Genomic DNA, 114368 nt, shown 5'->3' with positions numbered 1-114368 from the left:
GGCGCACCGTGCCGAAGAACCGCGCCTTGGCGCTGGGCACTCCGTAGTCCTTGCCGCCCGGTTCGGCGGCCAGCCGCTCGGCGACCTCCAGTTGCACCATCACCGTCACGGTGCGGATGGAGTCGAACTCGGCCAGCAGGTGCAGCAGGGCCGGGACGGCGACGTTGTAGGGCAGGTTCGCGACCACCGCCGTGGGAGCGACCGCCACCTCGTCGCGGCGCAGGGTCAAGACGTCGCGGCTCAGCACCACCAGCCGGTCCGCATCGCCGGGAGCGTGTTCGGCGACGGTCGCCGGCAACCGCTCCGCGAGTACCGGATCCTTCTCGACGGCGATCACCGTCGGGCTGTGCTCGAGTAGGGCCAAGGTCAGCGAACCGAGTCCGGGGCCGACTTCCAAGACATGGTCTGCGGCGGTGATCCCGGCGCCGGCAACGATCCGCCGTACGGTGTTGGCGTCATGAACGAAGTTCTGCCCCAGTGATTTCCGGGGTCTCAGGTCGAGTTCTGAAGCCAGGGCCCTGATGTCACCGGCCCCGAGCAGCCCGATGGTCAGCGTCTCCCGCTGCACACCGGCCAGGCGCCCCAGCCCTGCCGGGCTTGGGTGACCTCGGCGATCGCGATCTGCTCCTCGCGGGTGGCCAAGTCGGCCCGCGGGGCATACTTCAGCCCCCCGTTGGCGATCCAGGTGCCGTAGTCGAACTGCACGCCGCCGTAGAAGCCGTTGCCGGTGTTGATCGCCCAGTTGTTGTGCGACTCGCAGTTGGCGATGCGGTCCCACGCCGCGCCGTAGATCGACGGCGGCACCTCGGTGCCCGGCTTGGCGCCGACTCGCAGCACCGAGTCGCGCGCCGGGTCCACCACGGCGTTGGCTACCGGCAGGCGCCCGGTCTCGGCGCCGTTGACGGTGGCCACCGAGTAGGTCACGTCCTGGGTGCCCGGGGTGCCCGGGTCCTCGACGACCTGGCGGCTGATGTTCATCGTCGGGTCTTCGACGCGACGGGCGTTGGGGGGAAGCGGCACCCGCTCGGTGACCTGCTTGACCCGGATCCGGGTCACCTGGATCTGCATGCCCTCGGTGATCGGGGACGACGCCGCCGGGGTGACCTTGTCGGCCTGCTCCAGCGGGGCGCCGTCGGCCGCCAGCAGTTCGGCGACGTTGGGCGCCGCCAGATGCACGGTGCGCACCACGCCACCGTCGTCGATCGTGACGTTCTTGGCGCTGACGACCGGCAGCGCCATGCCGGCCAGAGGCACCCGGCTGCCGCGGGAAGCCGCGGCCGGGGCGTGATCGGTCATCGACAGCTGCGCCAGGGCCTCGTCGACGGACAGGGCGGTGGTCCAGACCTGCTCGGGCGCACGGCCGTCCAGAGACAGCTGCAGCGGCCGGCTGCGGCGCACCACGATGGTGTCGGCGTCGCTCACCCGGGCGTTGCGGGAGGGCGTCACGTCGTCACGCTCGCCCACGACGAACCCGTTCTCGGCGACGATGTCGATCACCCGCGACCGCATGGTGGTCACGGTCACCGGGGTTCCGTCGACGTCCAGGGTGACGGTCTTGGCGCTGGCGACCGCGAAGCCGCCGGCAAAGGTCAGCACCAGCAACAGCGCGCCGACCAGCATCCGCAGCATCGGCGATGGCGCCTGGTGCAGCCTGGTCAAAGTGTTCAAGGCAAGGACCTCACAAAACGGCAATGGGGCCGTCACGGCCCCCAGGTTTGATAACGAGACGGTAACGAACCCTCCGGCGGTCGGCAACCGAATGTGACCAGCTCGACCTTCAGTGCAACCCGTACACCCCACGGGCGTTGCGGCTCGTGACCTGCGCCAGTTCGGCTGCTGCCACCCCCAGCAGCTCAGCCAGCGCTCTGACAGTGTATGGCAGACAGTAGGGCTCGTTGGGTGAACCGCGGTACGGATGCGGAGTCAGAAACGGCGCGTCAGTCTCCACCAGCAGCTGCTCCAGCGGGATCGAGGGGACCGCTTCTCGCAGGTCACGGGCATTTTTGAAGCTGACCGTCCCGGACAGGCTCAATATCCAGCCGGCGTCGACGCAGGTGTGAGCCATCTCAGGGCCGGACGAGAAGCAGTGGAAGATCACCGTCTCCGGTGCCCCTTCAGCCACGAGGACGTCGAGCACCGCGGCGTCGGCGTCGCGGTTGTGGATCATCAGCGGTTTGCCGGTGCGTTTGGCCAGATCGATGTGCCAGGCAAAGGCCTCGCGCTGGGTCTGCGGGTCGGCGCAGCCCTCCAGGCGGCCCGGCCAGTACAGGTCCATCCCGGTCTCCCCGATCGCCACCACCCGCGGGTGGGCGGCCAGCGCCTCGATCTCGGCTCGGGCGGCGTCGGTGAGTGCGCCGGCGCGGGTGGGGTGCAGCGCGACGGCGGCATAGACCCGCTCGTCGGCGTCCGCGGCCCGGGTGACCCAGCGGGCGGAGGCCAGGTCGTCGGCGACGGTCACCGCCGCCTGCACCCCGACGGCGGCTGCCCGGTCCATGATCGCGCGCACGGAATCGGCGTCGGCCCCGCCGCAGGCGTCCAGGTGGGTGTGGGCGTCGACCAGCGGAGTCAGCGGCTCCGGAGCGGGTGGTGGAGTTTTGGCTGACCGTTTCGAGCTCACCCGCACACAATAAGGTGGCGAGTGATGAGAAAAACGCAGCCTTTCTACGTCACCACCGCGATCACCTACCCAAACGGTGACCCGCACATCGGCCACGCCTACGAGTACATCGCCACCGACGCGATCGCCCGGTTCCACCGGCTCGACGGATTCGACGTGCGGTATCTGACCGGCACCGACGAGCACGGGCTGAAAATGGCCGAGACCGCCGCGGCCGAAGGCATTCCCACCGCGGAGCTGGCGCGGCGCAACTCCGATGTCTTCCAGCGTCTGCAGGAGAAGCTCAACATCTCCTTCGACCGGTTCATCCGCACCACCGACGCCGATCACCTGGAGGCGTCCAAGGCGATCTGGCAGCGGATGGCCGACGCCGGGGATATCTACCTGGACGCCTACTCCGGCTGGTACTCGGTGCGCGACGAGCGGTTCTTCACCGAGGGCGAGACCCGGGTCGCCGAAGACGGCTCGCGGGTGGCGAACGAAACCGGGGCGCCGGTGACCTGGACCGAGGAGCAGACCTACTTCTTCCGGCTGTCGGCCTACACCGACAAGCTGCTGGCGCACTACGAGGCGAACCCGGACTTCATCGCACCGGAGGTGCGCCGCAACGAGGTGGTCAGCTTCGTCTCCGGCGGGCTGCGGGACCTGTCGATCTCCCGGACGTCCTTCGACTGGGGAGTTCCGGTGCCCGGCCATCCCGACCACGTGATGTACGTGTGGGTGGACGCCCTGACCAACTACCTGACCGGGGTGGGCTATCCCGACACCGACTCCGAGTCCTTCCGGCGATACTGGCCGGCCGATCTGCACATGATCGGCAAGGACATCATCCGGTTCCACACCGTGTACTGGCCGGCGTTTCTGATGTCGGCGGGAATCGAGTTGCCGCGCAAGGTTTTCGCGCACGGCTTCCTGCTCAACAGCGGCGAGAAGATGAGCAAGTCGGTGGGCAACGTCATCGACCCGGTGGAGTTCGTCGAGAAGTACGGCGTCGACCAGGTGCGGTATTTCCTGCTGCGAGAGATCCCCTTCGGCCAGGACGGCAGCATCTCCGATGAGGCGGTGGTCAGCCGCGTCAACGCCGATCTGGCCAACGAGCTGGGCAACCTGGCGCAGCGTTCGCTGTCCATGGTGGCCAAGAACCTGGACGGGGTGGTGCCTGAGCCGACGGCCACGACCGGCGACGACGACGAGCTGCTGGCGCTGGCCGACGGGTTGCTGGAGAAGGTGCGGGCGGCCTTCGGCGCGCAGGCCATGCACCTGGGGTTGGAGGCGATCTGGCTGATGCTGGGCGCGGCCAACCGGTATTTCTCCGCCCAGGAGCCGTGGAAGCTGGCCAAGAGCGAGTCCGCGACCGATCAGGCCCGCTTCGGCACCGTCTTGTACACCACCCTGGAGGTGGTGCGGATCGCGGCGCTGCTGGTGCAGCCGGTGATGCCCGAATCGGCGGGCAAGCTGCTGGGCCTGCTGGGGCAGCCCGATGACCAGCGGATGTTCACCGCCGTGTCCCAGCGGCTGACTCCGGGGCGTTCCCTGCCGGCGCCGTCCGGGGTGTTTCCGCGCTACCAGTGACGGCGAGCGGTGAGGCGGGTCACACCCTGTCACATCTGGGCCGCGCGCGGTGTCTTGAGGGCATAACCACCCGACAGACAGGAGCACCCCATGACCCGCATCCAGGTCGTCATCGTCGGCGGCGGCTACGCCGGCACCCTGGCCGCCAACCGGCTGCGCCGGCACCCCGGCGTCGACATCACCCTGATCAACCCGCGCCCGCAGTTCGTCGAGCGGATCCGGCTGCACCAGTACGTGGCCGGCACCGGGACGGCCACCATCGACTACCCGGAGCTGCTGGGTGACGGCGTCTCGCTGATCGTCGACTCCGCCACCCGGATCGACGCCAACGATCGCCGGATCCAGCTGGCCTCGGGCACCGCACTGCGCTACGACTACCTCATCTACGCGGTGGGCAGCACCGGCGCGATCACCCCGACTGTTCCCGGTGCGGCCGAATTCGCGTATTCCATCAGTGAATTGGAGCATGCGCAGCGGCTGCTGGACCGGCTCGGCGAGCTGGAACCGGACGCCCCGGTGACCGTGGTCGGCGGTGGGCTGACCGGAATCGAGGCGGCCTCCGAACTGGCCGGGCAGGGTCGGGCGGTCACCCTGGTCTGCGGCGAGATGCTGGGACCGTCACTGCACGCGGCGGGATGCCGCTCGGTGGCCAAGGCGCTGCACAAGCTGGGTGTCGACGTGCTCGAGGCCGCGATCGTCGCGCAGGTGCAGGCCGATTCTCTGGTGCTGCACGACGGCACGGTGCTGCCCAGCGCGGTGACCGTCTGGACGGCGGGCTTCGGCGTGCCGGACCTGGCTGCGGCCAGCGGACTGGCCACCGACGGGCTGGGCCGGCTGCTCACCGACGAAACCCTGACCAGCGTCGACAACCCGTGGATCGTCGCGGCCGGGGATGCGGTCGCACCGTCGGGACAGCCGTTGCGGATGAGCTGCCAGGCCGCCCTGCCGTTGGGGGCCCAAGCCGCCAATACCGTGCTGGCCCGGATCGACGGCACCTCACCGGCAGCGCTGGACCAGGCGTTCGCCGCCCAGTGCATCAGCGTGGGCCGGCAGGCGGCCACCGTTCAGTTGTCCCGCCGCGACGACACCCCGATCAGGGCGTTCGTCGGCGGCCGGCTCGGTGCCGTGGTCAAAGAGTCGATCTGCCGATTCACCGTGAAGTGGATTCGCGGCGAGGCGGCCAAGCCCGGCTCGTACCGTTGGATGAAGGGCGACCGGGCAGCCCAGATCAGGCAAGCGGAACGGGAGGCTGCGGTGTGACGAGCGAACACGCCGACCGGTTCACCGAGCTGCGGCCGCTGCTGTTCACCATCGCCTACGAGATCCTGGGCTCGGCGACCGAATCCGACGACGTACTGCAGGACAGTTACCTGCGCTGGGCGGAGGTCGACCTGGCGCAGGTCCGCGACATCAAGGCGTATCTGGCCAGCCTGGTCACCCGCCAGGCGCTCAACGCGCTGCGGGCAGACGCCCGGCGCCGCGAGGAGTACGTCGGACCGTGGCTGCCCGAGCCGCTGCTGCTCACCGAACAGGACCCCTCTGCCGATGTCGTTCTGGCCGAATCGGTCTCGATGGCCATGCTGGTGGTGCTGGAGACGCTCAGCCCCGATGAGCGCGCGGTGTTCGTGCTGCGCGATGTGTTCGGGTTCGACTACGACGAGATCGCGGCCGCGGTCGGCAAATCGGCGGCAACGGCCCGTCAGGTCGCGCATCGGGCCCGCGGGCACGTCCAGGCCCGGCGGCCGCGGTACACCCCGGTGGACCCGGAGCACAGCGCTCGGGTCACCGCGGAGTTCCTGACCGCGGCGGCCGGCGGGGACATCACGACCGTGCTGTCCATGCTGGCGCCCGATGTGGTGTGGACCGCCGACAGCGGCGGCAAGGCCAGCGCGGCACGGCGGCCGATCGTCGGAGCAGACAAGGTCGCCCGGACCATCATCGGCCTGCTGCGGCAGGGAGCGCAGATGCCCGATATCCGGATGGCGATGGGGGTCTGCAACTCCGCCCCCGCGGTGCTGCTCTACAACGCTGACCTGTTGGAGGGCGTGTTCACCTTCGAGATCATCGACGGCCTGATCACCAACGTCTACGCGATGCGCAACCCGGACAAGCTGGCGGCGCTGGCGGGCGCCCGGGAGATCACCCGCGGTTGAGATGTCTGACAAGCTGGTGCCGTGCGAATCGAGCGGCTCGGCGACCTGGGCACGGCACCGGAGGTGCTGCGCGCGGTCGGCGACGCCACCGTCCGGTGCGGGCTCCCGCCGCCGGCCGCACTGACCGGGGAGTGGTTCGGCGCCCAGGCGGTGATCGCCCCCAGCGTGGCCGTCGAGCCGGTAGAACCCGGCGAGGTGTTTGATCTCAACGGTGCGCAGGCAGCCGGTGCGCAGTCCGGCGCGGTGGGCGGCGGCTGGATCGGATATCTGTCCTACCCCGACCCCGGCGCCGACGGCCGGGGCCCCCGCATCCCCGAGGCCGCCGGCGGCTGGACCGACTGCGTGCTGCGCCTTGACGACGAGGGCCGGTGGTGGTTCGAGAGCCTGTCGGGCGCCTCGATGCCGGGCTGGCTGGCCGAAGCGCTGACCATGCCCGCGCCGGCCCGCGGATGCCGCATCTTCTGGGAGACCCCGGACCGGCAGGCGCACCGCGCCGGGGTGCTGGCCTGCCTGGAGGCCATCCGGGCCGGTGAGGTGTATCAGGCCTGTGTGTGCACCCGCTTCACCGGGACCGTGACGGGCGACCCCCTGGACTTCTTCGCCGACGCGGTGGCGCGCACCGGTCCCGCGCGTGCCGCCTACGTCGCCGGCGACTGGGGTGCGGTGGCCTCACTGTCGCCCGAGCTGTTCCTGCGCCGCCGCGGTGAGATCGTGGCCTCCAGCCCGATCAAGGGCACGCTGCCGCTGGACGCCCGGCCCTCGGCGCTGCGCGCCTCGGCCAAGGACGTGGCGGAGAACATCATGATCGTGGATCTGGTCCGCAACGACCTGGGCCGGGTGGCGGTCACCGGCACCGTCACGGTGCCCGAGCTGTTGGCGGTGCGGCCCGCCCCGGGCGTGTGGCATCTGGTGTCGACGGTGTCGGCCCGAGTGCCGACGCAGCTGGGTATGGCGGAGCTCCTGGAGGCAGCGTTCCCGCCCGCGTCGGTGACCGGAACCCCCAAACACCGTGCCCGCCAGCTACTTTCGCAGTGGGAGCCGTATCGCCGCGGCGCCTACTGCGGAACGGTGGGCCTGGCGTCGCCGGTGGCCGGCTGCGAACTCAACGTCGCGATCCGCACCGTGGAGTTCGACGCCGCCGGCGGCGCGGTGCTCGGGGTCGGCGGCGGTATCACCGCGGACTCCGACGTCGACGCCGAATGGCAGGAGTGCCTGCACAAAGCCGCCCCGATCGTCGCTGCCGATCAGTCCCGGGAACGCAGCACCGCGTCGTAGAGCTCGCGGCGCGACACCGCACTCGGCGCCGCGGCGATCACCTGCGCGCAGGCGTCCTTGACCCGCATGCCGTCGCCCGTCAGCCGGTTGACCTCGGCGACCAACGCCGGCAGGTCGGCGCGCGGGGTCGCCCCCGCCAGCACCACGGTGATCTCCCCCAGCACGCCGTCGACCGCCCAGTCCGCCAGCTCGGCCAGCGTCCCGCGCAGCACCTCCTCATGGGTCTTGGTCAGCTCCCGGCAGACCACCGCGCGGCGTTCGCCGCCGAGTTCGGCGACCGCGTCGCGCAGACAGTCCGCCAGCCGCCGCGGCGACTCGAAGAACACACACGTACGTCGTTCATCGGCCAGCGACGCCAGCCACGTGCGGCGCGCGGCCTGCTTACGCGGCGCGAAACCCTCGAAGCAGAACCTCTCCGAGGCCAGCCCGGACACCGCCAGCGCGGTCGTCACCGCCGACGGGCCCGGCAGGCAGCTCACCGGCAACCCCGCGTCGGCGCATGCGGCCACCAGCCGGTAGCCCGGGTCGCTGATCAGCGGCATCCCGGCATCGCTGACCACCAGCACGGTCGCCCCGGCTTCGACGTCGGCCAGCAGCGCCGGCACCCGCGACGCCTCGTTGGCGTCGAACAGGCTGACCACCCGGCCGGTGATGTGCACGTCGAGCGCCTTGGCCAGCGTCCGCAGCCGCCGGGTGTCCTCGGCGGCCACCACGTCGGCGGTGCCCAGCGCGGCGACCAGTCGTGGCGAGGCGTCGGCGGGCTGGCCCAACGGGGTGGCACCCAGCAGCAATCGACCATCGGGCATGGCGCACAGCCTACGATCGTGGGGATGAGCGCTCCGACCGCTGCCCGGCCCGCGGCCGTATCCGAGCGCACCGCTCCCGTGATCAGCCCGGGGCTGCTGGTGCCGGTGGCCGATTTCGGGCCGATCGACCGTGCCCGCGGCTGGGCGGTGACCGCGGCGGTGACGACGCTGGCCGCAGTGACCCGGTTCTCGAATCTGTACTCGCCCACCGATGCAGGCACGCCGATCTTCGACGAGAAGCACTACGCCCCGCAGGCCTGGCAGATGCTGCACAACCACGGCGTCGAGGACAATCCCGGCTACGGCCTGGTGGTCCACCCGCCCGTCGGCAAGCATCTGATCGCGATCGGCGAGGCACTGTTCGGCTACAACGGACTGGGCTGGCGGTTCACCAGTGCGCTGCTGGGGGTGCTCACGGTGGCGCTGCTGGTGCGGATCGTGCGACGGATGACCCGCTCCACCCTGGCCGGGGGGATCGCCGGGCTGCTGCTGGTCGGCGACGCGGTCAGCTTCGTGGCCGCGCGCACTGCGCTGCTGGACGGTTTCCTGACCTTCTTCGTGGTGGCCGCGTTCGGGGCGCTGATCGTCGACCGCGACCAGGTGCGAATGCGGATGCACACCGTGTTGACCGACGGCCGCAGCGGCGTGACGCCGTGGGGGCCGCGGCTGGGGGTGCGCTGGTGGCGCTTCGGGGCCGGGGTGCTGCTGGGTTTGGCCTGCGCCACCAAGTGGTCCGGGCTGTATTTCGTGGTGTTCTTCGGCGCGATGTCACTGGCGTTCGACGTGGCCGCCCGCCGCCAGTACCGGGTCCGCAGGCCATGGCTGGGGACGCTGTTCCGTGACGTCGGCCCTACCGCCTATGCGATGGTGCTGATCCCGTTCGGGGTGTATCTGGCGTCCTACGCGGGGTGGTTCGCCTCCGAAACCGGAGTGGACCGCCACGAGGTGGGGCAATCGATCGGGCCGGACAGTCGCTTCCCGCTGCCCGACGCGCTGCGCTCGCTGTGGCACTACACCTACCAGGCGTATCACTTCCACGCCGGGTTGACGAACGCCGCCGGCAACCACCATCCGTGGGAGTCCAAGCCGTGGGCCTGGCCGATGTCACTGCGCCCGGTGCTCTACGCGATCGACCAGCATGACGTTCCCGGCTGCGGCACGCAGTCCTGCGTCAAGGCGGTGATGATGGTGGGCACTCCGGCCATGTGGTGGCTCGCCGTGCCGGTGCTGGGCTACGCGTTGTGGCGGTCCCTGGTGCGCCACGACTGGCGCTACGCCGCCGCGCTGGTGGGCTATTGCGCCGGCTGGCTGCCGTGGTTCGCCGACATCGGCCGGCAGATGTACTTCTTCTACGCGGTGCCGATGGCGCCGTTCTTGGTCATGCTGCTGGCGCTGATCTGCAGCGATATCGTGAACGACGGCCGCACCCGCAGCGAGGAGCGCTGGACCCTCGGGCTGCTCGCGGTGTCTTGTTATCTCGCCTTGGTGCTGACCAACTTCGCCTGGCTGTATCCGGTGCTGACCGGGGTGCCGATCTCGCCGGCCACCTGGAATATGGAGATCTGGCTGCCCAGCTGGTCCTGACGCCGCCCAGCCCCGCAATCTCGACGAATCGAACTGGTGTGCGATAGGGTGCATGCCGTGGCGATACCGGTACAGGAGTCGCTGTTCGACCTCAGCGAACGCCGACAGCTCGGTGACGGCGCCTGGCTCGACGTCCGCCCCGGCTGGCTGGCTGATGAAACCGCCGATCTGGTCGGCGAACTGCAGTCGAGCATCCCCTGGCGCGCCGAGCGCCGCCGGATGTATGACCGGGTGCTCGATGTGCCCAGGCTGGTGAGCTTCCACGACCTGGCCGGCGGCCACGCGCCGCACCCGGCGATTGCGAAGCTTCGTCGCCGGCTGAACGACATCTACGCCGGGGAACTCGGCGAGCCGTTCACCACGGCGGGACTGTGCCTATACCGCGACGGCGGCGACAGCGTGGCCTGGCACGGCGACACCATCGGCCGCGGCGCCACCCAGGACACCATGGTCGCGATCGTCAGCGTCGGCGCCACCCGCACCCTTGCCCTGCGGCCGCGCGGCGGTGGTCCCGCACTGCGGTTGGCGCAGCATCACGGCGACCTGGTGGTGATGGGGGGCTCCTGTCAGCGGACCTGGGAGCACTCGATCCCGAAGACCGCCGTCCCGACCGGACCGCGGATCAGCATCCAGTTCCGGCCTCGCGGGGTGCGCTGATCAGTCCCGCATCTCAGCCGCGCACCGCGTTCACCGCGGCCACCAGCAGATCGCGGGCCCGGGCGGTGTCGACGGGAACAACGGGCTTGTCGGGCAGCACCAGCGGGTTGGCGGTGACCAGCACCTGGTACGGCCCGAAGTAGGCCCCGTAGTTGTAGAGCTCACCGACCCGCGCCTTGCCGCCGGCGATCGCTTCCACCACCCGGTGCACCCCCAGGGTCTTCACCCCGTCGATGCGCGGCGCCTCGACTGTTTCGATCATGCCGCGCATCTGGCCACCGGAGAACCCGATGCGACGGCAGGTGCGTCCGGGTTCGCTGACCGGCACCGGCTCGGAGGTCTCCAAGGCGATGGTGATGAAGCGGTTGCCGTCGCCCTCAGCGGCGACGGCGGCCATATTGCCCTGCACCCCCTGCGGCAACTGCTGGCTGACCGCGAACTTCGAGCAGTCCGGGGGATCGAAGGTCAAGCCCGAGGGCAACGCCGTGCCCGCCAGCAGCTTGGGGTCGATCCCGGTGCGCTCGATATCTTTGACCTGGAACGCCGGGCCGAAGGAGGACTTGAGTTCGACCACCTTGCTGATATCGGCGGAGACCTCCGCAGGGCCAGAGCTGCAGGCGGCCAGCAAACCGACACAACCGAGTACCGGCACCGTACGAAGGTTCAACATCGCAGCCAATTTACCCAATGCGGCCCGGCCGCAGGGGCGGCGGTCACCCCACGGCCTGGATCGCTTGGCGGCCAACCTCTTTGATCTGATCGGCAACGTCTCGACCGAACGGCAGCTGGTCTTCGCCGGGCACCTCGATCACGGTGGTGACGACGCCCGGGTCGTCGCGTTCCCAACAGGCGCCCAGACGGTCCAGGATGGCGCGCATCGGTGCGTTCTCCGACAGCACCCGCGCCGTGAACTTCTCGATACCCTCCAGCCGGGCGATGACGGCCAACGCCCCCATCAGGTAGCTGCCGATCCCGCGGCCCTGATAGCTGTCGCCGACGATGAACGCGATCTCGGCGAAAGTCGGGTTCTCGTGGTCGCGGACGAATCGCGCGTCGGCCACGAATGAGCCGTCCGGCTCGGTGACCACCCACACGAAATGGTCGACGTAGTCGACCTCGAACAGGTAGTGCATCAGCGCCGGGCTCGGGATCCGGGTGGACATGAACCGCCGGTAGAGCGTCTCGCCGGAGAACTCGACGTGCCCCTGGACGGTTCGCGCACTGTCGCCGGGCAGCACCGGCCGCAACAACAACTCGGTGCCGTCGCGGGCCCGGATCGACACGGCGGTGATGTAGGCCGCCAGGCGTTGACGCGCGATGCGGACCAGCCGGCCCATCACCTCGGGTACCTGCACCATCTGGTGGAAGGCGTCCTCGTCACCGATCCAGCCGGCCAGCGGCGTCGAGGTGGTCACCGTCGCCGTTCGGAGGCCCTTGCGCAGCAGCGCGATCTCACCGACCACCATCCCGGCGGATACCTCGTTGATGACCACCGCGCCGTCGTCGCCGACATGTTTGACCTGGGCTGATCCCGACGAGATGAGCAAGAACGACAGCGCCTGCTCACCTTGCCGCATCAGTTCGGCGCCCGCCGGGGCCTGCAGCGGCCGCAAGGCGGCGGCCAGCGTCGCCAGCTCGGCCTCCGGGCAGCCGGCGAAGATCTCCATCTCTGCGAGGTCCGTGACAGGCAACGCCCCGTCAGCCACTGAGGCACCCCCGGTCCCGTCGCGACATCACCATTGGACTGCTACGCCTTTGTTTCGCCAATCCAGGCTAACCGGCACCCATAGGTCGGGAATGATTTAACAGCGCGGTAATGATTTAACACGGACGTAACGAACCGGATTCGGTGTTGGCGATCAGGACGGCTAACCTGTGCCGCTGATAGGCATCCGAGGAAGAGACCACACGACTATGAGCGAACTGAACCCGAAGCTGCACGCCATCTACGACGAGGTGCTGCATCGCAACCCCGGCGAGGCCGAGTTCCATCAGGCCGTTTTCGAGGTGCTCAGCAGCCTCGGCCCAGTGGTGACCAAGCACCCGGAGTACGTCGACCGTGCCGTCATCCGCCGGATGTGCGAGCCGGAGCGTCAGATCATCTTCCGGGTTCCGTGGCTCGACGACGACGGCAACGTGCAGATCAACCGGGGTTTCCGGGTGGAGTTCAACTCGGCTCTGGGCCCCTTCAAGGGTGGCCTGCGGTTCCACCCGTCGGTGTACCTGGGGATCATCAAGTTCCTCGGCTTCGAGCAGATCTTCAAGAACTCCCTGACCGGTCTGCCGATCGGCGGCGGTAAGGGCGGCTCGGACTTCGACCCCAAGGGCCGCTCCGACAACGAGATCATGCGGTTCTGCCAGTCGTTCATGACCGAGCTCTACCGCCACCTGGGCGAGTACACCGACGTCCCGGCCGGCGACATCGGCGTGGGCGGACGCGAGATCGGCTACCTGTTCGGCCAGTACAAGCGCATCACCAACCGCTACGAGTCGGGTGTACTGACCGGCAAAGGCCTGAGCTGGGGCGGGTCGCAGGTCCGCACCGAGGCCACCGGCTACGGCGCGGTGTACTTCGCCGACGAGATCCTCAAGACGGCCAAGGACTCCTTCGAGGGCAAGCGGGCCGTGGTCTCCGGCTCGGGCAACGTGGCGATCTACGCGATCGAGAAGATCCACCAGCTGGGCGGCACCGTGGTGGCCTGCTCGGACTCCAGTGGCTACATCGTCGACGAGAAGGGCATCGACCTGGAGCTGCTCAAGGAGATCAAGGAGATCAAGCGCGACCGCATCGAGGCCTACGCCAAGACCCGCGGTGGCGCGACTGAGTTCGTCAACGGCGGCTCCATCTGGGACGTGCCCTGCCAGATCGCGATCCCCTCGGCCACCCAGAACGAGCTCCACCGCGACCACGCCGCCACGCTGGCGAAGAACGGCTGCAAGATCGTCGCCGAGGGCGCCAACATGCCGTGCACCCCGGACGCCGTCAAGCTGTTCGCCGACGCGGGCGTGACCGTCGCCCCGGGCAAGGCGGCCAACGCCGGCGGTGTGGCCACCAGCGCGCTGGAAATGCAGCAGAACGCCTCGCGGGACTCCTGGAGCTTCGAGTACACCGAGCAGCGGCTGGCGGCGATCATGAAGAGCATTCACCACCGCTGCCTGGTCACCGCCGACGAGTACGGTGCCCCCGGCAACTACGTGCTGGGTGCCAACATCGCGGGCTTCATCCAGGTCGCCGACGCGATGACCGCGCTGGGCCTGATTTAGAACACTCGTTGACTCTGCGGCTACCAGGCGGTGCTCTCGCACTTTTGCCCGGTAGCCGCAGAGTCAACGTCGTTTCGACGTAACATCGCCGGTATGAATCGGGTTCTGCGTGTTTCCGTGTTCGTCGGTGCCGCCGCCATCGCACTGCTGGGCAGCGCACCGGCTCACGCCGACGACGCCAGCTATCTTGCCGCCTTGGACGCCAACGGTGTCTTCCGGTCCGGTCCGCCCAACGCGCGCCTTTCGGCGGGGCACCGGTTCTGCAACCAGTTGCGCAGCGGAGCCACGGTCGACCAGGTAGCCGACGCCTACGTGCGCCGGCCGTCATTCGGCGGACCGTCCATGGTCGATGACCTGACCGTCAACCTGCGCCCGGTGATCGACATCGCCCAGCACGAACTGTGCCCTGAGACCCTGGGCTGATCCGGGGCCCGCTAATCTGCGCCGGCGCCGTCGTCGCCGGATCGCGACTCGCGCTCGGCGTCGAGCACTTCGTCGACCAACGGGATGTCGATGACGTCGTCGGAATCCACCACCGGCGCCCACAGGCCGGCGTCCAGGTCGTGCTTTTCGGTGAGGAACCGTAGCCGGTAGGCCTGTTGGGCCCGTTCGAACGTCCTGTTCGCGATGCGGGCATTGAGGCCACCGTTGACGACCGCGCCGAAGATCGGAACCGCCTGGGCCAGCTTGTGTTTCGCCATCCTGAACCCCAGCGCCATGGACACCTGCTGGATCACGTTGTCGGCCTGCTGAGGCTGGAGGTGACGCCATGACGCCCGGCGCATCATCTGCTGTGTCAATCGCGAAAGCGAAGCCAGCGCTGCCGCCTTCTCCGCGGAGGTGCCGGCCGCGGAATAGGCGATCACACCGGAGGCGAACGCCTGCTCGTCCGGCTCGCGGACGTCGTAACCGTAGTGCGCCGCAACCAAAGCCACGATGCGGCCCATACCGACCAGCACCGCGGTGACGTCAGCGACGATGGCTGAGGCCGCGACGGTCAGCGTGGTGCCGCCGGAGACCGTGCTGGACGCCGCCGCACTCGTCACCGCCAGTGAGGATGCCGCACCTTCGGCCATGGCCAAAACGATGTAGCGCTCCTTGCGGCGCGGGACCGAACGGTCGCAGTAGTTCAGGTCGAGTTGTCGGACTTCGTCATAGGACTGCACCGTGACGCCTCGCTCGGCGAACATCGCGAACACATCGGCCGGCTTGACCGAATGAAGTCCCCGCTCGACCAGAACGGCGTGCAGCGTTTCCAGGGCCTTGGCGGTGAGCTGATCCACCTTACCCAAGGCCGCCGTGGCGCCCGGGAGCTGTTCCACCCCGGAGCGGACCTGGGTGACCACTTCTCTGGCGCGGCCGGCGATGTCCTGACTGAGGCTTTCGAGCCGGCCGGGGCGCTCCACGGCGGTGGCCGCGTCCAGCAGCGTGTCCCAAGCCTTGCTCTCGTAGGCGGACATGCCTGGCCGAACACTGCTCGCCACGAGCGTCAGCCTACCGGCACATCTTCATTGACGGTCGTCATTGACGGTCGTCAATAAAATGCGGTACGTTGGGCCCATGGATTCGCCACACGTGCTGTCTGTACCGCCGTCGACGGCCGGGGGCGTCCGGGCGGCTCGGCGACTCGAAACCCGGGCCCGCCTGTTCGACGCCGCGCTGGCAGAGATTTCGCAGCACGGGCTGGCCGCCGCCGATGTCAGTGCCATCGCGGCGACGGCCGGCGTGGTGCGGGGAACCTTCTACTTCCACTTCCCCACCAAGGAGCACGTCCTCATCGAGGTGGAGCGCAACGAGGAGACGCGGATCGTCAGCGAACTGGGTGGTGCCGACGGCGACCTGGTGTCGGTGCTTTCTGAGCTGGTCCATCACGTCCTGAGCGCTGAAAGTCGTTTGGGTGCGGCGGTTTTCCGGGACATGCTCGGGCTGCATTTCTCATCGAACCGTCCGGTCGAAGACGAGTTGGCGCAGCACCCGCTGGCGGAGTTCTTGGTGGGCGTGATCAGCGGAGCACAGGACTCCGGGCAGGTGTCCCCCGACCTCGACGCCGGCGAACTCGGAACGTTCTTTCTGACCGGGCTGTTCGCCCTGCTGTCCACCGGAGCACACGACGCGGCTCTGTTGAACCGTTATGTGACAACGATTGTCAAGGGAATGGAGAACCGATGAATCGCACCGGCATTGAGGGTTACCGGGAGTTTCTGGCCAAGCGAGACGGTGAAGCCGACCTGCTCAACAGGCGGCTGGCCAATCGAGACCAGTTCTTCAACGACCTTGAGGCCAACCCCGTGCACTCGGCTCAACCCGCCGACCGAGCAACTTTCCTTCGCAACCTGCGGCGCCGGCGACCAGAACCCGGCCTGGACCGAAAGATGCTGTTCCTGTTGGCAACAGCAAAGCTCAATCAGGCCGAGCGTTTCGGCGTCGGCCTGGGCGAGACCTACGGCCGCAACAGCGACGAGAATCTGCCGCCGGAGAACGTCTACCTCGAACTGGAAGAGCACTACCACACCAGGCTGCTGGCCTACGCCTTGGACGTGTTCGATCTGACCTTCCAGGTGGTCCCCCCACCCTTCGTGATGCGGCAGTTCGTCAAAACCGGCGTGTTTCTTCCGGAGCGGCTCAGCTTCATGTTCGTCGGCGCCGCAGAGATGGCGGGCTGCATCATGTTCGACGAACTACGTCGCGCCGGTATCGAGCTGTTCGCCGACGAGCCCGAGGTCGCTGAGCGAATCACCTTGTTGTACAGCGAGATTCTTACCGACGAGATCGGTCATGTGGGCTACTGCGCAGCACGCTGTACGTCGGCCGAGCGGGCGATCATGCGTCGAATCTACCCGCTGATCGGACGCCTGTTCGCCCGGCAGACCGCCGAGATCAGCCTGCTGATCGACCCGAAGTCGTTGCGCGCGCGGTTGGACCGGCCCTTTGATGTGCAGGAGCTCACGGCCGATCTGGACAACGAGACGTATCTGGTGGCACACCCCTGAGGAGATCAGCCCCGGTCGAATCGGACCGTTGAGTCGCGGGAAACCTACCCGCCGGCCGATGGCAACGTCAGCTGCAGATACCCTCCACAACACGGTTGCAGCATCACGTCGGCGGGCCAACTCACGCGATGGTCCTGCCCACGCAGGTAGTCGGCGGCAATACCGACGGCCTTGACGGGCTTCCCATGGTCCTCGAAGACCAACAGACTGGCTTTGGATTCAAAGAAATTCGACCGGATCACCGGTGCGCCGACGGTTTTCTCGATGAACTCCCGCTCGGTGTATTCATGAAACAGATGCACCTCATCCCAGGGCCACGAGGTGAAGTCACTCAGTCTGCCCGACTTATCTTGATGCAGAAGGTTTGCCAAGCCCTCGTTGAGTCGTCGATCGTTGTAGTCGATGTCCATCGATTGCCTCGTCAGTCCGCAGCTCGTCACCAACATGCACAGCAATAGGACACTAAGCGCACTGCGTATCGGCGCTGCTCTGCTCACCACGGTCAGTACCCTCCTGCCGACGTTCCGTAGCCGCCGGGTTGACCGGGGTCGTAGACCCCACCGGGCCCGGCACCGGTTGGCGTTGGCGTCTGACCCGGTAGCGTCGCGTTCGTCGTCGTGCCCGCCTCGCCCCAGGCAATGGTGTTGCTCCAGGCCAGCTTCTCGCCGCCGGGCGCGACCACGACGGTGTCGCCCCTGTCGACGGCCTGTTGCACTAGGTCCGCGAGCTGCGCCGGAGTGGCGCGTGGGTTAGCTGTTGCGATTTCTCGTCCGACTTCGTTGTTGTACAGATCCATCGCCTCGGCGGCGGCGTGGTTGTCCGGCAGTCGTTCGTGAGCGGTCGCGAAGTCGCGGGTCCAGTTCTCGCCGAATCGTTGCGTCATCAGGGCGTTCCAGTATGCGTGCCGGAAGGCGTCGGTGTGGTTGTCGGCTGTGTCGTTGGGACCATTCTGGGGCGGGAAACGCACCTTGGCTTCGGTTGCGGCGGCTTGTTTGATCTGGTTCAGATCCCGCAGCGCAAACGGTGAGAGGTCTTCGAGCATGCGCGCCTCTCCCGCGGTCACGTGCACCGGGTTGGTGGCCAAGCTGAGCGGCCACGGCGGCTCCCAATCGAGTGCACCATCGGGGTCATCCGATACCTGGTACTTCTTCAGGATCTCTTCGAGCGGGTCGACCTGCGGCGGACCCTTTTGACGGAAATCGACCGATTGGGTAGTTCGGTCCCCACCGAGCGGGTAGCGCCCGGTCAATGCCTGGACCTGCGCTGCGCGCTGCTGGCTGTCGGCGGCGGCGTCGGCGACGACCTGGTGGATTTGACGGGTCTTGGCCGTCAGGAAGGCTTGAAACTGCCGGGCACCGGCGGGGGTGTCTAAGCCGCGCCAGGTGGCAGCGGCCTGGCGAATCTCCGCCTCGATGGCGTCCAGACGCTGCCGGGATTGCAGGTTGTACCGGTGAGCGCCCCGCAGGATCGTCTCGAAAGACCGGTCGAGCTCCACCGACGTCGTCAACCGCTGCACCAGCTGCGCCTCGCGCGCCCGCGCCGCGTCGGCGAAGGCCCCCAGCTGATCCGCCATGGCGCAAAGGTACGCGCTTTGGCGCTGTCGCGTCAGCGTCAGCGGCGCGGTTCCCGACGTGAACGCTGATCACGGGTGACATCCGGACGGCGAGTTGCGCAATTCAACCGCAATACGTTCCGGCGCGATACCGATGTTGGTCTCACGCGAACGTTGGCGTCCACCCCATGTCCAGACCGGCGCGTAGAGACGCCGATGGAGTTCGCGTACGAAGCGGTCAGTGAGCAGCTCGGATACAGCGAGGGTGCCATCCAATACCTCGGCGACGAGATCGTCGGCGACCTCGTCCTGGATTTGCTGCTCGAGATCGTAGAGATCCGCCTTGCGAATCGGGTGGCCAAGAACTTCGCGCGCTTCAGCAGTCAGTGCCTCACGCTCTTCCTCGGTAACGAGGGTTTCGCCGTAGTCGGGCTCGAAGGCCATCAGGCCTTGGCACTCAACGATGCCAGGTACTTTTCGGCCTTGGCCGAGCGCACATGGTCTGCCGGCACGACGCGTTGCTCCAGCCGCGCTGACGCCTTGGTGGAGCGCACGACGAACTGGCGGCGAGCCTTCGCCGACATGGTTCGCTTGGTCATCACGCCTCCTAGATTCGCACCAGTCCATCGTGGCCGACTTATCGCGGAGTGTTCAGAAAGTGGAGCTAAGGGGAATCGAACCCCTGACCTTCTCGATGCGAACGAGACGCGCTACCAACTGCGCTATAGCCCCTGACCGCTAGGAGATTACCAGCCAGCAGCTGGCCCCCCGAAACCGAGACGCTATTGCCCGGCCGCGCGGGGCAGGTCCCCCCGCCAGTCGTACTGGCCACTGCTGGACGCGTACTCGAGGTGCTCGAACACCGGGTCCTCATCGTCGATCTCCAGCACCGCCACACCCGGACGGCGCAGCCGCGACGGCACCACCTCGAACGCTTCGGTGTGCACGCTCTCCCGCTGCGCACGCGGCCGTTCGGCCCGCCGCGCACGGCGCGAACGCACCTGCTGCTCGATGCGAGTCTGACGCCGCAGGTACGCCAGGTAGAGCACCGTCGCGCCGGCCGCGCCGCCGCAGATCCACCATGCGGTGGGCGCCACGGTGAAGGCCGTGATCGCCGAGAACACCAGGATCGCCGCCAGCGACAGCAGCACCCGCTTGCGGAACTCGTACTTGCGGGCATCGACGGCGGCGGCCGTCTTGATGTCGCTGCGGGGCCGGCGCATGCCGGCCGCGGCGCCCATCGGCGCCTCCGCGGCGGCTTCCAGCCCGGAGCTGTCGTCGATCGTTTCGTACTCGTAGGACTCGTAAGACTCGGCGTCGTCGACCGATTCGACGTCGGCTTCGTCGGCTTGAGCCTGAACTTCGGCCTGAGCCTGGGCTTCGGCTTCAGCTTCGGTTTCGGCTTCGGCTTCGGCTTCAGCCAACGCCGCAGCCTCTGCTTCAGCCGCCAACGCAGCGGCCTCGGCTTCGGCCTGAGCACGCGCCTCGGCCTCTGCCTCGGCGACGGCCTGGGCCCGTGCTCGCGCAAAACCCTCCTCCGACAGCGGCAACACGTCGGAATCGTCGGCGACCACGTCTACGTCCAGGTAGTCCAGCTCACCCTGCTCACCCTGCTCGCCGACGCGCTGCTCCGCGGCGGCGACGAACACAGCCGCCGCAGCGACGAACACGCGCGAGCCGCTCTCGGTGGGCTCGTCTTCGTCGGTGTCATCGACATCGTCAGCACCATCGGCGCTGTGCTGCCAGTCGGGGTCGCTGCGGTGACCGGCGGCCGGGCCGCCGCGCTTGAGCAGCCGGGCACTGGATCCGCTGGTCAACACACGGGTCGCCAACGCCACGTCACTGGTACGACGCACCGCGTCACGCTTGCTGACCAGCATCGGCACCAGAACGAACAGCCAGAGGACGACCAGTGAGATCCAGAGCAAAGATTGCGGGATGCTGGGCATGGGTGGCCTGCTCCTTTCCCAGCCAAGGCTAGGTATGTGACCCACGCGACCTCGGGCGGCGCGCCGAGCCAATTACACAGTTGTAATTTACTCGCCGACCTCGGTAGTCACAACTATCACACGGGTAACATGCCGCCCGAAATACTTTCAAGCCGGGGCAGCCCGGCCGGCCTGGATCAGCGCCGAGGTCACCGAGCCGGCAACCTCCTCGACAGTCATCGCCATCAGCAGGTGGTCCCGCCACGCGCCGTCGACGTCCAGATAGCGCTGCAGCAGCCCTTCCTGACGAAAGCCGACCTTCGCCAACACCGCTCGGCTGGCCGCGTTCTCCGGCCGGACGGTGGCCTCCACCCGATGCAGCCGGACCGGTCCGAAGCAGTGGTCGAGCCCGAGCGCCACCGCCCCGGTCGCCACTCCCCCGCCGGCCACCGCGCTGGACACCCAGTAACCGATCCAGGCCGACCGCAGCGCACCGTGGGCGATGTTGCCCACCGTCAACTGGCCACAGAATCGGCCGTCAAGCTCGATCACATACGGCAGCATCCGCCCATACCGAGCCTCGGTGCGCAGGCTGGAGCACAACGGCGGCCACGCCGCCGAACCGTGCCGGGTCACCCAGTCCACCTCGACACTGGGCTCCCACCGCTCCAGGTGGGCACGGTCGGCCAAGCGGATCCGGCTCCAGGTCACGCCGTCGCGGATCCGCACCGGCCGCAGCCGGATCACCCCGGCCGCGACCCGCAGCGGCCCGAGCACACTCGGCCAGCCGGGGTGCTGGACGGCCTTGAAGGGCCACAGGTTGACCAACATGTACCCGGATTCAACCCCGCTGAGCCAGGAAGGCGACGTCCACCAGCTCGCCGGTGGCGATCTGCTCGATCTCCTCGGGAACCACCACCAGGCAGTTCGCCTCGGCCAACGTCGCCAGCAGGTGCGAGGAGGTGCCGCCCGACGCCCCGAGCACCTGCACCAGGTACTCGCCGGTCTCCTCGTCGCGCATCAACTGGCCCCGCAGGTAGCCCTTCCGGCCGGGCATCGAAGCGATCGGCCCCAGGGTGCGGGCCCGCACCACCCGGCGCATCGGCTCCCGCTTGCCCAGCGACAGCCGGATCAGCGGACGGATCATCACCTCGAACACCACCAGCGCGCTCACCGGGTTGGTGGGCAACAGGAACGTCGGAACCCCTTCCGGGCCAAGCTGACCGAAGCCCTGCACCGAACCGGGGTGCATGGCGATGCGGGCGACTTCCATGTCGCCGAGATCCGCCAGGGCCGCTCGCACCGCATCCGCCGCGGCGCCGCCGACCCCGCCGGCGATCACCACGACCTCGGCGCGGTTGAGCTGGCCCTCGACCACCTCACGCAGCTTCGCGGGGTCGTTGCTGACAATGCCGACGCGGTTCACCTCCGCGCCCGCGTCGCGACCCGCCGCGGCCAGCGCGTAGGAGTCGACGTCGTAGACCTGTCCGTTGCCGGGTGTGCGGTTGACGTCGACCAGTTCGCCGCCCACCGCCAGCACCGACAGCCGGGGGCGGGGATGCACCAGCACGCGGTCGCGGCCGACGGCGGCCAGCAACCCCACCTGGGCGGCGCCCACGACCGTGCCGGCGCGCACCGCCACATCGCCGGGTTGTACGTCGTCGCCGACCCGGCGTACGTAGTCACCCGGGCGCACGCCTCGCAGCACCCGAACCCGGGAGTCCCCGCCGTCGGTCCACCGCAGCGGCAGCACCGCGTCGGCCAGGGTGGGCATCGGCGCCCCGGTCTGAATCCGCGTGGCCAGCTTGGGCTGCAACCGGGTGGGAGTGCGGGCTCCGGCTTCGATGATGCCCAGCACCGGAAGAGTTACCGCGGCGGCGTCCCGTTCGGCCGCGTCCGAGCTGTCGCCGATCGCGTCGGCGCCGAGTACGTCGACGCTGCGCACCGCGTAGCCGTCGATGGCGGCCTGGTCGAAGGCGGGCATCGGCCGCTCGGCGACCACTTCTTCGGCGCACATCAAGCCCTGTGCCTCGGCGATCGCCACCCGGACCGGGCGGGGCGCCACCGCGGCAGCCGAAACCCGAGCCTGCTGCTCCTCAACCGAACGCACGGTGTGCCTTTCTCCGCTGAAGTCTCAGAAGCCTCGGTCCGAATCTCCGCTGATGTCGGCTCAGTTCTCCGCCAAGCCCAGCCGCGCCACCAGCCACCGACGCAGGTCCGGACCGTAGTCATCACGGTCCAGGGCAAAGTCAACCGCAGCTTTGAGGTAGCCGCCCGGATTTCCCAGGTCGTGTCGCGAGCCGCGGTGCACCACGACGTGCACGGGATGGCCCTCGGCGATCATCAACGCGATGGCGTCGGTGAGCTGCACCTCGCCGCCGGCCCCCCGGTCGATGCGCCGCAACGCGTCGAACACGGCCCGGTCCAGCACGTAGCGGCCCGCCGCGGCATACATCGACGGGGCGTCTTGAGCCTTCGGCTTCTCGACCATCCCCTTAACCCGCATCACGTCGGGGTTGGCGGCGTCGGGAACCGGCTCGACATCGAAGACCCCGTAGGCACTGACCTCCTCGGGGCTGACCTCGATCGCGCACAGCACGGTGCCGCCCCGTCGGGCACGCACCTTCGACATCGTCTCCAGCACGCCGGTGGGCAGCACCAGGTCGTCGGGAAGCAGCACCGCGACGGAGTCTTCATCGGCGGACAGGGTGGGCTCGACACAGCTGATGGCATGCCCCAGCCCAAGCGGCTCGGCCTGCACCACCGACTCGACCTTGATCAGCTGCGGGGCGCGGCGCACCTTGGCCAGCATCGCCTTCTTGCCGCGCGCCTCCAGCGTGCCCTCCAACACCAGGTCTTCGACGAAGTGCGCAACCACGCCGTCCTTGCCCTCGGAGGTGATGATCACCAGCCGCTCGGCGCCGGCCTCGGCGGCCTCCGCCGCCACCAGCTCGATCCCGGGAGTGTCGACGACGGGCAGCAACTCCTTGGGCACCGTCTTGGTCGCGGGCAGAAAACGGGTGCCCAAACCTGCCGCGGGCACAATGGCGGTGCGCGGAATCGAAACCTTCGGCGTGGGCATTGCTCACACGATAACCGCAATCAACTCCGCCTCCGCCCCTGGCGGTGGGCGAGCCGTTGCTGACAATGTGGAAGCCGTGACCGACGACGCGGTGCTGGCCGCCAAGTCCGCGTTGCGGGCGCGGCTGCTCGCCGCGCGGCGCGCGGTGCCCCCTGAACTGCACGATGCCGAGGCCGCGGCGCTGGCCGCCCACCTGGACCGACTGGCGCACGACACCGGCACGGTCTGCGCCTACGTGCCGGTGGGCAGTGAGCCGGGATCAGCGGTCATGCTGGACGGGCTGGCGCGCCGCGGCGTGCGGGTGCTGCTGCCGGTGGTGCGCACCGAAGACGACGGCACTCCGCTGGCATTGATGTGGGGCGACTACCGGGCCGGATCCCTTGTCACCGCCCGGTTCGGCCTCCTGGAGCCTCCGCAGCCGTGGCTGGCGCCCGACGCGCTGGCCGAGGCGGATCTGATCCTGGTGCCGGCGCTGGCCGTGGACCGCCGGGGCGCGCGGCTGGGCCGCGGCGCCGGCTTCTACGACCGCTCCCTGCAGTTCCGCAGGCCGCAGACCCCGCTGGTCGCGGTCGTGCGCGACGCCGAGCTGCTGCCCGACGACCTGGTGCTGCCGTCGGAGCCCCACGATGTGCCGATGACCCATGCCCTGACCCCGCAGCTCGGCCTGGTGACGCTCGGCACTACCCGCAACGATCCGGAATGACCGAGGCCACATAGCGGTTCTAGCACTTAGCACGGTAGAGTGCTAACCCGATTGTTCGATCCACGGAGGTTTCGCGTGCCCACCTACAGCTACGCCTGCACCGAGTGCAGCAATCGCTTCGACGTGGTCCAAGCCTTCACCGACGACGCACTGACCACCTGCGAGGAGTGCGACGGTCGCCTCCGCAAGATCTTCGGCAAGGTCGGCGTGGTATTCAAAGGCAGCGGCTTCTACCGCACCGACAGCCGGGAGTCCGGCAAGTCGGCTTCCAACGGCAGCAGCGCCACCAAGACCACAGCCTCCGGCGACTCCGGCGGCAGCGAGACCAAGTCGGCCGACAAGTCCTCCGGCGACAGCGGCACCAAGTCGACCGAAACCGCCAAGGCCAGCACCGCCGCTCCGGCGACCACCTCCAGCTAGCCCGTTATCCACAGGCCGACGCGCGGTCGGCGGCCCGCGGTCGGCAGGCCGCTTACCGTGGCGCCATGGGCGAGTCGCTCAACCCCACACTGATCACCCGGATATCGCAGGCGCTGCGGCCGGACTGGGCCCGCACGGTGCTCGCAAGGCGCGTGGTCGCCGGCGCCCTGGTCTTGTTGGCGGGCGTCGCGGCGATCCGCTCCAACCCGCAGGGCGACCAGGTCGAGGTCGTGGTGGCCAGTCGCGATATCGCGCCGGGCACGGCGCTGACCGTCGATGACGTCTCCCTCGAAAGCCGTTCAGCCCAAACGGTTCCCGAGGGTGCCGCCACCGACATGGCATCGGTGCTGCACGCCACGCTGGCGGGCCCGGCACGCCGCGGCGAGATACTCACCGATGTGCGCCTACTGGGCAGCCGGCTTACCGAGGCCGCTGCCGGACCCGGCGCCCGCATCGTGGGCGTGCACCCGGCCGACGCCGCCTTGATCGACTTGGTCCGCCCCGGCGACGTCGTCGACATCGTGACGACCGCCCCGGAAGACCCGGCCGGCCCGCCGGGTGCCCCCAGGGTGGTGGCCGGTGGCGGGATCGTGGTGCTGGTGTCTGACAAGCACAACCATGACGACCGAGTGGTGCTGGTGGCGTTGCCGGCCACCGCCGCCGTGGCGGTGGCCGGCGCCACGCTGGCTCAGGCCGTCACACTCACCCTGCGCTGAGGCGTCAAGCAGCGGTGGCCGGCTGCGTGCTGGCGCAGAACTTGCACTTGGTCGCCTCGGCGGCGATCTCGGACCGGCACTCCGGGCAGGTCTTGGTCGGAGCCGGGTCGCCGAACACGGTGTTGCCCCGGCGCTTCTGGATGTGCTTGTAGGGCAGCACGATGAAGAAGTAGATGGTCGCCATGAACACGATGAAGTAGATGATCGCCGAGATGAACGCGCCGAGGTCGATGAACGTCGCCTCGTTGCCTTCCGCCCCCAGTTGGTAGCCCAGCCCCAGACCGGCGGTGTCCGGCTGAGTGGCCGAGACCAGCGGGTTGATCACCGTTTTGGTGAAGGCCTCGACCAAGTTGGAGAACGCCAGCGCCACCACCAGACCAATGGCGACGGTGATGACGTCATCACGCATCAGAAAATTCTTGAACCCTTTGAACACCTCTGCACCCTTCCGCCGGAAACGATTCGGGCGGCCCCGTACCAGCCCATGCGAACCGTAGCGACCGCGGATGCGGCGGCGCGAGTGATTTCGAGAAGTCGAATCTCAACCGTGATGTGGGGGGACGTTGTCCCGCAACCACCGTTCGCGTTCCTCGGCCTCCCGGACGTCGTCCGAATCACGTTCGTCGGACGACTCCTGGTGCTCGCCGAGTCCGGGCACGGCGGTCAGATCTCCAGGCTGGACAACTGGCCGATGATCGCGGCCGCCAGCGGGTTCAGCGTCGCCATCCCGTCGCGCAAGGCGGCCCGGGACCCGGCCAGGTTGACCACCAGGGTGCTGCCGGAGACCCCGGCCAAACCCCGCGACAACCCGGCGTCGGCGATCCCGGCGGCCAGCCCCGAGGCACGCAGCGCCTCGGCGATGCCCAGGATCTCCCGGTCCAGGATTTCGCGGGTGGCCTCGGGGGCAACATCGCGCGGGGTGACGCCGGTGCCGCCCACCGACACCACCAGGTCGACGCCGCCGATCACCGCCGTGTTCAGCGCGTTGCGGATCTCCACCTCGTCGGCGGCGACGGCGACCACACCGTCGACCATGAACCCGCCCTCGGCCAACAATTCGGTGACCAACGGGCCACTGTGGTCCTCATCGCCGTGCGCGGTGCGGTCATCGACGATGACGATGAGCGCGCGGCCGGCGAGTTCTCGGGACTGCTCCATGGGTGCAACCGTATATCGCCGAATCCCGGCGGGTCAGCGAGGCTCGACGAAGGAGAGGCGAAGCTGGGCCCGCCGCACCAAAACCGCGGGTCAGCGAGGCTCGACGAAGGAGAGACGAAGCTGGGCCCGCCGCACCAAAACCGCGGGTCGGCGAAGCCCGTCTACTGCTGCGCTTTACCCAGGGTGACCTGCGCGGTCTTGGTCGCTCCCCCGGCATCGAGGTAGGTCAGTGTCACCTGGTCGCCGGGCGCCTTGGACCGCACGGCCGCGACCAGTGCGTCGGCGCTGCCGATCGGGCGCTTGTCGAACGCCGTCACCGTGGCACCTTCCGGCAGACCGGCTTTGGCCGCGGCCTCCCCGGGGACCACCTCGACGACCTTGGCTCCGTGCAGACTGCGGTCGCTGGTGACCCGAACCCCCAGCGAGGCGTGCGACGCTGTGTGATCCGGCGAGTTGATGAGTTCGTCGGCGATCCGTTTGGCCTGGTCCACCGGTATCGCGAAGCCCAGGCCGATGGAGCCGCCCTGGGCGTCGGCGACGTCGCCGCCCATCGTCGCGATCGCGGAGTTGATCCCGACCAGGTCACCGTTCATGTTGACCAGTGCCCCGCCCGAGTTGCCCGGGTTGATCGCGGCGTCGGTCTGGATCGCGTCCAGCACGGTGTTCTGATTACCCGTCTCGCCGCTGGTGGAGACGGGCCGGTTGAGGGCGCTGACAATTCCGGTCGTCACCGTGCCCTCCAGGCCGAGCGGGGATCCGACGGCCACCACATGCTGGCCCACCCGCAGGTCCGCCGAGGAGCCGATGGTGATCGGGGTGAGGTCCGAGACGCCCTGGACGCGCACCACGGCGATATCGCTGGCCGGGTCCGCCCCCACCACCGTGAACGGTGCGGTGCGGCCGTCGGCGAACGTCACGGTGGTCTTCGGCGCCGCCTTGGCGGTCGCATCGGCCTTGGCGGCGGCGGCCACCACGTGGTTGTTGGTCAGGATCATCCCGTCGGTCGACAAGACGATGCCGGAACCCTCCTCGGACTGGCGCCCCAGATCGGTCTCCAGCATGACGACGCTGGGCACCACTTTCGCCGCGACCTTCTCGACCGAGCCGTCCGGCAGGCTCACCGCAGCGGGCACGCCGGGCGCCTGCAAGCTCGGCGTATGGCTGTTTGCGGCGGTGGGTTTGTTATCGGAGTGCAGCGCCGAGCCCACCACGCCACCCATCACGCCGGACATCGCCGCGATGGCGACCGCGCCCAGCGCCAGCGCCCCGGTGCGGGGGCGCTGCTGCGGAACGGCACGCGGACCGCCGGGACCACCGGGGGCACCGGGACGGCCGTAGGAGGCGTCGTAGGCGGTGCGATACGTCGGCTGCTGCGGCTGAGCGGGCTGCTGTCCATAGCGCCAGTCGTAGGGCGACGGGTACGGGCCCTGCACACCGCGGCCCGGGTAGCCGGTCTGTCCGCGTTGCTCCGTCGCCGGTGCACCGGGCGGGTTGGACCGTTCCGGTTGCTGAGGCGGCGGGGGGTACCCGGGGTAGTTCGTCATGTTTGTTGTCTACTCCTAGTGACACGAGTGCAGCGAGGTTGCCTCACCACCATGCCTACGTGGACTGAGAACCGCCTGTGATCGCCGCGGCCGGGACCCCGCCCGCGGCTGTGGGCCCACCGGGCAGCACCATCCGGATCGACGTCCCGGGCGGCTGCCCCCCGGGGACGGTGTCGTGGATGGTGATCGTCCCGCCGTGTTTGAGCACCACCTGTTTGACGATCGCCAGGCCGAGCCCGGAGCCGGGCATCGCGCGTGCCTGGTCCGACCGGTAGAAGCGTTCGAACACCAATTCCCGTTGGTTCTCCGGGATTCCCGGCCCCCGATCGGACACCACCATCTCGACGTGTGTCGGGTCGATCTGCCGCATCCGCAGCCCGACCACTCCACCCGCCGGGCTCCACTTGGCGGCGTTGTCGAGCATGTTCAGCACCGCACGCGACAGACCGGCGGCGTCGCCGTACACGTGCCACGGAACCACCTGGATGTCGAACTCGATGTCGTTGCGGCGTCGGCGGACCCGCTCCATGCTGCGGTCGACCACCTCGGTGACATCGACCTGTTCGTAGGCGACCTCGCGTTGGTCGTCGCGGGTGAGATCCACCAAATCACCGACCAGCGTGGACAATTCCTCGATCTGAGCGATCGCGTCGGCACGCAGTTCGGCCATCTCCTCCTCGGGCAGCTGCGGAGCGCCCGGCGCCGCGGACGCCATCAACAGTTCGACGTTGGTGCGCAGCGACGTCAGCGGGGTCTTCAGTTCGTGGCCGGCATCGGCCACCAGTCGGGCCTGCCGTTCCCGCGACTCGGCCAGGGACCGCAGCATCGCGTTGAACGCCTCGGTGAGCCGGGCCAACTCGTCGCTGCCGTAGACCGGGATCGGTCTCAGGTCATCGGTGCGCGCCACGCGTTCGGCCGCTTCGGTCAGCCGGCCCACCGGGCGCAGACCGGCCCTGGTGACCATCCCGCCGGCCACCGCTGCCACCACGACACCGACCCCGCCGACGACGAGCAGCACCCAGCGCAGCTTCATCGTCACCGCCCGGGTGGGCGCCAGGCTCTTGGAGATCAATAGCGTGCTGCCGTTGGGCAGGTGCACGGCCAGTACCCGCTGGCCGGCCGCGGTGCGCCGCGACAAGAACAGTTCGCCGCGGATGACGGCCTTCTCCTGCTGCCCGACCGGCAACCGCTGGCCGGGCTGGTTGGCGGTGTAGATCGACCGGCCCGGGTTGACCAGCATCGCGTTGACGTCGGAGTAGGCGGTGCCCTCGATCGCCTTACGGGGATCGGCGGCCAACGAGCCGCTGGCGATCAGCATCTCGGCGCGACTCTGCAGCTGATTGTCGATGTCGTTGTACAACGCAGCCGAGATGACGGCGTAGACGGCCACGGCCATCAACACCACCACCAATGCCACCATTGACATCGCCAGCAACATCACCCGCCAGCGCAGCGACAGGGACGTGTTTTGCGCCGAATCGTCGTCCTGCCGCCGGCGGAACAACTGCATCAGGGCGGAGTCTCGCGAAGCACGTAACCCACCCCGCGCACGGTGTAGATCAGCCGCGGCTCCCCTTCGGCTTCAGTCTTGCGACGCAGGTACCCGATGTAGACCTCCAGCGCGTTGCCCGAGGTGGGGAAGTCGAAACCCCATACCTCCTCGAGAATGCGGCTGCGGGTGAGCACCCGGCGCGGGTTGGCGATCAGCATCTCCAACAGCGCGAATTCGGTGCGGGTGAGGCTGATCTGCCGATCGCCGCGGGTGACCTCGCGGGTCACCGGGTCCAGGGTCAGGTCCTCGAACGACATCGCCACCGACTCGGACAGGTCCTCGGCCGTGGTACGGCGCAGCAGCGCCCGCATCCGCGCCAGCAGTTCCTCCAGGGCGAACGGCTTGGGCAGGTAGTCGTCGGCACCGGCGTCGAGGCCGGCGACCCGCTCGGAGACCGAGTCGCGGGCGGTCAGCACCAGGATCGGCAGGTCGTCACCGGTGCTGCGCAGCTGGCGGCAGACTTCCAGGCCGTCCAGTCGCGGCATCATGACGTCGAGGATCATCGCGTCCGGACGATCGCTGGTGATGGCCTCGAGTGCCTCGACACCGTCGGTGGCCAGCGAGACGGAGTAACCATTGAACGACAGAGACCTGCGCAGCGACTCACGCACCGCGCGGTCATCATCTACAACCAGTACCCGGGTAGCCATGGGTGCCATCCAATCATTGATGGGCGATCTGGTGGGTAAAGCGCCGCTCGTGTCGGAGGCTTATTAGCGGCGGTCGAGATCAATCAGGCCCAGGCGGGCGGCCTTCAGCAGCCGACGCGGCACCTTGTGCTGGCGCCCGGCGACCGACACGTTGACCAGGCCGGTTGCCTCAGCCTTCCACTGAGCGCGGCGACTGCGAGTGTTCGCACGCGACATCCTGCGTTTCGGCACGGCCATGGTCGAGCCTCTCCTCAAGTTGCATATTGCCGCTAGATACCAGCGGCGGGACTCCCGAAAGGATAGCCGGTGACCAGCGTCGGCTCCAAAATAGCGAATACGGCGGTTCAGCGAGGCTCGACGAAGGAGAGGCGAAGCTGGGACCGCCACAGAGGCCCGGCGTTCCCGAGGGCGGCAACGCACCTTGACGCGACACCGGCGGTACCGGCTAACCTACCGGTTGGTTGAGTGATGGGGATGGGGATGACAGCAGCGGTTCGGATCGGAAACTGTTCGGGCTTCTACGGCGACCGGCATGCCGCCATGTACGAGATGCTCACCGGCGGTGAGCTGGACTATCTCACCGGCGACTACCTGGCCGAACTGACCATGCTGATCCTGGGACGCGACCGGATGAAGCACCCGGAGCGCGGCTACGCCAAGACCTTCCTGACCCAACTCGAGCAGTGCCTCGGGCTGGCCCATCAGCAGGGCGTTCGCATCGTGGCCAACGCGGGCGGACTCAATCCGGCCGGCCTGGCCGACGCGGTCCGCGAGCTGGCGCAGCGACTCGGCATCCCGGCGCGGGTGGCACACGTCGAAGGCGATGACCTGCTCCCCCGCGCCGCCGAGCTCGGGCTGGGCACTCCGCTGACCGCGAACGCCTACCTGGGCGCCTGGGGCATCGCCGAGTGCCTGGCCGGCGGCGCCGACGTGGTGATCACCGGGCGGGTCACCGATGCCTCGGTGATCGTCGGGCCGGCCGCCGCCCACTTCGGCTGGGCCCGCACCGACTACGACCGGCTGGCCGGGGCGGTGGTCGCCGGCCACGTCATCGAGTGCGGCATCCAGGCCAGCGGCGGCAACTACGCCTTCTTCACCGAGATACCGACCGAGCAATTGCTGCACCCCGGTTTCCCGCTCGCGGAGATCCATGCCGACGGATCGTCGGTGATCACCAAGCACCCCGGCACCGGCGGCCTGGTCAGCGTCGACACCGTGACCGCGCAGCTGCTCTACGAGGTGACCGGTGCCCGCTACGCCAATCCCGACGTCACCGCCCGCATCGACAGCATCGAGCTGTCGCCCGACGGCCCGGACCGGGTGCGGATCTCCGGCGTGACCGGCGAGGCGCCGCCGCCCACCTACAAGGTGTCGCTGAACAGCATCGGCGGGTTCCGCAACTCCACCACGTTCGTGCTGACCGGCCTGGACATCGAAGCCAAGGCCGAACTGGTGCGTACTCAGCTGGAGACGGCCATGACCGTCCGGCCGGCCGAGCTGGAGTGGACGTTGGCGCGCACCGATCACCCGGACGCCGACACCGAAGAAACCGCCAGCGCACTGCTGCACTGCGTGGTCCGCGACCCGGACCCGGCCAACGTGGGCCGCAAGTTCTCCGCGGCCGGTATCGAGCTGGCACTGGCCAGCTACCCCGGTTTCTGCGTCACCGCCCCGCCCGGCGACGGCCAGGTCTACGGGGTGTTCACCCCGGGCTACGTCGACGCCACCCAGGTGCCGCACATCGCGGTGCACGCCGACGGCACCCGGGTGGACATCCCGCCCGCGTCCCAGACCCTCGAGCTGGCTCCGGCCGCCGAGCCGGACCTGCCCGAGCCGCTACCGGCGGGCCCCACCCGGCGCGCGCCGCTGGGACTGATCGCCGGCGCCCGCAGCGGCGACAAGGGCGGTTCGGCCAACGTCGGGGCCTGGGTGCGCACCGATGAACAGTGGCGCTGGCTGGCCCACACGCTGACCGTGGAGAAGCTGCGCGAACTGCTGCCCGAGACCGCCGACCTGCCGGTCACCCGACACCTGCTGCCGAAGCTGCGCGCGGTGAACTTCGTCATCGAGGGAATCCTCGGGCAGGGCGTGGCCTACCAGGCCCGGTTCGATCCGCAGGCCAAGGGCCTTGGCGAATGGCTGCGCAGCCGTCATCTCGAGATACCCGAGCGACTGCTACCAGAAGGGACACTGTGAGTATCTGGAACTCCCCCGAACGCGAGGCGCTGCGCAAGACCGTGCGCGGTTTCGTCGAGCGCGAGATCCTTCCGAACGTCGACGAGTGGGAACGTACCGGCGACCTGCCGCGGGAGCTGCACCGCAAGGCCGCCGAGGCCGGCCTGTTGGGCGCGGGCTTCCCCGAAGAGGCCGGCGGCGGTGGCGGCGACGGCGCCGACGCGGTGGTGATCTGCGAGGAGATGCACCAGGCCGGGGCGCCCGGAGGGGTGTTCGCCTCGCTGTTCACCTGCGGTATCGCGGTGCCGCACATGATCGCCTCCGGCGACGCCCGGCTGATTGAGGAGTTCGTCCGCCCCACGCTGGCCGGCGAGAAGATCGGCTCGCTGGCCATCACCGAGCCCGGCGGCGGCTCGGACGTCGGACACCTGCGCACCACGGCCCGCCTCGACGGCGACCACTATGTGGTCAACGGCGCCAAGACCTTCATCACCTCCGCGGTGCGCGCCGACTATGTCGTCACCGCGGTGCGCACCGGTGGCCCCGGCGCGGCCGGGGTGTCACTGCTGGTGGTCGAGAAGGGCACGCCCGGCTTTGAGGTGACCCGCAAGCTGGACAAGATGGGCTGGCGCTCCTCGGACACCGCCGAACTGTCCTACGTCGACGCCCGGGTTCCGGCAGCCAACCTGGTCGGCGCCGAGAACAGCGGCTTCGCCCAGATCGCCGCGGCCTTCGTCTCCGAGCGGGTCGGGCTGGCCGCCCAGGCGTATGCCAGCGCGCAGCGCTGCCTGGAGCTGACCCTGGCCTGGTGCCGCGACCGGGAGACCTTCGGCCGTCCGCTGATCTCCCGGCAGGCCGTGCAGAACACGTTGGCAGAGATGGCCCGCCGCATCGATGTGGCCCGGGTCTACACCCGCCACGTCGTCGAACGGCAGCTGGCCGGCGAGGCCTTCCTCATCCCGGAGGTGTGCTTCGCCAAGAACACCGCGGTGGAGGCCGGTGAGTGGGTGGCCAACCAGGCCGTGCAGCTCTTCGGCGGCATGGGTTATATGGCCGAGTCCGAGGTGGAGCGCCAGTATCGGGATATGCGCATCATCGGTATCGGCGGTGGAACCACCGAGATCCTGACCTCCCTGGCCGCGAAATCCCTAGGTTTCCAGTCATGAGCACCTTGAAATCCACCCTCGATCCAGCCTCCCCGGCCTACACCGAAGCGGCGGAGGCGCTGAACGAGAAGCTCGCCGAGATCGATGCCGAGCACGCCAAGGCACTTGCCGGCGGCGGACCCAAGTACGTGGACCGCCACCATTCCCGCGGCAAGCTCACCGCCCGCGAGCGCATCGAAGCTCTGATCGACGCCGACTCGCCGTTCCTGGAGCTGTGCCCGCTGGCTGCCTGGGGCAGCGCCTTCCAGGTTGGGGCCAGCCTGGTCACCGGGATCGGCGCCGTCGAAGGCGTGGAGTGCATGATCGTCGCGAACGACCCGACGGTCAAGGGCGGCACTTCCAACCCGTGGACGCTGCGCAAGATCCTGCGGGCCAACAAGATCGCTTTGGAGAACCGGCTTCCGGTGATCTCCCTGGTGGAATCCGGCGGAGCGGACCTGCCCACCCAGAAGGAAGTCTTCATCCCCGGCGGCCAGATGTTCCGCGACCTGACTCGACTGTCGGCGGCCGGCATCCCGACCATCGCGCTGGTATTCGGCAACTCCACCGCCGGCGGCGCCTATGTGCCCGGCATGTCCGACCACGTGGTGATGATCAAGGAACGTTCCAAGGTATTCCTGGCCGGGCCGCCGCTGGTGAAGATGGCCACCGGCGAGGAGTCCGATGACGAGTCGCTCGGCGGTGCCGAGATGCACTCGCGCACTTCCGGGTTGGGCGACTATCTCGCCAACGACGAGCTTGACGCGGTGCGGATCGGTCGGCGGATCGTGGCCCGGCTGAACTGGGTCAAACAGGGCCCGAAGCCTCTTCCCGTCGCCGAACCGAAGTACGACGCCGAAGAGCTGATCGGTATCGTGCCGGCCGATCTGCGCATTCCGTTCGACCCCCGCGAAGTGATCGCGCGCATCGTCGACGGTTCGGAGTTCGACGAGTTCAAGGCGGTGTACGGCTCATCGCTGGTGACCGGTTGGGCACGGCTACACGGCTATCCGATCGGCATCCTGGCCAATGCCCGGGGCGTGCTGTTCAGCGAGGAATCCCAGAAGGCCACCCAGTTCATCCAGTTGGCCAACCGCTCCAACACCCCACTGTTGTTCCTGCACAACACCACCGGCTACATGGTGGGCAAGGACTACGAAGAGGGCGGGATGATCAAACACGGCTCGATGATGATCAACGCCGTATCCAATTCGAAGGTGCCGCACATCTCACTGCTGCTGGGCGCCTCCTACGGCGCCGGGCACTACGGCATGTGTGGACGCGCCTACGATCCCCGCTTTCTGTTCGCCTGGCCTTCGGCCAAATCCTCGGTGATGGGCGGAGCACAGCTCGCGGGCGTGCTGTCGATCGTGAACCGGGCAGCCACCGAGGCCCGTGGGCAGCAGGTCGACGAGCAGGCCGACGCCGCCATGCGCGCCATGGTCGAAGGGCAGATCGAAGCCGAGTCGCTGCCGCTCGTGCTGTCGGGGATGCTTTACGACGACGGGGTGATCGACCCGCGCGACACCCGGACGGTATTGGGAATGTGTTTGTCCGCCATCGCCAGTGGCCCGGTCGAGGGGACGTCGAACTTCGGCGTCTTCCGGATGTGAGGACCCCCATGATCAGCAATGTCTTGGTGGCCAACCGCGGCGAGATCGCCCGTCGGGTCTTCACCACCTGTCGCCGCCTGGGCCTGGGCACGGTCGCGGTCTACACCGACCCCGACGCGGGCATGCCGCACGTCGCCGAAGCCGACGCGAAGGTGCGCCTGCCGGACACCACGAGTTACCTCTCCGCTGAGGCGATCATCGCCGCGGCCCGTGCCGCCGGCGCCGACGCCGTGCATCCCGGTTACGGATTCCTCTCCGAGAACGCCGATTTCGCCCAAGCCGTCCAGGCCGCCGGGCTGACCTGGATCGGTCCGCCGGTGAACGCGGTGACCTCGATGGGTTCCAAGATCGAATCGAAGAAGATGATGGCCGCGGCCGGGGTGCCGGTTCTCGAGGAACTCGACCCGGAAACCGTCACCGCCGCACGACTGCCGGTGCTGGTGAAGTCATCCGCCGGCGGCGGTGGTCGCGGCATGCGGGTGGTCAGCGAGCTCTCGGCCCTGGCCGACGAGGTGGCGGCAGCCCAGCGCGAGGCCGCCTCGGCGTTCGGGGACCCGACGGTGTTCTGCGAGCGCTATCTACCGACCGGCCACCACATCGAGGTCCAGGTGATGGCCGATCAGCACGGCACGGTGTGGGCCGTCGGCGAGCGGGAGTGCTCGATTCAGCGCCGCCACCAGAAGGTCATCGAGGAGGCGCCCTCCCCCCTGGTGGAACGCACCCCCGGAATGCGGGCCAAGCTGTTCGAGGCGGCCCGGCTGGCGGCCGGCGCGATCGGCTACACCGGGGCCGGCACGGTCGAGTTCCTGGCCGACGAGCAGGGCGACTTCTACTTCCTGGAGATGAACACCCGGCTGCAGGTCGAGCATCCGGTCACCGAGGAGACCACCGGAGTCGATCTGGTCGAACTGCAGATCGCGGTGGCCGACGGAGCCCGGCTCGATGCCGAACCGCCTGCCGCTCATGGGCATTCGATCGAAGTGCGGCTCTACGCCGAAGACCCCGCCCACGGCTGGCAACCGCAGGCCGGTCCGGTGCACGCCTTCGATGCGCCCGGGGTGGTGACGCAGTTCGGCTCACTGCACCGGCGCACCGGCATCCGCTTGGACTCCGGCGTCGTCGCCGGTTCGACGGTCTCCATCCACTATGACCCGATGCTGGCCAAAGTGATCAGCTACGCGCCGACGCGCCGGCAGGCGGCGGGGGTGCTCGCCGCCGCACTGGCGCGCACCCGGCTGCACGGACTGCGCACCAACCGTGACCTGCTGGTCAACGTGCTGCGGCATCCGGCGTTTCTGGACGGTGCCACCGACACGGCGTTCTTCGACACCCATGGCCTGGCCGAGCTGTCTCAGCCGCTGGCGGATACCGCAACGGTGCGGGCATCGGCGATCGCTGCCGCCCTGGCCGACGCCGCACACAACCGGGCCACGGCCACGGCGTTGGGCTCCATTCCCAGCGGTTGGCGCAACCTGGCGTCGGGATTCCAGGCCAAGACCTACACCGACGACAGCGGCACCGAGCATCGGGTCGAATACCGTTTCACCCGAACGGGACTGATCATCGACGATGACGTCACCCTGGTTTCGTCCACGCCGGACCAGGTGGTGCTGGCCGACCCCGCCGGTGTGGCGCGCGCGTTCACCGTCGCGCGCTACGGCTCCGACGTCTACGTGGACTCCCCCGCCGGGGGCGTCCACCTGGTGGCATCGCCCCGATTCCCCGATCCCGAGTCGGCAGTCGCGCATGGCTCGCTGTTGGCGCCCATGCCCGGCAACGTGATTCGGCTGGGCGCGGCGGTCGGAGACCCGGTGACCACCGGCCAACCGCTGATCTGGCTGGAGGCCATGAAGATGGAGCACACCATCAGCGCCCCGGCCGACGGCGTACTCGCCCAGCTCGACGTCAAACCCGGCGATCAGGTAGAGGTCGGCGCCGTGCTGGCCCGCGTCGAAAGTCTCGAGACCCCCACGCAAGCAGAAGGAGAACCCACATGAGCGACACCAGCTTCATCGAAAGCGACGAGCGGCGCGCCCTGCGCGAAGCAGTCGCGGCGATGGCCCGCAACTACGGCCAGGACTACTACCTGGAGAAGGCCCGCGCCGGCGAGCATACCGACGAGCTGTGGAACGAGGCCGGCAAACTCGGCTTCATCGGCGTCAACCTGCCCGAGGAGTACGGCGGCGGCGGCGCCGGCATGTACGAGCTTTCGCTGGTCATGGAGGAGATGGCGACCAACGGCTGCGCGCTGCTGATGATGGTGGTCTCGCCGGCCATCAACGGCACCATCATCTCCAAGTTCGGCACCGACGAGCAGAAGAAACGGTGGATCCCCGGTATCGCCGACGGGTCGTTGACCATGGCGTTCGCCATCACCGAACCGGACGCCGGGTCGAACTCGCACAAGATCACCACCACCGCGCGCCGCGACGGCTCGGACTGGATCCTCAAGGGCCAGAAGACCTTCATCTCCGGCATCGACCAGGCGCAGGCGGTGCTGGTCGTGGGCCGCAGCTACAGCGGCACAGGCGCCAAGGCCGAATCATTGCGGCCCGCGCTGTTCGTGGTGCCCACCGATACCCCCGGTCTGACCTACACGCCGATCGAGATGGAGCTGCTCAGCCCGGAGCGCCAGTTCCAGGTGTTCCTCGACGACGTCCGGCTGCCGGCCGACGCGCTGGTGGGTTCCGAGGACGCCGCCATCGCGCAGCTGTTCGCCGGGCTGAACCCGGAACGCATCATGGGTGCGGCCAGCGCGGTCGGGATGGGCCGCTTCGCGATCGGCAAGGCCGTCGACTACGTCACCACCCGCCAGGTGTGGAAGACCCCGATCGGCGCGCACCAGGGCCTGTCGCACCCGCTGGCCCAGAACCACATCGAGATCCAGTTGGCCAAGCTGATGATGCAGAAGGCGGCGACGCTGTATGACGCCGGCGACGACTTCGGCGCTGCCGAGGCGGCCAACATGGCCAAATACGCCGCGGGCGAGGCGTCGACCCGGGCCGTCGATCAGGCGGTGCAGTCCCTCGGCGGCAACGGCCTGACCAAGGAGTACGGCATCGCCGCGGCGGTCACCGCGTCCCGGCTGGCACGGATCGCGCCGGTGAGCCGCGAGATGGTCCTCAACTTCGTCGCGCAGACGTCGCTGGGTCTGCCCCGGTCGTACTGATGGACACGCTGGTTTCCTACGCGGGGCCCGAAGACACCGGAGACGGCTCGGCCCGGCTGACCCTGGACTCGCCACACAACCGCAACGCGCTGTCGTCCAGGTTGGTTGCCCAGCTGCACGCCGGCCTGCGCGACGCCGCCGCCGACCCGAACGTGCGGGTGGTGGTGCTCGGCCACACCGGCAACACGTTCTGCGCCGGCGCGGATCTGAGCGAGGCCTCCCGGGGTGACCCGGGCGCCAGCCCCGGCGGTTCAGCGAGGCTCGACGGAGGAGAGGCGAAGCTGGGACCGCCGCGTGAACCCGGCGACCTGGCCGCCGACCGGGCCCGCGAGATGGCGGCGCTGATGCGGGCGATCGTCGAGTCGCCGCGGCCGGTGATCGCGGCGGTCGACGGTCACGTGCGGGCCGGCGGCATGGGACTGGTCGGGGCCTGCGACCTGGCGGTCGCGGGTCCGGCCAGCACCTTCGCCCTGACCGAGGCCCGGATCGGCGTGGCACCGTCGATCATCTCGCTGACGCTGCTGCCCAAACTGTCCCCCCGGGCCGCGGCCCGCTACTACCTGACCGGCGAGAAGTTCGGTGCAGCCGAAGCCGCCGCGATCGGCCTGATCACCCTGGCCGTGGAGAACGCGGCGGATGTCCAGGCCGCCGTCGGGGAGCTGGTCGCCAACCTGCGGCTCGGTTCCCCGCAGGGGCTGGCGGCATCCAAGGCGCTGACCACCGCCGCTGTCCTGGACGGATTCGACCGGGACTCCGAGCGGCTCAGCGTGGCCTCGGCCCGGATGTTCGTCTCCGACGAGGCCCAGGAAGGCATGCTGGCCTTTCTGCAGAAGCGCCCGCCCAGCTGGGCGGGCTGACCTACAACCAAGCCCCGCCTGGCCACTTTGACCAACCCCGCTTGCGGCAGAGCTGGTTAGTCGTAGGCTCTTTATCCGATGAGACCTCCATCCCGGCGTAGCCAAGACACCGACGGCACCCAGTCGCGTGCCGCTGACACCGACCGGATCCAGTTGGCGCAGGTGCTCGGCGATGCCGTGGCACACGGTCAACTGCCGATGAGCGAGTACGAGGCCCGGCTCGCCAAGGCCTATGCCGCGCAGACCTACGACGAGCTCGACGGCTTGCGCGCCGACCTGCCGGGTTCCTCGGTCTGCCCGCACCGCGGCGGCGACTGCAAACCCGCCCCCTCCACGGTGCTGCTGGCGATCATGAGCTCCTTCGAGCGGCGTGGACGCTGGCCCGTGCCCAAGCGGCTGACCACGTTCTCGCTGTGGGGCGGCGGTGTCATCGACCTGCGCTACGCCGACTTCACCTCGCCGGAAGTCGAGATCAACGCCTACTCGATCATGGGCGGGCAGACCATCCTGCTGCCGCCCGAAGTCAACGTCGACATCCAAGGTCACGGGGTGATGGGCGGTTTCGACCAGCACGTCGAGGGCAGCGGTACCCCGGGAGCGCCGACGGTCAAAGTGCGCGGGTTCTCACTGTGGGGCGGGGTCGGTATCAGGCGCAAGGAACGCAAGCGGCGCGTTTGACGGCTTTGTGCCGACTGAGGCCACCTCGGTCGACTGACTCCGATACAGCGCCGGCTCGTCGAGTTGGCCGAGCAGTGCCGTCAGCTGTTCCACGAGCTGGTCAGGCCCCAGCTTGATTTCACCGACCAGCCAGGCACTGATCGTCTGCCCCACCCCGCCGACCACGAAATGCGCGGCAGCCTTGATCCGGTCGTTGCCCGGCACCCGCAGGACATTCTGGACGTGGCGGCCGGACAGCATCGCGAACAGCGCGCTCGACTCGGCCCGTTTGCGCACCAGCAGCGCGTTGGTCAGCTGAGTGCTGAACAGCATCCTGCCAACCCGAGCGTCCCCGGCAACGGTCTCAACCAGGTGGGCCATCCCGGCGCGCGTCTGTTCGGCCGCGGGCGCCGCGTCCACGGCGGCCTGGGTGCTCGCCGCCAGATCACTGACCACCCAGTCGAAGACTGCGGCTACGAACTCGTCCTTGTCGGCGAAGCTCTCGTAGAAGTAGCGGGACGCCACACCGGCCCGGCGACATACCCCACGCACGGTCAGCTCGGTCAGCTCCCGGCCACCCAGCAGATCAAGTCCGGCCACCAGCAGCCGTTCCCGGCGCTCGGCTAACCGGTCGGCTGCTTGCACACCCCGATACGGGCGTTCGGGCACGGCGGAAGCCACACCCACCATCTTGACACTGAGCCCCGGGCTGGGCAATATCAGGAAACCGACGTTCTCACAATCAACGAGGTGCAGTCATGACGATCAGCGAGCCGCTTCCCCTGGTGGAGCGTTCGGTGAGTGATTCGGTCAGTGCGGAAAGCACGCCGCCTAGCCGTTCCAGGCGCTCCTTGCTGCCGCAGATCTCCTGTGCCGACAACATGATGATGGGCGTGGCGCTGTTGGCCGGGCCGGCCAACGTGATCATGCAACTCGCGCGTCCCGCGGTGGGTTACGGCGTGATGGAGAGCCGCGTTGAAAGCGGGCGCGTTGACCTGCACCCCATCAAGCGGGCCCGCACCACATTCACCTACCTGGTGGTCGCCACCCAGGGCAGCGACGCGCAGAAGGCCGCCTTCCGCGAGGCGGTGAACAGCGCCCATCGTCAGGTCCGCTCGACGGCCGACAGCCCGGTGAAGTACAACGCGTTCGACCGCGATCTGCAGCTATGGGTGGGCGCGTGTCTGTACAAGGGCAACGTGGATATCCACCGCATCTTCCTCGGCGAGATGGACGACGAGCATGCCGATCGGCACTACCACAATGAGGGCAAGGCGATGGCCACCATGCTCCAGGTGCCCGAGGACATGTGGCCAGCGGACCGGGCCGCCTTCGACCGGTACTGGCAGGAGCAACTGGACAAGGTCCACATCGACGACGCCGTGCGCGACTACCTCCGGCCCATCGCGGCGAGCCGGCTGCGGGGCCTGACCCTGCCGGGCCCCCTGCAGCGCACCAACGAACGGATCGCTTTGTTGATCACCACCGGCTTCCTGCCGCAGCGCTTCCGCGACGAGATGCAGTTGCCGTGGGACGCCGACAAGCAACGCCGGTTCGACCGGTTGATGGGCATGATCCGCGGCGTCAACAATGTTCTGCCCCAGTTCCTTCGCGGCTTCCCTTTCAACCTGATCCTGTGGGACCTGGACCGTCGTATCCGCGCCGGTCGTCCGTTGGTGTAGAGCGGCTTGGCCTCTCGGTAAGTCCGCCTCCACACCTCACGATGCAGCCCTGCGAGAATGCAACCATGGTCGAGCAGAGCCTCTGGATGCAGAAAGTCGCCGCCGATCCCGGGCATTCGCGGTGGTACATCGAGAGGTTCCGCGAGATGGCCCGCACGGGTAACGATCTGGCCGGTGAGGCGCGCCTGATCGACGCGATGGCGTCGCGTGGCGCTCGCATCCTCGATGCCGGCTGTGGTCCGGGCCGCGTTGCCGGCTTCCTGGCCACGGCAGGTCACGACGTGGTCGGTGTCGATGTCGATCCGGAGTTGATCGAGGCGGCCGAAGCGGACTATCCGGGGCCGCGCTACCTGGTCGGCGACCTCGCCGAACTCGACCTGCCGGCCCGCGGAATCTCCGACCCGTTCGATCTCATCGTGTCGGCGGGCAATGTTATGACATTCGTCGCCCCGAGCACCCGTGTCACGGTGCTGCGGCGGTTGCGTGCCCACTGCGCCGACAACGGGCGGGCCGTCATCGGCTTCGGCGCCGATCGGGACTACGAGTTCGGCCAGTTCCTGAGCGACGCGGCATCCGCGGGTTTTGCGGTCGATCTGCTGCTGGCCACCTGGGATCTGCGGCCCTTCACCGAGGACTCCGACTTCCTGGTCGCGGTGCTGCGGTCAGTTCAGTTCGGCAACTGATCTTCCTCGGTGAGCTCGCCCAATTGGTCGACGGCCAACACCTCAGTCATATCCTGCTCCTGATAGGCCAGCCTGCCCACCCGGTGGGCGACCACCGGCGCGGTGATCAACGTGAACAGAATGCTCACCGTCACCATCCCGGCATCGTGGCTGCCCCGCAACCGAATCAACGCGCCGAGCAACACCAACAACAGGCCCAGCACCTGAGGTTTGGTCGCTGAGTGCATCCGGGCCAAGGTATCCGGGAACCGCACCACCCCGATCGCAGCAGTCAGCGCGAGCACCGCACCGGCGAGCACCAACACAGCTGCGAGCCAATCGAACACGATCACGGCTGCCCCCCTGGGCTCAACGGCGCGTCAGGCACCCGGAAACGGGCCACACTGACCGAACCGATGAATCCGACCAGCGCCAACGCCGCGAGGCTGTAGGTCACGGTGGTGTCCCGACTGACCGCGGTCCAAGTGCCGATCCCACCCATCGTCATAGCGGCCAGCGTGTCCAACGCCACCAATCGGTCCAGCGTGCTGGGGCCGACCAACAGTCGGTACATGGTGATGACCGCGGCGATACCGAACAGCACTCCCGCGGTCCCCCAGACAATCGTCATTGCTGTCATCGGTTCTCCTCGGCGGGCAGCGACCCGCCTCCCCGCTCGAAGGCATCCACCAGCAGTCGTTCTATCTGCGCGGCCTGCTCATAGAAAAACTCGACCGTCCGGGCAGACCCGACATCCATCACGTGGCAGTAGAGAATGCGGCGTACCTGGTCGATCTCCAGCACCATCGATCCGGGAGTCAGCGTGATGAAGCTGGAAGCCAGTACCAGCAAGAGATCGGATTGAATGTTCACCTGCACCTGCAACACCCCGGTCTGCGGCGGTGGTCCGGGTTTGATCGCCAACCACATCAATTGGATACTGGACGCCACCAGATACCAGGCGAACAGCCCCGTCAGCTGCAGCAACGGCACCGGATGAAACCGGCCTTGCACCGGCACAGGTGGCAGCGGCAACAGCACCATGATCATCGCCGCGACCACCAGTCCGAGGAGGATGTTGGGGATCGTGAAGCGGCCCCACAGCAGCGTCCAGACGATCGACATGGCGGACACCCCAAAGATCCGCAGCGCGATCGTTCTCATGGCGCACCTCCCGACAGCACGGCCGAGATGTATTCGCCACGGTCGAGGATCTCAGCCGCAGTGCGCTCGGTGTAGCCGAAGATCGGGCCGGCCAGCACGGTGAACGCCAATCCCAGCGCGATCAACCCGAGTGTCGGCACCACCATCCCCAACGGCATCCTGCCGACGTCATCGCGGTCGCCAAAGGAAACCTCGGCGATATCGTCGAGCAGCACCGGAGGCGCTGCGCGCGCCAGCTCGCCCTCGGGGGCGTCGCTGCGCAGGCGCCAGAACGCCTTGGACCAAACACGCGCCAGCGTGAACAGTGTCAGCAGGCTGGTCACCACCGCTCCACCCACCAGACACCACGCCAGCACCGAGCCATCGTTGACTCCGGCCTGTAGCACCGCCGTCTTACCGATGAAGCCCGAAAAAGGCGGAATACCACCGAGATTGAACGCCGGCACCAAGAACACAAAGGCCAGCAAGGGGTTGGCCCCCAAGCCGCCGAGGCGCTTCAACGAAGAAGCTCCGCCCTGGCGTTCGATCAGTCCGGCCGCCAGGAACAGCGTCGTCATCACGATAATGTGGTGCATCACGTAGAAGATCGCACCGGACATCCCCAACCGACTCGACAACGCCACCCCGAACACCATGAAGCCGATATGGCTGACCAGCGTGAACGACAAGGTTCGCTTGATGTCACTTTGTGCAATCGCGCCGAAGATGCCGACCAGCATCGTGAGCAGCGCCGCGACCAGCAGCATCGAGTCCAGTCCGCCGTCAGGAAACAGCAGTGAATGCGCGCGGATCATCGCGTAGACACCGACTTTGGTCAGGATGCCGGCGAACACCGCGGTGATCGGTGCGGGTGCGGTGGGGTAGGAATCGGGCAGCCACGCCTGCAGTGGGAAGACCGCAGCTTTGATGCCGAACGCCACCAGCAGCACCGCGAACACCGCGCTGCGGGTACCGGAGGGCAGATCGCCGGTCCGGGTGGCCAACTCAGCCAGGTTAAGGGTGCCGGTCGCGCCATAGACCAGGGCGATACCGAACAGGAAGATCAACGACGAAGTCATCGAAACCATCACGTAGCCGATACCGGCGCGGATCCGCTCGGAGCTGGCACCGATGGTCAGCAACACGAAGCTCGCGGCCAGCAGCATCTCGAACCCGACGAACAGGTTGAACAGGTCGCCGGCCAGAAATGCCAGCGAAACACCGGTGGCCAGGGTCAGGTAGGTGGGCAGGAAGATCGACACCGGCTGGCGGTCATCTCCGTCACGCACCCCTTGGCCGATGGCGTAGACCATGACCGCCAACAGCACGATCGCCGACACCATCAGCATCAGCGCCGACAACCGATCGACCACCAGGCTGATGCCCAACGGTCCCACTCGGTCCGCGGTTGGGCCCCAGCCGCCGACGTGCACCACCAGGGTGCCATTCCGGTCGGTGAGGTACAGCAATGCGGCGCTCACTGCGGCCACCGCGCACAGCACACCGATGGTGATGGGCCGCTGCAGCCTTGGCCGCCGCCCGACGATGAGTGTCAGCGCCGCACCCAGGGTGGGCAGCAGCACAGGAAGCGGGATCAGGGCGGTAGCGGCACTCATCGTGGCACTCCGCTTTCGGCGACGGCATCCAATTCGCCGGCTGGAACCGGCTCGCTGAGATCCTCCTCGGCGGCGATGATCTCCTCATCGGAGAGCCGCGCCAGCCGGGCGGCTTCCTCGTCGTGAGCGACCTCGTCGCTGGTGGTCAGGTGATGGGAGCGGTAGATCAGGGCCAGCACGAACGCGCCGATCCCCATGGTGATGACGATGGCTGTCAGCACCATGGCCTGTGCCAGCGGGTCGGCGTCGGCGCTCTTGCCGGAACTGGCGCCGCGGATAGGCGGATTACCGTCCGGCCCGGCCACATCGATGATGAGCAGGTTAATGGCATTGCCGATCATCATCAGGCCCAACAACGCGCGGGTGAGGTTGCGCTCCAACAGCATGTACACCCCACAGGCGGTGAGCCCGGCGGCCATCAGCAGCGGAACCAGATGCGTGGTCATGACATCCTCACCAGCGCGCGACGTGCGGCCTCCGACTCCAGCTCCTGGTCCAGCCGCACACCCAAGCTGCGCAGAACATCGAGCACCATGCCGACCACGACCAGATACACCCCCACATCGAAGAACAACGAAGTGACCAGCTTCACGTGACCCAGCACCGGCAGGGTGAACTGCACCGCCGCCGAGGACAACACCGGCGCCCCGAGCAACAGCGACCCCAGCGCGGTGCCTCCCACCAGGCACAACCCGACGCCCAGAATCTTGCCGGAATCCAGAGGCAGCGTCTCGCCGAGCTCGTATCGGCCGCCCGCCAGGTAGCGCAGCGCCAGACCGAGTCCGGCGGCCAGCCCACCAGCAAATCCACCGCCGGGGTTGTTGTGCCCACCAAAGAGGAAATAGACCGAGACCACCATGATCAGCGGGAAGATGATCCGGGTCGCGACCTCCAATACCAGCGACCGCTGATCGGGATCGTGGTAGGCGCTGCCGCGCAGCCAGGTGGTGGACGCGATCGCGGGACTGTACGGGGTGGCCCCTGGGCCCAGGTCCTTGCGCCGTTCACCGGCGTCGGCGACCCGAGGGGCACGCCCGAACCGACGGTCTCGGAACACCATTGAGGCCACCCCGGTAGCCGCGACCAGCAACACAGAGATCTCGCCGAGGGTATCCCACGCGCGGACGTCGACCAGGATCACGTTGACGGTATTGGCACCGTAGCCCCGGAAATAGGCCGCATCGGGCAACAGCGGAGCGACACCGTCGCGGGTGCGGGCGGCCATCGCGAAGGCAGCCAACACGGCGACACTGGCACCGACCGCCACCGCCAGCAGTGCTCGCGGCCACCGGTACTCCGCCGTTGAGCGCTCCGAGGTCTCGGCGGGCAGAGTACGCAACACCAGCACGAAAATCACCAGAGTCACGGTCTCGACGAGCAACTGAGTCAAGGCCAGGTCCGGGGCGCCGTGGAAGGCGAAGGCCACGGCACAGCCATACCCGGTCACGCCGACCATCAGTACCGCCGACAATCGGTTGCGCGCCATGGTGGCGCCGATCCCCCCGGCTACTACCAACACGGCGACGGTGAGCTGCAGCGGCGTATCCCACAGTCGTAGGTCGATCCGGTTGCGCGCGCCCAGCATCAGCGCCGCCAGCGGAAGCAGTATCAGCGTCGCGAAGATCATCGCCTGGTTGATCGGCAGTGAGCCGCGCTGAGTGATGGCGGTCAGCCGCACCGCAGCCACATCGAGTAGCCGAATGAAGTCGTCATATATCTGGTCCGCCTTACCCAGTGGCAGCCGACGCAGTCGGGTGAGCCCTAGTGGGCCGCGAGCGGCGAAGAGACTGGTGCCGACAACCAGCACCAGCGCCGACAGCCATACCGGCAGCCCCAGGCCGTGCCACAGTGCCAAGTGGTATTCGGTGCCGTCGCGCATCGTCTTGGCGTAGGTCTGCAACACGGAGTCGAGCACGAGCGAGAGCATCCCGAGTATCAGGCCGGTGCCGGCCAATATCGCCGGGGGTGTCAAGAACGCCACGGTGGGTCGGTGCAGTTCGGCGACGTGAGCGCTGGGCGCGGACTGGCCCTTGTCGGCGAAGGCGCCCCATAGGAACCGCACGCAGTAGATCACGGTGAATATCGAGGAGAGCACGGCGGCCGCCAACACGTAGGGGCCGGCGGACCCCAGGACCGAGACTCGTGCCTCGGTCCCGAAAATGGTCTCCTTGGCGATGAAACCCAAGAACGGCGGTACGCCCGCCATGCTGGCGGCGCCTGCGGCAGCGATCATGAACAACGCCGGGCAACGTCGTCCCAATCCGGCCAACTCACGCAGGTCGCGGGTTCCGGTGGCGTGGTCGATGATTCCAACCACCATGAACAGTGTCGCCTTGGCCACGGCATGCGCGCACATCGCGGTCAGGCCCGCCAGCATCAGATCGCCGCTACCGGCCCCAACCAGCACCATCATCAAACCCAGCTGGCTGACGGTGCTGTAAGCCAGTACCAGCTTCAAGTCATATTCGCGCACCGCGCGCAATCCCGCCAGCAGGGCGGTCGCCAGGCCCAGAACCGTCAGCGTCAGCCGCCAGCCCGGCGAGTCGGCGAATCCCGGCGTCAATCGCGCGACCAGATATATCCCTGCCTTGACCATCGCGGCGGCGTGCAGGTAGGCGCTGACCGGTGTTGGCGCCGCCATCGCGCCGGGCAGCCAGAAATGCAGCGGCACAATCGCCGACTTGCTCAGCGCACCGACGAGGATCAGCAGCACACCGACCGTTACCACCGCCCCAGACGGCGGATTGGCCACCAGATCCGACAGCAGATAACTGCCGGCAGTCTGACCCAAGATGATCACACCGACCAGCATGGCCAGCCCACCGGCCGTGGTGACCAGCAACGCCTGGATGGCCGCCCGGCGGTTGACGGCGCGCTCCGCGTAGTGGCCTATCAGCAGGAACGACAGCACCGTGGTCAGCTCCCAGAACACGTAGAGCACCAGCATGTTGTCGGAGACCATCAGCCCGAACATGGATCCCGCGAACCCGACCATTTTCGCGGCGAAGCCGGGCAGCCGCGGATCGGTCTCAGCGTCCGGACCGACCGGGTGGAAGTACTCGGCGCAGTAGAACAGCACCAGGGCGCCAATCCCCAATGCCAGCACACTCATGATCGCGGACAATGAATCGAAGCGCAGCTCGATGTCCATCGACAGCCCAGGCACCCAGGGCACCGTCGTGCGGAGGTCGTCGGCCGGGCTGGCCGGCCAGTTCGCCACGACCCATCCCAGCGAGATCAGCGGGATCGCTCCCAGCAGGTAGAACGCTGCCCGACCCAGCCTGCGCACCAACCAGGGCGCAGCAGCCGTGCCAACAACATGGGCAAGCAGTATCCCTAGCATCACGCTCCACGGGCCGTGTCAATCAAGTCGATGGGATCGGGTCCGAAGACCACCCGGATGGGCAGTACACATCCGCATACATCTTCCCACTGCAACTGAAACCATAGCCTGTGACGAGATAGACCCGCACCGTGGAGTGCAGCCCTCATTCATCGGGGGGCCAAGCCCTCATTTCAGAGCTAGGGCTCGATCAACCCGGTGCGGATGGCGTATCTGGTGAGGGCCAGCCGGTCGCGCAAGCCGAGCTTCTGCAGGGTATTAGTGCGGTGCCTGTCGACCGTCTTGGCGCTGATGCCGAGGATCTTCGCAATCTCCCGCGCCGACATTCCCTCGGCGATCAGCTTCAGAACTTCCTCTTCGCGCGGCGTAAGGATAGTCTCCGGCAACGTCGTACCCTGCCGTGCCCGATGCAGATAGTCCCTGATCAACGCGTTCACCGCTCCGGCGTAGAGAAACGGCTCTCCGCGAATCGTCGACCGGCACGCCTCGAGCAGGTCGCGGTCGGCCACGGATTTCAGAACGTAGCCCGACGCACCGGCCTTGAGGGCCTCGAAGAAATACTGCTCGTTGTCGTGCATCGACAACATCAGCATCCGCACCCGGGGATGGCTGCGGCTGATCTCCCGGGCGGCCTGCAGCCCCGTCATCCGCGGCATCGCGATGTCCAGGATGGCCAGGTCGACGGGAGTTTCCTGGAGCGCTGCCACCGCCTCGGACCCGTCGGCAGCCTCCGCGACAACCGACAGATCGGGCTCGGCGTCGAGAATCATCCGCAGCCCGCTACGCACCAGGGCGTGGTCATCGGCGAGCAGGATGCGCGCCGGCCGTGTCGAATCTGCGGGCATTATCGGCGTCTCGCACCCGGTCGGGCCGGCACCACCAGCCGGACCTCGGTTCCTCCGTTGGGCGCAGACGTGACGGTCAGCGTGCCATGCACCAAGAGGGCACGCTCGCGCATTCCGGTGATTCCGGCACCTTCGGCGCTCACCGCGCCGTCGCCGTTGTCGGCGATCCGCAGCGTCAGTTTTCCTGATCCGTCGACGTGCAGGTCCAGCCACGCCTTTTGCGCGCCGGAGTGCCGCGCGATATTGGTCAAGCTCTCCTGCACAATGCGGTAGCAGACCAACTCCACGTTCGGAGTGAGCCGTTCTGCCTGAGGGGCAATGTCCTTGACGACGTCGATGCCGGTCGCCTGGGTGAACTGGTTGCACAGTGCCTGCAGCGCGCTCTCCAAGCCGAGGTCCTCAAGCGCGTCCGGGCGCAGCCGGCGGGCAATGCTGCGCACCTCATCAAGGCTGGCTCGCACAGTTTCCTGAGCGTCCGCAATATCACCACGTATCCCCTCGGGCGCGGCGTCGACGGCCCGCTTCAGGGTAAGTAGGGCGACGGTGAGCGTTTGGCCGATCTCGTCGTGCAACTCCCTGGCAATCCGCTGCCGCTCGGTCTCCTGTGCGGCCAGCACCAAGGCACTCGAGGAAGCCCGTTCCGTCTCCAACCTGTCCAGCATGGCGTTGAAGGAGGCCATGAGGTGATGCAAGTCACCATCGCCAGAGTCATCCACGCGGTCGGCGTGCCGGAGCAGATCGACCCGTCGCATGGACGCAGCGAGCCGGTCCAATGGGGCGAGGCTCGACCGCAACAGCAGCGCGTTGGCTCCCACCACAACCGCCAACCCGACCACCAGAATCGGAATCTCGGTCAATTGGACGGGGCCAGAAACAGTGGCCGGCGACATGGCGAGCACCAGCGTGCCGAAGGTGAAGGCCAGTCCGTTGATCAGGACGACCCGGCGGAACAGCCCCCGAGCGGGTGCGTTCGCGCGTCTCCGGAACCGCTCGACGAGCGCTGTCCACCGGTTCATACTCCACACCCTGGTCTGCACAGGTCGCAAAGTCCATACGGGTTGTCGCGAGTTACGAATGGGTGTCAAATACCATGGTGACCGACCAATTCAGGCTCGGAGAATGGGTGGCACGCCCTGAGCACCGTCGACGTTGCTGATGTGTGTGCCATCCCGGGGGTTGAGTGCACGGGTGAAGCGGTGGGCGGTTTGTCCGACGTATCAGACCACACAACGACCCTTGACCGGAGGGATGCAACTGCAATGAACCGCCGTACCGGCGCGCAAAGCGCATGAATTTCGCGGCGTTGCCACCGGAAGTCAACTCCGGCCTGATGTACGCCGGCGCAGGGGCGGGTCCGATGCTCGCGGCTGCCACGGCCTGGGACACGCTGGCCGCCGAACTGCATTCGGCGGCCGCCGGCTACGAGGCGGTCATTGCCGAACTGACCAGTTCAGCGTGGGCGGGGCCCTCGTCCGCGGCGATGGCTGCCTCGGCGGCACCTTACGTGACGTGGTTGAACACCACCGCGGTCCAGGCGGAGAAGGCCGGCCTGCAGGCCAAGGCGGCGGTGGCCGCCTACGAAGCCGCATTCGCTATGACGGTGCCCCCATCGGTGGTCGCGACCAATCGTGTTCAGCTCATGACGCTGCTGGCCACCAACGTGCTGGGCCAGAATGCCGCCGCAATCGCCGCGACCGAGGCCCACTACGCCGAGATGTGGGCCCAGGACGCCTCCGCGATGTACGGTTACTCGGCGCTGTCGACAAACGCCGCCGAACTGGAGCCGTTCCAGCCTCCGCCGCAGACCAGCAACCCCGCCGGGCCGCTCAGCCAGGCTGCCGCTCAGGGCGACTCCGTCGGTAACCTGGCGCAGACGATGTTGTCTCGGGCGGCCTCGTCGCTGCCGGGGCCTGGATCGTCGGAAGCCACATCGATCTTGCCTTTGCTGTCGCAAGCCGATTTGCCGACCAGCCTTTTCGATTGGTTGAGCGTCATCGCCGACGAGACCGCTATCGGTATTGCCCTTCCCATGTCTGTTCTCGGGGTTTGGCTGGCGGGCGCAGCGATGCATTTCGCGGAGCAGGACTCGCAGGAGATTCTCGACACCCAGGACGTGCTCCGCGCCGGCCAGCAACGTATCTTGAACGCCTTCGACGGATTGGGGGTGCACGAGGAGCTGCCGTCCATCGACAACCTCCGAGTTCCCCACGAAGCAGTGGTAACGGCAGCCAGGGGCGAGGCATTCCCGCTCGGGACGCTCTCCGCCCCTATCAGTTGGGCCGAGGTAGCCCCGGAGATCCGCCATGCCAGCTTCTCGACGCCACTGGGCACCGCGGCACCCTCGCCGGCCGGGCTGGGAACGGCGTTCGGCCAGATGGCCCTGGCTGGTATGGGCGGCAGTGCCCTGGCCGGCGCGGTGAATCAGAACCGCGGGGAATCCGGCAAGACAACCGCCGCCGCGGGGTCCGCCCAGTCGGGGAAGCCGTCCTCGGGCTCGACCGAGCAATCACCGGCGACGCCGGGGCATTCTCCGCTGACCTCGATGGCCGAACTGGCCGCGAGAATCCGAGAACTCGGCGAACTGCACGACGCCGGATACCTGACCGGCGAAGAGTTCGCCGAACAGAAACGCCGGCTGCTGGCCCGGTAGGGCCCGTCGCCTCCGCCGCGCAATGGCTCAGCGGCGCCGCGATCGTAGGTAATCGCCGACCACTGCCGCGCCCAGGCCGTCGAGTTCGGGCACCACCACCCGGCCCTGCACCCGCCGCGCCACCTGGTCGATGAACCGGGCAAGCCCCGGATCGTCCCCAAGCCGGAAGATCGTCACCTGCGCGCCCTGCCGGGCCACATCGTCGAAGCCCTTGACGGTGTGGGCGATGGTTCGCGGATGGGGCGGGTAATCAAAGAACACCGATGCGCCACCACCGGTGATGTCCTCGAGGTGGGCCGTCGGCTCGCCGTCGGTGACCACCAGCACCACCGGCTGGGCGTTGGGATGCCGACGCAGGTGGCGTCCGGCCAGCGCCAGCGCGTGGTGCAGGTTGGTGCCCTGCTCGAAGACGCCCTCCAAGCCGGTCAGTTCGGCGGCTGTCATGGTGCGGGCATGACGCCCGAATGCGATGATCTGCAACGCATCCGAACGAAACCGGGTGCTGACCAGATGGTTCAACGCCAGCGCGGTGCGCTTCATCGGCAGCCAGCGGTTGTCCATCACCATCGAGAACGACGTGTCCACCAGCAGCGCGACACACGACTGGGTGCGCGTCTCGGTCTCGGAGACCTCGACGTCGTCGACGCTGATCGACAGGTGGGGGCCGGAAACGGCACTGTGCCCATGCGGCGGTCCCAGCTTCGCCTCTCCTCCGTCGAGCCTCGCTGAACCGCCGGCGACCTGCCGCAGCACCGCGTTGGTCAGGGTGCGGGTGACGTTCCACGGTTCGGTGTCGCCGAACTGCCAGGGCCGCGTCGCGCCGGTCAGTTCCCCGGCCGCCCCGGCCCGGCGGTGGTCACGTTCACCGCGGCGCCCCGAAAGTTGGCGCGCCACATCGCGCAGCGCGGTTTCGCCGAGGCGGCGCATCGCCTTGGGCGACAGCCGCCACTGCCCGTCGGAGCTGCGGTCCAGGAACCCCTGGTTGAGCAGCGCGCGCTCCAGCTCGGCCAGGGTCCGTGCGTCGACGGCGGCCTGGTCGCCGAGTTGACGGGCCAGCGCCTCGAGGTCGACGTCGTCCATGCTCGCGCCGGGATAGGCCTGCGACAGCTGCTCGGCCAACTGCTCGAGCTCGGCGATGTCGCTCAAGGCCTGGGCGCCCTCACCCATGCCGAGCGGATTGTTGCCGGAGAACTCCGACGAGCCGGTCCAGTCCTCCCCCGGCCGGGCCGCCTGCAGATGCGCGTCGAGGCGCCCCAGCGCCTGCTGCAGGGACGGTGAACCGAATGCCTGCTCCGCCAACGCATCCAGCTCGGCGCGCTGTTCGGCGCTCAGGCTGTTACGGAAGCGCTGCGCGGCCGCCGCCCGCTTGGCCAGCGAGTCCAGCAGCTCTTCGACGTTGCGCGGGTTCTCCGGGAAGAACTCGCCGTGTTTGTCCATGAAATCCTGGAAGTCCTGCGGGGTGTCGTCGCCGCGAGAGTGCTTGTCCAACAGGTTGTTGAGGTCGTCGAGCATGTCGCTGACCCGTTGCCGGTCCGCGTCGGTGGCACCCTCCAGCGCCTGCTTCATGCCGGCGAAGCGCTGATCGAGCATCTCGCGGCCGAGCAGGTCTTTGATCTTCTCGTAGGACTCGCGGGCCTCGTTGCTGCGCCAGTTGTAGTCCGCCAGCTCCTGTACCGCCTTGGCCGGCGACGGCGACAGTGCCTCCAACTGCATCTCGCCGAAACGGGCGTCGTCGTCGAGTGCTCGGGCCAGCTCCTTGCGTTCGGCCAGCACCGCCTCGTCGAGCAGTTTCTTGACCTCGGCGAGGGTTCCGTCCAAATTGTTGCGGCGCAACAGTTCCCGACGCCTTCGCTGGGCCTCGGCAGCCAGCCGGTCAGCCCCGGGGAGGTTCTTGGTGCCACGGCGCAGCAGTTCCTGCAGCGCCCTTCGCGGCGACGTCCCCTCCATCACGTCGCGCCCGATCTCCTCCAGCGCCTCGGCCAGATCGACCGGCGGCGCCAACGGATCCGGCCCACCGGTGTAGGCCGAATACCGCGAGCCGTGACGTCTAGCCATAGACGGTTTCGCCCTCATCGGAGGTCTTGTCGATTCGCTTGGCCAAATACAGTGCCTCCAGGGCCAATTCGAGGGCCGCGGCGCGTTCTCCCTCGGACTCCGCACCCAGCCGCTGCGCAACGGCGTCGATCACCGGCAGATCCGGCAGTGCCGCCAGCACCGCTTTGGCCGACACCCGCTCCCCCGTGGTCACCGCCGCGTCCTCGACGGCAGCCACCAGCGGCCCGACGTCGATCCCGCCCAGTGCCCGCGATGCGGTGTCGGCGGTGGCCCGGCGCAGCAGATGTTCCAGTACCGCCTGCTCGCGACCCTCCTCGCCGGATTCGAACTCCAGCTTTCCGCGCAGCACGTCGATGATCGTGCTCAGATCGACCACCCGGGCCACCGGATCGGTTTCGCCCAGCACAGCGCCGCGATGGCGCGCCGAGGCCGCCACCGTCTCCGCGGCGGCAATGGCGAAGCGTGCCGACACCCCGGAACGCTGATCCACCGAGCGGGACTCGCGCAGGTAGCGGGCGAAACGGGCCAGCACCGCCAGCAGGTAGTCGGGAACCTGTGCACTCAGGTGGGCCTCCTGGGCGATCACGCCGACCTCCGCGTCGAGCTCCAGCGGGTAGTGGGTGCGGATCTCAGCGCCGAACCGGTCCTTGAGCGGGGTGATGATGCGACCGCGGTTGGTGTAGTCCTCGGGGTTGGCACTGGCGACCACCAGCACGTCCAGCGGCAGCCGCAGCGTGTAGCCGCGCACCTGGATGTCGCGCTCCTCCATCACGTTGAGCATCGCCACCTGGATCCGCTCGGCGAGGTCGGGCAGTTCGTTGACGGCGACGACGCCGCGGTGCGCCCGCGGGATAAGGCCGTAGGCGATGGTCTCGGGATCGCCCAGGCTACGGCCCTCGGCGACCTTGATCGGGTCGATGTCGCCGACCAGGTCCGCGACGCTGGTGTCGGGAGTCGCCAGCTTCTCGGTGTAACGCTCACTGCGGTGCCGCCAGGCCACCGGCAGGTCGTCACCGAGTTCGGCGACCCGCCGGATCGATTCGGGCGTGATCGGCGAGTACGGATGCTCGCCGAGCTCGGAGCCGGCGATCACCGGCGTCCACTCGTCGAGCAGTCCGGTCAGCGCCCGCAGCAGCCGGGTCTTGCCCTGGCCGCGTTCGCCGAGCAGCACGATGTCATGACCGGCGATCAGCGCCCGTTCCAGCTGCGGCAGGACGGTGTCGTCGAAACCGAAGATTCCGGGCCAGATGGTGGCGGCGTCGTCACCGTCGGCCAGCCGGGCCAGCAGGTTCTCGGCGATCTCCTGTTTGACCCCCCGTTCCCGGTGGCCGGCGGCACGCAGCTCGCCGAGGGTCTTGGGCAGATCGTGCGGGGTGTTCAGCGCGGTCACCACTCCACGCTACGACGGGTGCGGTGGTCCGTCACGGCGTCCGGGCTTATCCGGCCACCCGATACCCGATACCCTGGGTATCGTGAATTCACCGGAATGGCGTGAACGACCGGCTCAGACGTACTTCGGCCCGGCGTCCTGGCAGGCTCGGCTGCTGGCCGTGCTGGCGGCGATCTTCCTGCGTACCTCGATCGCCGTGCTGACGATCATCGGCATGGTCGTCAACCGGATCTGGCCCGCGGGATTGCAGCGGGCACGTCTCGACCTCATCGACCTACCGATGCGCTACCTCCGGGCGCTGCCGGGCACCGAGGTGACACCGCGGCGGCTGACCGACTGTCCGGCGGAGTGGGTGGTGGCCCCCGCCGCCCGCGATTCAGACCGGGTGATCGTCTACTTCCACGGCTCGGCACTGGTGACGCTGGGCCTCAATTCACACCGCCGCTTCGCCAGCAAGCTGTCAGCAGCCACCGGGGCGAAGGTGTTCAACGTGGGCTACCGCTTGGCACCGCTGGCCGGCATCGAAGAGGCCGTCTCCGACGGCCTGTGCGCCTACCAGTACGTGCTGGACGCCGGGTTCACCACGGATCGCATTGTGGTGGCCGGCGATTCGGCCGGCGGACTGATGGCGGTGAACACCGCGCTGGCGGCCCGTGACGCCGGGCTGCCGCCGCCCGCCGGTCACGTGTTGATGTCGCCGCTGACATCGTCGGACATGGAGATCAAACGACAGGCCGCGCGCACCCACCGCGATCCGTTCTTCCCGTTCATGGCGTTCATGTTCATCTATCGGGTGTTCGCCACCGTGAACGGCACCCGCGAGCTGCCGGTGATGCCCCCGGAAGCAGAGCTGCGTGGGCTGGGCCCGTTCCTGCTGCAGGTCGGCAACAACGAGATGCTGCGCAACGACACCTTCGTGCTGGCCGACAAACTCAGTGCTGCCGGGGTGGAGAACTGGGTCCAGGTCTGGGACCGGGCGTTGCACATGTTCCAGTTGACCTTCGATGTCAACCCGGATGCCCGTCGTGCGGTCGACGAGATCGCCGACTTCATCGACTACGCCATGACAGACGCACCTGCCGACGCCGGCTCGACGGCCGTCACCGACGAGATCGCCTGACGCTCAAGCTCGATCTTGAAGTAGCGCCAGCAGCAGCGGAATCCGGTTGGCTTCGATCTCCGGTTGCGGCAGCACGGCACGCACAATCGCCGCACCGTCGAAGGTGTTGGTGAGCAGCGCAACCAGATTCGGGAAGAGTTCCGGCGGAAACGTGTCCGCGGCGGGAATCGCCCGGGCGGCATCGCAGATCTTGGCGCTGTAGTCGGCGAGCACGTCCTGCAGGGCAGCCCGCAGCTTGTCGTCGGTGCGCGCGGCGATCAGCAGCTCGTAGACCACGGCGTTGGTGGAGTTGGCGGTCAGGTCCCGCAGCACGGTCAACACCGCTTCCAGTGCCGGCACCTCCGCCGAGATCTCGGCGACCTGCTTGCCGAACCGCTCCAGCTGACGTCGCAGCACCTCCTGGGCGGTGGCCGCCATGAAGTCGCCCATGGTGCCGAAGTGGCGGAACAATGCCCCGTCGGAGACCCCGGCGCGCGCGGCGATCACCTTTGCCGATGCCCGCGCGTACCCGATCTCGGCGATGGTGGCGATGCTGGCGTCGAGCAATCCGGCGACGGTGGTCTCGCGGCGCTCCTGCTGGGTCCTGGCCATGCCTTACACCGATTGCAGCTCACGGGATCCGGCGCGCAGGAAGTTGCCGGATTTCACCGTCGTGCCGTAGCCGTCGCAGAACTGCCCGTTGCGGAACACCACCGCTCCGCCCACCCCGGTAGCCACCACGGCGTCGTCGTTGCGGTTGACCATCCGGCTGAGGTCGCCGTAGAACGGCACCTTCTCCTCGTGGTAGCCGTCCACGGCGTCGGTCAGGCCCGCCGGGTCGATCACCACGAAGTCCGCGCGGTCGCCTTGGCGCAGGGTGCCGGCGTCGAAGCCGAACCAGTCGGCGACTTCGGAGGTCAGGCGATACACCGCCCGCTGGACGGTCATGAACGGCCGGCCGGCTGCCTCGGCGTCGCGAACTCGCTTGAGCAAACGCAGCGAGAAGTTGTAGAAGGCCATATTGCGCAGGTGTGCGCCGGCATCGGAGAACCCCATGTGGATCACCGGCTCGTTGGCCAGCTTGTCCAGCTGCTTGGGCCGGTGGTTGGCGACGATGGTGGTCCAGCGCACGTTGCGTTCGCCGTTGTCCACCAACACATCCAGGAACGCGTCCAGCGGGTGCAGGCCTCGCTCGTCCGCGATCTGCCCGAAGCTCTTGCCGATCAGGCTGGCATCCGGGCATTCGACGATCACCGCGTCGTGGAAGTCGCGGTGCCACAGGCTCGGACCCAACTTCCTGCGGTCGAAGGCCTTGCGGAACCGGCGGCGGTACTCGGTGTCGGCCAGCAACGTGTTGCGCTCCAACTCGTCGCGCAGATGCAGTGCGGCGGTGCCCGCGCCGAACTCCTCGAACACCGGCAGATCGATTCCGTCGGAATACAACTCGAACGGCACCGGCAGGTGCTGGAACCGAACCGATGAGCCGAGCACAGCGTTGAGCAACCGGGCGCCCGGACCGAAAACCCGCACCGCGCCCGGCGCCGACTTGGCGTCGGCGGAGACCAGCAGGCTCATCCGCACCCCGCGGCGCCGGCCGAACATGCCGCTGCTGGTCAGGAAGAAGTTCAATGCCGTCAACGGGTTACGGACGTCGGGCGCGCTCTGCAGCATCCGGCCCCGCTTGCGCAACACCTTGATCAGCCGGCGCCGCTCACGCCAGGTGGCGAACGTCGACGGCAGTGCCCGGGACCGGAAGCGGTCACCGTCGAGCTTGTCGATGGGTGCGTCCATCCCGGACATGCCCAGCAGCCCGGCCTGCAGCCCCTCGTCGAGCAGCGTGGCCATCTTCTCCAGTTCGGCTTCGGTCGGGACGACGCCGTCCGTGGTGGCGCGATCCAGGCCGAGCACCGCGGTCCGCAGATCCGAATGACCAAGCATGGAGCTGACATTGGGCCCCAGCGGCAGCTCCTCAAGGGCACGCACGTACTCGGCGGGCGTAGACCAGGTCTTCTTGGCCTGCAACGCTTCCAGCACGAACTTGCGCGGCACCGCCTCCACCCGGCTGAACAGGTCGGCGGCGTCCTCGGTGTCGGCGTACACCGTCGACAGCGAGCAGTTGCCCAGCAGTACCGTGGTGACGCCGTGGCGCACCGATTCCCGCAGCCCCGGGTCCAGCAGCACCTCGGCGTCGTAGTGGGTGTGCACGTCGATGAAGCCCGGAACCACCCACTTGCCGGCCGCGTCGATCACGTCGGGGCAGGCGGTTTCATCCAGCTCTCCCGACACGATGTCGGCGACGACACCGTCTCGGATGCCCAGGGTGCGGACCTGCGGGGCGTTGCCCAGGCCGTCGAACCACAGTCCGTTGCGGATGATCAGGTCATAGGCCACGACGTCTCCCAACTCCGAAGGTTGAGTTAGATAGTGAGCGCTTACAACCTAAATGTCAAGGGGTCGAACGTCGAGTTGATGCACGCTTTCGGCGCCTTCGCGTGACACAACCCGACACTCGGCATACAAGATCAGTGCGCGAAGTGCCGAGCCCCGGTGAGATACAGGGTGATCCCGGCCTCGGCGGCCGCTGCGGTCACCTCGTCGTCGCGCACCGAACCCCCGGGGTGCACGATCGCCCTCACACCGGCCGCGGTGAGCGTCTGCAGCCCGTCGGGGAACGGGAAGAACGCATCCGAGGCGGCGACCGCGCCGGCCACCCGCTCGCCACCGCGTTCCACCGCCAATCGGGCCGCGTCCACCCGGTTGACCTGGCCCATCCCCACGCCGATGGTGGCGCCGTCGGCCGCCACGACGATCGCGTTGGACTTGACCGCGCGACAGGCTCGCCAGGCGAAGACCAGGTCGGCCAGCGTGGCCGGGTCGGCCGGCTCCCCGGTGGCCAGCGTCCAGTTCGCCGGGTTGTCGCCCGGCGCGTCGAGGCCGTCGCGGCTCTGCATCAGCAGCCCGCCGCTGATCTGTCGCCACTCGGTGCCGCCGCGCAGCGGTTCGGAGGCCAGCAGCACCCGGATGTTCTTCTTGCGCGACAAGATCTCGACGGCGCCCGGCTCGTAGGCCGGCGCGACGATGACCTCGGTGAAAATGGTGCTGACGTACTCCGCCATCTCCACACTGACCTCGGTGTTGGCCGCGATCACCCCGCCGAACGCACTCAAGGGATCGCACTCGTGGGCCTTGCGGTGAGCGTCGGCCACCGACGTCGCCGAGATCGCGATTCCGCACGGGTTGGCGTGCTTGATGATGGCCACGCAGATCTCTTCGTGGTCGAAGGCCGCGCGCCAGGCGGCGTCGGCATCGGTGAAGTTGTTGTAGGACATCTCTTTTCCGTGCAGCTGCTCGGCCTGAGCCAAGCCCGGCCACGCCCCGCCGTCACAGTAGAGAGCGGCCTGCTGGTGCGGGTTCTCGCCGTAGCGCAGCTGCGCCGCGCGGCGGTAGGTGCGCCCGTACCATTCCGGCAGCGCCTGCGGCGGCTCCTCGGGCGCCAAGGTCGACGACATCCAGCCGGCAACGGCGACGTCGTATTCGGCGGTGTGCCGAAATGCCAGTGCCGCCAGTCGTTTCCGGTCCGCAAGGGTGAACCCGCCGGCGTTGACCGCGGCCAGCACCCCGTCGTACCCGAGCGGGTCGACCACCACGGCGACACTGGGGTGGTTCTTGGCGGCGGCCCGGATCATCGAGGGCCCGCCGATGTCGATCTGCTCGACGCATTCGTCGATACCGGCGCCGGAATCCACGGTCTCGCTGAACGGGTACAGGTTGACCACCACCAGCTCGAAGGCCGCGATGTCCAGTTCATCGAGCGCAGCCGCGTGCTCGGGCTTGCGCAGGTCGGCCAGCAGCCCGGCATGCACCCGCGGGTGCAGGGTCTTGACCCGGCCGTCGAGCACCTCCGGGAAACCGGTCACCTGCTCTACCGGTGTCACCGGAATGCCTTTGGCCGCAATCGTCTTGGCGGTCGATCCGGTGGACACGATGTCCACGCCGGCGGCATGCAGGCCGGCCGCCAGGTCGACCAGTCCGGTCTTGTCGTAGACGCTGATCAATGCCCGCCGAATCGGTCGCTTGCCGTCGGTCATCCTATGGTTGCCTTTCGTCCGGTCCAGGTCACGCCGCCAGTCGCCAGTGCGGCCAGTACGTCCACCAGGAGCTTGCGCTCCACTGTCTTGATGCGTTCATGCAGGGTGTATTCGTCGTCGCTGTCGAGCACGGCGACCGGTTCCTGCGCCAGCACCGGGCCCGTGTCGGTGCCGGCGTCCACCAGATGCACGGTGCAGCCGGTGACCTTCACGCCGTAGGCCAGGGCCTCGGGCACGGCATGCGCGCCCGGGAAGGCCGGCAGCAGCGCCGGGTGGGTGTTGACGGTGCGTCCCAGAAACCGGGTGAGGAAGTGCGATCCCAGGATCTTCATGAAACCGGCCGAGACCACCAGATCGGGGGTGTGCGCCGCGGTGGCCTCCGCCAGCGCGAGATCCCAGGCCGCCCGGTCGGGGTAGTCGGACAGCGCGACGGTGAACACCGGCAAGCCCGCCGAGCGGGCGATCTCCACCGCGCGGCAGTTCCGGTCGGTGCCGACGGCCACCACCCGGGCGGGGTAGTCGCCCACCGCCGCGGCCAGCAACGCCTCCAGCAGCGACCCCGTCCCCGAAGCCAGCACCACCAGCCGGGCGGGGGCGCTGGGGGCTACGTGGATCGGTTGCACGGTGACTGAGCCTAATGGGTCGCCCTCAGCGCAACGGGGCGCCGTCATCAAGCCGGGCCAGGGCGGTCGAACCCGTCGTCGTCGGTGAACATCAGATCCTCGGGATCTTCCAGCGGCCCGGGCGGCTCGGTCGGCGCGTGCGATCCGAACGTCGGGTGCGGTTCGGGGTCGGGCGTCCAACTCAGCTCGCTGCCCCCGGATTCGAAGTCCGCTTCGAACAGCTCGTCGGGCTCGAACAGTTCGCCCGGTCCGCCGGGATCCTCGGGATCGACAACCGAAGCCGGCACCGGGACGGGTTCGGGGTCCACCGGCCTGTCCGGGGCCGGCGGCAACACCCGTTGCGGCCCGGTGACAGCACCCGGTCGCACCCCGCCGATCATCACCACCGTCAGCGCACCGATCCCGGCGAGCCAACCGAACACCGCCGGGCCGAAGGTCAACTGGTCCACCCCGACGTCACCGAAGTTGCCCAGCCGTCCGCCACCGGCGAAGCCGAGCAGTGCCATCGACACCGCGGCGATGAACGCGGCGGCCGTGACCTTGGCCAGCGCCGGAACCAGTGGCAGGGGTCGGCGGGCGCACTGCTGGCCGACCGCCACACCCGAGGCCGCGCCGATGATCAAGAGCGCCACCCATGCCGGACCCAACGGCGGGGTGGGCGCCGCGGCCAGGATCGGCAGCGCCGGGATGTCGCCGCCGAGCACCGTGAACGCACTGAACAGCGCGGGGCCGATGTGCGCACTCGAGCCGACCGCCATGGCTGTGGCGCCGAGGAGAACGTTGGGCAGGTACAACACCGCCAGCAACGTGAGGCTGAACTGCCCGAACAGCGAATCGGTGACCGCGTAGAGCTCGTGCATGGTCCCCCAGTGCCAGACCAGGGAGATCACCGTCGCCGCGCCGGCCAGGCCGAACAGCGCCAGCATGCCGGTGATCGCCGCCCGCACCGAGTCCGCCAGCCACTCCGGCAGCGACGTCTCGGCCAGCACGCGCGGGCCCACCCGCGTCCACAGCCCGATACCCGCGCCGATCGCGTGCACCACGAGTACGTGCGCGAACGCGCCCAGCGCGTGCGGGGTCTGCAGTTCGGTGATGACCGACGCCGCGTCGTGGATGACCGCCAGGGAGATCGCCGCGATCAACAACGGGCCGCCCAGGGCCGACGCCACGATCCAGCGGATCACGAACCAGGAGGCGCCGCGCGCGGTGGCCTGGGCCGTGGTTCGCGCGGTTCCGGCCACCATCAGCAACACCGGGAGCAGTGGCAGCACACCCAGATCGCGGCCGCCGATGGAGATCGGCACTTGGTGCACGCCCAGCCACATGCTGGCGATGGCACCCGACGCCCCGGTCATGTCGCTGTTGGCGATCAGCAACTGCAGCAGCGTCACCGCCGCGATCACCGTCAACGCCACGATGGACGGGCCGAATGCAACCCGTACCAGGTCGCGGGTCGGGTTCGAGCCTGGTCTGCCGCCGGCCACCGATGTCACGCCGCGAGCACGTTCAACTCGGCGAGGAGCGGGCGCGGGTTAGGGCTGCGCCGGCCCCGACGGGGCGGAGCCGCCCTGCGACTGCTGGCCGCCCGTCGAGGTCTGTCCCTGACCGGATGTGCCCTGGCCACCCGTCGAACCCTGGCCACCCGTCGAAGAAGTACCGGTCCCGCCGGGCGCCGGCGGGCTGAAGGTGGGGAAACCGGTCGGCGGGGTGGGCGGCCCCTGCGGCGCGGCCTGGGCCTGCTGAGCGCCGGGGGCGGTGAAGCCTCCCGTTGACGAGGATGCGGGAGCCTGCTGTACACCGAAGCCTCCGCTGTACGGGGCCGACGGGTAGCCGCCGCCGTAGGACGGGTATCCGGACTGCTGCGGAGCCTGTTGGCCCTGAGCGCCGTAGCCCTGCTGACCCGGCTGACCGTAGTAGTTGCCCCCCGGCGGCAGCCCGTACTGGGCGTAAGGGTCGTACTTCGGGCGCGGAGCCGGTGGGGTGATGACACCGGCCTCCAGCAGCAGCGAGCCGACCGCGGCGACGGCCTGCAGGATGCTGAAGGTCAAGATCAGCCACAGCCCCCAGCCGATCGAGTAGTCGCTGCCGGCATCGGCGACGGTCGAGATCGCCAGTAGGGCGCCCAGCGCCGCGATCGCAGCGACCACCGGCGTGTAGCGCTTCGCCTTGGGCAGCAGGCCCGCCCCGGCCAGCAGTGCCGCCAGCACCGCGAGCGGAACCGTGTGGCCGGCGTCGCCGAGGACCAGCGGGTAGTCGACGTCGGTGATGGTCACGATCGGGCCGAAGTTCGCCAGGTAGACGCCCAGCCCCAGCACCGCCACCGCGATCTGCAGGTACAACGGCAACTTGCTTTCGGCATCACCGCCCGTTTTGGCGAACGACGGGGTGGATGGTCCGTAGGAGCCTGACGGCTGGGAAGGCTGGAAGCCGGGAGTCCCGGGCGAGTAGGTCATGACCTCTCCTGTGCTTGTGGGCAAGGTGCTTGTCGGCGGTGCGGCGCGGTTCGACCATCCACGCTAGCGCACTCGCACGGCTACCCGGTGGGTCAACACTGCGCGACAGGGGACCCCCCGGTTGCCCGCCGAACAGGAACACGTTCTAATCACGAATATGGATTACGGGCTCGTGCTGTTCACCAGTGACCGTGGAATCAACCCGGCGGCCGCCGCCAAACTCGCCGACGACCATGGCTTCACCACGTTCTATGTGCCGGAGCACACGCACATTCCGGTGAAGCGGCAAGCCGCCCACCCGACCACCGGGGACGAATCGCTGCCCGACGACCGCTATATGCGCACCCTGGACCCGTGGGTCAGCCTCGGGGCGGCATGCGCGGTGACCTCGCGGGTGCGGCTGTCGACGGCGGTGGCGCTGCCGGTCGAGCATGATCCGATCACGCTGGCGAAATCGATCGCCACGCTGGATCACCTGTCCGGAGGCCGGGTGAGCCTCGGTGTCGGGTTCGGTTGGAACACCGATGAACTGGCCGACCACGGCGTACCTCCCGGTCGGCGGCGCACCATGCTGCGGGAGTACCTGGAGGCGATGCGGGCGCTGTGGACGCAGGAAGAAGCGTCCTACGAAGGTGAATTCGTGAACTTCGGTCCCAGCTGGGCCTGGCCCAAGCCGGCGCAGTCGCACATTCCGGTGCTGGTCGGCGCGGCCGGGACCGAGAAGAATTTCAAGTGGATCGCCCGCAGCGCCGACGGCTGGATCACCACGCCGCGCGACTTCGACATCGACGCGCCGGTGAAGCTGCTGCAGGACACCTGGGCGGCCGCGGGCCGCGACGGCGCACCCCAAATCGTGGCCCTCGACTTCAAGCCGGTGCCGGAGAAGCTGGCGCACTGGGCCGAGCTGGGCGTGACCGAAGTGCTGTTCGGGTTGCCGGACAAGCCCGAGGCCGAGGTGGCCGCTTACGTGGAACGGCTGGCCGGCAAGCTTTCGGCGCTCGCCTAGAGCAGCGAGCAGCGGTTGCCGTAGTCCAGCGCCCGCACCGTGACGGGTGTGCCCAGCGGCTCACCGTCGGACAGCAGCGCCACCAGGTCCTCGTCTTCGGTGGTCGCCAGGAACCGGGTTCCGTCGGCGTCCAGCCGGCCGATGATGATCCCGGTCCGGGTGTCCCAGTCGTAACGGACGCTGTAGGTCTCGACGGTGGCCGGACCCTCGGCGCTCTCGGTGACAGCCACTTTGGGCGCAGCGTCGAGTTCCACCTGAAGTTCGGCGCTGCGATCCGGCGTCCACGGCGCCGGAGTCGCCGAGTACACCCCGACCGCGTACTTGCTCATCAAGCCGCCGTTGGCGCCGACGAACGTGAATTGCCCTGGGACACTTCGGGCCGACGCCACGGCCTCGGCGATGGCGTGCGTGGAGTAGTTGTTGCCGGCGCCGCCGAAGAACGGCAGTCCGCCGGTCAGCGTCAGGCCGCGCGGGTCGTCGCCCACCAGACCGAAGGCATCGCAGATGTTGAACACCGGCACCGGGAAGCAGCTGTAGAGATCCATCGCCGCGACGTCGTCGAAGCCGATCCCGGCCATCTCCAGCGCCGCGGTGGTGGCCGTGACGGCGGCCGGGTAGGCGCCCAGGTCCGGGCGCTCCAGCAGGCGCTGAGCACGCAGGTCGGCGTGCCCGTGCAAGTACACCCAGCGGTCTTCGGGCACACCCAGGCGCCGGGCGGCTTCCACCGACATCAGCAGCACCGCGGCGCCCTGGTTGACCTGGTCACGCGCCACCAGCAGTCGCGGGTAGGGATCGCAGATCATCCGGTTGTCGGCGCTGATCGTGGTCAGCTCGTCGACCGAGCGCTCAACCGGGGAGGCCGAGAACGGGTTCTTCGCGGCGATCTTGGTCATCGGGGCGAACAGCTCCCCCATGGCCTGCAGATAGTCGGCGGTACCCAGGCCCAGCCGGGCACGCCGGGCGTTCTCCAGCAGGCCGTACTGCACCGGCGCACCGGTCAGCCCGTGGATCACGGTGTAGCGCTCGACGAACTCCTCCAGACCGAAGCCGCGGTCTTCGAGCTGCCCGTCGACGGTCTCGGCGAAATCCGGTTTGTTGTCGGCCTTGGCGAAGTGCCGCAGCGTCGAGGTCGCGTCGGATCCGCACAGCAGCACCACGTCGGCGGTGCCGGCCACGATCTCACCGGCGAACTCGGTGAGCAGCTTCTGCGGCCCCTGACCGCCGACCTTGTCCAGCACCGCCCGGGCCGGGTCCGCGCCCAGCAGACGCGCGACGGACCGCGGGAAGTTGTTCGACTTGCCCAGCGGCGCAGGCGCGTTCGGGATCGAGTTCTCGAACTGCCGGGTGGTCACTATGGCGTCGATGGCCGAGGCGACCCGGTCGGCGTTCGCCCCGCAGTCCGCCAAGGCCGCCTGCGCCGCGGCGGCGGCCAGCTCCACCGGCGACATCGCGCGGTAGTCGGCGTCGTCGATACGTTCGGCGGCCTGCCCGGCGCCGACGATGACAGGAGTACGCGGGTCGATGGTCATGTGCTCACCTCATTTACGGCGAGCAGACGCGAAGGCCCCTATTTCACGCTGAAATGGGGGCTTTCACGTCTGCTCGCGCCAAGAAACAGCTACAGGCTCTCGAGGATCTGCCGGGCCAGCGCCGCGGTTGCCGACGGCGTCTTGCCGACCTTCACCCCGGCGGCCTCCAGTGCCTCCTGCTTGGCGGCCGCGGTGCCCGACGAGCCCGACACGATGGCGCCGGCGTGGCCCATGGTCTTGCCCTCCGGGGCGGTGAACCCGGCGACGTAGCCGACCACCGGCTTGGTGACGTTGGCCTTGATGTAGTCGGCGGCCCGCTCCTCGGCGTCGCCGCCGATCTCACCGATCATCACGATGATCTTGGTGTCGGGGTCCTTCTCGAACGCCTCGATGGCGTCGATGTGGGTGGTGCCGATCACCGGGTCGCCGCCGATGCCGATCGCGGAGGAGAAACCGAAGTCCCGCAGCTCGTACATCATCTGGTAGGTCAGCGTGCCGGACTTGGACACCAGGCCGATCGGGCCGGAGCCGCTGATGGTGGCCGGGGTGATCCCGACCAGGCATTCGCCGGGGGTGATGATGCCCGGACAGTTCGGCCCGATGATGCGGGTCTTGTTGCCCTTCTCCACGTTGTAGGCCCACGCGTACGCGCTGTCCTGCACCGGGATGCCCTCGGTGATGACGACCAGCAGCGGGATCTCGGCGTCGATCGCCTCGATCATCGCGTCCTTGGCGAACTTCGGCGGCACGAACGCGATCGACACGTCGGCGCCGGTCTTCTCCATGGCCTCGGCCACACCGCCGAACACCGGCAGCTTGATCATCCGGCCACCCTTGTCCTCGTGGGTGACGGTGGTGCCAGCCTTGCGGGCGTTGACCCCGCCGACGATCTTGGTGCCGGCCCGCAACATGCGGGCGGTGTGGATGGTGGCCTCGCTGCCGGTGATGCCCTGGACGATGACCTTGCTGTCCTTGTTGACAAAGATCGACATGGTTTAGGCGTCCTTTCCGGCGTTCGCGAGCTCGGCGGCCTTGTCGGCGGCCTCGTCCATGGTGGCGACGACGGTCACCAGCGGGTGGTTGGCATCGGCCAGGATCTGCCGGCCCTCCTCGACGTTGTTGCCGTCGAGCCGCACCACCAGCGGCTTGGTGGCGGTGTCCCCGAGGATCTTCAGGGCCGCCACGATGCCGTTGGCCACCGCGTCGCACGCGGTGATGCCACCGAACACGTTGACGAAGACGCTCTTGACCTGCTTGTCGCCCAGGATGACGTCCAGGCCGGCGGCCATCACCTCGGCGGAGGCGCCGCCGCCGATGTCGAGGAAGTTGGCCGGCTTCACGCCGCCGTGCTTCTCACCGGCGTAGGCGGTGACGTCCAGCGTGGACATGACCAGACCGGCGCCGTTGCCGATGATGCCGACCTCGCCGTCGAGCTTGACGTAGTTCAGGTCGTGCTGCTTGGCCTTGAGCTCCAGCGGGTCGGTGGCGTCGATGTCGGCGAACTCGGCGTGGCCGGGCTGACGGAACTCGGCGTTACCGTCCAGGGTGACCTTGCCGTCCAGCGCCAGGATCTGGTCGTCGGGGGTGCGCACCAGCGGGTTGACCTCCACCAGGGTGGCGTCTTCGGCGACGAAGACCTCCCACAGCTTCTGGATGGTCACCGCGGCGGCGTCGAGCACCTCGGCCGGCAGGTGGCCCTGTTCGGCGATCGAGCGGGCGAACGCCAGGTCGACACCCTTCACCGCGTCGACGGGCACCTTGGCCAGCCGCTCCGGCTTGGTGGCGGCGACCTCTTCGATCTCCATGCCGCCCTCGACCGAGCACATGGCCAGGTAGGTGCGGTTGGAGCGGTCGAGCAGGAAGGAGATGTAGTACTCCTCGGCGATGTCACTCGCCTCGGCTACCAGCAGCTTCTTGACGATGTGGCCCTTGATGTCCAGGCCGAGAATGTTCTGCGCGTGGGTGAACGCGTCGTCCGGGGTGGCGGCGTACTTGACGCCACCGGCCTTGCCGCGGCCGCCGACCTTGACCTGCGCCTTCACCATGACCGGCCGCCCGATCTCGGTGGCGATGGCCTTGGCGTCCTCGGCTGAGGTGGTCACCCGGCCGGGCGTGGTGGGCACGTTGTGCTTGGCGAACAGCTCCTTCGCCTGATACTCGAAAAGATCCATGGGCTCACTGTCTTATTACGGGTCGCCGGCGGGCCGGCACTGTCGGATTGCGAGAGATTTAGCTCCCGAGGCACTGTATCGAGCCGGCCGCGAGGTTCCCTCCTCGCGTACCACCGCTGTGGCACATCTCACCGTCAGGAAAACGTGATTCGGTTCACATTAATGGACTGATTTGACGGATTACTTGCCAGGCCGTGGTGGAACTGGTTACCGTCACCAGGTCCAGGTCTTTATAACGTTCTGATCACGACCAGAGGAACTTCCAGGCTGATGCAGCACGGTGCACCTATGCGTCCGATTCCCGGTGGGGCGAGCCCTCGTCGCCGGAACGGAACCGCAGCAGCTGCCGCCCGGTCTTCGACACCCGGCCCCGCTGAGGTCACCGACATCATCCCGTTCAACGAGTTCGGTCGGCTCGCGGCGGCCCCATACCGCGACAGCGCCTTCGACGACGCGTCCGACGTGCTGCTGGCCCCGGAGCTGGACGACATGACCGACACCGACAACATGCCGGTGCTGCAGCTGGCCTTCCCCCGCGGCGGCTACTCCGACCAGCGTGTCTACCGCCCGCGCGAGGCGACCCAGCTGCCGGCCCGCGGAGGCAGACACCGCAGCCAGCCGACCAGCGCAGTCAAGAGCCGCGTCATGGTCGCCGCGATGGCCGCCGGTGCCGCCGCAGCCGCCGCGCACGCCGCCACTCATCCCTCGGAGGACACCGTCTCCCGGCCCGCCGTGCTGGCAGCCAGCAAGACCACGCTGAACGACGGCACCACGACCACGTCCAGCCACGGCATGCAGATGATCACGGTCAAGGCCGCGGCCAACGTCGTCGTGCACAACGAGGAGCTGGCCAAGGGTGTGGCGTTCGCCCAGGAACGCGCCGAGCGCGAGGCACGGCTGCAGCGCCCGCTGTTCGTCGCACCGACCCAGGGCGCGTTCACCTCGGGCTTCGGTTACCGCTGGGGTGTGCTGCACGCCGGCGTCGACATCGCCAACGCCATCGGCACCCCGATCCTGGCGGCCTCCGACGGCGTGGTGATCGAGTCGGGCCCCAGCGCCGGCTACGGCATGCTGGTCAAGCTGCGCCACTCCGACGGCACCGTCACGCTCTACGGCCACGTCAACCGGACGCTGGTCAGCGTGGGTGAGCGCGTGATGGCGGGCGACCAGATCGCCGAGATGGGCAATCGCGGGTACTCCACCGGCCCGCACCTGCACTTCGAGGTGCTGCAGAACGGCACCAACCGAATCGATCCGAGTTCCTGGCTGGCCAAGCGCGGGATCAATTTCGCCTAACCTGGATGGGTGACCGACCGCCACCATCCGTTCACCGGCGCTAATCCGTCTAGCCCGTCCGGCACCGGTCCGGCCAGCCGCATCATCCGCCGGGCGCCCACCGGCGCCATTCCGATCGTCACCGGCGTTCAGCGGGTACCTCCGGCAATCCAGCCCTTCGACGCGCCGCGTCCGAGGCCGGCGTGGCTCCCATCGGCCGGCATGGCGATCAGCGCCTGCGTGTTCGCGCTGGTCGGGTGCTGGGCCACCTCCGTGGTGTCCACCGATCTGATGGCCGCCTGGTGGCACACCGACCGGCTGTTCTGCGTCGCGGTCGGCTTTTTGACCCTGGTGTTCGCGGGAACGACGGTGTCCGGGGTGATCATGCTGCTGCTGCGACGCCCGCTCGGCCGCTATCTGGTGGTGGTGGGTGCGGTGATCGCCCTGTTGACCTACGGCAGCCTGTTCCTGGCAGGTGCCAGGGTTCCGTGGATCGTGCACGCCATCCCGGTCATCCAGGTTGCCACCGTCGTGGCGGTGCTGCACCCGTCCACCAGGCGCTGGCTGCTCGGCGCCTGAAGCTAGAGCTTGGTCACCGGCGCGTGGTTGTGCATCAGCTTGACCCGCCCGGAACTGCCGAAGTCGATCAGCGACATCGCCGACTCCCCCACCCCGGACACCTCCTCCACCCGGCCCAGGCCGTACTTGTCGTGCGACACCCGGTCCCCGGCCGCCAGGACCAGCAGCGGCCGGTTACCCGACCGGCCCGGTGCCGGTCGCGGCGTACCGAACCGGCCGGCACCGCTGACCGGGGCGCTCGGTGACGCCGCGGCGTCGGTGCGCCGCCAGTCGATGAGCTGCTGGGGGATCTCCTGCAGAAAACGCGATTCCGGGTTCAGCATGGGCTGGCCCCACGACGAGCGCACCTTGGCCCGGCTCAGGTAGAGCCGTTGCCGTGCCCGGGTCAGGCCGACGTAGGCCAGCCGGCGTTCCTCGGACAGCTCGCGAGCATCCCCCAGCGAGCGCATGTGCGGGAACATGCCGTCCTCCCAGCCGACGACGAACACCACCGGGAACTCCAGGCCCTTGGCGGTGTGCAGCGTCATCAGGGTGACCATGCCGGCGCCGTGTTCGGGGATCTCGTCGGTGTCGGCGATCAGCGAGACCCGCTCCAAGAACGCCGCCAGCACCCCGACGTCGGGCACGTCCTCTTCCTCGAGGTTGATCTCCTGGTCGGCCAGCGCATTGGCCCGATCGATGCTGAATTCGTGTGCGACGCTGACGAGTTCGTTGATGTTGTCCAGGCGCGCCAGGTCCTGCGGATCGGTGGAGGACTCCAGTTCGGCGCGGTAGCCGGTCCGGTCCAGCACCATCTCGACCAGGCCGCCGAGGTCGTCGTCGCAGGTGTTCAGGTGCGCCCGCAGCTCGTCGAGCATCGCGACGAACCCGGCGATCGCGTTCTGCGAGCGGGTGTTGAGCATCGGCACGTCGCCGGCGGCGGCGGCGCTCAGTGCGGCAGCGAAACCGGTGCCGGTGTTCTCGGCGTGCACCGACACGCACGCCTCGGCGCGGTCTCCGATGCCGCGGCGCGGGGTGTTGAGAATGCGCCGCAGGCTCACCGCGTCACCGGGATTGTCCAGCACCCGCAGGTAGGCGATGATGTCGCGGATCTCTCTGCGTTCGTAAAAGCGCACGCCGCCAACGACTTTGTACGGGATCCCGCTACGGATGAATACCTCTTCCAGCGACCGCGACGCGTTGTTGGTGCGGTAGAACACCGCGATGTCTCCGTAGTTGACGGTGCCGGCATCGGTCAGGGCATCGATCTCCTGTGCGACGAACCGCGCCTCGTCGTGTTCGTTGTCCGCGACGTAGCCGACGATCAGCTCACCGTCACCGGCGTCCGTCCACAGCCGCTTCTCCCGACGCCCCGAATTGCAGGCGATCACCGCATTGGCTGCCGACAGGATGTTCTGCGTAGAGCGATAGTTCTGCTCCAGCATGATGGTGGTCGCGTCGGGATAGTCGCGTTCGAAGTCCTCGATGTTGCGGATGGTGGCGCCGCGGAACGCGTAGATCGACTGGTCGGCGTCACCGACCACGCACAGCTCCGCGGGCGGCACCTCACTGTCGTCCGCGCCAGCCTGCCCACCTTCGACGGAGTGGCCCGCCAGCTCGCGCACCAGCATGTACTGGGCGTGGTTGGTGTCCTGGTACTCATCGACCAGGATGTGCCGGAACCGGCGCCGATAATGCTGAGCAATCTCGGGGAACGCCTGCAATATCGCGACCGTCTCGCCGATCAGGTCGTCGAAGTCCAGGGCGTTGGCCGAGCGCAGCCGGCGCTGGTATTCGGCGTACACCGCGGCCACCACCCGGCTCAGGTCGTCGGAGTCCTCGGTGAGATCCGCCAGCGCCTGTTCGGCGTCAATCAGTTCGTTCTTCAGGTTGGAGATCGCATTGGCCAGCAGCCGCGGCGAGTGCCGTTTGACGTCGAGACCCATGTCACGGCCGATCATCAGCAGCAGCCGCCGCGAGTCGTCGGCGTCGTAGATCGAGAAGTTGGAGTTGAGCCCGGGAACCGCCGAGGCCTGGTTGCGCAGGATCCGCACGCAGGTGGAGTGGAACGTCGACACCCACATCACCCGGGCCCGCGGCCCGACGAGGCTCGACACCCGTTCCCGCATCTCTGCGGCGGCCTTGTTGGTGAAGGTGATCGCCAGCACCTGCCCCACTCCGACGCCACGGGCGGCCAGCAGATAGGCGATGCGCCGCGTGAGCACCGCGGTCTTTCCCGAGCCGGCCCCGGCCACGATCAGCAGCGGCGATCCCTCGTGCAACACCGCCCGACGCTGCTGCGGGTTGAGCCCGTCGAGTAGGTGATCGGTCTGGGGACTGGCGTGCACGGTCATAACGCCCCCAACGTACCGTCGCCCGGCGACACTCTTTGCGCTGGCACTGCCCTTAATGGCAGACTCAGTTCGTGCTCGACATGCAGCGTCGATTTTTCTACGGGTACCGATCAGCGGTGCCCGTGGTCTAGCTGCAACGCCAAGCCCCGCGGTCCGCTTCGCCGACCCGGGGCTCGTCTGTTGTGTGAGGCCGGATCGCCGATGGGACCAGAATCCACCAACAGCGAGAACCTGGAGTCCGAACCCATGATTGCCCAACCCCAACAGCTGCCCGACATCGACGAGCTGCGCCAGGAGATCGACCGGCTCGACGCCGAGATCCTGGCCGCGGTGAAGCGCCGCACCGCGGTCTCACAGGAGATCGGCAAGGCCCGGATGGCCTCCGGTGGCACCCGGCTGGTGCACAGCCGCGAGATGAAGGTGCTCGAGCGTTACAGCGAGCTCGGTGAGGACGGCAAGGACCTCGCCATGCTGCTGCTGCGTCTCGGCCGCGGCCGACTCGGTCACTGAGGCTGCTGAAGCCGGCTCCGCTGCGCCTGCGATCGCCGCTAATGTCAGGGCATGAGCTCCGTCCAACAGATCCCCGACATCTCCGCCACCGCGGCCTGGGACGCGTTGCGCAAGCATCATCAGCAGATCGGCGACACCCACCTGCGCCAGTTCTTCGCCGACGACCCCGATCGCGGTACGAAGTTCAGCGTCACCGTCGGTGACCTCTACATCGACTACAGCAAGCACCGCATCACCACCAAGACCATCCGGCTGCTGCTCGATCTGGCCCGGACGGCCGACCTGGAGGCCCGGCGCGACGCGATGTTCGCAGGCGCGCACATCAACACCTCCGAGGACCGGGCGGTGCTCCACACCGCGCTTCGGCTGCCGCGCAACGCCGATCTACACGTCGACGGCCAGGATGTCGTCGCCGACGTACACGCGGTGCTCGACGCGATGGGTGATTTCACCGATCGGCTGCGCCGCGGCGAGTGGACCGGCGCCACCGGAAGGCGCATCGAGACCGTCGTCAACATCGGTATCGGCGGCTCAGACCTGGGTCCGGTGATGGTCGACCGGGCGTTGCGCCACTACGCCGACGCCGGCATCTCGGCACGGTTCGTCTCGAATGTCGACCCTGCCGACCTGACCGCCAAGCTGGCCGGTCTGGATCCCGCGACGACGCTTTTCATCGTGGCCTCCAAGACGTTCTCGACGCTGGAGACCCTGACCAACGCCACCGCCGCCCGACGCTGGCTGACCGGAGCGCTGGGCGACACCGCGGTGTCGAAACATTTCGTGGCGGTCTCCACCAACGCTCGGCTGGTCGAAGAATTCGGTATCGACACCGCGAACATGTTCGGCTTCTGGGACTGGGTCGGCGGCCGGTACTCGGTGGACTCGGCGATCGGGCTGTCGGTGATGGCGGTGATCGGCCGGGAGCGCTTCGCTGAGTTCTTGGCCGGCTTCCACATCGTCGACGAGCATTTCCGCACCGCGCCACTGGAATCCAACGCACCGGCGCTGCTCGGGCTGATCGGGCTGTGGTACTCCAACTTCTTCGGCGCCCAGTCCCGCGCGGTCCTGCCCTATTCCAATGACCTGGACCGCTTCGCCGCCTACCTGCAACAGCTGACCATGGAATCCAACGGCAAGTCGACCCGCGCCGACGGCAGCCCGGTCAGCACCGACACCGGTGAAATCTATTGGGGTGAGCCGGGAACCAACGGACAACACGCGTTCTACCAACTGCTGCACCAGGGCACCCGGCTGGTTCCGGCAGACTTCATCGGCTTCTCCGAGCCCGTCGATGACCTGGCCACCGCCGACGGCACCGGCAGCATGCATGACCTGCTGATGAGCAACTTCTTCGCCCAGACCCAAGTGCTGGCGTTCGGCAAGACCGCAGAGGAGATCGCCGCCGAAGGCACACCCGCAGATGTCGTGCCGCACAAGGTGATGCCCGGCAACCGACCGACCACCTCGATCCTGGCCACCCGGCTGACACCCTCGGTGCTCGGCCAGTTGATCGCGCTCTACGAGCATCAGGTGTTCACCGAGGGGGTGGTTTGGGGCATCGACTCGTTCGACCAATGGGGCGTGGAGCTGGGCAAAACGCAGGCCAAGGCGCTGCTGCCGGTGCTGACCGACGACGCCTCCCCGCCGCGGCAGACCGACAGCTCCACCGACGCGCTGGTGCGCCGCTATCGGGTGGAACGCGGCCGAGCGACGTAGCGTCGAACGTTCAACTTTTCTCTCACCCTGACTTTTACCTATCGCCGCCGAGGTCGGCCCGCTGAAGTGCACGCCCGACCGCCGGCATCACAGCACCGCGACGGCGGCGCTGCACTCTCGTGGGTAGGCATCGCGATGCCATGAACGGGGTCGAATCGGACTCCGCGCAACGCCCCAGCAACATCGAATTTCCGCTGTTGATAACCGGTTTCGCAAGCGACGTCAGAACCGCTGTCGACCACGCCGAGACGCCTGCACAACCCGGTTTCCGGCCCACCGTTCTGGGGGCGCCCGCCTTACCCGCCCATCGGGCTTACCGCCCGGCGAAGAAAGCCGATGGCGAGCGATGGATTCCAGCCGGAAACCTATCGCGGCACGACAAAGATTTCGACGTACAGCTTTCCCTAAGCTACGCGCCATGCAGATCGGATCCCGTGTTGGGCAGCGCGGAGCAACGGCGCTCGACTGCCACCGCGGTGCCGCCCGGGCCGGCATCGCGGCTCTTCTGCACTGTTGTCGCTGACTCTTCCGCCAGCAACCAGTTTCGTCGGTCGCCTTCGGTGGCGGCCCGTGCCAGACATCCCGGGCATTGGAAGGCCAGCATGCATTCTTCTCTCGGATTCACCCGATGACTGTCGTGACTCCACTCGAGCCGCCTGAACTCGCCGAACCCGCCCCCCGGCGGCCGGTCGAGACAACCATTCCCGTCATACCGAGCCGATCGTTGGTCACGCCGCTTCGCATCGGCGTGACCACGCTGTGGCTGTCGGTGATCGTGCTGATGCCGTTGGCGGCCATCGCCTGGCAGGCCGGGGGCCGGGGTTGGCAGGGGTTCTGGCTGGCCATCACCTCACACGCGGCGCTGGAATCATTCCGGGTGACACTGACGATCTCGGTGTTGGTCACGGTGCTGGACATCGTCTTCGGACTGGCGACGGCCTGGGTGTTGGTGCGCGACGACTTCCTCGGGAAAGGGTTGATCGACGCGTTGATCGACCTGCCGTTCGCACTGCCGACGATCGTCACCAGCCTGGTGATGCTGGCCCTGTACGGCAACGCCAGTCCGGTCGGCATTCATCTGCAGCACACTCCGCCCGGAGTGGCGATGGCGCTGGCCTTCGTCACTTTGCCGAATGTGGTGCGCGCCGTGCAGCCCGTCTTGCTGGAGATCGATCGCGACGCCGAAGAAGCTGCCGCCTCACTCGGAGCGACCCGCCTCACGACGTTCACGACGGTGGTGCTGCCGTCGCTGTGGCCGGCGTTGTTCACCGGAGCCGGACTTGCGTTTTCGCGGTGTGTCGCCGAATTCGGCTCGGTGGTGACGATCGGCGGTGCGGTTCCGGGCAAGACCGAAGTGTCGTCGCAGTGGATACGGGCGCTGGTCGAGAACGATGATCTCACCAGTGCGTCGGCGGTCTCGATTGTGTTGTTGGCGATCTCATTCGCCGTTCTCGTCATGCTGCGGACCGTGGGTGGGCGTGCGGCCAAACGCGAGGAGGAAGCCGAATGACGGTGCGGTTGGAGGGGCGCCACCTTCTGCGGGCAACCGTCCTGACCTACATCGGCGTGATGCTGATCGCTCCGGTGTCGGTGATCCTGTACCGAACATTTCAGCACGGCTTGGGTCTTTTCTGGGCCTGGGTGACCACGCCGGCCGCGATCTCGGCGTTGAAACTGTCACTCCTGGTGGTCACCATCGTAGTGCCGTTGAACGCCCTGTTCGGTGTTTCGACATCGATCCTGTTGGTTCGCCATAGATTTCGTGGGCGTTCGGCGCTTCAATCGATCCTCGATCTTCCGTTTGCGGTCTCACCCATCATCGTGGGCGTAGCACTGATCACGCTGTGGGGATCATCGGGAGCTCTGGGTTTTGTCGAGAACAATCTCGGGCTCAAGATCATCTTCGGGGTTCCCGGCATGGTTCTGGCCAGCATCTTCGTCACGCTGCCGTTCGTCGTACGCGAGGTCCAGCCCGTGCTCATGGAGGTCGGCATAGAACAGGAACAGGCTGCCGCGACACTGGGTTCCAGTGCGTGGCAGACGCTTTGGCGGGTCACACTCCCCTCGATTCGCTGGGGGCTGACCTATGGGATCGTGCTGACCACGGCACGGACACTTGGTGAGTTCGGTGGCGTCATCATGGTTTCGTCGAACCTGCCGGGGCATACCCAGACGCTGACCCTGCTGGCAAACGACCGCTACCATCGCGGCGCCGAGTACGGTGCCTACGCCGTGTCAACGCTTTTGATGGGCGTGGCTGTCGCGTTCCTGATCGTCAAGGCAGTGCTGATGGTGTACCGAAAGAGAGCCAAGGCACTGGAGTGGGTCAGGGAGTCGGTGGGGTGATCACGCGAAGCGTTTGGTGAACTTCGGCGGCATTCTGCGCATCAGCCACACCATGGGAGACCACGGCCAAGGCGGCACCACCGCCCGGCCGGTTTCGCGCTCGATGGCCCGCACCATGGCCTTGACCCCGGATTCGTTGTCCACCATCAACATCGTGGACGCCGACTTGGCCGTCATCTCCGATTCGATGTAGCCCGGCTCCAGGACCGTGACCTTGATCGGGCCGCTCGAGTACTCGGCGCGCAGCGACTCGCCCAGCGATGACACCCCGGCTTTGCTGGCGGCGTAGGCCGCCTTGATGCCGGGAACCCCCTTGTTACCCAACACCGATGAGATCAGCACCAGATGCCCGCCGCCGGCGGACTTGAACATCTCCAGCGCAGTCTCGATCTGCACCAGCGCGGCGACCAGGTTGGTTTCGATGGTGGCCTTGTTGGCCCACAGCTTTCCGGATCCCAGCGGGGCGCCCTTGCCGATCCCGGCATTGACGATCACCCGGTCGATCCCGCCCAGCTCCTCGGAGAGCTGACCGAATACCTTGGGGACCGCATCGTGGTCGTTGACGTCGAGTGCGGCCACCGCCACGGTGATGCCGGGATGCTTCGCCGTCAGTTCGGCTTTCAGCTCCTCGAGCCGGTCGGTCCGGCGGGCACACAGGGCCACGTCACGTCCGCGCGCCGCGAAGGCGCGGGCCATGCCGGCGCCCAGTCCGGAGCTGGCGCCGGTGATGAGGATCTTCTGGCGGGTCACTAGGGCAGCATAGCTGTGTGAAAGCTGTCAAAAACGTCGGCTCGCTACTTGAGCAATCGCGACAGCCGCCGATCGGCCAGCACCTTGCCGCCGGTCTGACAGGTCGGGCAGTACTGAAAGGACTTATCGGCGAACGATATTTCCCGAACGGTGTCGGCGCAGACCGGGCAGGGCAGGCCGGTACGGGCATGCACCCGCAGCCCCGAGCGCTTCTCGCCTTTCAACGTGGCGGCCTGCTGGCCGACCGAGCGGGTCACGGCATCGGTGAGCACGCCACGCATCGCGTCGTGCAGCGCGGTCAGTTGATCGGAGGACAATTTGGCGGCGGTGGCGAACGGTGAGATCCGTGCCGTGTGCAGGATCTCGTCGCTGTAGGCGTTGCCGATCCCGGCGATCACCTTCTGGTCGGTGATGACGTTCTTGATGCGCCCGCTATGGCCGGCCAGCAACCGCCCGAGCTCCTCGGCGCCGACGGCCAGCGCATCGGGCCCCAGCGCGGCGATACCGGGAACCTTCGCCGGGTCGTCCACCAGCCAGACCGCCAACCGCTTCTGGGTGCCGGCCTCGGTGAGATCGAATCCGGGGGCCTGTCCCGGGGTGCCCAGGTGCACCCGCAGCGCGATCGGGCCCTTGCCGGGCCGAAGCGGTGCCGGCGCCAGCTTGTCGGACCAGCGCAGCCAGCCCGCCCGGGACAGGTGCGCGATCAGCAGCAGTTCGCCGGCCTGCATGCCGAGGTATTTGCCCCAGCGATGTGCGCCCGTGACGGTCTGGCCGTGCAACGCCGCCAGTGGCGGGTCGAAGGTCTTGAGCACGGAGAACGCCGCGACGTCGACACGGCCGATGGTGCAGCCGACTGCGTGCCTGCGCAGATGGTCCGCGAGTGCTTCGACTTCGGGCAGCTCGGGCATGCCCTCGAGTCTGCCTGCTTACCGGGTGATGCGCCGGGCGTCGCGCAGCACCAGCGACAGGACCCAGCTGACCAGGGACAGCACGATCGCGGCCCAGATGGCGTCCCACCAGAAATCGGCTATGTACAAGCCCCAGTGCTTGGCGGTCTTGTCGGTGATCCACGCGGTGATCCACAGCATCAGCGCATTGACCACGATGTGGAACAACCCCAGGGTGACGATGTACAGCGGTATCGACAGGAGTTGCACCACCGGTTTGATGAACGCGTTGACCAGTCCGAAGATCAAGGCGATTACGAAGATGATGCCCACCCGCTGCAGCGTGGTGTCACCGCCGACGATTTCGACCCCGGGAACAATCTGGGTGACCACCCACAGCGCGAGTCCGGTCAGCCCAGCACGAATCAGGAACGATGCCATGGCGTCATCCTGCCATTGCTGCGTCGACCAAACCCGCTTTTCCCGTGCATCGCCACGGCAATTCGGCTGATCGAGTGCGGCAGGTGTTTGCTCGTTGCCAGAATATTGGTCGTGTCGGGCGGATTGGTCGGGCGGGATACCGAGGATCGCGCGGTAGCGGATTTTCTCGCACGCACCGAAATCGGTCCCGCGGGATTAATGGTGGAAGGCGAACCGGGTATCGGCAAGACCACCCTGTTGCTTGACGCTTCCGATCAGGCTGTTGCGCGGGGGTTTCGGGTGTTGTCGGCGCGAGGATCGCCCGCCGAGGTTAGTTACGCGTATGCAGCGGTAGCCGACTTGTTGAGCGGTGTCGACAACGCGACTTTCTCTCGTCTGCCCGACCTGCAGCGCCTGGCGCTCGAGCGCGCACGGCTGGGCGACGTCACGGTCGGACCGGTCACCGACGAACGCGTTGTCGCGACCGCTTTCTTGTCGGTGATCGAGCAGCTCCGTGTTCAGGCACCGGTGTTGTTGGCCATTGACGACGCGCAATGGCTGGACGCCTCCAGTAAGGCGGTGATCGGCTTTGCCGCCCGCCGACTCAGCGGACGAGCAGGAATGTTGGTCACGGTCCGTCTCGGGGAACCGGAGTCGCTCGATATCCAGTCGCGGCTGCAATTCCGCAGGCCGGAAACCCTCGCACGGGTGCGTATCCGGGCACTGCCCCTGGGCGGCTTGCATGCACTGGTCGCAGCGCGGCTGGGTCACACACTGCCGCGCCCGACCATCGCGCGCATCCACGAGATCTCCGGCGGGAACCCTTTCTTCGCACTCGAACTCGCGACGTGGACGGAACCCGGCGAATCCGGTGCCATGGACGAGCTGCCGGACACTTTGGCCGCCTTGGTGCGTCACCGAATCGGGGATGCCGACGACGAACTGGCTGCGGTATTGCTCGCGACGGCATCCGCCGCGGCACCGACCGTCGAGTTGATCGGCCGGGCCACGGGCCTGACGATGGACCGCGTCGTCGAATTGCTCGACTCGGTGGCAAGTCGCGCCATCGTCCGGCTGGACGGTAGCCAGGCACGTTTCACCCATCCGCTGTACGCCACCGGTGTGTACGCCGACGCCGCGCCCGCGCTCCGGCGAGCCATGCACCGCCGGCTCGCCGAAGTCGTCGATCAACCCGAGGTCAAAGCGCGGCATCTGGCGCTGTCCGCCACCAGCGGAGACCAGCTCACGCTGTCGGCGCTCGACGCGGCCGCCGAGGCCACCTTCGCTCGAGGCGCTCCAGCGGCCGCGGCCGAATTGGTCGAGCTGGCACTCAAATTGGGCGGCGATACCCCGCAGCGACTGATCCGCGCCGGCGAGCTGCAGTTCCGGGCGGGATCACTGGTAGCCGCACGTCGGCATCTGGAGTCGAGTCTGGAGAGCGCACCCTCGGGAGTGTTGCGGTCGATGGCGCTGATGTGGCTGGGCGCGGTAATGGCATACGACGACGACACCGTGGCGGCGGCGGACATGATGGCCGAGGCGGCGGACGAGGCCGGCGACAACGCCGCTTTGCGATTGCTGTGTCTGCTACGGCTGGTTCTGGTACTGGCCATGCTCGACCGCTTCGACGATGCCGTGGCGCACGCCCAGGAGGCGATCGAACTCGCGGACCAGCTCGGGGTGCCCAACCTGCGTAGCCAGGCGCGGTCAATCTCGGTTTTCAGCAAGTTCGCACGCGGCCTCGGTGTGGATCACGAGGCGCTGCGGACCGCACTGGAGCTGGAGGATCCGCACGGGGGCGCCACCACCTGGTTTCGGGCCAGCGGCGCCGCGGCGATGATGCCCGCCTACTCCGGAGACCTGGAGCAGGCACGTATTCAGATGCGCGCCCTGCAGCAGCGAATGCTGGAAGGCGGCACCGAGGTGGATATTCTGTGGGCGGCCGTGCGTATCGCCACGATCACGCTGTGGGCAGGCCGCTATGAGGAGGCCGCTGCGGCCGCGCGGGAGGCCGTGGAACGCGCCGAGCAGATGGACGGCCGGCTGGCGTTGGTCACCGCCTGGACGGTCCAAGCCGCGGTCGCCGCATATACCGGCCACGAAGTGGAAGCACGCACCGCGGCTCAATCCGCGATCGACGCCTCCCATCAGATCGGCGCTCCGCAGTTGCTCAAGGAGCCCCGCATGACCCTGGGCTTCCTCGAAGTCTCCCTTGAGAACTATCCGGCCGCGCTGGCTGTGCTGCAGCCCCTCCTCGACGGATTCAGAACTGCCCCAAGCTGCGATGTGCAAGGAGGCGCCTACCTGCCCGACGCCATTGAAGCAATGACCGCCCTGGGCCACCTTGACGACGCCGAATACCTGGTCGAGACGCTCGAGGCGCATGGCGCCACTCACGGTTGGCCTTGGACGCTGGCAGTGGCCGCACGCGGGCGTGCCCACGTACTGGCGGGCCGTGGCGAGTTACCGGCCGCGCACGAAGCCCTTGACCTGGCGATGACGCACCATGCGCGGCTGCCGATGCCCTTCGAGCGGGCCCGCACCCAGTTGCTGTTGGGCGCGTTGCAGCGACGACGACGGCGCTACCCGGGCGCAACGGCGAGTCTGCGTGCGGCGCTTGAGACTTTTGAGCAGCTCGGCACACCGCTGTGGGCCGCACGGGCGCGGGCCGAACTGGGCCGCCTCGATCACTCCCCGGGTAGCGGCCCGGTATTGACGGCAGCCGAGCGACGGGTAGCCGCGCTGGCAGCAGAAGGCATGTCCAACAAACAGATCGCCGCCGAACTGTTCATCTCGGTCAAGACCGTCGAAATGAATCTGAGTCGGGTGTACCGCAAGCTGGGCATCCGCTCCCGCTCCGGGTTGTCGGCGGCGTTGGCCTCGGGCCATGCCTAGGTCCCGGTGGCACCGATCCGCGCACGCACCCCAGCCGTGATCCGGTCGACGTGCCATCCGGCTTGGCGGCATACCGCGACGACGGCATCGACGGAATCCGCGGCGAACACCCCGAACAGAGTCTCGTCGCTGGGTGAGATCAGCGTCAGCAGCAGGTTCACCCGTGCGGCAGCCGCGACGCGGCTGAGCCGGTCGATGACAGTATCGACGGCCGAATCGACCAGATCGGGTTGATACCACTCGACCAGGAAGCACTGACGCGCCGATCCGCTGTCGTTCATTCACCCGACGCTAGCCAAACTGGCCCCGGCGCGAATCAGGGTTTTCCCTGGACTCCGTCAACGTTGAGCGCAGCGAACAGCCCGCCGCGGGAGCGGATGCCGAGCTTCCGGTACACGCTGCTCAGCGTCATCTCGACGGTCTTGGGCGCTATGAACAACTCGGCGGCGATCTGCTTATTGGACAGCCCAGCCGCGGCGTGCTCGGCGACTCGCCGCTCGGCGGCGGTCAGACCCGCACCCGCCACCGCAGCGGTCATCCGATCCAGTTCAGCAGCGGTACGTCGCACCCACAGCGGCGCACCCAACTGCTCGAAGGTCTCCAGCGCCGCGTGCAAGCTGGCCTGGGCGGCCTGCTTCCGGCGGCGACGACGCTGAACCTGCCCCAACAACAACTGCGTGCGCGCCGTCTCGAACGGCATCGGCAGCCGCTCGTGATACCGCAATGCGTCCTCGGCAGCCTGTTCGGCCGCCTCCAGTTCCCCACGCGCAGCCAACAGGTGACTGCGTCCGCGGGCACCCATGGCCAGCATCCACGGCCGGTCATGGCGGGCACCGTTGCCCTCGAGCGCAGCAATAAGCCGTTCCGCCTCGTCGAGCCGCCCGAGGGCAGTCAACGCCTCCACCGCGTCGGGAAGGTAAGCGCCAAATGCGATCTCGGTACCGTGCTCGGGATCAAACTCCGCCAGCAGCGGCTCCAACACCTTGACCGCAGCCGGGTAATCGCCCCGCGACACCTCCAGAAACCCCAATCCCGTCGCCGCGGAGGCCATCAGAAATACAGCGCCGGTTGTCTTCGTGGCGGCGATTGCCGCCGCCGCTGCTGCACGTGCAGTTTCTTCCTCCCCGATGTACGCCGCGATCATCGCTTGGGTAGACCAGGCATGGATGAGCAGGTGTTTGCCACCTAGCTGCTCGGCCCGCTGCACGCTGTCGTCGGCTATGGCCTCGGCATCGGCGTAGTCACCCAGCCACATGTCGAACATGGCAAGGTAATTGGCTGACCACACGGTATCGACTTCGGTGCCGCGCGCCAGGAAGCGCTGGTGGACAGCACGCAGCTCATCGCGCGCTTGCCGCAGTTCTCCGACCAAGCCACGCATCACCGGCGCGATGGCGCTGGCCTGGAAGGTCCCCGGCACACCACCGTCCGGGACCTCCAAGTCCAACGCCGCCTGCAGAGCCTTTCGATCCTCGCCGAGGCCGCCGTAGAGGAAACCCACATGGGCCGCCATCGTCAACGCCTGGCTGAGCAGCGGCGGCTCTTCGAGTTGTTCTGCTTGCTTCACCACGCTGCGTGCGAGATCGACTGACTCTTTTAGGTTGCCGATCAACCCGGTCACCGGGATCAGCAGCAGCCGGGCACGCAACTGCAGAGTCGGGTTGTCGGCAGCTTCTTCAACGGCTTGAGTCAGCAGATCAGCGGCCGTCACCAGGCTTTCGTCGTGCCCGATCACCGCGGCGAGAGACATCAACGCGACAGCGCGCAACGAGCCCGGCGATGGCAGCTCGTCGAGGGCTGATTGCAGGTGGTTGCGCGCCTGGGTGATCTCGCCGGAGCGGAAGTGCTGTTCGGCAGCGCGCATTCGGCGCAACGGGGTATCGCCGCCCAACCTGATGGCCAGCTCGATCAGCTCGGCGGCAACCGCCGGGGCACCTCGGGCCTGAGTGGCCGCGGCGGCCGCATCGAGCGCACGCAGCACGTCGGGGTCAGAAGTGGCGGCCGCCAGCGCCATATGACGCGCGGTCAGCTCGGGCTCCTCGACGATGTCGGCGAGCCGACGATGCATGGCCCGGCGTGCCGACGGCCCGGTGGCGCTGTAGACGCCGGTGGCGAACAGCGGATGGCGGAAACGGATCCGGCTACCGTCCAGCTCAACCACCCCGCTGGCCGCCTCGGATTCGGCCAGCTCGACGACGCGGTCGGGGCTGATGCCGGTGGCCAGGCTCACCCGTTCCACGGTCGGCTGCACAGCGCAGGCTACGGCCAGCAGTACCGCACGGGCATCTTCGCCGGGCTGCCCGATCCGGTCATGCACCAGCGCAGCGAGGGCATCGGGGAGTCCGACCGCGGCCCGGCCAGGTTCCTCGGCGATGAACCGCGCCAGCTCTAACGCGAAAAACGGGTTACCACCAGAGATTTCGTGAATACGGGTGATCGTCGGCCGCGGCAAGGTACGGCCCAGTCGTGCGGCAACCAGCGCGTGCACCCCGCCCAGCGTCAGCGGGGTGATCCGCAGCCGGGCCACGGAGTCCGGGCGCGCCGGGTTCAGCCAGGACATGTCGGCGGCGCCCGTCGCGCCGGTTCGCACGGTGATCAACAGGCCGACTCGGCCGGTTAGTCGTCGTTCCGCGAACCCGATCACCATCTGGCTCGACATGTCCAGCCACTGGGCGTCGTCGATACACATCAGCACCGGCGCAACCCGGCTCAACCCACGAATCACCTCCAAGAACGCGGTGGCGACCATCCGCTCGTCGCTGGCCGGACCGTCACCCCCGCCCAGCAGGACCCGATCCAAGGCCGCACGCTGCTCGTCGGGCAGTTCGGCCAGCACCTGTCGGTCGACGTCGGCCAGCAGGTCGGCCACCGCGGCATAGGCATAACGCACTTCGGTCGGTGCCCCCAGCGCCGAGAGGACCTGATATCCCCGAGCTGCCGCGGCCTCGGTTGCCTCCCACAGCAAACTGGACTTGCCGATTCCCGCTTCCCCTTCGAGCACCAGGGTCGAGGGTTCGGAAGTGATGCGGTCCAGGAATGCGCATACGGCTGCAGTCTCCACCTTTCGGTCCGCCAGACCCGTACGCATGGCCGCAATTGTGACAGGAAATGCCCCTCTCGTTAATGGGCATTCGCGATCTACTCGACGCACCCTGCCTGTCACCCGGCAAACGATTTCGACGTGACAGGGTGACAGGCATCACATTTCGGACCGCAAGTATCCGGTACCGTCGGTATTGACATGCCCTGTGGCGGCTCCTAATTTTGGGCCGAAGCGAGAAGGGATTTCCTCATGACCACTGCGGTGCGGCCGAGCGAACCGACCCGGGAGGAATTCGCCGAGCGTCTGCTGAAGGGCTCGGTGAAGAAGTCCTATGCCCCGGTCGTCGACATCGACTGGAATGCCCCGTTGGAGGAAGACAAGTTCTTCCTGCCGCCGCGGATGTGCACCCTCTACGGCACCGGGCTGTGGGAGGCGATGACCCGCGAACAGCAGATCGAGATGTCGCGCCAGGAGCTGGTCAACGTGCTCTCGGCCGGCATCTGGTTCGAGAACATCCTCAACCAGGCGCTGCTGCGCGACATGATGCACAAGAACCCCACCGCGCGCACCACCCACTACTCGCTGACCGAGCTGGGCGACGAGACCCGGCACATGCTGATGTTCGGCAAGACCATCGACAAAATCGGCGGCGTGCCGGTGCGACCGAAGCGCTACCAGCGCATCGCGATCAACGCGCTTCCATTCCTGTTCCGCGGCAGCATCCTGTGGGGGGCGGCACTGGTGGGCGAAGAGATCTTCGACTCGCTGCAGCGCCAGATCCTCGACGAGCCCGACATACAGCCGATCGTGCGGCGAGTGATGCGCATCCACGTCACCGAAGAAGCCCGCCACATCCAGTACGCACGCGACGGCCTGCGGCGCAACGTCCCGGCGATGCCGCGCTACCGCCGTGTCCTGTTGGCGAACCTGCAGGGTGTCGGCGGACCGTTCTACCGCCACCTGTTCACCCTGCCGGTCGTCTACAACCGGGTCGGGCTGGACGGTCGCGAGGCTCGCCGGGTGGCGCGCGCCAACCCGCACTTCCTCGCCGCCTCCCGCTCGTCGTTCGCCCCGCTGGCCGCATTCTTCACCGAGGTCGGGCTGATGGGCCGGCTGGCCCAGCGGATGTGGCGGCGGGCCGGATTCCTGTGACCGGCGTCCTCGACGTGGTCGTGCTGGGCGACCCGGCACGGCTGCACGGGCTGATCGACGGCATCCGCGTCGTCGATCGCGCAGACGCGACCACCCGATTCGACAGCGGGACGGACACCTGGACCGTCACCACCCCCGAAGGCGAGGTACTGACCGCCCGGGCGCTGATCGACACCACCGCGTCGCCGGACGACACCGTCGCCACGCACGGTGTTCCCAACCGGTTCCGGATCCCCGGTCCGCACACCCGCCGGCAGGCCCGGTACGTGGCCCGGCTCATCGACGGCCTGCGGCGCAGCGGCGCCAGCCGCATCGAGTCCCGCTCACCCCGGGTGCGGGTGCACCCGCTGCTGCCGACCCGGGGGCTTTCCCGGTTCTATCTGACCGGATCGGTAGGCGTCGACGATGAGACCTACGACGGCCCGGCGGTGCTCACCCACAACGGCGAGGACTACCCGACCCGAGTGCGCCTGACCGGGCACTTCGACCCGATCGATGGCCAATATCACTGGCAGGGAATGTTTTTCACCGATCTCCCGGGAGCAAGCGTCACCGGCTCGAAGGTCAGCATCCGGATCGATGAGCACACTGCCGAAGGGCGCGTCGCCGAGCGGACGCCGTGGGGCACGCTGACGGTGATCGGCGCCGCCGGATACCCGCCGTTCCCGCTGGAGGCTGTAGAGATCGCGATGCCGCCGCGGATGTAATCGCGATCCCCCACTCGGTCCGGCCCGGCGAGTCTGCTATGCAGAGAACAGCCCCACACCCGAGACCGAGGAGATCACGTGCGGTTCACCTACGCCGAGGCGATGACCGACCCGAGCTACTACATTCCGCTCGCCAAGGCTGCCGAGGCCGCCGGATACCACAGCATGTCGATCCCGGACAGCATCGCCTACCCGTTCGAATCGGACTCGAAGTACCCCTACACCCCCGACGGCAACCGCGAGTTCCTTGACGGCAAGGCATTCATCGAGACCTTCGTCTTGATCGCGGCACTCGGCGCGGTCACCACCACGCTGCGGTTCACACCGTTCGTGATCAAGCTGCCGATCCGCCCGCCGGCGTTGGTGGCCAAGCAGGCCGGTTCGCTGGCCGCGATGATCGACAACCGGCTGGCACTGGGCGTGGGGACCAGCCCGTGGCCGGAGGACTACGAGCTGATGGGGGTTCCGTTCGCCCGGCGCGGCAAGCGGATGGACGAATGCATCGAGATCATCCAGGGACTCACCACCGGCGACTACTTCGAGTTCCACGGCGAGTTCTACGACATCCCCAAGACCAAGATGGCCCCGGCCCCGTCCCAACCGATCCCGATCCTGATCGGAGGCCACGCCGAAGCCGCACTGCGCCGCGCGGCACGCCACGACGGCTGGATGCACGGCGGCGGCGACCCGGCCGAGCTCGACGGCCTGATCACCCGGCTGCAGCAGCTTCGCGAGGAGGAAGGCCGCACCGGCCCCTTTGAGATCCACGTGATCTCGGTCGACGGTTTCACCCTCGACGGCATCAAACGCCTCGAGGACAAGGGCGTCACCGACGTCATCGTGGGCTTCCGGGTGCCTTACATCGTGGGCCCCGACACCGAGCCGCTGGACACCAAGATCCGCAACCTGGAGCGATTCGCCGAGCACGTCATCGCCAAAGCCGGGTGACGCCCGTCACACCGTTGCGCCCTTAGTGTCCGGCCTCACCGTTTGGGCGGGATAGGTTTCGGCACCCCGGGCGTTGTACAGGCGTGCGCACCGGTCGCCGGTGAGTGGTCGCGCACTGCAGTTGTCGTGGCATGACCTGCAGGAGGTATGTGATGAAGACCAAATTGATGCAGCTCTGCCTACCGGTCCGGCCGCGGACCGGCCACAACGAACGTCAGCGGGCGATTCGCCTGCTGCGCGCCGCCGCATCCGACGTCGGCCAAAGCGAAGCTCGGCGACAGTGGATCCGCGCCGCGACGCAGTGCTGATCGGGCTCGAAAGAAATACTCTCGAGCGAACGGCCGTTCTCCGAATCTCACTCCCCTGGTGCCGCACCCTTGCGCGACGTTGAGTAACTCATTTAGCTTCTCAGATGTACCTCAGTTAATGGGGCGTCCATTGAGAAGGGGTCGGTCGAGATGGCTCGTCGCCGCAGCAAGGTTGTGGGCAGCAAGGTTGTCGGAGTAGCCGCATTTCTGGCGATCGTTCCCCTGGCGCCGCCGGCGCAGGCCGATATCGACGACATGATGGACGTGCTGTTCGCACCGTTCGCCGCCGCGGAGGGTGCCTTTGACGGTCAGGCTCCGTTCGACAACGCGGTGTTCGACGCGGCCGCATGGGACACGTTCCTGTCGGCCGAGAACTGGAATTCCGCGCTAGCCGCGCTGGCCGAGCCGGGTCCCGCCGTCGCGATCGACTTCTACACCGGGCTGCATGACGTGGCCTCGCAGTGGATCAACAGCGACCTGGGTAGCCAGGTCAACGGATTCATCAACCAGCTGTTCGGCTCGACGGTGATCGGCAACGGCGCGGCCGGAACCGAGGACAATCCCGACGGCGCAGCCGGCGGCTGGCTGTTCGGTGACGGCGGCGCGGGCTGGAACAGCACCACCGACGGTGTCACCGGCGGCAGCGGCGGGTCCGCCGGACTCTTCGGCAACGGCGGAGCGGGAGGCGACGGCGGGGCCGGAGCCGCGGGTGGCGACGGTGGGGCCGGTGGCTGGCTGATGGGCAACGGCGGTAACGGCGGCGACGCCGGCGACGGCGCCACCCCGGCCGGACTACCCGCCCTGGGCGGCGTCGGCGGCACCGCGGGGCTGTGGGCCGGGACCCACGGCGCGGTCGGCCAATTCGGCTCCCTGCCGGGCGGCATCACCGGGACGGTCGCTCCGCCGGTCGAGGCGTCCAACGGCTGGTTCACCAATGGCGATGGCCAGGTCGTCATGTTGCGCGGGCTCAACCAGGTCTACAAGATCCCGCCCTACGAGCCCTCGGCCGGCGGCTTCGACGACGACGACGCCGCGTTCCTGGCCGCCAACGGCTTCAACGTGGTACGGCTCGGTGTCATCTGGGCCGGGGTGGCGCCGGAGCCGGGTGTCATCGACTACGACTACCTGGCATCCATCGAGAACACCGTGGAAATTCTGGCCCGCCACAACATCGTTGCGATCCTCGACATGCACCAGGATCTCTACGGCGGCGCCTTCGGCGGCGACGGCGCCCCGGAGTGGGCCACTTTCACCGGCGGGCTGCCCAACTTCGACGCGGGCTTCCCGTTCAGCTACTTCGTCAGTCCCGCCCAGAACTACGCCTGGGATGCGTTCTGGGGCAACGCCACAGCATCCGATGGGATCGGTCTGCAGAATCACTACGGGCTGATGTGGCAGGCCGTCGCGGACTACTTCAAGGGCAACGAGAACGTGGCCGGCTACGAGATCATCAACGAGCCGTGGGCGGGCTCGCACTGGCTGGGAAGCCTGCTCGGCAATCCGTACTTCGACACCCAGCAGCTGACCCCGTTCTACAACCAGATCACCGACGCCATCCGTTCGGTCGACCCGAACAAGACGGTGTTCTTCGGGCCGACCACCCTCGAAGCCAGCCTGCCGGTGCCCACGCACCTGGGCACGGTGGACGACGAGAACACGGCGTTCTCGTTCCACCACTACTGCATGGTGAATGCGTTGTTCGCGGAATTCAGCTTCGGCTGCGATTGGAATGCCGACATCTCATTCGCAAACGCGATGGACTACGCGCAGGCGAACAACATCCCGGCGTTCCTCAGCGAGTTCGGCGCCACCAACAACCTCGAAGCCATCGGCGCAAGCCTGCAGGCGTCCAACCGGCATCTGATCGGCTGGGCCGAATGGGCCTACACCGGCAACGACATCACCAGTACCTCGCCGCAGGACCAGGCGCTGGTGTACGACCCGAGCCAGCCGCCGGTCGGCGACAACGTCAACTGGGACAAACTCGACGTATTGGCCCAGCCCTACCCGCAACTGATATCGGGCATCCCCACCTCACTGTCGTTCAACGACGGCGTCCTGTCGTTCAGCTACTCCACCGACCGCGCCGACGGCACCGGAAGCTTCGACCCGGGTGCGCAGACCACCATCTCCATTCCGCCCAGCCAGTACCCGAACGGCTACACCGTCACCGTGACCGGCGGACACGTCACCTCAGGACCCAACGCCTCGGTGCTGACCATCAGCTCCGACGCCGGCGCCTCAACGGTCAGCGTGAAGGTGACCGCGGCGTCGTAAGCGGGTCGACTCGCCACCGCCCGATCGCACCCTTGCGCTGTGTAAGTATCTCGTTTACCTTCTCAGACACAACTCAGAAACCGCGCACGTCCATAAGAAGGGTCCGTCGAGATGGCTCGTCGCCGCAGCAAGGTTGTGGGCAGCAAGGTTGTCGGAGTAGCCGCGTTTCTGGCTGTGACCTCTGCGGCGACGCCGCTCGCGCCGGCGCAGGCCGATATCGACGACATGATGGACGTGCTGTTCGCACCGTTTGTCACAGCGGCCGGTGAGCTGGACGGCCAGGCCCTCTTCGACACCGCGGCCTGGGACACCTTCCTGTCCCCCGAGAGCTGGAGTTCCGCACTGACCGCCCTGGCCGAGCCGGGTCTCGCCGTCGCATTCGACCCCTACGCCGGGCTCTACGACCTCGCCGAGAAGTGGATCGACAGCGACCTGGGTATCCAGGTCAACGGCTTCATCAACCAGCTGTTCGGCTCGACGGTGATTGGCAACGGCGCCGACGGAACCGAGGCCAACCCCGACGGCGCAGCCGGCGGCTGGCTCTTCGGTAACGGCGGCGCCGGCTGGAACAGCACCATCGACGGAGTCGCGGGAGGCGCCGGTGGCGCCGCCGTCGGAATCCTCGGCAACGGTGGCGCCGGCGGCGACGGCGGGGCCGGAGCCGTCGGCGGCGACGGCGGAGCCGGCGGCTGGCTCTTCGGTAACGGCGGCGACGGCGGTAACGCCGGTGACGGCGCCACCCCGGCCGGACTGCCCGCCCTCGGCGGCGTCGGCGGCACCGCCGGCCTGATCGACGGAACCCACGGCGCCGTCGGCCAATTCGGCTCCCTGCCCGGCGGCATCACCGGGACGGTCGCGCCACCCGTCGAGGTCACCAACGGCTGGCTCACCAATGGCGACGGCCAGGTCGTGATGCTGCGCGGGCTCAACCAGGTCTACAAGATCCCGCCCTACGAGCCGTCAGCCGACGGCTTCGACGAAGACGACGCCGCATTCCTGGCCGCCAACGGCTTCAACGTGGTGCGCCTCGGCGTCATCTGGGCCGGTGTGCAACCCGAGCCCGGCGTCATCGACTACGACTACCTGGCATCCATCGAGAACACCGTCGAGATCCTGGCCCGACACAACATCCTCGTAGTCCTCGACATGCACCAAGACCTCTACAGCGAGGAGTTCGGCGGCGAGGGCGCACCGGACTGGGCCAGCTTCAACGGCGGGCTACCCCACATCGATGCGGGTTTCCCAGCCACGTACCCCGTGAGCCCGGCGCAGAACTACGCCTGGGATGCGTTCTGGGGCAACGCCAAAGCATCCGATGGGATCGGTCTGCAGAACCACTACGGGCTGATGTGGCAGGCCGTCGCCAACTACTTCAAGGGCAACGAGAACGTAGCCGGCTACGAAATCATGAACGAGCCGTGGGCGGGCTCGCATGCCCTGGGCAGCATCTTGGGCAATCCGTACTTCGACACCCAGCAGCTGACCCCGTTCTACAACCAGATCACCGAAGCCATCCGCTCGGTCGACCCCAACAAGACGGTGTTCTACGAACCGAACACCCTGTTCGGCAGCCTGCCGGTGCCGACCCACATGGGCGCGGTGGACGACGAGAACTCGGTGTTCTCATTCCACCACTACTGCGTCACGACGTCGCTGTTCCCCGGCCTGAGCTTCGGCTGCGACTGGAATGCCGACATCGTGTTCGGGTACGCCAACGACTACATGGAGGCGAACAACGTCCCGGGGTGGCTCAGCGAGTTCGGCGCCACCAACAACCTCGGGGCCATCGACGCCAGCCTGGTGGCGTCCAACCAGAATATGCTCGGTTGGGCCGCGTGGGCCTACACCGGCAAGGACATCACCAGCGCATCGCCGGAAGACCAGGCGCTGGTCTACGACCCGAACCTGCCGCCGGTCGGCGACAACGTCAACTGGGACAAACTCGACCTCCTGGCCCAGCCCTATCCCCAGCTGATCTCGGGCACCCCGACCGCCCTGTCCTTCAACAACGGCGTCTTCTCCTTCAGCTACTCCACCGACCAGGCCGACGGCACGGGATCCTTCGGAGCGGGTTCGGAGACCACCATCGCCGTGCCACCCAACCACTACCCCAACGGCTACACCGTGACCGTGACCGGCGGGCACGTCACCTCGGGCGCAGACGCCTCGGTGCTGACCGTCAGCTCCGACGGCGACGCCTCCACCATCACCGTGACGGTGACCGCCAAGCCCTAGGGAGCTCAGGGTCGCGGGCGCTCCGCCAGCGGAACCGGCGCAGCGCTGGCGCGCACGGTCTGGCGTACCTCGCCGAGGCCCTGTACCTGCAGGGTCACCACGTCACCGTCGCGCAGCCAGCCCGGAAACTGTTGCGGCGCCGCGGGATCGAGGTGTTCGAGGAGTGTGCAGGTGGGTACGGTGCCGGAGCCGAAGACATCGCCGGGTTCCAGCGGCACTCCGCGCGAGGCATAGCTGATGATCTCGCCGAAGGTCCAGTCCATGGCCTCGGTCGATCCGGTGCCGACGATCACGTCGTTGACGATCGCGGTGACATGCAGGCTGAGTCTGCCGTTGCGACGGTAGGGTTCGAGCTCGTCGGGGGTGACGAGATACGGCCCCAGGGTGACGCCGCTGTCCTTGCCCTTGGCCTGCCCGATCGCCAGCACACCCTCCTGGGCTTGCAGGTCCCGCGCCGACCAGTCATTGAAGATGGTGTAGCCGATGACGGCCCGCTCGGCGTCGGCCACCGACAGGTTCGACCCGGGCGTTCCGATGACCGCGGCGACCTCCAGTTCGAAGTCCTGACAGACACTGCCGGGGGCCATCGGTGCATCGTCATAGGGACCCAGAACCGTTGCGGGGCAGGCGAAATAGAACGCGGGTATCTGATACCAGGCGTCGGCGAGTTCCGGGCTGCGGCCGGTCGCCGCCAGACAGTTGCGCATATGGTCCAAGAAGCACAGACTGTCGCGGATCGACGGCGGTCGCGGGATCGGCGCCATCAGCGTCACCGAAGCCATCTCCACCGTCACCGACGGTGCTTTCAGCGCCCGCTCGCCGGCGTCGCGCAGACCATCCGGACCGAGCCGGATCAGCTCCAGCAGCGTCACTCCGGGTTGCACCGCGTGGATCACGTCGCCGTGCAGTACTCCCGCACGCTGGCCGTCGTCACTTCGATAGGTCACCCATCGCACCGGTCAATCCTCGCCTACAACTGACGCAGATGCAGTATTCGTCAGGTGTTGGCGACCGCTCGCAGGGTCGGCATCACCGATTCTTCGACGTACCGCAGGTACTTCCAGGCGGTCTCGACCGGGACGCCGCCGCACAGTGGGGCAAGCGTGAGCATCCCACCGCCTCGGATGTGCTGGATTGCCTCGTCTGCCGTGAAGATTCGGTGCGTCCGTGAGGTCGCGCGCAGCTCATCCACATCGGCTGCGTGATTGATGCCCGCCGACACCTCATTGTCGGGGTTCCACTCCGCGTACATCCGCGCGTCGTGAAGCAGGTGCGGTCCCAGTTCACGCCAGGCCAGGTCGACGTCTGGGGCGACGAAACAGACAGTCGGGGTGTCGTGTTGCGGCAGCAGCGTCATACCGGGTTCGTGGCCGTGCTCGCGGCAGGAGGCTTCATAGGCATGCTGCGAACCGGGCGCGTCCCCCTGTGCGAGGTAGCCGAGGCCGTATCGCCCGGCACGCCGGGCGGCGGCGACACTCCCGCCGCCCCACATCATGACCGGCCCTTCCGGCGAGGAAGACCTGGGTGTCACTCGGATGCGCCGTCCCTGGAACTCGACCTCGTCGCCTGCCAGCAGGCTGCGTAACAGGCCCAGCTTCTCGTCGGCGATGCTGCCTCGCCTGCGCTTGTCGATTCCGAAATGCTCGTATTCCTCGGTCCGGTAGCCGAGCCCGAATATGTAGGTGGCGCGTCCCCTGCTGATGATGTCCAGCAGAGCCATCTCTTCAGCGAGCCGAACCGGGTCGTAGAGCGGAAGCACGACGGTCAGCGTCAGCAGCAGCTGTTGTGTTCGAGCCGCGATGGCGGTGGCCAGAAGCAGCGGCACCGGCAGGTAGCCGTCGGGCGAGCCGTGATGTTCGCACAACACCGCAGCCAGGCATCCTCGGGTTTCAGCCCACTCACACATGTCGATTGCGGCCTGGTACAGCTCTGTGGTCGATGCTCCGAAGTCGGGCGCGCGCATGTCGAAACGCATCGAATACATTGGTGGGACTCCTAACTCGGGCGTCGATCGAGTTTTCGAGGAGGGCGCGAAGTCGGCGTCGGCGTCGGCGCCGGTGCGCCTGCGGATGCCGGCCGCGACGTCTTCGAGGACCCGTGCACGGCGAGCCAGCAGGGCCCGTACCTCGACTTGTCGACGGTCACGTCACTCCCGTCTCACGTCGTCGGGGGTCTTGTCGGGCCGCAGTCCACGCCAGCTGGATTGGCGCAGCCGGCCATCCGTCGTCCATTCGCTGAAGCGCACCTCCCCCACAACGGCCGGTTCCACAAACGTGACGCCCTTGGCGTCCAGCCGGGAAAGCGGTTCCCGGAACGGTGATTCGTCGGCGCGCAGCGGCGTGAGCATCTTCTTCAGGTCGGCCAGCTGGCGATCGGTGAACCCGGTACCGACCCGCCCCACGAACCGCAGGCCGTCAGCATCGGGCACACCCATCAGCAGCGACCCGATCCCCCCGCTGCGCCCGCCCTCGCCTGCCCGCCAGCCGCCGATCACAACCTCCTGAGTTCGCCAGCGCTTCTCCTTGACCCATGCCGGTGACCGGCGCCCCGGCTGGTAGGGCGAATCCCATTTCTTGGCGACCACGCCCTCCCAGCCGAGCCGGCGGGATTGTTCGAGTGCAGCCGCGCCGTCGGCGGCCAACAGGTCTTTGACCACCAAAACGGTTCCCCGAGCAAGGGTTTCCAGGAGGCGGCGGCGATCCCGGTAGGCCGCCCGCAGCAGCGGCCGCCCGTCCAGATACAGCAGGTCGAAGGCCCAGAACTCCAGCTTGGGCGAGCGGGCACCGTTCTGCATCTCGGCGAAGCTGGGCACACCGGCGTCGTCGAGCGCGACCAGTTCGCCATCGAGCACGACGTGATGCTCGGCCAGGTCGTCGACCGGTAACGGCAGCTGCGGGTACTCGCCGGTGACGTCACGCCCACTGCGCGCACGCAACCGGACCCGGCCGTGGTCGACCTCGACCAGCAGGCGGTATCCGTCCCATTTCCCCTCGAAGGCCCACTCACTCGGGATCAGCCGGGTCACCGAACCCTCGGTGGACAGCATCGGCGCCAGGTCGGTGAACGCGAACGCCCGCTGATCCTTCATCCGGTGCGCCAGCCACTGATCGCCGCCGGTACGGATCAGCGCGTATCGGCCGGAGATCCGGTTGCCGGACAGCACGACAATCACCTCGCCCTTCTCCACGGTGTCCTCGAACTTCTCGGTCACATAGCTGCCCGAATCCCAGATGCGCACCGTGCCGGCGCCGTACTCGCCCTTGGGGATGGTGCCTTCGAAGCGTCCGTACTCCAGCGGATGGTCCTCGGTGCGCACCGCCAGGTGGTTGACCGACGGCGTGTCCGGCAGGTTCTTGGGCACCGCCCAGCTCACCAGCACGCCGTCACGCTCCAGCCGGAAGTCGTAGTGCAGCCGCCGGGCGTGATGCTCGTGGATGACGAAACTGTTGCCCTCACCCGGCGCCGGCGCCGCGGCCGGGACCGGTTCGGGAGTTCGGCCCGCGTCACGTTTGGACCGGTAAGCGGCAAGCCGATCCTGCTTTGTCGGGGACCGATCCAGCGCGGCCAGCAGGTCGCCGTCACGGGCGACCCGGTCCAGCACCTCGTCGTAGCGCAGTTGCCGCAGGTCCGGGTCGTCCAGCTCCGCCCAGGTGCGCGGCGCGGCGACCATCGGATGGGCGCGGCCCCGTAGCGAATACGGCGCGATGGTGGTCTTCGACGCATTGTTCTGGCTCCAGTCGACGAAGACCTTGCCGGCTCGGAGTTTCTTGGCCATGGTCGCGGTCACCAGCTTCGGCAATGCGCTTTCAAGTTGCTGTGCAACGCGTTTGGCCACCGTGGCCGCACCCGGGCTGCCCACCGGGCGGTCGAGCGCGGCGTAGACGTGCACACCCTTGCTGCCGCTGGTGACCGGGAACGTCTCCAGGCCCAGGTCGGACATCAGCTCGCGGATGGCGCGGGCCACCTCGGCGAGTTGACTCATCGTCACGCCCTCGCCGGGGTCCAGGTCGAACACCAGGCGGGTGGCCAGCCCGGGCTTGAGCACCTTCCCGCCGTGCGTCCACTCGGCTTCGAAACGCCACTGCGGAACGTGGACTTCCAGCGCGGCCTGCTGGGCGATCCAGGCCAGGCCGTCGAGGTCTTCGATGATCGGATAGGTGGTGATGCCGGAGCGGTGCTGTATCTCGGCGCGAGCCAACCACCCCGGCGCCGAGGAGGCGAGCTGCTTTTCGAAGAAGGAGCCCTGCTCGACGCCGTTGGGCCAGCGCTTGCGGGTTGCCGGGCGGCCCGCGATATGCGGCAGCATGACCTCGGCGATGCGGGTGTAGTAGTCGAAGACCTCGGCTTTGGTGGTGCCCGTGGCGGGGTAGAGCACCTTGTCGGCATTGGTCAGCTTGACCCGGGTTTTGAGCGGCTCAGAGGCCATGCAGCCAACCTACGTCGCGCCAAAGCAGGTTATGGGCACATCGAGGTGGGCATACTGGCCTCATGCGTTCCATCTGGAAGGGTTCGATCGCATTCGGTCTGGTCAACGTCCCGGTGAAGGTCTACAGCGCCACCGAGGACCACGACATCAAGTTCCGGCAGGTGCATGCCAAGGACCACGGACGGATCCGCTACCGGCGGGTGTGCGAGGAATGCGGCGAAGTCGTCGACTACGGCGATATCGCGCGGGCGTATGAATCCGACGACGGCCGGATGGTCGTGGTCACCGACGACGACATCGCCAACCTGCCCGAGGAGCGCGACCATGAGATCGCCGTACTCGAGTTCGTCCCGGCGGGCGATCTGGACCCGATGCTCTTCGACCGCTCCTACTTTCTTGAGCCGGCGTCGAAATCGATCAAATCCTATGTGCTGCTGGCCAAGACGCTCGCCGAAACCGACCGGGTGGCGATCGTTCATTTCACCCTCCGCAACAAGACCCGGCTGGCCGCGCTGCGGGTCAAGGACTTCTCCAAGCGGGACGTGATGATGGTGCACACCCTGCTGTGGCCGGACGAGATTCGCGACCCCGACTTCCCCGCGTTGGACGCCGAAGTCGAGATCAAGCCCGCCGAGTTGAAAATGGCCGGGCAGGTGGTGGAGTCGATGGCCGACGATTTCGACCCCGACCGCTACCACGACACCTACCAGGAGCAGTTGCACGAGCTGATCGCCGCCAAGCTCGAAGGCGACGAGGCGTTCACCCCCGAGGAACGGCCCGCCGAGCTGGATGCGACCGAGGACGTCTCCGACCTGCTGGCCAAGCTCGAGGCCAGCGTGAAGAGGCGGTCAGCCGAGAAGAAACCGCCGGCCAAGAAGACGCCGGCCAAAAAGACCGCCGCTAAGAAGGCGCCCGCCAAGAAGTCCTGATCTGTTTCAGGCCACCAGTTCGTATTCGACTTGCAGCAGATCGTAGATCCTGACTGCTCGCCGGTCGCGGGTCAAAAGCGTTGCTCCGGCAGCCGTCGCCGTCGATCCGACCAGCGCGTCATAGGTCGCGCCACCGGTGATGTTGTGTTCCGCAAGGTAGTTGATCAACTCCAGGTTGCGAATCCGGCAACAAGAACGCTGGTGTCGGGCGTCATCACCTTCGTATCTGATCCAACGTCTGGCGAACGATCTCGTCGGTCAATGGGGGCAGCTCGCGGTCCGGCCGCGCAACAAGGACCGAACCTTCCCGAACCAATTCGACGTCGGTAGGCGCTGGTTCAATCTCGATTCGTCCTCATGGCATAGAAACTACGCTTCTTCCCACGGTCACCGCGGGCCGCGCACGCACCCGTTGCGGCCACCAGAACCAGCGCCCGAGCAGCGCCGCGATGGACGGCGTCATGAACGACCGCACGATCAAGGTGTCGAACAGCAGGCCGAGCGCGATGGTGGTGCCGATCTGCCCGAGGATCCGCAGGTCACTGAAGATGAACGAGGCCATGGTGGCGGCGAACACCAGCCCGGCGGCGGTCACCACCGACCCCGTCCCGGCCATCGCCCGGATGATGCCGGTGTTCAAGCCGGCGCCGATCTCCTCGGAGAACCGCGATATCAACAGCAGGTTGTAGTCCGAGCCCACGGCCAGCAGGAGGATGACGGCCAGGGCCAGCACGATCCAGTACAGCTGGATGCCGAACAGGTACTGCCACACCAGCACCGACAGGCCGAACGAGGCCCCCAGCGACAGTGCGACCGTACCGACGATGACGATCGCGGCAACCAGACTGCGGGTGATGATCATCATGATCAGCAGGATCAGGCTCAACGCGGCGATCCCGGCGATCAGCAGGTCGTACTTGGCTGCGTCGGCGACGTCCTTGTAGGTCGAGGCGGTGCCGGCCAGATAGACGTGCGAACCCTGCAACGGGGTGCCCTTGATGGCTTCCTTCGCAGCGTCGCGGATCTTGTCGATGTGCGAGATCCCCTCGGGAGTCGCCGGGTCGCCCTCGTGGGTGATGATCATCTGCGCGGCTTTGCCGTCCGGCGACAAGAACAGCTTCATCCCGCGTTTGAACTCCGGATTGTTGAACGCCTCGGGCGGCAGGTAGAAGGAGTCGTCGTTCTTGGCTTCATCGAAGGCCTGCCCCATGGCGGCGGGGTTGTCGTTGGCCGCGGCGGACTGGTCGGTGATCCCGGCGTTGGTGGCGTAGTTGTTCAACGCCAGGTCGCGGTTGACCTGTTGGCTTTCGATCTGGGAGGGGATCAGTCCCACCAACTGCGGTTGCAGCGCATCGAGGCGGTCCAACGTCGCCGTGAGCTGTTCGAACTTCTCGCTGAGCTGATCGACCCCGTCCTGCACGTCGAAAACGGCGCGCAACGCCGCGCACGCCGGGATGTCGAAGCAGTGCGGTTCCCAGTAGAAGTAGCTGCGGATCGGCCGGAAGAAGTCGTCGAAATTCGCCAGCTTGTCCCGCAGATCGTTCATCAGATCGATGGTGTCGTGAAAGCTCTGGGTTTCGGCGTGGGTGGCGTCGGCGAGCTGCTGTTGCAGCGCGTACTGCTGCTGCAATGTCTGGATCGACTTCTCCGCCTCGGCCGCCTGCTTGAGCAGATCCGCCGCCCGGTCCATCTGGTATTTCAGGTTCTGGGTCTGGGCGACGCTTCCCTGCCCGACCGCAAACGGTATGGACGTGTGCTTCAGCGGCGTGCCCAACGGCCGCGTTATCGATTGCACCTTGGCGATACCCGGCGTGTGGAACACGGCCTTGGCCACCCGCTCCAAGACCAGGAAGGACGCCGGGTTGCGCAGGTCGTGGTCCGCTTCGATCATCAGCAGTTCCGGATTCAGCCGGGCCTGCGAGAAGTGGCGTTCCGCGGCGGCGTAGCCGATGTTGGCCGGGGCGCGCGCCGGCATATATACGCGGGCGTCATAGCTGGTCTTGTAGCCTGGCAGGGCGAGCAGACCGATCAGGGCGACCCCGCAGGCCACCACCAGAATGGGGCCGGGCCAGCGGACTATCGCGGTACCGATCCGTCGCCACCCGCGCGTCCGCATCGCCCGCTTGGGTTCGAAACGGCCGAACCGGCTGCCCAGCGTGAGCACAGCCGACGTCAGAGTTAGCGCGGCGACCAGCGCCACCAAGATGCCGATGGCGGCGGGCAGGCCGAGCGTGCGGAAGTACGGCAGGCGGGTGAAGCTCAGGCAGAACACGGCCCCGGCGATGGTCAGGCCCGAGCCCAGCACCACGTGCGCAGTACCCCGGTACATGGTGTAGAACGCCGTCTCCGGATCCTCTCCGGCTGCGCGCGCTTCCTGGTAGCGGCTGAGGATGAAGATCGCGTAGTCGGTGCCCGCGGCGATCGCCAGCAGCGTAAGCAGATTCGTCGAGTACGTTGAGAGTCCGATGACCTCGTGATAACCGAGGAACGCGACAAACCCACGGGCGGCGGCCATTTCGACAGCAACGGTGAGCAGGGCCAGCGCGGTGGTGGCGACCGAGCGGTAGACCGCGAACAGCATGAGCGCGATCACCAGAAAGGTGATCGCGGTGACCTTGTTGGTGCCCTCGCTGCCGACCGAGAACTGGTCGGCGACCAGCGGCGCGGCACCCGTCACATAGGCGCGGACGCCTGGCGGCGCCGGGGTGTCCTCGGCAATGCGACGGACCGAGGCCACGGACTCGTTGGCCAAGGTCGCGCCTTGACTGCCGGACAGAAACACTTGCGCCAGTGCCGCTTTGCCGTCGTTGCTCTGCGCGCCTGCGGCGGTCAGTGGATCGCCCCAGAAATTCTGAATGTGCTGGACGTGCTCGGTGTCGCGCTCGAGCCTGGCCACCAGGGTGTCGTAGAACCGGTGCGCGTCGTCGCCGAGCGGCTTTTCGCCTTCGATGACGATCATCGCCGCACTGTCGGAGTCGTACTGCTGGAACACTTTTCCGATGCGCTTGGCCGCCTGATACGACGGCGCGTCAGGCGAGCTCATGCCCACGTTGTGGGCTTCGGCCACCACCTCCAACTGCGGAACCAGACTGTTTGTCACGGCGGCGAGCGCCACCCAGAACAGCACGATCGGCACCGCGAAGCGGCGGATGGTGCGCGGCCAGAAGGGCCGCGGCGAGTGCTGCTCACTCATCCGGACTTGTCCAGACAGAAAGTGTAGGCGCTCACGCGGCTCACGGTCCTTTCGGCCTTGAGCTCACCGTCGATGAAGATGCGGCAGCCCAAGGTGTTGCCGTTGCCCTGCGCCCGCAGGTCGGCGATGACGGCCGGTTCGGTGGTGGTCGCCTGGTATCTCCAGGGCAGCGGCGCGTCGATGACCTGTTGCGGGGCGGCGTTCACGTCGAGGTAGTTGATGGTGGCTGTGGCACCCGGGGCACCCGGATCACCGAAGACCTCATAGACGACGTCCTTGGGGTTGAACGGCACGATCTCCTCGCCCGCGTCACTACTGGTCGCCGTGGTGTCTCCCGAGCCGAAGATCCCGTGCAGTCGGTAGACCCCGAACGCGGCGACACCGACCACCACCACGGTCACGATGACCATCCACCCTTGCCTGACCAGACTGAAGAACGAAAGTCTCTTCACCGGCGGGCCTTTCGGTTTCCGGGGACGATCGACTGAGCGAGCGGCCAGGGCCTCAGCGTACGGTACGGAACCGTACAGTACAAGGCGTGCGGCGGGCCGTCATGGCCACCGCGGCCTAGCGGGTTTCACGGGTCAGGCCTGGCAGGATGACGTTGTCGACGAGGTCTGCCACGGTGCGGGGTGTGGGCGGCCGGCCCGGGACGATGGACCGGAAGATGAGGTATCCGGGCAGCACGTCCCAGAGTTCGTCGCTGATCGCGGCGGCATCGATCTCCCCACGGTCGACGGCCTGACGCAGAACGTGGTGCATGAGGGCCTTGCGCTGATCGACGAAATGGTTCTGCATCACCTCGTTGAGCGCAGGGTTGCGAGACACCTCCACCAGCACCGCGCGAAGAGCGGCGGCATGCTGGGCCGTCTGTTGGCAGACCACCTCACCCAGCCGCAACAGATCACCGCGCAGCGTGCCGGTTTCGGGCGGCACGGCGACCTGGCGGATACCCTCGGTGAACGCGGCCAACACCAATTCGGCCTTCGACGGCCAACGCCGGTACACGGTGGCCTTGCTCGCTCGCGCGGTGGCCGCGACCGCGTCAACCGTCAACCGGTCGTAGCCGTTCTCCTGCAGCAGCTGCAGCGTGACTTCCAGCAGCTCGGCTTCACGCGGCGACCACGTTGAGGCGCCGGCAAGCTCGAGGTCCGAAGTCACGGCATCAACCATAGAATGCCGCCGACCAAGCCCGCGGGATGTCTCGCAACATCGGATTAGAACGTGTTTCAAAAAGGGGGTTCAGCTCGCGGTCGATCCTTGTTAGCGTGGCGCAGTGATACTCGACAAATTCCGAATCGACAACCAAACAGCCGTGGTTACCGGTGCTGGCCGGGGTTTGGGCGCCGCTATCGCGGTGGCGTTCGCCGAGGCCGGGGCTGACGTGGTGATCGCCTCGCGGACGCAATCCGAACTAGAGGCCGTCGCTGAACAGGTTCGCGCGGCGGGTCGTCGCGCGCACGTCGTCGTCGCCGATCTCGCCCATCCCGACCAGACGGCGAAGCTGGCCGCCGAGGCGGTCGAGGCATTCAGCCGGCTCGACATCGTCGTCAACAACGTCGGTGGAACGATGCCCAACACGCTGCTGACCACCTCGACCAAAGACCTCAAAGACGCGTTTACGTTCAACGTCGCCACGGCGCATGCGCTGACCATCGCGGCCGTGCCACTGATGCTCGAGCATTCCGGCGGCGGCTCCTTCATCAACATCACCTCCACCATGGGACGCGTGCCCGGGCGGGGCTTTGCCGCCTACGGCACGGCCAAAGCCGCGCTGGCCCACTACACCCGGTTGGCCGCACTCGATCTGTGTCCGAAGATCCGCGTCAACGCCATCGCACCGGGCTCGATCATGACCTCGGCCCTGGACGTGGTGGCTTCCAACGAAGAGCTGCGCACCCCCATGGAGAAGGCCACACCGATGCGCCGGCTCGGCGAGCCCGAGGAGATCGCCGCCGCCGCCCTGTATCTGGCCTCTCCGGCCGGCGCCTACCTGACCGGCAAGGTGCTCGAAGTCGACGGCGGCCTCACCTTCCCCAACCTCGACCTGCCCGTCCCCGACCTGTGAGGAACTGACCCATGACCATTCGTGTTGCTCAGATCGGCACCGGCAACGTCGGTGTGCACGCACTCAAAGCGCTGATCACCAACCCTGAGTTCGAACTGACCGGGGTGTGGGTGTCCTCGGACGCCAAAGCCGGCAAGGACGCCGCTGAACTGGCCGGGCTGGCCGGTGTGGACGCGCCGACCGGCGTGACCGCAACCACCGACCTGCAGCAGGTGCTTGACGCCAAGCCCGACTGCGTGGTCTACACCGCGCTGGCCGACAACCGGCTCGTCGAGGCGCTGGAGGACTTCAAACGCATCCTGGCCGCCGGGATCAACGTGGTCGGCAGCAGCGCGGTGTTCCTGCAATACCCGTGGCAGGTGATCCCGGCGGAGATGCTGACCCCGATCGAAGAGGCTGCGCAGCAGGGCGGTTCGAGCTTGTTCGTCAACGGAATCGACCCGGGCTTCGCCAACGACCTGCTGCCGCTGGCGTTGGCCGGCACCTGCCAGAGCATCCAGCAGATCCGCTGTATGGAGATCGTCGACTACGCCACCTACGACAGCGCCGCCGTCATGTTCGACGTGATGGGCTTCGGCAGGCCGATGGAGGAGACTCCGATGCTGCTGCAGCCGGGTGTGCTGAGCTTGGCGTGGGGTTCGGTGGTGCGCCAGCTCGCCGCCGGCCTGGGCCTGGAGCTCGACTCGGTCGAGCAGTCCCACGTGCGGGTGCCCGCACCGGAGGACTTCTCCATCGCCTCCGGTCACATCGCGAAAGGCACGGCGGCCGCCCTGCGCTTCGAGGTACGCGGCATGGTCGACGGCAAGGCCGCGGTGGTGCTCGAGCACGTCACGCGGTTGCGCGAAGACCTGTGCCCGGAATGGCCGCAGCCGGCCCAGCCCGGCGGGTCCTACCGTGTCGAGGTGACCGGTGAACCGTCGTATGGGCTGGATCTGTGCCTGTCCAGCCCGAACGGTGACCACAACCACGCCGGCCTGGTGGCCACCGCGATGCGGGTGGTCAACGCGATTCCGGCGGTGGTTGCCGCCGAGCCGGGAATCCGGACCACGCTGGACCTGCCGCTGGTCACCGGGCGGGGGCTTTACGCTAGGTCCTGATGACGCAGCGGAAGGCGCCGGGCTGGACCTTGCTCGGCCCGGCTTTTGTGGCTGCCATCGCCTACGTCGACCCGGGCAACGTCGCCGCCAACGTCAGCGCGGGAGCCAAGTTCGGCTTCCTGCTGGTCTGGGTAATCGTCACCGCCAACCTGATGGCCGGGCTGGTGCAGTACCTGTCCGCCAAGCTCGGTCTGGTGACCGGGCGCTCACTGCCCGAGGTGATCGGCGCCCACAGCCGCACGCCGTCCCGCATCGCCTTCTGGCTACAGGCCGAACTGGTCGCCATGGCAACCGACCTCGCCGAAGTGGTGGGCGGTGCGATCGCCCTGCACCTGATCTTCGGGCTGCCGCTGCTGCTCGGGGGCGTCATCACCGGTGTGGTGTCGATGGCGCTGCTGGTGCTGGGCGACCGGCGCGGACCTCGGCTCTTCGAGCAGGTGACCAGCGGGCTACTGATGATCATCGCCATCGGGTTCCTGGCCAGCCTGGTGGTCGCCCCGCCGGCGCCCGCCGATGTCGCGGCCGGCCTGCTGCCCCGGTTCGACGGCACCGAAAGCGTGCTGCTGGCGACGGCGATCCTCGGCGCGACGGTGATGCCGCATGCGGTCTATCTGCACTCGGGGCTGGCCCGCGACCGGCACGGCCGACCCGAGCCCGGCCCGGCACGGCGGCGACTGCTGCGGGTCACCCGCTGGGACGTCGGGCTGGCGATGCTGGTCGCCGGCACGCTGAACCTGGCCATGCTGTTGGCGGCCGCCAACAATCTGCGGGGTGTGGAGGCCGTCGATTCCATCGAGGGAGCGCACGCCGCGGTCGGCGACACCCTGGGCCCGACGGTCGCGCTGTTCTTCGCGATCGGGCTGCTGGCCTCCGGGTTGGCGTCAACCTCGGTGGGCGCCTACGCCGGAGCAATGATCATGCAGGGCCTACTGCGGGTATCGGTTCCGTTGCTCTGGCGCAGGCTGATCACGCTGGCCCCGGCGCTGGCGATCCTGGCGCTCGGGATCGAGCCCACCCGGGCGCTGGTGATCTCCCAGGTGGTGCTGTCGTTCGGCATTCCATTCGCGCTGGTGCCGCTGATCCGGGTGACCGGTGACCGGGCGCTGATGGGCACCGACGCCAACGGGGCAGTGACCTCAGCACTCGGCTGGATCATCACCGCGGTGATCGGAGCACTCAACGCGGCGCTGATCTACCTGACGCTGCGCTGAGCGCGATCGGGCCGCCGCCATCGGGATGTCTAGGCGTTGACGCTCTCGCGCGCCTTGGCCTTCTCCTCGTAGTAGGTGGCCCGCTCGTCGACCATCTTCATGAAGCCGGCGATCTGCTCGCGGGCCTCCTCGCCCGCCGGGCCGAAGTCGTTGCGCTCGAAGACCCGCCAGAACCGCAGCACCGGCTGGATGACCTCGTCGTGGTGGATGCGCAGGTCGTAGATGCCGGCCTTGGCGATCAAGATGGCGTTCTCCTGGAAACCGGGCATGTTCATGCCGGGCATCGCGAAACCGAGCACCTCATCACGGATCGCGCACATGGCCTCGTCCGGCGAGATGTCCAGGGCTGCCTGCAGCAGGTTGCGGTAGAAGACCATGTGCAGGTTCTCGTCGAGGGCGACCCGAGCCAGCAACTGGTCGGCGATGGGGCATCCGGAGGCCTTACCGGTGTTGCGGTGCGACACCCGGGTGGCCAGCTCCTGGAATGACACGTAGGCCAGCACTTGCAGTATTGACTTGCCGCCGGAGTCATAGCCGGCGATAGTGTGCTGCATCCGCATGTTCTCGAGGTTCACCGGGTCGATCCCGCGGGTGACGATGAGGTAGTCGCGCAGCGCGATGCTGTGGCGGCCCTCCTCGGCGGTCCACTGGCCGACCCAGGTGCCCCAGGCGCCGTCCCGGCCGAAGGCGGTGGCGATCTCGCGGTGGTACGACGGCAGGTTGTCCTCGGTCAGCAGGTTGACCAGCAGGGCGGATTTGGCGACCGGATCCAGCGGGGAGTCCTCCGGAACCCAGTCCTCGCCGCCGAGGAACGCGAAGTCACGTCCCCGGCTCCACGGCACGTAGTCGTGCGGCAGCCACGGCTTGGCAGCCTTGAGGTGGCGATTGAGGTTCTGCTCGACAATCGGTTCCAGTTCGTGCAACAGCGCCATCTGGACGTTCGTCATAATGTTTGCTCCATCCCGGATCGACATGTGGGAAGTCGATTGGCCCCCCGGCCGTACCTACGGTCCCGTAGGTTTGGCCCCACGGTAGCCACCGAGCTTTGCACATGTCAACCGTCGAAATGTCATTTTCGGCGCATTCCAGTCCAAAGACCCCCACTTCAGCAGACCATTCCGGCTACCGCCGCTAGGTTGCTGCGCGGTGCTCCGACTGCCGCTTGAGGCCGTCGGCCTCCATATCGACATAGCGCCGGATGCGGCCGCCGGCGAGCAGCCTGCCCAGCCAGGCCATCGGACCGGTCAAGGTGAAGGTCAGGACGGCCTGAACGCCGGAGGGTTCATGCGAGGTCAGCTCGTGGTAGCCGGTGGACCGGATTCCTGCCGCCGACGCCGTCCAGGTGAAGGACCGCTCGGTCGCCAGTTCGGTGATGGTGAAGACCATCGGACGGCCTGCAGGTTGCCGGACGCGCGCGGTGCTGCCGACTCGCAGCGGCCCGGAGTCGAGCCGGGTGATCTCGCGCATCGAAGCCGTCCAGTCCGGCCAGTGCTCTATATCGGTAAGGACGGCCCACACGTCGCTGGGTCTGGCGGCGATGGTGTCGGTGCGGGTGTAGCGCATTACGATCCTTCCCCTCACCGGCACGCTACCTACATTCGGCGATGCGAGGAACCGCCGCTGAGATTGCGCCCACGGTCGTGATAGCGGGCCGGTCAACAGCCCGGTGCGCAATCTCAACCGCGTTCGGCGGCCACCCGGGCGCGTTCCCCCATTGAGGCGACCACCCCGCCGTCGGCGAGGATGTCGGTCCCGGTGAGGTAGCGGCACTTGTCACCGGCGCAGAAGGCGAACAGCTCGGCCATCTCCTCCGGCGTGCCCCACCGCGGGACCAACGCGTCCGGCATCATCGCGCCGACCCCGGCCTTCTCTTCGAGCCGGCCCATCTCGGTATCGATGTTGCCCGGCGACACCGAGACGATGCGCAGTCCACGACCACCGAATCGTTCGGCCTGCGACGCGCAGTACCACTTCACGAACGCCTTGCTGACGGTGTAGGAGAAGCCCGAGCGGGCCTGCTCGGGCGCGTTGTTGCAGAACGCCGTCATCGTTGCCACGAAGGCGTCACCGTCGCTCAGCGCCAGCGGGAACTTTTCGGTGGGAATGATCTGGTCGGGCACCAGTTGTGCGGCCATCGAAGCCACGTTGACGATCACCGCGCCGTCGCCGGCGGTGGCGTAGAACACCTCGTTGACGACAACGGTGCCGAACGCGTTGGTGCGCATGACGTACTCGGCGTCGCCCATGCTCGGACTCACCCCGGCGGTGTGGACCACCGACGCCACCTGCCCGAGGGCGGATGCGGTTTCGAACAGCCGGCTGACGGCGTCACGATCGGTGACATCGCAGTTGACGATGGTCGCGGCGATGCCGAGCTCATTGAGCGTGACCTGCGCCGACTCGAGCCGGTCCTGCCGGACATCGCACAGCACCACCGGGTGATCTCGGCCGAGGACCTTGGCGGTCGCCACACCCATGCCACCCGCACCGCCGGTGATCACCGATACTGAAGCCATAACTGGACGGTAGACGGCTGCGCCCCAGTGCCGGTCGACTGGGTGATGCGGGGAATCGAAGTGACCGATCTGTCAGGCAAAGTGGCGCTGGTGACCGGCGCCTCGTCGGGGCTCGGTGCGGCGGTGGCGCAACTGTTCGCCCGGCGCGGGGCATCGGTTTTCGGGGTGGCTCGTGATGCCGAGCGGCTGGCGGCGGTCTTCGCCGACGTGCCCGGCGGACGGTTCGCCAGCACCGACATCAGCAGCGCACAGGCCTGCACGGCGGCCGTCGAGCAGTGCGTCGCGCAGTTCGGCCGGCTCGACGTCCTGGTCAACGTCGCCGGCGCCCACCAGATGCGCCACACGCTGGACGTCACCGACGACGAGTGGGCCCATGACCTGGCGGTCAACCTCAACGGGCCGTTCTTTCTGTGTCGCGCGGGGCTGCCGCACCTGCTGGAGGTGGGCGGCAACATCGTCAATGTCGCCTCGATCGCGGGAGTGGAGGGCCAGGCGTACTCGGCGGGCTACTGCGCGGCCAAGCACGGACTCGTCGGGCTCACCCGGTCGTTGGCCGTGGAGTTCACCGCGGAGAAGTTGCGGGTCAACGCGGTGGGTCCGGGCGGGATGCTGACCCCGCAGGTGACCAACTTCCAGCTTCCCGAGGGCGCCGACGTCAATCTGGTGATGCGGGTGGCCTCGCCGCGCGGGATGAGCGCGCCCAGCGACGTCGCCGAGGTGATCGCGTTCCTGGCCAGCGATGCCGCCGCCGCGGTGCACGGGGCGGTGTACCTGACCGACAACGGCAAGACGGCGGGGTAGCGACTCGTCCAGCAAGCCCGGCCGGGCAGCCGCTCAGCGCAGGGCAAGCCCGGTCAGGGCCCGGGCGATGACCAGCCGTTGGATCTCACTGGTGCCTTCGAAGATGGTGAAGATCTTGGCGTCCCGGTGCATCCGCTCGACCGGGTAGTCGCGGGTGTAGCCGTTACCGCCGAGGATCTGGATCGCCTCGTCGGTGACATAGACCGCGGTCTCGCTGGCGAACAGCTTGGCCATCGAGCCCTCGGCGTTGTCGAAGGACTTGTTGTTGCGCGCCATCCAGCCGGCCCGCCAGACCATCAGCCGGGCGGCGTCGATGCGGCTCTTCATATCGGCCAGCTTGAAGGAGACCGCCTGGAACTCGCCGATCTTGCGGCCGAACTGCTCACGCTGGCAGGCGTATTCGAGGGCGTATTCGTAGGCGGCGCGTGCCACCCCCACCGCCATCGCCCCGACCGTCGGGCGAGTGCGTTCGAAGGTCTTCATGGCGGCCTGTCCCCGGGCGGACGCACCGGATTTGACGCGGGCCACCCGCTCCTCGAACTTCTCCCGGCCGCCGAGAATCATGTCCTCGGACAAGCGGACGTTGTCCAGCACGATCTCGGCGGTGTGCGAGGCCCGGATGCCGTGCTTCTTGAACTTCTGCCCCTGGGCCAGCCCCGGAGTGTCGGGCCCGATGACGAAGGTGGCCTGGCCGCGCGAGCCGAGTTCGGGGTAGACCGACGCCACCACGATGTGCACATTGGCGATGCCGCCGTTGGTGGCCCAGGTCTTGGTGCCGTTGAGGACCCACTCGCGAGTTGCCTCGTCGAAACGGGCGCGGGTGCGGATAGCACCGACATCCGAGCCGGCGTCCGGTTCGGATGAGCAGAAGGCGCCGACCTTGGGGTCGTCGGCGGTGCCGAACATCAGCGGCAGCCACTGGCCCAGCTGTTCGGGAGTTCCGTTGCCCGCCAAGGCCGCTGCCGCCAGGCCGGTTCCCAAGATCGACAGTGCGATGCCGGCGTCACCCCAGAACAGCTCCTCGAACACCGTCAGCATGCCGATCCCACTGGGTTCGGCGGCCTGGGTGGCGAACAGCTCCGGTGAGTACAGGCCGACCTTGGCCGCCTCCTGGATGACCGGCCACGGCGTCTCCTCGCGCTCGTCCCACTCGGCGGCGGCCGGCCGGACGACCTCGGCGGCGAACTGGTGCACCCAGTCCCGCACCTCGATGACGTCATCGCTGAGCTCTACCGAGAACGACATTGCTTCTCCTGGGAATCTGGGCGAAGGCCATGCGACACAGCCGGCTCGATTGTGGCACCTCGTCTTGGTGGCCCTTGAGCAGCATCCGGTTAACCGGAGGCCGATCACGCCCAGATCGCCTGTGCCGCGACGTTGCCTGCGTAATAGGCGCCCAGCCCACAGGTCAGCGTGAGCACCACATTGCCCAGCGCGTAGAGCCGTGCGCCGGCCCCGGCCAGTTGCAGTGTTTCGTAGGAGAACGTCGAATAGGTGGTCAGCGCCCCGCAGAAGCCGGTGCCGATGAGCAGACGCAACTGCTCGTCGCCGGCGCTCACCGCGCCGGCGAGCACACCCAGGATCAGGCTGCCGAGCATATTGGCGGTGAACGTTCCCCACGGGAATGTGGTGTCGTGGCGGGCTTGGATGAATCGATCGGTCAGGTACCGCAGCGGCGCCCCCACGGCGGCGCCGGCCATGACCAGCAGCCAGGTCACGGGCCGTCGGGGGTTCGGCCGACGTGCCTGACCACCTCGACTTCGTCGAGGAGTATCAGGCCCTCGGTGACCAACTCGTCCAGCAGCGGCAGAAAGGCGCGGACCCGTTCGGCGGTGTCGACGATGATGACCGAGACCGGTAGATCCTCCGACAGCGACAGCAGCCGGGTGGTGTGGATGGTCGAGGACGCGCCGTAGCCCTCGATGCCGCGGAACACCGTCGCGCCGGCCAGCCCGGCCTGTCGGGCCCGGTGCACGATCTCGCTGAACAGCGGCTTGTGATGCCAGGTGTCGCTCTCGCCGACGAACACCGTCAGGCGTAACGCGGGTCCGCTGAGCTGGCTCATGGTGTCCTCCTGATGATCAGACGTCGGGTGAGGCTCGCAGTGGTCCAGGTCGCGACCAGCGCCGTCACCGGCGTGGCGAGCAGATAAAGCAAGGCCGGGACCAGATGGCCGGCGCCGGCGAGGCCGTCGACGTCGCCGGCGAAGGTGGAGAACGTGGTGTAGCCGCCGAGCACACCGGTGCCCAGCAGCGGGCGCAGCAGCCGATGCCCGACCCACAGCTCGGTGATCGCCACCATCAAGGCACCCATCAGTGCGCACCCGCTGACGTTGACAGCCAGGGTGGCCCAGGGAAATCCGCCGCTGGGAGTCGGCCAGGCCAGTCCGGCGCCGTAGCGGGCGCACGCCCCGATGGCGCCGCCCACGGCGACGGCCGCAACCACCGGTGTCTGGTCACGCACCGCGGAGTCCAACGATCCCGCTACGCGTCGAGCCTCGCTGAACCGCCGGGCTCGGCGGCCTCCCGCGTGATCTGCTCGAACTGCGCTGCCATCGCTTCGGCCAGCACGGTGGCGGCCGAGAGCGGGCGCACCATCACCACGAAGTCGTCGATCTTGCCGTCGGCATCGAGATGCAGGAAGTCACATCCGGTGAGCCGCTTGCCCGCCACGGTGGCCTCGAATATCAGGGCGTGGTCGCGCCCCGCGGGGTCACCGATCTCCCGAACGTAGCGAAAGTCTTCGAAGACGCGCATCACGGCACGCAGGATGGCCGCGGTGATCGGCTTGCCCGGATAGGGCTTGAACGCCACCGGGCTGGTGAACACGACGTCGTCGGAGAGCAGCGCCTCGATCGCGGCGGTGTCACGCGCCTCGACGGCCTGCCGGAATGGATGCATGCAGTGCCTCCGAGGGTCAGTTGGTGCGGCTGACCAACACGCTAGACCCACCGACGGCCGGCATTACCGAGGCCCGGGCAGCTGTCGGGCGCAGTGGTTGCACCGTGGCCATCGGGCCCGACTCCGTTGCCGCGCTGTGTTCCGGCGACTCGCGGCGGGCGGTCGGCAGCAGGTGCTGCGCCGCGGCGATCGCCAGGACGGCGGCGCCGGCCGATCCCAGGGCCTGCGACCAGCCCACCGGGCCCACCGGAGCACACCCCAGCAGTTGGCTGATGCCGGGGATACTGATCATCGCCGCAAACGTCACGAACGAACCGGCTGCGGTGAGCAACACCATGGGTGCGTGGGAGTCGACCAGCGTCTGGGCCAGTTCGGTGGTGACCAGCGTGATCAGCGCGACCGTGGCGGCGCGTTGCTGGGCGCCCGGTACAACAGAAAAGCGAGCCATGGCCCACGCCGCGCTGGCCGCGGCGCCGGTGATGGCTCCGCGGACCGCGACGGCGCGCATCAGGCTGCGTTCGTCGATGCCGTGCACCACCCGCTGCGCCGGGCCGGCCGGGGTGCTGACCGCGACCGCGGTGGCCGGTAGCGCGTCGGTCAGCATGTTCATCAGCAGCAGTTGGCGGTTGTTCAGCGGCGAGGTGCCCGACAGCGCGGTGCCGACCACTCCGAAGATCACCTCGCCGACGTTGCCGCCGAGCAGCCCGGTCACCGCCAGTTGCACCCCGCGCCACAGCCGCTGGCCCTCGTCGATGGCATCCACCAGTGCGCCGATGCGCCCGTCGGTCAACACGATGTCGGCGGTGAGGTGCGCCGAGTCGCTGCCGCGGGCGACGACGCCGAGTCCCACGCTGGCGGCCCGGATCGCCGCCGCGTCGTTGGCGCCGTCGCCCACCATGGCGCAGACCCGCCCGCTGCGTTCGAGGGTCTGCACCACCTGCACCTTGTTCTCCGGGGACATCCGGGCGAAGATCACCCGCTGCGCCACCGCGCGCTCCTGGTCCTTGCGCGACAGCGCGTTCCAGTCCGATCCGGTGATCACCTGATCGGCGGTGACCGGCACGCCGAGTTCCGCGGCGATCGCGGTGGCGGTGACGGGGTGATCGCCGGTGATCAGCCGGATACTCACCCCTCGGTCGGCCAGGTCGGCGAGCAGTTGCGGCGCTTCGGCGCGCGGGGTGTCGGAGATGCCGAGGAACCCGGCCAGCGTCAGCCCGCCGCGGCACAGCCCGGTGAGGGTTTCCGGGTCGTCGGCCAGCGACTTCGCCTGCGCGGCGGTGAGCCGGCGTTGCGCCACCGCGATCACCCGCAGGCCGTCGGCCGCCAGTTCGGCCACCGGGGCGTCACTGTCCGGGCCGAGGCCCTTGCACGCGGCCAGCACCACTTCCGGAGCGCCCTTGATCATCAGTTCCCGGCCCAAGACCGACGCCGAGAACGCCCGGCCGGAGCGGAACGGCAGGTGGGCGTCCGGGGTGATCCACAGCGAGGCGCCGCCGCTGCTTACGCGGGCAGCCGCCTCGGTGACGGCCTGGTCGGTGGCATGGGTGTGCGGGTCGCCCTCCGGTGCCGGGGCGGCGTTGGCCGCGCATCGCAGCACGTCGTCTTCGGAATGGCTCGCGACCGGGTACACCCGGGTGACGCGAAGCCGGTTTTCGCTGAGGGTTCCGGTCTTGTCGAAGCAGACGACCTCGACGCGCCCCAGGGCCTCGACCGAGCGGGGAATGCGGACCAGGGCGCCGGACTTGCTCAAGCGCTGTGCCGAAGCATGTTGCGCCAGGGTCGCCATCAGCGGCATGCCTTCGGGTACCGCTGCCACCGCGACGGCGATCGCGTTGCCCAGCGCCAGACGCAGGCCTCCGCCGCGCAGCATCCCGAGCAGGCCCACCATCAGCCCGCCGGCGGCGCTGGCCGGGAAGGCGCGGCTCATGAGCTGGCTGAGCTGGTGCTGCAGACCCACGACGGGCAGGTCCCCGGCGGCCAGCTCGGCGGCGCGGCGGGCCTGGGTGTCGGCTCCGACGGCGGTGACCAGGGCCAGCGCGGTACCGGCGACGACGGTCGTGCCCGCGTAAAGCATGCAGCGCCGGTCGGCCAGCTCGGCTCCGGGCAGCACAGTCGCGATCTGCTTGTCCACCGACAGTGATTCGCCGGTCAGGGAGGATTCGTCGACTTCGAGGTCGGTGGCCTCGATCAGCCGCGCGTCGGCGGGCACCACCTCGTTGCTGCGGACCTCGATCACAGTGCCGGGCACCAACCGGTCCGCGACGATCTCCACGTAGGTGTTGGTGCCGGGCTCGACGGTGCGGGCGGGCGGGGTCTGTTGGGCCAGCAGCCGGTTCAGCCGATTCTCGGCCTGCAGTTGCTGGGCGGCCGCGAGCATGCAGTTGCTGATCAACACGGTGCTGACCATCAGCGCGTCCACCGGCGAGCCCAGCATCGCGGTGGCCGCCGAACTCAGCGCCAACACCGGCATCAGTGGATCGGACAGTTCGGCGCGCACCGCCCTGATGAACTGCCAGGCCGTACTCGGCGGCGGCGCGTCGAGTTCCGTCCCGGTCGCGGTGAGGTCGGGCGGCGGCAGCAGTCGGCGGATCTCCTCGATCGACATCGCATGCCACTCGTAAGCGGGTGCAGGTCGCGGCGCCCGAGTGCGGG

Annotated in this window: 103 protein-coding genes, 1 tRNA gene and 4 pseudogenes (2 of these 108 only partly in view); 43 read left to right on the top strand and 65 right to left on the bottom strand. The window is 67.8% G+C overall.

Annotated features, from left to right (window positions below):
* The 3 genes and pseudogenes from rsmA to AWC16_RS03530 form a co-directional block, all read right to left on the bottom strand.
* Nucleotides 1–577: pseudogene (gene rsmA / locus AWC16_RS03540) on the bottom strand (16S rRNA (adenine(1518)-N(6)/adenine(1519)-N(6))-dimethyltransferase RsmA); its annotated part reaches 299 nt to the left of the window's first position; the annotation flags it as partial.
* Nucleotides 550–1668 (bottom strand): resuscitation-promoting factor, encoded by a 1119-nt coding sequence (locus tag AWC16_RS03535; protein WP_085263405.1) that lies wholly within the window; start codon nt 1666–1668, stop codon nt 550–552. The gene AWC16_RS03535 and the pseudogene rsmA, both read right to left, overlap by 28 nt.
* Before the next feature lie 109 nt (nt 1669–1777).
* Entirely contained in the window at nt 1778–2623 is an 846-nt protein-coding gene (locus AWC16_RS03530) for a TatD family hydrolase (protein WP_207572250.1), read from the bottom strand.
* An 18-nt stretch (nt 2624–2641) separates the two neighbouring features.
* On the opposite strand from AWC16_RS03530, the gene metG reads away from it, so the two are divergent.
* The 4 genes from metG to AWC16_RS03510 all read left to right on the top strand — a co-directional run bounded on the left by metG (nt 2642) and on the right by AWC16_RS03510 (nt 7617).
* Nucleotides 2642–4189, top strand: coding sequence for a methionine--tRNA ligase (gene metG / locus AWC16_RS03525; RefSeq protein ID WP_085263403.1), 1548 nt, complete (start codon nt 2642–2644; stop codon nt 4187–4189).
* A 90-nt stretch (nt 4190–4279) separates the two neighbouring features.
* Nucleotides 4280–5449, top strand: a complete 1170-nt coding sequence (locus AWC16_RS03520; RefSeq protein WP_085263402.1) for an NAD(P)/FAD-dependent oxidoreductase — start codon at nt 4280–4282, stop codon at nt 5447–5449.
* The gene (locus AWC16_RS03515; RefSeq protein ID WP_085263401.1) at nt 5446–6342 is read left to right on the top strand and encodes an RNA polymerase sigma-70 factor; all 897 of its coding nucleotides are present in this window, start codon (nt 5446–5448) and stop codon (nt 6340–6342) included. Before AWC16_RS03520 ends, AWC16_RS03515 begins: the two co-directional genes overlap by 4 nt.
* A 21-nt stretch (nt 6343–6363) precedes the next feature.
* The gene (locus AWC16_RS03510; protein WP_085263400.1) at nt 6364–7617 is read left to right on the top strand and encodes an aminodeoxychorismate synthase component I; all 1254 of its coding nucleotides are present in this window, start codon (nt 6364–6366) and stop codon (nt 7615–7617) included.
* Here the strand turns inward: AWC16_RS03510 and rsmI are convergent.
* Nucleotides 7587–8423, bottom strand: coding sequence for a 16S rRNA (cytidine(1402)-2'-O)-methyltransferase (gene rsmI / locus AWC16_RS03505; protein ID WP_085263399.1), 837 nt, complete (start codon nt 8421–8423; stop codon nt 7587–7589). The two genes, AWC16_RS03510 and rsmI, sit on opposite strands and share 31 nt — an antisense overlap.
* Before the next feature lie 24 nt (nt 8424–8447).
* On the opposite strand from rsmI, the gene AWC16_RS03500 reads away from it, so the two are divergent.
* Together AWC16_RS03500 and AWC16_RS03495 are read left to right on the top strand one after the other, a co-directional pair.
* Nucleotides 8448–10007: a dolichyl-phosphate-mannose--protein mannosyltransferase gene (locus tag AWC16_RS03500; protein WP_085263398.1), complete on the top strand. Its 1560-nt coding sequence runs from the start codon at nt 8448–8450 to the stop codon at nt 10005–10007.
* A gap of 57 nt (nt 10008–10064) precedes the next feature.
* A complete protein-coding gene (locus tag AWC16_RS03495; protein WP_207572248.1) occupies nt 10065–10664 on the top strand; it encodes an alpha-ketoglutarate-dependent dioxygenase AlkB in 600 nt (199 codons plus the stop codon).
* A 13-nt stretch (nt 10665–10677) separates the two neighbouring features.
* Here the strand turns inward: AWC16_RS03495 and AWC16_RS03490 are convergent, their stop codons facing one another.
* Both AWC16_RS03490 and AWC16_RS03485 read right to left on the bottom strand, forming a co-directional pair.
* Complete coding sequence (locus AWC16_RS03490) at nt 10678–11334, bottom strand: DUF5642 family protein (RefSeq protein WP_085263396.1); 657 nt, start codon at nt 11332–11334, stop codon at nt 10678–10680.
* Nucleotides 11335–11377: 43 nt separating this feature from the next.
* Nucleotides 11378–12331, bottom strand: coding sequence for a GNAT family N-acetyltransferase (locus AWC16_RS03485; protein ID WP_085263395.1), 954 nt, complete (start codon nt 12329–12331; stop codon nt 11378–11380).
* A 247-nt stretch (nt 12332–12578) separates the two neighbouring features.
* Between AWC16_RS03485 and gdhA the strand changes: the two genes are divergently transcribed.
* Nucleotides 12579–13928: an NADP-specific glutamate dehydrogenase gene (gdhA, locus tag AWC16_RS03480; RefSeq protein ID WP_085263394.1), complete on the top strand. Its 1350-nt coding sequence runs from the start codon at nt 12579–12581 to the stop codon at nt 13926–13928.
* A gap of 93 nt (nt 13929–14021) precedes the next feature.
* On the top strand, nt 14022–14351 hold the full coding sequence (locus tag AWC16_RS03475) for a DUF732 domain-containing protein (RefSeq protein ID WP_085263393.1): 330 nt from the start codon (nt 14022–14024) through the stop codon (nt 14349–14351).
* Nucleotides 14352–14362: 11 nt separating this feature from the next.
* Here AWC16_RS03475 and AWC16_RS03470 read toward each other — a convergent pair whose 3' ends face one another.
* On the bottom strand, nt 14363–15412 hold the full coding sequence (locus tag AWC16_RS03470) for an EcsC family protein (protein ID WP_133055906.1): 1050 nt from the start codon (nt 15410–15412) through the stop codon (nt 14363–14365).
* Between the two features lie 76 nt (nt 15413–15488).
* Here AWC16_RS03470 and AWC16_RS03465 point away from each other — a divergent pair, with 76 nt between their 5' ends.
* Nucleotides 15489–16097, top strand: a complete 609-nt coding sequence (locus AWC16_RS03465; protein WP_085263391.1) for a TetR family transcriptional regulator — start codon at nt 15489–15491, stop codon at nt 16095–16097.
* Complete coding sequence (locus AWC16_RS03460) at nt 16094–16918, top strand: hypothetical protein (protein ID WP_085263390.1); 825 nt, start codon at nt 16094–16096, stop codon at nt 16916–16918. The genes AWC16_RS03465 and AWC16_RS03460 overlap by 4 nt, the downstream gene beginning before the upstream one ends.
* A 44-nt stretch (nt 16919–16962) precedes the next feature.
* On the opposite strand, the gene AWC16_RS03455 is transcribed toward AWC16_RS03460, so the two are convergent.
* From AWC16_RS03455 to AWC16_RS03420, 9 genes are all read right to left on the bottom strand, one after another.
* Nucleotides 16963–17328, bottom strand: a complete 366-nt coding sequence (locus AWC16_RS03455) for a hypothetical protein (RefSeq protein WP_085263389.1) — start codon at nt 17326–17328, stop codon at nt 16963–16965.
* Between the two features lie 92 nt (nt 17329–17420).
* Complete coding sequence (locus AWC16_RS03450) at nt 17421–18491, bottom strand: DUF4226 domain-containing protein (protein ID WP_234812109.1); 1071 nt, start codon at nt 18489–18491, stop codon at nt 17421–17423.
* Between the two features lie 69 nt (nt 18492–18560).
* Entirely contained in the window at nt 18561–18914 is a 354-nt protein-coding gene (locus tag AWC16_RS03445; RefSeq protein ID WP_207572247.1) for a hypothetical protein, read from the bottom strand.
* The gene (locus AWC16_RS24210) at nt 18914–19069 is read right to left on the bottom strand and encodes a hypothetical protein (protein ID WP_165759157.1); all 156 of its coding nucleotides are present in this window, start codon (nt 19067–19069) and stop codon (nt 18914–18916) included. Before AWC16_RS24210 ends, AWC16_RS03445 begins: the two co-directional genes overlap by 1 nt.
* Before the next feature lie 60 nt (nt 19070–19129).
* Nucleotides 19130–19202 (bottom strand) — tRNA-Ala (locus AWC16_RS03440).
* 50 nt (nt 19203–19252) lie between these two features.
* Nucleotides 19253–20419 (bottom strand): divisome protein SepX/GlpR, encoded by a 1167-nt coding sequence (gene sepX / locus AWC16_RS03435; protein WP_085263388.1) that lies wholly within the window; start codon nt 20417–20419, stop codon nt 19253–19255.
* A gap of 147 nt (nt 20420–20566) precedes the next feature.
* Nucleotides 20567–21229: a GNAT family N-acetyltransferase gene (locus tag AWC16_RS03430; RefSeq protein WP_085263387.1), complete on the bottom strand. Its 663-nt coding sequence runs from the start codon at nt 21227–21229 to the stop codon at nt 20567–20569.
* Nucleotides 21230–21239: 10 nt separating this feature from the next.
* The gene (gene glp, locus AWC16_RS03425; protein ID WP_085263386.1) at nt 21240–22508 is read right to left on the bottom strand and encodes a molybdotransferase-like divisome protein Glp; all 1269 of its coding nucleotides are present in this window, start codon (nt 22506–22508) and stop codon (nt 21240–21242) included.
* Nucleotides 22509–22568: 60 nt separating this feature from the next.
* On the bottom strand, nt 22569–23480 hold the full coding sequence (locus tag AWC16_RS03420) for a UTP--glucose-1-phosphate uridylyltransferase (protein WP_085263385.1): 912 nt from the start codon (nt 23478–23480) through the stop codon (nt 22569–22571).
* Between the two features lie 76 nt (nt 23481–23556).
* Here AWC16_RS03420 and AWC16_RS03415 point away from each other — a divergent pair, with 76 nt between their 5' ends.
* From AWC16_RS03415 to AWC16_RS03405, 3 genes are all read left to right on the top strand, one after another.
* Entirely contained in the window at nt 23557–24183 is a 627-nt protein-coding gene (locus AWC16_RS03415; RefSeq protein ID WP_234812108.1) for a 5-formyltetrahydrofolate cyclo-ligase, read from the top strand.
* A 75-nt stretch (nt 24184–24258) separates the two neighbouring features.
* Nucleotides 24259–24603, top strand: a complete 345-nt coding sequence (locus tag AWC16_RS03410) for an FmdB family zinc ribbon protein (RefSeq protein ID WP_085263384.1) — start codon at nt 24259–24261, stop codon at nt 24601–24603.
* Nucleotides 24604–24668: 65 nt separating this feature from the next.
* Nucleotides 24669–25319, top strand: a complete 651-nt coding sequence (locus tag AWC16_RS03405) for an SAF domain-containing protein (protein WP_085263383.1) — start codon at nt 24669–24671, stop codon at nt 25317–25319.
* 4 nt (nt 25320–25323) lie between these two features.
* Here the strand turns inward: AWC16_RS03405 and AWC16_RS03400 are convergent, their stop codons facing one another.
* From AWC16_RS03400 to rpmF, 6 genes are all read right to left on the bottom strand, one after another.
* Entirely contained in the window at nt 25324–25755 is a 432-nt protein-coding gene (locus AWC16_RS03400) for a large conductance mechanosensitive channel protein MscL (RefSeq protein ID WP_085263382.1), read from the bottom strand.
* A 227-nt stretch (nt 25756–25982) separates the two neighbouring features.
* On the bottom strand, nt 25983–26477 hold the full coding sequence (locus AWC16_RS03395) for a MogA/MoaB family molybdenum cofactor biosynthesis protein (RefSeq protein ID WP_085263381.1): 495 nt from the start codon (nt 26475–26477) through the stop codon (nt 25983–25985).
* A 161-nt stretch (nt 26478–26638) separates the two neighbouring features.
* Complete coding sequence (locus AWC16_RS03390) at nt 26639–28021, bottom strand: S1C family serine protease (protein WP_085263380.1); 1383 nt, start codon at nt 28019–28021, stop codon at nt 26639–26641.
* 55 nt (nt 28022–28076) lie between these two features.
* Nucleotides 28077–29531, bottom strand: a complete 1455-nt coding sequence (locus tag AWC16_RS03385; RefSeq protein ID WP_085263379.1) for a HAMP domain-containing sensor histidine kinase — start codon at nt 29529–29531, stop codon at nt 28077–28079.
* Nucleotides 29531–30223, bottom strand: coding sequence for a response regulator transcription factor (locus tag AWC16_RS03380; protein ID WP_024442851.1), 693 nt, complete (start codon nt 30221–30223; stop codon nt 29531–29533). The genes AWC16_RS03385 and AWC16_RS03380 overlap by 1 nt, the downstream gene beginning before the upstream one ends.
* 63 nt (nt 30224–30286) lie before the next feature.
* On the bottom strand, nt 30287–30460 hold the full coding sequence (gene rpmF, locus AWC16_RS03375; RefSeq protein ID WP_085263378.1) for a 50S ribosomal protein L32: 174 nt from the start codon (nt 30458–30460) through the stop codon (nt 30287–30289).
* A 243-nt stretch (nt 30461–30703) separates the two neighbouring features.
* Here rpmF and AWC16_RS03370 point away from each other — a divergent pair, with 243 nt between their 5' ends.
* The 7 genes from AWC16_RS03370 to AWC16_RS03340 all read left to right on the top strand — a co-directional run bounded on the left by AWC16_RS03370 (nt 30704) and on the right by AWC16_RS03340 (nt 39860).
* Nucleotides 30704–32419 (top strand): acyclic terpene utilization AtuA family protein, encoded by a 1716-nt coding sequence (locus tag AWC16_RS03370; RefSeq protein WP_109561259.1) that lies wholly within the window; start codon nt 30704–30706, stop codon nt 32417–32419.
* Complete coding sequence (locus tag AWC16_RS03365) at nt 32416–33564, top strand: acyl-CoA dehydrogenase family protein (RefSeq protein ID WP_085263376.1); 1149 nt, start codon at nt 32416–32418, stop codon at nt 33562–33564. Before AWC16_RS03370 ends, AWC16_RS03365 begins: the two co-directional genes overlap by 4 nt.
* The gene (locus tag AWC16_RS03360) at nt 33561–35156 is read left to right on the top strand and encodes an acyl-CoA carboxylase subunit beta (RefSeq protein ID WP_085263375.1); all 1596 of its coding nucleotides are present in this window, start codon (nt 33561–33563) and stop codon (nt 35154–35156) included. Before AWC16_RS03365 ends, AWC16_RS03360 begins: the two co-directional genes overlap by 4 nt.
* 8 nt (nt 35157–35164) lie before the next feature.
* Complete coding sequence (locus AWC16_RS03355; protein ID WP_085263374.1) at nt 35165–37153, top strand: acetyl/propionyl/methylcrotonyl-CoA carboxylase subunit alpha; 1989 nt, start codon at nt 35165–35167, stop codon at nt 37151–37153.
* Nucleotides 37150–38325 carry an acyl-CoA dehydrogenase family protein gene (locus tag AWC16_RS03350; protein WP_085263373.1) on the top strand — a complete coding sequence of 392 codons (1176 nt, stop codon included), beginning with the start codon at nt 37150–37152 and terminating at the stop codon, nt 38323–38325. The genes AWC16_RS03355 and AWC16_RS03350 overlap by 4 nt, the downstream gene beginning before the upstream one ends.
* Entirely contained in the window at nt 38325–39182 is an 858-nt protein-coding gene (locus AWC16_RS03345) for an enoyl-CoA hydratase family protein (RefSeq protein ID WP_085263372.1), read from the top strand. The genes AWC16_RS03350 and AWC16_RS03345 overlap by 1 nt, the downstream gene beginning before the upstream one ends.
* A gap of 78 nt (nt 39183–39260) precedes the next feature.
* On the top strand, nt 39261–39860 hold the full coding sequence (locus tag AWC16_RS03340; protein WP_085263371.1) for a DUF1707 SHOCT-like domain-containing protein: 600 nt from the start codon (nt 39261–39263) through the stop codon (nt 39858–39860).
* On the opposite strand, the gene AWC16_RS03335 is transcribed toward AWC16_RS03340, so the two are convergent.
* A complete protein-coding gene (locus tag AWC16_RS03335; RefSeq protein ID WP_409370637.1) occupies nt 39807–40520 on the bottom strand; it encodes a TetR/AcrR family transcriptional regulator in 714 nt (237 codons plus the stop codon). The two genes, AWC16_RS03340 and AWC16_RS03335, sit on opposite strands and share 54 nt — an antisense overlap.
* Nucleotides 40521–40597: 77 nt before the next feature.
* Between AWC16_RS03335 and AWC16_RS03330 the strand changes: the two genes are divergently transcribed.
* Both AWC16_RS03330 and AWC16_RS03325 read left to right on the top strand, forming a co-directional pair.
* Entirely contained in the window at nt 40598–41521 is a 924-nt protein-coding gene (locus tag AWC16_RS03330) for an oxygenase MpaB family protein (RefSeq protein ID WP_085263369.1), read from the top strand.
* A 65-nt stretch (nt 41522–41586) separates the two neighbouring features.
* Nucleotides 41587–42204, top strand: a complete 618-nt coding sequence (locus tag AWC16_RS03325; protein ID WP_085263423.1) for a class I SAM-dependent methyltransferase — start codon at nt 41587–41589, stop codon at nt 42202–42204.
* Here the strand turns inward: AWC16_RS03325 and mnhG are convergent.
* From mnhG to AWC16_RS03285, 8 genes are all read right to left on the bottom strand, one after another.
* A complete protein-coding gene (mnhG, locus tag AWC16_RS03320; protein WP_085263368.1) occupies nt 42189–42536 on the bottom strand; it encodes a monovalent cation/H(+) antiporter subunit G in 348 nt (115 codons plus the stop codon). The genes AWC16_RS03325 and mnhG overlap by 16 nt on opposite strands.
* On the bottom strand, nt 42533–42814 hold the full coding sequence (locus AWC16_RS03315) for a monovalent cation/H+ antiporter complex subunit F (RefSeq protein ID WP_085263367.1): 282 nt from the start codon (nt 42812–42814) through the stop codon (nt 42533–42535). The genes mnhG and AWC16_RS03315 overlap by 4 nt, the downstream gene beginning before the upstream one ends.
* A gap of 5 nt (nt 42815–42819) precedes the next feature.
* Nucleotides 42820–43347 carry a Na+/H+ antiporter subunit E gene (locus AWC16_RS03310; protein ID WP_085263366.1) on the bottom strand — a complete coding sequence of 176 codons (528 nt, stop codon included), beginning with the start codon at nt 43345–43347 and terminating at the stop codon, nt 42820–42822.
* Entirely contained in the window at nt 43344–44942 is a 1599-nt protein-coding gene (locus AWC16_RS03305) for a Na+/H+ antiporter subunit D (RefSeq protein ID WP_085263365.1), read from the bottom strand. Before AWC16_RS03305 ends, AWC16_RS03310 begins: the two co-directional genes overlap by 4 nt.
* Nucleotides 44939–45388 carry a Na(+)/H(+) antiporter subunit C gene (locus AWC16_RS03300; RefSeq protein ID WP_085263364.1) on the bottom strand — a complete coding sequence of 150 codons (450 nt, stop codon included), beginning with the start codon at nt 45386–45388 and terminating at the stop codon, nt 44939–44941. The genes AWC16_RS03305 and AWC16_RS03300 overlap by 4 nt, the downstream gene beginning before the upstream one ends.
* Complete coding sequence (locus AWC16_RS03295) at nt 45385–48285, bottom strand: Na+/H+ antiporter subunit A (RefSeq protein WP_085263363.1); 2901 nt, start codon at nt 48283–48285, stop codon at nt 45385–45387. The genes AWC16_RS03300 and AWC16_RS03295 overlap by 4 nt, the downstream gene beginning before the upstream one ends.
* A 179-nt stretch (nt 48286–48464) precedes the next feature.
* Complete coding sequence (locus AWC16_RS03290) at nt 48465–49130, bottom strand: response regulator (RefSeq protein WP_085263362.1); 666 nt, start codon at nt 49128–49130, stop codon at nt 48465–48467.
* Complete coding sequence (locus tag AWC16_RS03285; RefSeq protein WP_085263361.1) at nt 49130–50146, bottom strand: HAMP domain-containing sensor histidine kinase; 1017 nt, start codon at nt 50144–50146, stop codon at nt 49130–49132. The genes AWC16_RS03290 and AWC16_RS03285 overlap by 1 nt, the downstream gene beginning before the upstream one ends.
* A gap of 272 nt (nt 50147–50418) precedes the next feature.
* Here AWC16_RS03285 and AWC16_RS25470 point away from each other — a divergent pair, with 272 nt between their 5' ends.
* A complete protein-coding gene (locus tag AWC16_RS25470; RefSeq protein ID WP_085263360.1) occupies nt 50419–51780 on the top strand; it encodes a PPE family protein, SVP subgroup in 1362 nt (453 codons plus the stop codon).
* Nucleotides 51781–51807: 27 nt separating this feature from the next.
* Here AWC16_RS25470 and AWC16_RS03275 read toward each other — a convergent pair whose 3' ends face one another.
* Both AWC16_RS03275 and AWC16_RS03270 read right to left on the bottom strand, forming a co-directional pair.
* A complete protein-coding gene (locus tag AWC16_RS03275; protein WP_409370638.1) occupies nt 51808–53853 on the bottom strand; it encodes a VWA domain-containing protein in 2046 nt (681 codons plus the stop codon).
* Nucleotides 53828–55216, bottom strand: coding sequence for a sigma 54-interacting transcriptional regulator (locus AWC16_RS03270; protein WP_085263422.1), 1389 nt, complete (start codon nt 55214–55216; stop codon nt 53828–53830). The genes AWC16_RS03275 and AWC16_RS03270 overlap by 26 nt, the downstream gene beginning before the upstream one ends.
* A gap of 91 nt (nt 55217–55307) precedes the next feature.
* Between AWC16_RS03270 and AWC16_RS03265 the strand changes: the two genes are divergently transcribed.
* On the top strand, nt 55308–56345 hold the full coding sequence (locus tag AWC16_RS03265) for an alpha/beta hydrolase (RefSeq protein ID WP_085263358.1): 1038 nt from the start codon (nt 55308–55310) through the stop codon (nt 56343–56345).
* Between the two features lie 3 nt (nt 56346–56348).
* On the opposite strand, the gene AWC16_RS03260 is transcribed toward AWC16_RS03265, so the two are convergent.
* The 6 genes from AWC16_RS03260 to AWC16_RS03235 form a co-directional block, all read right to left on the bottom strand.
* Nucleotides 56349–56936: a TetR/AcrR family transcriptional regulator gene (locus AWC16_RS03260; protein WP_085263357.1), complete on the bottom strand. Its 588-nt coding sequence runs from the start codon at nt 56934–56936 to the stop codon at nt 56349–56351.
* Between the two features lie 3 nt (nt 56937–56939).
* Nucleotides 56940–58715, bottom strand: a complete 1776-nt coding sequence (locus AWC16_RS03255; RefSeq protein WP_085263356.1) for an N-acyl-D-amino-acid deacylase family protein — start codon at nt 58713–58715, stop codon at nt 56940–56942.
* 131 nt (nt 58716–58846) lie between these two features.
* On the bottom strand, nt 58847–60412 hold the full coding sequence (gene purH, locus AWC16_RS03250; RefSeq protein WP_085263355.1) for a bifunctional phosphoribosylaminoimidazolecarboxamide formyltransferase/IMP cyclohydrolase: 1566 nt from the start codon (nt 60410–60412) through the stop codon (nt 58847–58849).
* Nucleotides 60409–61083, bottom strand: coding sequence for a phosphoribosylglycinamide formyltransferase (purN, locus tag AWC16_RS03245; protein WP_085263354.1), 675 nt, complete (start codon nt 61081–61083; stop codon nt 60409–60411). The genes purH and purN overlap by 4 nt, the downstream gene beginning before the upstream one ends.
* A complete protein-coding gene (locus tag AWC16_RS03240) occupies nt 61083–62519 on the bottom strand; it encodes a cell division protein PerM (RefSeq protein WP_085263421.1) in 1437 nt (478 codons plus the stop codon). Before AWC16_RS03240 ends, purN begins: the two co-directional genes overlap by 1 nt.
* Nucleotides 62520–62567: 48 nt before the next feature.
* Nucleotides 62568–63488, bottom strand: coding sequence for a DUF5336 domain-containing protein (locus tag AWC16_RS03235; RefSeq protein WP_085263353.1), 921 nt, complete (start codon nt 63486–63488; stop codon nt 62568–62570).
* A 157-nt stretch (nt 63489–63645) separates the two neighbouring features.
* Between AWC16_RS03235 and AWC16_RS03230 the strand changes: the two genes are divergently transcribed.
* A complete protein-coding gene (locus AWC16_RS03230; RefSeq protein WP_085263352.1) occupies nt 63646–64494 on the top strand; it encodes an LLM class F420-dependent oxidoreductase in 849 nt (282 codons plus the stop codon).
* Here AWC16_RS03230 and AWC16_RS03225 read toward each other — a convergent pair.
* The 3 genes from AWC16_RS03225 to sucC all read right to left on the bottom strand — a co-directional run bounded on the left by AWC16_RS03225 (nt 64491) and on the right by sucC (nt 68194).
* The gene (locus AWC16_RS03225; RefSeq protein WP_085263351.1) at nt 64491–66023 is read right to left on the bottom strand and encodes an acetyl-CoA acetyltransferase; all 1533 of its coding nucleotides are present in this window, start codon (nt 66021–66023) and stop codon (nt 64491–64493) included. The genes AWC16_RS03230 and AWC16_RS03225 overlap by 4 nt on opposite strands.
* Nucleotides 66024–66112: 89 nt before the next feature.
* On the bottom strand, nt 66113–67015 hold the full coding sequence (gene sucD, locus AWC16_RS03220) for a succinate--CoA ligase subunit alpha (protein WP_085263350.1): 903 nt from the start codon (nt 67013–67015) through the stop codon (nt 66113–66115).
* A gap of 3 nt (nt 67016–67018) precedes the next feature.
* Nucleotides 67019–68194, bottom strand: coding sequence for an ADP-forming succinate--CoA ligase subunit beta (gene sucC / locus AWC16_RS03215; protein ID WP_085263349.1), 1176 nt, complete (start codon nt 68192–68194; stop codon nt 67019–67021).
* A 288-nt stretch (nt 68195–68482) separates the two neighbouring features.
* On the opposite strand from sucC, the gene AWC16_RS03210 reads away from it, so the two are divergent.
* Both AWC16_RS03210 and AWC16_RS03205 read left to right on the top strand, forming a co-directional pair.
* Nucleotides 68483–69490: a M23 family metallopeptidase gene (locus AWC16_RS03210; RefSeq protein WP_234812106.1), complete on the top strand. Its 1008-nt coding sequence runs from the start codon at nt 68483–68485 to the stop codon at nt 69488–69490.
* Nucleotides 69491–69499: 9 nt separating this feature from the next.
* Entirely contained in the window at nt 69500–70048 is a 549-nt protein-coding gene (locus AWC16_RS03205; RefSeq protein WP_085263347.1) for a hypothetical protein, read from the top strand.
* 2 nt (nt 70049–70050) lie between these two features.
* Here the strand turns inward: AWC16_RS03205 and pcrA are convergent, their stop codons facing one another.
* On the bottom strand, nt 70051–72381 hold the full coding sequence (gene pcrA / locus AWC16_RS03200; RefSeq protein ID WP_085263346.1) for a DNA helicase PcrA: 2331 nt from the start codon (nt 72379–72381) through the stop codon (nt 70051–70053).
* A 201-nt stretch (nt 72382–72582) separates the two neighbouring features.
* Between pcrA and AWC16_RS03195 the strand changes: the two genes are divergently transcribed.
* From AWC16_RS03195 to cysW, 4 genes are all read left to right on the top strand, one after another.
* A complete protein-coding gene (locus tag AWC16_RS03195; protein ID WP_207572245.1) occupies nt 72583–72891 on the top strand; it encodes a chorismate mutase in 309 nt (102 codons plus the stop codon).
* Between the two features lie 51 nt (nt 72892–72942).
* Nucleotides 72943–74607 carry a glucose-6-phosphate isomerase gene (gene pgi, locus AWC16_RS03190; RefSeq protein WP_085263345.1) on the top strand — a complete coding sequence of 555 codons (1665 nt, stop codon included), beginning with the start codon at nt 72943–72945 and terminating at the stop codon, nt 74605–74607.
* A 628-nt stretch (nt 74608–75235) separates the two neighbouring features.
* On the top strand, nt 75236–76117 hold the full coding sequence (gene cysT, locus AWC16_RS03180; protein ID WP_085263343.1) for a sulfate ABC transporter permease subunit CysT: 882 nt from the start codon (nt 75236–75238) through the stop codon (nt 76115–76117).
* On the top strand, nt 76114–76953 hold the full coding sequence (gene cysW, locus AWC16_RS03175) for a sulfate ABC transporter permease subunit CysW (protein WP_085263342.1): 840 nt from the start codon (nt 76114–76116) through the stop codon (nt 76951–76953). Before cysT ends, cysW begins: the two co-directional genes overlap by 4 nt.
* Here the strand turns inward: cysW and AWC16_RS03170 are convergent, their stop codons facing one another.
* From AWC16_RS03170 to AWC16_RS03160, 3 genes are read right to left on the bottom strand one after another with little or no spacing between them, the layout of a single operon-like run.
* A complete protein-coding gene (locus tag AWC16_RS03170; RefSeq protein WP_085263341.1) occupies nt 76954–77703 on the bottom strand; it encodes an SDR family oxidoreductase in 750 nt (249 codons plus the stop codon).
* A 44-nt stretch (nt 77704–77747) separates the two neighbouring features.
* Nucleotides 77748–78611: an Fpg/Nei family DNA glycosylase gene (locus AWC16_RS03165; protein WP_085263340.1), complete on the bottom strand. Its 864-nt coding sequence runs from the start codon at nt 78609–78611 to the stop codon at nt 77748–77750.
* Nucleotides 78612–78629: 18 nt separating this feature from the next.
* Nucleotides 78630–78971, bottom strand: coding sequence for a phage holin family protein (locus tag AWC16_RS03160; protein ID WP_234812110.1), 342 nt, complete (start codon nt 78969–78971; stop codon nt 78630–78632).
* Here AWC16_RS03160 and AWC16_RS03155 point away from each other — a divergent pair.
* Nucleotides 78855–81905, top strand: a complete 3051-nt coding sequence (locus tag AWC16_RS03155; protein WP_133055905.1) for a helix-turn-helix transcriptional regulator — start codon at nt 78855–78857, stop codon at nt 81903–81905. The genes AWC16_RS03160 and AWC16_RS03155 overlap by 117 nt on opposite strands.
* Here AWC16_RS03155 and AWC16_RS03150 read toward each other — a convergent pair.
* Together AWC16_RS03150 and AWC16_RS03145 are read right to left on the bottom strand one after the other, a co-directional pair.
* Nucleotides 81902–82186 carry a hypothetical protein gene (locus AWC16_RS03150; protein WP_085263338.1) on the bottom strand — a complete coding sequence of 95 codons (285 nt, stop codon included), beginning with the start codon at nt 82184–82186 and terminating at the stop codon, nt 81902–81904. The two genes, AWC16_RS03155 and AWC16_RS03150, sit on opposite strands and share 4 nt — an antisense overlap.
* A gap of 35 nt (nt 82187–82221) precedes the next feature.
* Nucleotides 82222–84993 carry a helix-turn-helix transcriptional regulator gene (locus AWC16_RS03145; protein ID WP_085263337.1) on the bottom strand — a complete coding sequence of 924 codons (2772 nt, stop codon included), beginning with the start codon at nt 84991–84993 and terminating at the stop codon, nt 82222–82224.
* A gap of 204 nt (nt 84994–85197) precedes the next feature.
* On the opposite strand from AWC16_RS03145, the gene AWC16_RS03140 reads away from it, so the two are divergent.
* The 6 genes from AWC16_RS03140 (at nt 85198) to AWC16_RS03120 (ending at nt 92575) form a co-directional block, all read left to right on the top strand.
* On the top strand, nt 85198–86100 hold the full coding sequence (locus tag AWC16_RS03140) for an AurF N-oxygenase family protein (protein WP_085263336.1): 903 nt from the start codon (nt 85198–85200) through the stop codon (nt 86098–86100).
* Nucleotides 86097–86807, top strand: a complete 711-nt coding sequence (locus AWC16_RS03135; RefSeq protein ID WP_234812105.1) for a DUF4873 domain-containing protein — start codon at nt 86097–86099, stop codon at nt 86805–86807. Before AWC16_RS03140 ends, AWC16_RS03135 begins: the two co-directional genes overlap by 4 nt.
* A 78-nt stretch (nt 86808–86885) precedes the next feature.
* Nucleotides 86886–87755 carry a TIGR03619 family F420-dependent LLM class oxidoreductase gene (locus tag AWC16_RS03130; protein ID WP_085263335.1) on the top strand — a complete coding sequence of 290 codons (870 nt, stop codon included), beginning with the start codon at nt 86886–86888 and terminating at the stop codon, nt 87753–87755.
* Nucleotides 87756–87907: 152 nt separating this feature from the next.
* Complete coding sequence (locus tag AWC16_RS24205) at nt 87908–88063, top strand: hypothetical protein (protein ID WP_165759155.1); 156 nt, start codon at nt 87908–87910, stop codon at nt 88061–88063.
* Between the two features lie 150 nt (nt 88064–88213).
* A complete protein-coding gene (locus AWC16_RS03125) occupies nt 88214–90340 on the top strand; it encodes a cellulase family glycosylhydrolase (protein WP_234812104.1) in 2127 nt (708 codons plus the stop codon).
* Between the two features lie 111 nt (nt 90341–90451).
* Nucleotides 90452–92575, top strand: a complete 2124-nt coding sequence (locus tag AWC16_RS03120; RefSeq protein WP_234812103.1) for a cellulase family glycosylhydrolase — start codon at nt 90452–90454, stop codon at nt 92573–92575.
* 8 nt (nt 92576–92583) lie between these two features.
* Here the strand turns inward: AWC16_RS03120 and AWC16_RS03115 are convergent.
* The 3 genes and pseudogenes from AWC16_RS03115 to AWC16_RS03105 all read right to left on the bottom strand — a co-directional run.
* A pseudogene (locus AWC16_RS03115) lies at nt 92584–93531 on the bottom strand (fumarylacetoacetate hydrolase family protein); the annotation flags it as partial.
* A 41-nt stretch (nt 93532–93572) separates the two neighbouring features.
* Entirely contained in the window at nt 93573–94559 is a 987-nt protein-coding gene (locus tag AWC16_RS03110) for an LLM class flavin-dependent oxidoreductase (protein WP_085263331.1), read from the bottom strand.
* A gap of 162 nt (nt 94560–94721) precedes the next feature.
* The gene (locus tag AWC16_RS03105) at nt 94722–97001 is read right to left on the bottom strand and encodes an ATP-dependent DNA ligase (RefSeq protein WP_085263330.1); all 2280 of its coding nucleotides are present in this window, start codon (nt 96999–97001) and stop codon (nt 94722–94724) included.
* A gap of 62 nt (nt 97002–97063) precedes the next feature.
* On the opposite strand from AWC16_RS03105, the gene ku reads away from it, so the two are divergent.
* Nucleotides 97064–97930 (top strand): non-homologous end joining protein Ku, encoded by an 867-nt coding sequence (gene ku, locus AWC16_RS03100; protein ID WP_085263329.1) that lies wholly within the window; start codon nt 97064–97066, stop codon nt 97928–97930.
* 6 nt (nt 97931–97936) lie between these two features.
* Here ku and AWC16_RS03095 read toward each other — a convergent pair.
* The 5 genes and pseudogenes from AWC16_RS03095 to AWC16_RS03080 all read right to left on the bottom strand — a co-directional run.
* Nucleotides 97937–98098, bottom strand: a pseudogene (locus AWC16_RS03095) (PIN domain-containing protein); the annotation flags it as partial.
* Nucleotides 98099–98144: 46 nt separating this feature from the next.
* Nucleotides 98145–98285, bottom strand: a pseudogene (locus tag AWC16_RS23355) (AbrB/MazE/SpoVT family DNA-binding domain-containing protein); the annotation flags it as partial.
* Nucleotides 98286–101123, bottom strand: a complete 2838-nt coding sequence (locus AWC16_RS03090; RefSeq protein WP_085263328.1) for an MMPL/RND family transporter — start codon at nt 101121–101123, stop codon at nt 98286–98288.
* On the bottom strand, nt 101120–101533 hold the full coding sequence (locus AWC16_RS03085) for an MmpS family transport accessory protein (protein WP_085263327.1): 414 nt from the start codon (nt 101531–101533) through the stop codon (nt 101120–101122). The genes AWC16_RS03090 and AWC16_RS03085 overlap by 4 nt, the downstream gene beginning before the upstream one ends.
* A gap of 157 nt (nt 101534–101690) precedes the next feature.
* Entirely contained in the window at nt 101691–102296 is a 606-nt protein-coding gene (locus tag AWC16_RS03080; RefSeq protein WP_085263326.1) for a TetR/AcrR family transcriptional regulator, read from the bottom strand.
* Nucleotides 102297–102399: 103 nt separating this feature from the next.
* Between AWC16_RS03080 and AWC16_RS03075 the strand changes: the two genes are divergently transcribed.
* From AWC16_RS03075 to AWC16_RS03065, 3 genes are read left to right on the top strand one after another with little or no spacing between them, the layout of a single operon-like run.
* On the top strand, nt 102400–103191 hold the full coding sequence (locus AWC16_RS03075) for an SDR family oxidoreductase (protein ID WP_085263325.1): 792 nt from the start codon (nt 102400–102402) through the stop codon (nt 103189–103191).
* Between the two features lie 11 nt (nt 103192–103202).
* Nucleotides 103203–104288 (top strand): NAD(P)H-dependent amine dehydrogenase family protein, encoded by a 1086-nt coding sequence (locus AWC16_RS03070; protein ID WP_085263324.1) that lies wholly within the window; start codon nt 103203–103205, stop codon nt 104286–104288.
* Nucleotides 104288–105499 carry an Nramp family divalent metal transporter gene (locus tag AWC16_RS03065; RefSeq protein ID WP_085263323.1) on the top strand — a complete coding sequence of 404 codons (1212 nt, stop codon included), beginning with the start codon at nt 104288–104290 and terminating at the stop codon, nt 105497–105499. Before AWC16_RS03070 ends, AWC16_RS03065 begins: the two co-directional genes overlap by 1 nt.
* Nucleotides 105500–105528: 29 nt before the next feature.
* On the opposite strand, the gene AWC16_RS03060 is transcribed toward AWC16_RS03065, so the two are convergent.
* The 3 genes from AWC16_RS03060 to AWC16_RS03050 all read right to left on the bottom strand — a co-directional run bounded on the left by AWC16_RS03060 (nt 105529) and on the right by AWC16_RS03050 (nt 108015).
* Nucleotides 105529–106446, bottom strand: coding sequence for an acyl-ACP desaturase (locus tag AWC16_RS03060; RefSeq protein WP_234812100.1), 918 nt, complete (start codon nt 106444–106446; stop codon nt 105529–105531).
* 184 nt (nt 106447–106630) lie between these two features.
* Nucleotides 106631–107062, bottom strand: a complete 432-nt coding sequence (locus tag AWC16_RS03055) for an SRPBCC family protein (protein ID WP_085263321.1) — start codon at nt 107060–107062, stop codon at nt 106631–106633.
* Nucleotides 107063–107175: 113 nt separating this feature from the next.
* Nucleotides 107176–108015 (bottom strand): SDR family oxidoreductase, encoded by an 840-nt coding sequence (locus AWC16_RS03050; protein WP_085263320.1) that lies wholly within the window; start codon nt 108013–108015, stop codon nt 107176–107178.
* Between the two features lie 60 nt (nt 108016–108075).
* On the opposite strand from AWC16_RS03050, the gene AWC16_RS03045 reads away from it, so the two are divergent.
* A complete protein-coding gene (locus tag AWC16_RS03045; RefSeq protein ID WP_085263417.1) occupies nt 108076–108816 on the top strand; it encodes an SDR family NAD(P)-dependent oxidoreductase in 741 nt (246 codons plus the stop codon).
* 33 nt (nt 108817–108849) lie between these two features.
* Here the strand turns inward: AWC16_RS03045 and AWC16_RS03040 are convergent, their stop codons facing one another.
* The 6 genes from AWC16_RS03040 to AWC16_RS03015 form a co-directional block, all read right to left on the bottom strand.
* Nucleotides 108850–110061 (bottom strand): acyl-CoA dehydrogenase family protein, encoded by a 1212-nt coding sequence (locus AWC16_RS03040; RefSeq protein ID WP_085263319.1) that lies wholly within the window; start codon nt 110059–110061, stop codon nt 108850–108852.
* A gap of 104 nt (nt 110062–110165) precedes the next feature.
* Complete coding sequence (gene crcB, locus AWC16_RS03035; RefSeq protein ID WP_085263318.1) at nt 110166–110534, bottom strand: fluoride efflux transporter CrcB; 369 nt, start codon at nt 110532–110534, stop codon at nt 110166–110168.
* Nucleotides 110531–110881, bottom strand: a complete 351-nt coding sequence (locus AWC16_RS03030; protein ID WP_085263317.1) for a DUF190 domain-containing protein — start codon at nt 110879–110881, stop codon at nt 110531–110533. Before AWC16_RS03030 ends, crcB begins: the two co-directional genes overlap by 4 nt.
* Nucleotides 110878–111279, bottom strand: coding sequence for a fluoride efflux transporter FluC (locus AWC16_RS03025; protein ID WP_207572244.1), 402 nt, complete (start codon nt 111277–111279; stop codon nt 110878–110880). Before AWC16_RS03025 ends, AWC16_RS03030 begins: the two co-directional genes overlap by 4 nt.
* A 20-nt stretch (nt 111280–111299) precedes the next feature.
* Complete coding sequence (locus AWC16_RS03020; RefSeq protein WP_085263315.1) at nt 111300–111716, bottom strand: nuclear transport factor 2 family protein; 417 nt, start codon at nt 111714–111716, stop codon at nt 111300–111302.
* Between the two features lie 16 nt (nt 111717–111732).
* Nucleotides 111733–114368, bottom strand: the 3' portion of a protein-coding gene (locus AWC16_RS03015; RefSeq protein ID WP_085263416.1) for a cation-translocating P-type ATPase. It continues 1660 nt past the right edge of the window; the window shows 2636 of its 4296 coding nt (coding positions 1661–4296); the start codon falls outside the window, past its right edge; its stop codon occupies nt 111733–111735.

The sequence above is a fragment of the Mycolicibacter longobardus genome, from assembly GCF_002102265.1.
GTDB classification, from domain to species: domain Bacteria; phylum Actinomycetota; class Actinomycetes; order Mycobacteriales; family Mycobacteriaceae; genus Mycobacterium; species Mycobacterium longobardum.
Note: the sequence above shows the minus strand (reverse complement) of the source record. Positions and strands in the feature narration are given on the sequence as shown.

Coding starts and splice junctions, on each gene's coding strand:
- metG (WP_085263403.1), top strand. CDS start 2,642: ATGAGAAAAACGCAGCCTTTCTACGTCACCACCGCGATCACCTACCCA.
- AWC16_RS03520 (WP_085263402.1), top strand. CDS start 4,280: ATGACCCGCATCCAGGTCGTCATCGTCGGCGGCGGCTACGCCGGCACC.
- rsmI (WP_085263399.1), bottom strand. CDS start 8,423: ATGCCCGATGGTCGATTGCTGCTGGGTGCCACCCCGTTGGGCCAGCCC.
- AWC16_RS03500 (WP_085263398.1), top strand. CDS start 8,448: ATGAGCGCTCCGACCGCTGCCCGGCCCGCGGCCGTATCCGAGCGCACC.
- AWC16_RS03490 (WP_085263396.1), bottom strand. CDS start 11,334: ATGTTGAACCTTCGTACGGTGCCGGTACTCGGTTGTGTCGGTTTGCTG.
- AWC16_RS03485 (WP_085263395.1), bottom strand. CDS start 12,331: ATGGAGATCTTCGCCGGCTGCCCGGAGGCCGAGCTGGCGACGCTGGCC.
- gdhA (WP_085263394.1), top strand. CDS start 12,579: ATGAGCGAACTGAACCCGAAGCTGCACGCCATCTACGACGAGGTGCTG.
- AWC16_RS03475 (WP_085263393.1), top strand. CDS start 14,022: ATGAATCGGGTTCTGCGTGTTTCCGTGTTCGTCGGTGCCGCCGCCATC.
- AWC16_RS03465 (WP_085263391.1), top strand. CDS start 15,489: ATGGATTCGCCACACGTGCTGTCTGTACCGCCGTCGACGGCCGGGGGC.
- AWC16_RS03460 (WP_085263390.1), top strand. CDS start 16,094: ATGAATCGCACCGGCATTGAGGGTTACCGGGAGTTTCTGGCCAAGCGA.
- AWC16_RS03455 (WP_085263389.1), bottom strand. CDS start 17,328: ATGGACATCGACTACAACGATCGACGACTCAACGAGGGCTTGGCAAAC.
- AWC16_RS03450 (WP_234812109.1), bottom strand. CDS start 18,491: ATGGCGGATCAGCTGGGGGCCTTCGCCGACGCGGCGCGGGCGCGCGAG.
- AWC16_RS03445 (WP_207572247.1), bottom strand. CDS start 18,914: ATGGCCTTCGAGCCCGACTACGGCGAAACCCTCGTTACCGAGGAAGAG.
- AWC16_RS24210 (WP_165759157.1), bottom strand. CDS start 19,069: ATGACCAAGCGAACCATGTCGGCGAAGGCTCGCCGCCAGTTCGTCGTG.
- sepX (WP_085263388.1), bottom strand. CDS start 20,419: ATGCCCAGCATCCCGCAATCTTTGCTCTGGATCTCACTGGTCGTCCTC.
- AWC16_RS03430 (WP_085263387.1), bottom strand. CDS start 21,229: ATGTTGGTCAACCTGTGGCCCTTCAAGGCCGTCCAGCACCCCGGCTGG.
- AWC16_RS03420 (WP_085263385.1), bottom strand. CDS start 23,480: ATGCCCACGCCGAAGGTTTCGATTCCGCGCACCGCCATTGTGCCCGCG.
- AWC16_RS03405 (WP_085263383.1), top strand. CDS start 24,669: ATGGGCGAGTCGCTCAACCCCACACTGATCACCCGGATATCGCAGGCG.
- AWC16_RS03395 (WP_085263381.1), bottom strand. CDS start 26,477: ATGGAGCAGTCCCGAGAACTCGCCGGCCGCGCGCTCATCGTCATCGTC.
- AWC16_RS03390 (WP_085263380.1), bottom strand. CDS start 28,021: ATGACGAACTACCCCGGGTACCCCCCGCCGCCTCAGCAACCGGAACGG.
- AWC16_RS03385 (WP_085263379.1), bottom strand. CDS start 29,531: ATGCAGTTGTTCCGCCGGCGGCAGGACGACGATTCGGCGCAAAACACG.
- AWC16_RS03380 (WP_024442851.1), bottom strand. CDS start 30,223: ATGGCTACCCGGGTACTGGTTGTAGATGATGACCGCGCGGTGCGTGAG.
- rpmF (WP_085263378.1), bottom strand. CDS start 30,460: ATGGCCGTGCCGAAACGCAGGATGTCGCGTGCGAACACTCGCAGTCGC.
- AWC16_RS03370 (WP_109561259.1), top strand. CDS start 30,704: ATGACAGCAGCGGTTCGGATCGGAAACTGTTCGGGCTTCTACGGCGAC.
- AWC16_RS03360 (WP_085263375.1), top strand. CDS start 33,561: ATGAGCACCTTGAAATCCACCCTCGATCCAGCCTCCCCGGCCTACACC.
- AWC16_RS03355 (WP_085263374.1), top strand. CDS start 35,165: ATGATCAGCAATGTCTTGGTGGCCAACCGCGGCGAGATCGCCCGTCGG.
- AWC16_RS03350 (WP_085263373.1), top strand. CDS start 37,150: ATGAGCGACACCAGCTTCATCGAAAGCGACGAGCGGCGCGCCCTGCGC.
- AWC16_RS03345 (WP_085263372.1), top strand. CDS start 38,325: ATGGACACGCTGGTTTCCTACGCGGGGCCCGAAGACACCGGAGACGGC.
- AWC16_RS03340 (WP_085263371.1), top strand. CDS start 39,261: ATGAGACCTCCATCCCGGCGTAGCCAAGACACCGACGGCACCCAGTCG.
- AWC16_RS03330 (WP_085263369.1), top strand. CDS start 40,598: ATGACGATCAGCGAGCCGCTTCCCCTGGTGGAGCGTTCGGTGAGTGAT.
- AWC16_RS03325 (WP_085263423.1), top strand. CDS start 41,587: ATGGTCGAGCAGAGCCTCTGGATGCAGAAAGTCGCCGCCGATCCCGGG.
- AWC16_RS03315 (WP_085263367.1), bottom strand. CDS start 42,814: ATGACGATTGTCTGGGGGACCGCGGGAGTGCTGTTCGGTATCGCCGCG.
- AWC16_RS03310 (WP_085263366.1), bottom strand. CDS start 43,347: ATGAGAACGATCGCGCTGCGGATCTTTGGGGTGTCCGCCATGTCGATC.
- AWC16_RS03305 (WP_085263365.1), bottom strand. CDS start 44,942: ATGAGTGCCGCTACCGCCCTGATCCCGCTTCCTGTGCTGCTGCCCACC.
- AWC16_RS03300 (WP_085263364.1), bottom strand. CDS start 45,388: ATGACCACGCATCTGGTTCCGCTGCTGATGGCCGCCGGGCTCACCGCC.
- AWC16_RS03295 (WP_085263363.1), bottom strand. CDS start 48,285: ATGCTAGGGATACTGCTTGCCCATGTTGTTGGCACGGCTGCTGCGCCC.
- AWC16_RS03290 (WP_085263362.1), bottom strand. CDS start 49,130: ATGCCCGCAGATTCGACACGGCCGGCGCGCATCCTGCTCGCCGATGAC.
- AWC16_RS03285 (WP_085263361.1), bottom strand. CDS start 50,146: ATGAACCGGTGGACAGCGCTCGTCGAGCGGTTCCGGAGACGCGCGAAC.
- AWC16_RS25470 (WP_085263360.1), top strand. CDS start 50,419: ATGAATTTCGCGGCGTTGCCACCGGAAGTCAACTCCGGCCTGATGTAC.
- AWC16_RS03275 (WP_409370638.1), bottom strand. CDS start 53,853: ATGAGGGCGAAACCGTCTATGGCTAGACGTCACGGCTCGCGGTATTCG.
- AWC16_RS03260 (WP_085263357.1), bottom strand. CDS start 56,936: ATGGCCAGGACCCAGCAGGAGCGCCGCGAGACCACCGTCGCCGGATTG.
- purH (WP_085263355.1), bottom strand. CDS start 60,412: ATGACCGACGGCAAGCGACCGATTCGGCGGGCATTGATCAGCGTCTAC.
- purN (WP_085263354.1), bottom strand. CDS start 61,083: ATGACGGCGCCCCGTTGCGCTGAGGGCGACCCATTAGGCTCAGTCACC.
- AWC16_RS03235 (WP_085263353.1), bottom strand. CDS start 63,488: ATGACCTACTCGCCCGGGACTCCCGGCTTCCAGCCTTCCCAGCCGTCA.
- AWC16_RS03230 (WP_085263352.1), top strand. CDS start 63,646: ATGGATTACGGGCTCGTGCTGTTCACCAGTGACCGTGGAATCAACCCG.
- AWC16_RS03225 (WP_085263351.1), bottom strand. CDS start 66,023: ATGACCATCGACCCGCGTACTCCTGTCATCGTCGGCGCCGGGCAGGCC.
- sucD (WP_085263350.1), bottom strand. CDS start 67,015: ATGTCGATCTTTGTCAACAAGGACAGCAAGGTCATCGTCCAGGGCATC.
- sucC (WP_085263349.1), bottom strand. CDS start 68,194: ATGGATCTTTTCGAGTATCAGGCGAAGGAGCTGTTCGCCAAGCACAAC.
- AWC16_RS03210 (WP_234812106.1), top strand. CDS start 68,483: ATGCGTCCGATTCCCGGTGGGGCGAGCCCTCGTCGCCGGAACGGAACC.
- pcrA (WP_085263346.1), bottom strand. CDS start 72,381: ATGACCGTGCACGCCAGTCCCCAGACCGATCACCTACTCGACGGGCTC.
- AWC16_RS03195 (WP_207572245.1), top strand. CDS start 72,583: ATGGGACCAGAATCCACCAACAGCGAGAACCTGGAGTCCGAACCCATG.
- pgi (WP_085263345.1), top strand. CDS start 72,943: ATGAGCTCCGTCCAACAGATCCCCGACATCTCCGCCACCGCGGCCTGG.
- cysT (WP_085263343.1), top strand. CDS start 75,236: ATGACTGTCGTGACTCCACTCGAGCCGCCTGAACTCGCCGAACCCGCC.
- cysW (WP_085263342.1), top strand. CDS start 76,114: ATGACGGTGCGGTTGGAGGGGCGCCACCTTCTGCGGGCAACCGTCCTG.
- AWC16_RS03165 (WP_085263340.1), bottom strand. CDS start 78,611: ATGCCCGAGCTGCCCGAAGTCGAAGCACTCGCGGACCATCTGCGCAGG.
- AWC16_RS03150 (WP_085263338.1), bottom strand. CDS start 82,186: ATGAACGACAGCGGATCGGCGCGTCAGTGCTTCCTGGTCGAGTGGTAT.
- AWC16_RS03145 (WP_085263337.1), bottom strand. CDS start 84,993: ATGCGTACGGGTCTGGCGGACCGAAAGGTGGAGACTGCAGCCGTATGC.
- AWC16_RS03140 (WP_085263336.1), top strand. CDS start 85,198: ATGACCACTGCGGTGCGGCCGAGCGAACCGACCCGGGAGGAATTCGCC.
- AWC16_RS24205 (WP_165759155.1), top strand. CDS start 87,908: ATGAAGACCAAATTGATGCAGCTCTGCCTACCGGTCCGGCCGCGGACC.
- AWC16_RS03125 (WP_234812104.1), top strand. CDS start 88,214: ATGGCTCGTCGCCGCAGCAAGGTTGTGGGCAGCAAGGTTGTCGGAGTA.
- AWC16_RS03120 (WP_234812103.1), top strand. CDS start 90,452: ATGGCTCGTCGCCGCAGCAAGGTTGTGGGCAGCAAGGTTGTCGGAGTA.
- AWC16_RS03110 (WP_085263331.1), bottom strand. CDS start 94,559: ATGTATTCGATGCGTTTCGACATGCGCGCGCCCGACTTCGGAGCATCG.
- AWC16_RS03105 (WP_085263330.1), bottom strand. CDS start 97,001: ATGGCCTCTGAGCCGCTCAAAACCCGGGTCAAGCTGACCAATGCCGAC.
- ku (WP_085263329.1), top strand. CDS start 97,064: ATGCGTTCCATCTGGAAGGGTTCGATCGCATTCGGTCTGGTCAACGTC.
- AWC16_RS03090 (WP_085263328.1), bottom strand. CDS start 101,123: ATGAGTGAGCAGCACTCGCCGCGGCCCTTCTGGCCGCGCACCATCCGC.
- AWC16_RS03085 (WP_085263327.1), bottom strand. CDS start 101,533: ATGGTCATCGTGACCGTGGTGGTGGTCGGTGTCGCCGCGTTCGGGGTC.
- AWC16_RS03080 (WP_085263326.1), bottom strand. CDS start 102,296: ATGGTTGATGCCGTGACTTCGGACCTCGAGCTTGCCGGCGCCTCAACG.
- AWC16_RS03070 (WP_085263324.1), top strand. CDS start 103,203: ATGACCATTCGTGTTGCTCAGATCGGCACCGGCAACGTCGGTGTGCAC.
- AWC16_RS03065 (WP_085263323.1), top strand. CDS start 104,288: ATGACGCAGCGGAAGGCGCCGGGCTGGACCTTGCTCGGCCCGGCTTTT.
- AWC16_RS03060 (WP_234812100.1), bottom strand. CDS start 106,446: ATGACGAACGTCCAGATGGCGCTGTTGCACGAACTGGAACCGATTGTC.
- AWC16_RS03055 (WP_085263321.1), bottom strand. CDS start 107,062: ATGCGCTACACCCGCACCGACACCATCGCCGCCAGACCCAGCGACGTG.
- AWC16_RS03050 (WP_085263320.1), bottom strand. CDS start 108,015: ATGGCTTCAGTATCGGTGATCACCGGCGGTGCGGGTGGCATGGGTGTG.
- AWC16_RS03040 (WP_085263319.1), bottom strand. CDS start 110,061: ATGTCGTTCTCGGTAGAGCTCAGCGATGACGTCATCGAGGTGCGGGAC.
- AWC16_RS03030 (WP_085263317.1), bottom strand. CDS start 110,881: ATGAGCCAGCTCAGCGGACCCGCGTTACGCCTGACGGTGTTCGTCGGC.
- AWC16_RS03020 (WP_085263315.1), bottom strand. CDS start 111,716: ATGCATCCATTCCGGCAGGCCGTCGAGGCGCGTGACACCGCCGCGATC.